Source organism: Cycloclasticus sp. (genome assembly GCF_019090545.1).
GTDB classification, from domain to species: domain Bacteria; phylum Pseudomonadota; class Gammaproteobacteria; order Methylococcales; family Cycloclasticaceae; genus Cycloclasticus; species Cycloclasticus pugetii.
Map to the genome: position 1 here is coordinate 1 of NZ_JAHRVT010000008.1, position 115,343 is coordinate 115,343.

A 115,343-nucleotide genomic window follows, 5' to 3' on the forward strand; every position below is an offset into this window, starting at 1 on the left:
ATTGCGTAGTTGTCGTCGTTTGCAACTATAATTTTTCAGATGTTTTACGAGATTCCTGAAAGCTCGGCATGCACCTAAGGTTTTGCTACCCACGTCGAAGCCAGGTCACCCCCTTTGGTTATGGTTCGATACTATACATTATGAAAGGTTCACAAATATAGTGAATAATTCTTTCATTGAGAAGAAAAAAACAGGTGGTTATGCGTTTATGTAGGCTTAATAGCAGGGATGTCAACCCGTTATTAACACAGGGAGGATGTGTTTTAGCCAAGTTCTAATTTTTAAAGGTGAAAAAAGGGGAGCATGCCTTAGATATTTTAAGTGAGGTAGCTGGTATGCCTAGCCTGAATGCTTCATGATGCGCTGTTTTTCACGCTGCCAGTCTTTATTTTTAGCCGAGGCGCGTTTGTCATGTAGCTGTTTACCTTTAGCCGAACCGATTTCTAGTTTTACGCGGCCTTTAACCCAATACATTGATAAGGGAACAATCGTATAGCCTTTACGTTCGACTAGTGCAACAAGGTTGATAAGTTCACGACGATTTAATAAGAGCTTTCGTAAACGTGTTTGCATTGGGTCGATATGAGTTGAGGCAGACAAAAGTGGTGATATATGTGCACCGGCCAGCCAGGCTTCACCATTTTTTATAACGACATAACTTTCTTTTAATTGAACACGTCCGTCACGGATGCTTTTAACTTCCCAGCCTTCAAGGACCATGCCTGCTTCGAAACGTTGTTCGATAAAATAATCGTGTGTCGCTTTTTTGTTAGATGCGATGGAATTAGGATGTGTTTTTTTCTTTTTGCTTGCCATGTCTATATTCTAAGCGAGGCGTTGATTTATCGCTATAAAAGTCAGCTAATAACTTGGTTAAATAGTAAAGTTGGGTTAATTTATTATCAATAACAAACGTTCAAGGTTTATGAGACAGATATCGCAACATGGAGAATGGTCATCCCGATTGGCCTTTATTTTGGCAGCTACAGGTTCGGCCGTTGGCTTAGGCAATATATGGAAGTTTCCCTATATTGCAGGTGAAAATGGTGGTGGTGCGTTTGTGCTTATCTATTTATTGTGCATTTTGATCATAGGCATCCCCATTATGATGGCTGAAATAATGTTGGGCCGTCGTGGAAGACAAAGCCCCATTAATTCAATGAGAACGTTGGCAACAGAAGCAAAAGCGAGCCGATATTGGTCGTGGTTAGGCTGGCTGGGTGTTATCGCAGGGTTCTTAATTTTGTCTTACTACAGTGTTATTGCTGGTTGGGCTATGGCCTACGTTGTACGTGTTGCATCGGGCGTTTTTGAAGGTGCTACGGCTGACGGAGTTAGTCATATCTTTGCCACCTTTGTGGCAGACCCAGAAAAGCTACTAGCATGGCATAGTTTGTTTATGATTGTGACGATGCTTGTGGTTGCTAGAGGTGTGAAAGGACTTGAACGAACGGTGAAGTTCTTGATGCCTGCGTTGTTGGCTATTTTAATTTTATTGGTTGGCTACGCCATGGAGCGTGGTGCGTTTGAAGAAGGCGTTTCGTTTTTATTTAAGGCAGATTTTACGAAAATGACCAGTGAAGGTGTGTTGACCGCAATGGGACATGCGTTCTTTACGCTTAGTTTGGGCATGGGGGCGATCATGGTGTACGGCTCTTATTTACCGTCTAAGGTTTCAATTGGTTCAACCACTATGCTGATTGGGTTGGCGGATACGGTGGTTGCGTTATTGGCAGGCTTGGCTATCTTCCCCATTGTTTTTGCTAATAGTATGGAACCAGCTAGTGGACCGGGCCTTATTTTTCAAACATTGCCAATTGCCTTTGGGCATATGGCGTATGGTTCAATATTTGGTACGCTGTTTTTTATATTACTTGTGTTTGCAGCATGGTCCTCATCAATATCGCTGATAGAGCCAGCTGTTGCCTGGTTGGTTGAAAATAAAAAAATGAGCCGCATGCGTTCATGTATCTGGGCGGGTCTTGTCACATGGGGCGTGGGTATAGGTACGGTTTTATCCTTTAACCTAACTGCAGATGTTACTTTTTTTGGTAAAACATTTTTTGACATTTTAGATTATCTAACAGCAAATATCATGTTGCCTTTGGGTGGTGTATGCATAGCTGTTTTTGCCGGTTGGGTGATGAGTGAAGAAGATAGCGTAAAGGAATTAAGCCTTAAGCGGCAGTGGCTGTATAAAACTTGGCTGTTTTTAGTAAAATTTATATCGCCTCTGGCAGTCGTTATTGTCTTCTTAAAATCAATTGATGTGATCTAAGGCGATGCATAAAGTAGAACGCAGTGCTTTAGTGCGGCATTCAGCTGCAGACATGTTTGACCTTGTCAATGATGTGGCATCGTATCCATTGTTTTTGAAATGGTGTAAAAGTAGTAAAGTACTGTCTGAAACGCAAGACAGTATGACGGCGGAACTTGAAGTGGCTTGGAAGGTGTTGCACAAAGTCTTTAGTACGAAAAATCAATTAGCGGCAGGTGAAAGCATTAAACTTGAGTTGTTAGAAGGGCCTTTTAAGTCTATGACTGGTGAATGGCGTTTTAAGCACCTTCGTGAAGATGCTTGTAAAATAACAATGGAAGTGGACTTTGAGTTTAAAAGTTCCGTTAGTAATTTTGTTTTTAGTGCCATATTTAGTCAAATATGTGGTTCACTAATGGATTGTTTTATCAAAAGGGCAGATGAGGTTTATGGGTAATGTAGAGGTGGCTTACGCAACGCCAGAAAAACAATTAATTTTAGTTGTCCCTTTTCATGATGGGTTGACTGTTCAAAAAGCGATAGATGCCTCTGGGATTTTGAAACATTTTCCGGATATTAATTTGGACAACAATGCGGTGGGAGTTTTCAGTAAGCCTTGTAAACTAGATACGCTATTGAGAGTGGGAGACCGCGTTGAAATTTATCGTCCATTAATTGCGGACCCTAAAGAAGTTAGACGCCAACGTGCTGAAGCCGGAAAAGTTACCAAAAAAGGTGCGCGTTCAGCGAATGAATGATTTGCCTTGAAATACCAAGGAAATGGATTATATTAGTCAATATGATAGTCACAGATAATAATAAAACATTAAATGCCGCTTTTGGTGAAGTGTCTGTGCGCCTTTTTGTCATTGCAAAGTCTTTTCTTCTCAGCCTAGCTCGACTGCCGCAACGCGGCTAATGAATATACCTGGCGAGGTGAAACGCAATTAGCTAATTGTATAAGTAAAAATTTGTCATCAAGATGACATTTGGAGTTTAGAAATGAGTAAAGAGAAGTTAATAATTTTTGATACAACCTTACGTGATGGTGAGCAAAGCCCCGGTGCAGCAATGACTGCAGAAGAGAAGCTTCGTATCGCTAAAGCATTAGAGAAAATGAAGGTTGACATTATTGAGGCAGGTTTTCCTATCTCAAGTGAAGGCGATTTTGCCGCTGTTCAAGGAATTGCAAGAACCGTTAAAGACAGTGTGGTTTGTGGTTTGGCGCGGGCAAACAAAGCAGATATAGAACGTGCTGGTGAAGCACTTAAAGATGCAAATGCATCGCGGATCCATACCTTTATTGCGACCTCGCCACTTCATATGAGAGAGAAGTTGCTATTAACCCCCGATCAGGTTTTTGAACAGGCTGTTGATGCGGTTAAATTGGCAAGAAACTTCACAGATAACGTTGAGTTTTCGCCTGAAGACGCGGGGCGTTCAGACCTTGATTTCTTGTGTCGGATTATTGAGGCGGTTATTGACGCGGGTGCGACAACCATTAACATTCCAGATACTGTGGGTTATAACTTGCCAGACCAATACGGCAACACGATTCGACAGTTAATTGAAAATGTACCTAATTCAGATAAAGCTATCTTTTCAACACATTGCCATAATGACTTAGGCTTGGCAGTGGCGAACTCGTTAGCCGGTGTTATGAATGGTGCGCGCCAAGTTGAGTGTTCAATCAATGGTTTAGGTGAACGTGCAGGAAACGCAGCACTTGAAGAGGTTGTGATGGCGGTTCGAACACGGCAGGATTTATTTCCCTGTGATGTTGGCTTGGATACAACTCAGATTATGACCTGCTCTCGGTTGGTGTCGGGTATAACCGGTTTTCCTGTGCAGCCGAATAAAGCGATTGTGGGTGCTAATGCGTTTGCCCATGAGTCGGGTATTCATCAAGATGGCGTGTTGAAATCGCGCGAAACATACGAAATTATGTTGGCTGAAGATGTTGGTCTTAATTCTAATAAATTAGTATTAGGGAAATTATCTGGGCGGAGTGCATTTAAGGATCGTTTAGAAAAGCTAAACATAATGGTGGATAGCCAAGAAGAGTTAAATAATGCTTTTCGTCGCTTTAAAGATTTAGCCGATAAAAAATCTGAAATTTTTGATGAAGATATTCAAGCCCTGGTGTCGGACTTCAAAATGGAAGAAGCTTTTAGTGAAGCGATTAAGTTAGTGTCCGTTAAAGCGTGTTCGGAAACGGGGGAAATGCCTGAGTCTTGTATTACGTTAATGGTAGATGAGGTTGAGCAAACAGAAACCTCTCAAGGTGGTGGGCTTGTTGATGCTACATTTAAGGCCATTGAGAAAATCGTGACAAGTAGTGCGACGCTTCAGCTTTATTCTGTCAGTAATGTTACTGAAGGGACGGACTCTCAAGGCGAAGTTGCCGTTAGGCTAGAAAAAGCAGGGCGTATTGTGAATGGCCACGGTTCGGATACAGATATTGTGATTGCCTCAGCAAAAGCCTATATCAATGCGCTCAATCGATTGTTTGGTGATAGTGTGCGGATTCACCCTCAAGCCTATGAAGGGGTTTGAATCGACTGCCCAATAAACTAGAGGCTTTGCTTGCAGAGTAGTACTAATATTTTAATGTGCTGGCAACGCTGCAACACACGCGAAAGGCGTTCTGTTATTTAAACAGAGCGCCTTTTTTTATTTTAAGATATTAAAGGTAATACGTCCTTTCTGATCTCGATCATTTTTTCATTTAAGGCTCAATGCGATACTCATCCGCGCCGGTGTTTTTAGCGCACCCAATAGATTGAGGAGAAGGTATGAGAAGTACTAGTATTGAGCCAGAATTAAAACATGAAGTCAGTCAATTGCTTGATGCTTACGTTCAATGTATCGATGATGATGATTTAGAACGTTGGCCAGATTTTTTTACTGAAAATTGCTTGTATAAGGTTATTCCAAGAGAAAACCATGAAATAGGTATGCCGACAGCTATTATGTGGTGTGATAGCCAAGGTATGTTGCAAGATAGAATTACGGCGTTAAGGCACGCTAATATTTATCAAGTTCAATGGTATCGCCATATCACAAGTAACCCTGTTATCAGTACAGAAGATGGTGACACTATTAAGGTGCAGTCTAATTACGCAGTTTTTAAAACCTGTAATGATGGTGAAAGTACCGTTTATAACGTAGGTCGCTATGTTGACCTCCTTGTTCGCGAAAATGGCGTTCTTAAATTTAAAGAACGTGTAGTCATTTATGACACGCATAGAATTACCACCTTGATGGTTATCCCTATTTAAGTCAGGAGAAAGATGATGAATGCAATAACACCCCCACATTTAAAATGGCCAGCTGGCACAGACCATACGGCGGTTCCTTACTCAATATTTAATAGTCGTGAAGTTTACGATCTTGAGCAAAAAAAGATACATAACGGCCCGACATGGAATTATTTATCGACGGAAGCAGAGTTGCCTGAAAAAGGCAGTTTTAAGTCTACTTATATTGGTGACACTCCGGTGGTTGTTACCCGTGGTCAAGATAATGAAATTTACGCTTGGGTGAACCGCTGTGCTCACCGAGGTGCGGAAATTTGCCGAGAGCGCCATGGCAAATCAGAAGATGGTGCTTACACATGTGTCTACCATCAGTGGGCATTTGATGCTAAAGGTGATTTGCGTGGAGTCCCTTTTCAACGTGGCCTTGGCGGCAAGGGAGGGATGCCAAAAGACTTTGCTAAGGATCAACACAGCTTACGTAAAGTTCGTGTTGTTAATCACCTGGGCGTTATTTTTGGCACCTTTAGTGATGAAACGCCTGATATTGAAACTTATATGGGCGAAGATGTAGCGTATCATTTCAAGCGCATCTTAAAAGGGCCTATTGAAGTGATCGGGCATACTCGTCAATACATAGCTGGTAATTGGAAGTTTTATTCAGAAAATACTAAAGACCCTTATCATGCGAGTCTGTTACATTTATTTCACCCAACGTTTGGTATTTATCGTGCTTCATTAGGTGGTGGTACTATCGTAAATAATGATGTGCACTCCGTGTTGTGGGTGGAAAATAGTAAAGAAGATGAAAGTAAGTTATCTGATGTTAAGAGTGATAACACAAGAACCTATCAAGAAGGTACTTACCAGTTAGCTGACCCGTCTTTGTTAGCCGGGGCGAAAGAATTTGATGATGACACCACGACCGTCATTTTTTCGCTTTTTCCATCGTTGGTGGTACACCAAATTCAAAACACACTAGCTTTCCGGCAGATTCTGCCAAAGAATGAAAATGAGTTTGAGCTAGTTTGGACGTTTTTTGGTTATGCCGATGATACCGAAGAAATGCGTAACTTCCGCTTAAAACAATTGAATCTTGTCGGGCCTGCTGGGCTTATATCAATGGAAGATGGGGAATCAACAGAGTTGTGTCAAAAAGCTATTGTGCGAGATGGAAACTATACTAATGTACTTGAAATGGGTGGCGTTGGAACGGGTACAGATGATCACTTTGTGACAGAGGGAGCGATACGATCTTTGTGGAAAGGGTATAGGAAAATGATGGATGTATAGGCGTTAAACAGTAAGTCGATACCTGTAAAGCCTTGCTATAGATAGCAAGGCTTTTTTATAGCATTAAAGAGGTCTATTTTCTGACAGTAAAAAGTGTCCGCGCGCTTGCGCAATAGGCTTATTGATATCTTCTTGCCAAGCAATAATATTACATAAAGCAACACGACTTCCTAAGCGAACAATATCGCACTTTGAGTAGGTGGTAGTGGTTTGCCCAGGGCGTAAATAATCTATAGAGACATCAATAATTTTAGGGATGTTAACGAGTTCTATTTCCCAGATTAAATGTAACAGGGCGGAATTTTCCATAAACCCAGCAATAACGCCGCCATGCAAAGCAGGGACCGCAGGGTTGCCAATATTGCTTTCCATAAAGCGCAAGCTGGATACGATGCTTTCGCCAACCATGCTGGTTTCTACACCGATTGTTTTGGCATACGGAATAAGTTCTACAATGGCCTCATAATCATGACGCAGTTTGATGTCATTTATTTTTTCTACTAAGGACATTTTATTGTACTGGGAATTGTTTGTTAGAACGCATAAAGCTACCGACGGCGGTTGCAATAGGGCTATTTATATCATCGGTATAGGCGCTGGCGCGAACAAAAGCAATGGTGTGAGTTAAATGGTAGCAATCGGCATATACGTTTATATCGGCACCGGAGGCAGCGGGGCGAATATGGTCTATTCTTAGATCCAGTGTTGCCATAGCACGTAAATTGTTTTGTGCCTGTAAAATAGCAGCGCCACAGGCTGTATCAATAGCAGTGGAAACAGCGCCACTATGGATGTAGTTGTTAACACAATCGCCAATAATCTGTTTGCTAAAAGGAAGCTTTAATGTGGTGGATGTTTCACCATGGCTCACCAAGGTAATGTTTAATTTTTTAGCGTGAGGGGTTTGGTTAATTGTTTTTAAATAAGATTGGATGCTCATGCTAGGGTTTTGCTTCTGGTTCGATGCCGATGAATTTAAGTATTTTTTCCATAATACCGACTTCCTTTTTTTCTCGTTTGGGGACATCAATCACCTTGGTATCGATGGTCATCGGCTTAAACTCATTGCTAGGTTTGAAATTACCTTTTAGGCTAGCAAGACTGCCTTCATTAAAAATAACGGTAATCCGTTCTCTTTTATGTGGTTTGCCTGCCTTTCTTATATCGTAGAAATAGTCCCAACGCTCCTGATGGAATGGATCCACCAATAAAGGGGTGCCCAAGATGAATTTTACCTGCCGCTTATCCATGCCCGGACGGAGTTGGTCAATCATTTTTTGAGTAACCACATTTCCTTGATGGACATCAATTTTATAAACACCGGGTAGGGTGTCAGCAACGTCAAGCATCTTGTCGTTTAGGGTTTCTGTCGTTGAACAAGCCACCAAGGTTGAGCTTGAAATGAATATCATTATTAGAATGAGACGCTTTCGCATTTAAGATCTTCTGTGTATGATTGCAATGGTGAGATGATACATCATCTCACTTTTATATCCACCCCAAATTAGAGGTCGAAATGGAGTCAAAAGATATAAGGGCTGCTGGTTTAAAGGTTACTTTACCTCGGTTAAAAATTCTTGATATGTTGGAAAGTACTGAGAATAAACATCTGTCAGCTGAGGACATGTATAGGGCTCTTTTAGACGATGGTGAAGAAATTGGGTTGGCTACGGTGTATCGTGTGTTAACGCAATTTGAAACGGCGGGTTTAGTCAATCGTCATCATTTTGAGGGTGGTAACTCAGTTTTTGAATTATGCCAAGATGAGCACCATGACCATATTTTATGTGTGAAATGTGGCCGGGTTGATGAGTTCTACGACGAGATGATTGAGCAGCGTCAAAAAGTGATCGCTAAAGAAAAAGGCTACAAAATAACAGACCATAGTTTATATATCTATGGGGTCTGCCCATCATGCGCTAAATAGCCTTTTCCACCATTTCTTTTGCGTGGGCGATGGTTTTATCTGATAAATCAATACCACCTAACATACGGGCTACTTCATTAATTCTCTGTGTTTGATTTAAGCTATCAATTTTCGTTGTGGTTTGTTGTTGGCTTTTTTGCTTGCTGACTAATAAATGCTGATGCCCTTGAGAGGCGACTTGTGGTAGGTGGGTGACACATAGGACCTGACGGTCGCAAGCTAACTCGCGTAGGCGTATTCCAACTGTTTCAGCAACACCACCACCAATACCTGCATCAACCTCATCAAACACCAAGGTAGGTGTCGTATTGCGGCGGCTAGTGACCACTTGTATGGCTAGGCTAATACGAGAAAGCTCGCCCCCTGATGCCACTTTTCCAATCGGCGAATCTGGCATCCCCGGGTTTGTTGATATAAGGAAGACGACATCATCTAGACCATTTTTTTGTGGAGGCTGCTTCGCCAAATGGTTAACGCTTATGTTTAGTTTTCCATCCGGAAGTCCAAGTGTTTTTAAAGTGTTGGTAATGTTACGGCTTAACTTTAAAGCATGTTGCTTGCGCTCATTATGGAGAAGCTCGGCCTGCTTGCGGTAAAGTGTTTCTGCCTCAGCGATGTCTAGTTGAAGCGCGCTTAATTTCTCGTTACGGTTTTCAAGCAAGTCAAGTCGTGCAGTGAGCTGATTATATTTGTCGGAAAGTTGCGAGGGCTCAACATGCAGTTTTCGAGCTAATTCATGAATGCTGCTTAATTGCTGGTCGAGCAAGCTGAGTTTTTCTGGGTCATCTTCTTGTTGATCAATTTGATGCCTCAAATCACGACTGGCTTCTTGAATTTGAATGCTGGCTTCTTTGATTTGTTCGCCCACGCTTGTAAATTCAGGCGCTAAGTCAGCCAGTAACTCTAATTCATGCGAGACATTATTAATTTGACTATATATAGAAGCGTTTTCGTTTTCATACAATATGTCTATTTGGTGTGCTGAGGTCTCAATGATTTTACGCATATTGGATGCTAACGCGTGTTCTTGCACCAACTCATCGTAGTCAATATGGATAATATTTGCTTGCTCTAATTCATTGATTTGATATTTAAGTAGTTGTTTTTCACTCTCATTGTCTTCATTGCCATCGGTTAGGTGGTGAAGCTCTTCGGTTAATCGTTTCCAATGTGAGTACTGTTTGCGACATTCAAGAAGCAAGGCCTGAGAGGGTAAGGATGAATCGACTAATTCACATTGCTTGCCGGGGTGTAATAAATCTAGGTGTGCATGCTGGCCGTGGATGTTAATAAGGTGTTTAGAAAGTTGTTGTAGGGCTTTTAAATTAACGACTTGACCGTTGATATAAGCTTTTGAACGGCCGTCAGCATTGATGGTTCTTCGAATGAAGCAATCTCCTTGATCATCAAGGTCGTTGTCTATAAGCCATTGCTGGGAGGCCGGTAGATCGGTAATGTCAAACTCTAAGCTAAGATCCGCCTTATTAGCCCCAGGTCTCAATAACGAAGCATCTGCTCGTTCGCCTAGGCACAGTTTCATTGCTGTCAGTAAAATGGATTTACCCGCACCTGTTTCACCGGTTAGCACGGTCATCCCTTGCTCAAGCTCGAGGTTTAATTGATCAACAACAGCTAAGCCTTTTATGTCGATGGATTTAAGCATACCTAAATTTTATGTTTGAGGAGCTTTGCTCCAGTCAAGTTTTACGCGCAGAATGTTGAAAAAGTCATGATTCGTTGGGTGTAACAAATGAATTTTATTTTCATGGCGACTGATGTTTATAAGGTCATCTTCAAGGATACTTGGAAGAATGACGTTATCGCATGTTAGTTGCGCCTCGTGCTTATCTCGTTGGCTAAAGCGAATACCAATTTCGCTTTTTCCATCTACCACCAGTGGGCGGTTGCTCAAGGTGTGTGGGTTAATAGGAACCAGCACAATGGCATCCAGCGAGGGGTGCATTAGCGGCCCACCACCGGATAGTGCATAAGCTGTTGAGCCAGTTGGGGTGGCTATGATTAATCCATCAGAGCGCTGAGCATTCACAAAACGTTGATTAACATAGGTTTCAATGTCGATTAAACCAGGGGATTTTAATCGGTGAATGGCGACTTCATTGAACGCTGACTGTTCGTGAATAAGCGTATTGTTACGGATGATTTGAGTGTTGAGGATAATACGTTCTTCCTCATGGTAATGGCCTTCGAGGATTTGCCTTATTTGAACATTCATCTCTTCTGGTGATATATCAACCAAAAAACCAATGCGACCTAAGTTTATACCGACGAGAGGAACCTTTTTGTCAACCAAGGCGCGAGCAGCTGATAAGAGTGTCCCGTCACCGCCAATAGACATGATGAGATCACATTGGTCGGCTAATTCACTGATGCTCATGATGTGCTCAGAGGGCAATGAGATATGGTGAGCCGTTTCTTCATCAACAACGATGTTAATATTGGCGTCAATTAACAGCGTATATAATGCTTGAACTGTTGCAGATATATCCGTGGCATTAGGCTTGGAAATCAGCCCAATTCGTTTAAATTTTGTATTCATTTTACTCCTCAGTTGAAGGTAAAAGTTTACACGAAATGTAGCGATTTACACCAGAATCTAAATCTAAATGACGGCTTATTTACTGAGTGTCGGCATTTTAAGGATCAATTTGAATTTTACGCGTGCTAAGCGTGTGTTAGATATCTAATTTTAATTGCTGGAGATCATTTCTATAGCTTTATTGATAAGGTATGCGTTGCTGAATGCCACTCGACTGTTTGGTTTATCATACATAGTGCCGAAGGGTGGAGTAATCGGTGAACTTTATGGCAAATTGAGCTTATTGTTTGGTTTTGCTGTAAAAGTTTTGGCTGGAACCTTGAAATTTAGAAAACTATCACCATTTAACTAAAACAGTTTATGCGCTTGCCTTAATGGTAAGTCGCTATCAATCAAATTTAAGTGTAAAAAAGAGGAAAGGCTATGGGGTCTGAAGAACAGACAGATCAAGAGAATATTGAACAACCAGCGGTTGAAACGGAAGAAAGTATTGTTGGTGAAATAGTAGAGGATGCATTGAAAGATGAGGCGGAAGGGGAAACTGCTGCCTCAGAAGAGGTTGATTTGCAGGCGGCGCTAGATGCGGCGACCACTCGTGCTGATGAAAACTGGGAAAAATTGTTGCTGGCAAAGGCAGAGGTGGAAAATATTCGCCGTCGAACACAAAAAGATATTGAAAAGGCGCACCGTTTTTCTGTTGAGAAGTTTGCTAAAGAGATGTTGCCAGTAGTCGATAGTTTAGAGATGGGGCTGGCATCAGTGGATGCAGCAGAAGGTGATGTTGTAGCCATAAAAGAAGGGATGGAGTTGACACATAAGCAGTTGCTAGCTTCGCTTGAAAAGTCCGGCGTTAAGCAAATTAACCCAGAAGGTGAAAGTTTTAACCCGGACTTACATCAGGCTATCTCTATGGTTCCAAGCCCTGATCATGAGCCTAATACGGTGATACAAGTCTTTCAAAAAGGTTATACGCTCAATGAGCGTTTATTACGTCCTGCAATGGTTATTGTGTCGCAACCTCAAGCACCTACAGAGACAAAGAAAATTGATGAGCAGGCTTGAAAATTAAATTTCACGCCCTTATATCGTAACTAACAGAATAGAATAAATTAAATTTCGGAGATATTTAAATGGCTAAAATTATTGGTATTGATTTAGGAACAACGAACTCGTGTGTTGCCGTATTAGATGGCGACAGCGCGAAAGTACTTGAAAATAGTGAAGGTGCAAGAACAACGCCTTCAATTGTAGCGTTTACAGCAGAAAGTGATGTGCTTGTAGGGCAGTCTGCAAAACGTCAAGCGGTAACAAACCCATCAAACACGGTATTTGCTACCAAGCGCTTAATTGGTCGTAAATTTACAGATGATGTTGTGCAAAAAGACGTCAGCATGGTGCCTTATAAAATTCTAGCTGCCGATAATGGCGATGCTTGGATTGAAGCGCAGGGTAAAAAAATGGCGCCGCCTGAAATAGCTGCGCGTATTTTAATGAAGCTTAAAAAAGATGCTGAAGCATATTTGGGTGAAGAGGTAACAGAAGCCGTTATTACTGTGCCTGCTTACTTTAACGATTCGCAACGTCAAGCAACGAAAGATGCAGGCAAGATTGCCGGTTTAGACGTTAAACGTATTATTAACGAGCCAACAGCGGCTGCGTTAGCTTATGGCATGGATAAGAAAAGTGGTGATCGTACGGTTGCTGTTTATGACTTGGGTGGAGGTACCTTCGACGTTTCAATTATTGAAATTGCTGAAATTGATGGCGAGCACCAATTTGAAGTGTTATCAACCAATGGTGATACATTCTTAGGTGGTGAAGATTTCGATTTACGTATTATCGACTTCCTTGCAGATGAGTTTAAAAAAGAAAACAGCGTAGATTTACACAACGACCCATTAGCACTTCAACGTTTAAAAGAAGCCGCTGAAAAAGCAAAAATCGAGCTATCATCTAATCAACAAACAGATGTTAACTTGCCTTACATTACGGCAGATGCGTCAGGGCCTAAACATTTGAATGTTAAATTGACACGTGCAAAACTTGAGTCTCTTGTTAATGATCTAGTTCAACGTACGGTCGCACCTTGTGCAACAGCTGTTAAAGATGCTGGTTTATCAGCTTCTGAGATTGATGACGTGATTTTGGTTGGTGGTCAAACACGTATGCCAAAAGTTCAAGAAGTTGTTGCTGAATTCTTTGGTAAAGAGCCACGTAAAGATGTTAATCCAGATGAAGCCGTTGCCGTGGGCGCTGCAATTCAAGCAGGTGTTTTAGCTGGCGATGTTAAAGATGTGCTTTTATTAGATGTAACACCACTTTCATTGGGTATTGAGACAATGGGTGGTGTAATGACAAAGCTAATTGAGAAAAACACGACTATTCCTAGTAAGGCGAGTCAAACATTCTCAACAGCAGAAGATAACCAAACAGCGGTTACTATTCATGTTCTACAGGGTGAACGTGAAATGTCATCAGGCAATAAATCTTTAGGCCGTTTCGACCTTCAAGATATACCGCCTGCACGTCGTGGTACGCCGCAAATTGAAGTGTCTTTTGATATTGATGCAAACGGTATTCTAAATGTATCTGCTAAAGATAAGGCCACAGGTAAAGAACAATCTGTTGTTATTAAAGCATCAAGTGGTTTATCTGATGAGGAAGTCGAAGCAATGATTAACGATGCTGAAGCGCATGCTGAAGAAGATAGAAAATTGCATGAGCTTGTGACTGTTAGAAACCAAGCGGATGGCATGATTCACGCAACTGAACAATCCATTGAAGAAATGGGTGATAAGGTTGATGCCTCTGAAAAAGCAGATATTGAAGCGGCTATTGCGGATCTTCAAGAAGCTATTAAAGGTGACGACAAAGAAGCGATTGAGCAAAAAACTGAAGCCTTAACAACATTGTCTGCTAAGTTAGCTGAAAAAATGTACGCTGATGCAGGCGCTGAAGGGGCGGCTGAAGGCGCTTCTGCTGAAGCAAAGTCTGACTCTGATGCAAATGCTGATGATGTCGTTGATGCTGAATTTGAAGAAGTAAAAGAAGACGATAAAAAATAAGCCTTAAAACATTAGTTTTAAGTTACTTAACTATAGCCCGTGTTGGGCTACGACATGGCCGCCGATTTATCGGTGGCTTTGACGTATTAAAGGTTTGAGAGTCATGGAAAAAGCAGATTTTTACAAAACACTAGACGTTGCTCGAAATGCCAGTGAGCGCGAAATAAAAAAAGCATATCGACGTTTGGCGATGAAGTATCATCCGGATAGAAATACTGATAACCCAGATGCCGAGGCTAAATTTAAAGATATTCAAGAAGCATACGCTATTTTAAGTGATGAGCAAAAACGCGCCGCTTATGACCAATTCGGTCATGCGGGCGTGGATCCTTCTATGGGTGGCGGCAGAGGACACTCTGGTGGCGATTCATTTAGTGATGTATTTGGCGACGTTTTCGGCGATATATTTGGCGGTGGTGGAGGCGGTCATCGTAGCCAAGTGACTCGTGGTGCGGATTTACGCTATAACTTGGATTTGTCTTTAGAAGAGGCTGTTTTTGGGATGGAAACCAAAATAAAAATCCCTACTTCTGTTAGTTGTACGACTTGTAAGGGTACCGGTTCTAAAAGTGGTAAGTCAGGTGTTTGTTCATCATGTGCTGGTCATGGTCAAGTGCGTATGCAACAAGGGATGTTTTCTGTTCAACAAACTTGTCCAACGTGTCATGGGTCAGGATCGCAAATTACAGACCCTTGTGGTAAATGTCGGGGTACAGGGAAAACTAAAGAGCAAAAAACATTATCGGTAAAAATTCCTGCCGGTGTTGATACTGGCGATCGTATCCGCTTGGGTGGTGAAGGAGAAGCAGGAGATCATGGTGGGCCTGCTGGTGATTTATATGTTCAAGTTAATGTTCGTGAACATGCCATATTTACACGTGATGGTGCAAACTTGTATTGCGATATGCCCATTAGCTTTGCAACAGCAACACTTGGTGGCGAACTTGAGGTGCCTACCTTGTCTGGAAAAGTTAAATTAAAAGTTCCGCCCGAAACGCAAACAGGTAAGTTATTTAGGTTACGCGGTAAAGGTGTTAAGCCTGTAAGAGGAGGACCTGTCGGGGACTTAATGTGTCGCGTTAATGTTGAAACGCCAGTTAGTTTAACAGCTGAACAAAAGGCGTTGGTTGAACAGTTAGAAGCATCATTTAAAACGGGTGGCACTAAGCACAATCCACAAGAGCATTCGTGGTTAGGTGGTGTTAAAAGTTTTTTTGACAAAATGAAGTCTTAACAGGTTTAGAGTTTCTATAAAGTAAAATAAAGGCTGTAGTGATGTGTATAGCCTAGGTGATGTTGATAAGGGGAAAAGATGACAAAAATAGCGGTATCTGGCGCAAGTGGCCGAATGGGACTTAACTTAATTAAAGCGTGCCAACAAAATAAGTTGGCAACACTTGGTGTCGCTATTGAGCGTGAAGGCTCTCCTGCAATCGGTAAAGATGCAGGTGAAATGGCAGGGTTGAGCCAGCAGCAAGTTCACGTTGTTTCAGATTTTTCAAACCAAGCGCCTAACTTTGATGTTTTAGTTGACTTTACTCGGCCTGAGGCTTGTTTGGATAAGGTGTCTTTTTGTCAGTCACAGAAAAAAGCAATCGTAATTGGCACGACCGGATTTAGCGAGTCGGATAAAGCGCAGATAGTGTCAGCGTCAAAAAATATCCCAATTGTGTTTGCGCCTAATATGGGTATTGGTGTCAATGTAACGTTAAAACTTTTAGAGTTGGCGGCAAAAGCAATCGGCCAATCTGTTGATATTGAGGTGATTGAAGCACATCATAAGCATAAAGTGGATGCGCCATCCGGGACTGCTTTAAAAATGGGCGAAGTGGTTGCAAATGCAATGGGTAAGGCATTAGATGAGTGTGCAGTTTATGCGCGCGAAGGTATTACTGGTGAGCGTGAAGAGGGAACCATTGGTTTTTCTACCATCAGAGGTGGGAATATTGTAGGTGAGCACACTGTTATGTTTGCCGATGAAGGTGAGCGCATTGAAATCAGTCATAAAGCAACAAGTCGAATGACTTTTGCTACTGGTGCAATCAGGGCGGCTTGTTGGCTTGCCGATCAACCTCCTGGCTTATATGACATGCAAGACGTACTAGGTCTGAAAGATTAAATGCCGTCTTTTGTATTGATAGTTTTCTGTTAATATTTAAAGATAACGTAAGGGTTTATGTAAATACTGTTATAAGAATCAGTAATAAAGCAGGACATCAATACTGTTGGGAGCTGGTAATTAAAAGTATAAAGCCGGATGCCGACACATAGGAGAGAAAAGTAATGTCACAAGTTAAAACAGTTGAGCCGGCGCAGGCTTCATCGAATATTAAAAAGTACGTTCTGATTGGTGCTGGGCCAGCCTCTGTGAGGGCAGCAGAGACGCTGAGAAAAGCCGATGCAAATTGTTCAATCACGATGATTGGTCAAGAAAAAGAGTCACCATATTCCCGTATGGCGTTGCCATATTACTTAAGTGGAATGATACAAGATACGGGCACGCACCTTAGAAAAACAGCGGGCCATTTCGATGATTTGAATATTAACCATGTTATTGCAAGGGTTGAAAAGGTAGAGACTAAAAGCCATCAGGTTGTTATTGATAGTGGTGATGTCTTTGAGTATGACAAGTTGATGATTGCGACTGGTTCGCGTCCTGCAAATTGCCCTTTCCCGGGATCGGAAACAGATGGTGTGGTGAATTGTTGGACATTAGCGGATGGTCGACGAATACTTGATTCAATTAAACCAGGCTCTAAAGTAGCTTTATTAGGAGCAGGTTTTGTTGCCTCTATTATTATTGAGGCAATGCTAAAAAAAGGCGTTAATCTGACTGTTATGCTGGGGCGTACTGGCTTTATGGTTAGCCGGATGATGGATGAAACCGCAGGCAAAATGATTCAGTCTTGGTGTGAAGCAAAAGGGGTGGAGATGATCCTGCCCAGTAGTATTAAATCAATTGAGCCTGGCCCAGCTTTGAAGCGTGATGACGACAGCTTAACTGAATACGATTTGATTATTGTTGCAACAGGGGTTTATTCAAATATTGAGTTTTTAGAAGGCAGTGGTATTGAAACGGATAACGGTATTCTTGTCGATGCGGGGCTGCATACCAGTGTTGAAGATGTTTTTGCTGCTGGTGATGTTGCTCAGGGGCCAGACTTTTCAACAGGTGGAAATTCAGTGCACGCTATTCAGCCAACAGCCGTTGATCATGGGCGGATAGCTGCGGTTAATATGATGGGTGGTAACTCTACCTATAAAGGTAGTTTAAGCATGAATGTTCTTGATACATCTGGTTTAGTATCAACTTCATTTGGCAGTTGGGGCGGAGTAGAAGGTGGTGACAGTGCAGTTTTGCTAGATAAAGATAACTATAAATATATTCGTTTAAACTTTAAAGATGATTTGCTGGTGGGTGCTATCACAGTTGGTCGTACGGATTTTATTGGTGTTATGCGAGGATTGATTCAATCGGAAATACCTTTAGGGGAATGGAAAGAAAGGTTAAAAGAAGACCCCACGCTAATAATGAATGCGTATTTGTCGAAATCGCTGGATGTCGCAAAATAATTTGCTAAAAATATGCTCGTGTTGGAATGGACAATGAGGCACTTAATCCAGTAAAATTCGCGGTCATACATATTAACAATCAAAACGGGTGGTGCCAGTAAAGGTTCTTCCCGTTTTGTATATCTAAAGGTGGTGTAATTTGTCTGACAAAGCGATACTGGTTCTCGAAGACGGTAGTGTGTTTCACGGCCAATCAATTGGCGTTCAAGGCCTGACAACAGGCGAAGTTGTTTTTAATACGTCGATGACGGGTTACCAAGAAATTCTCACTGACCCATCCTATTCACATCAAATTGTAACGCTAACGTACCCGCATATTGGTAATGTCGGCGCAAATGCTGAAGATGAAGAGTCTGCCGCAGTTCATGTGCAGGGTTTGGTTATTAGGGATTTACCGTTACTGCATAGTAATTGGCGTTCAGAAGAGTCCTTATCTGCATATTTAGCTAGAAATAATATCGTTGCAATTGCTGATATTGATACGCGTAGGTTGACAAGAATTCTACGTGAAAAAGGCGCGCAACGAGGCTGTATCATAGCCGGAGAGGAAGTTGATGAGGCGTATGCCTTAGCATCAGCAAAAGAGGTGACGCCACTTAAAGGGCTTGATCTTGCGCAGCTGGTGTCCTGCAAAAAACCTTATGACTGGACAAGCCCAGTTTGGCAGTTAGGGCAAACAAGCAAGGCTGCAACGAAGAAAGCAAACTACAAGGTTGTCGCGTATGACTTTGGCGTTAAGCGAAATATTCTTAGGTTGTTGGTGGAGTCGGGCTGCGAAGTCTGTGTTGTACCAGCGAAAACGCCAGCTTCAGAGGTGTTAGCAATGTCACCAGATGGTGTGTTTTTATCAAATGGCCCCGGCGATCCAGAGCCATGTGATTATGCCATTGAGGCCATCAAAACTATTTTAAAAGAGAAAGTCCCCGTATTTGGTATCTGTTTAGGCTATCAATTGTTGGCGTTAGCCAGTGGTGCCTCAACAGTAAAAATGAAATTTGGTCACCATGGCGCTAACCATCCGGTACAGGACTTAGTAACGCAACGGGTTATGATCACTAGTCAAAACCATGGCTTTGCTGTGAATGCGGATTCTTTGCCAGCTAATTTAAAGGCAACGCATACTTCATTATTTGATAAGAGCCTACAAGGGATAGAGCGAACGGATTGCCCCGCATTTGGATTCCAAGGGCACCCAGAAGCGAGCCCTGGTCCGCAAGATATTGTGTACCTGTTTGACCGGTTTACGACAATGATGGACTCATATAAAGCTTAATTAAGCGAGCGGTCAATGAAAACGTTGACACCCTTTTGTGTACACCTGGCAATTAGCCATAAAAATTTATAAAGAGAATTATGCCAAAAAGAACCGACATAAAATCCGTTTTACTATTAGGTGCAGGCCCTATTGTTATTGGTCAGGCTTGTGAGTTTGATTATTCAGGAACGCAGGCTTGTAAGGCGCTAAGAGAAGAAGGTTATCGCGTGATTTTGGTTAATTCAAATCCAGCGACAATCATGACGGACCCCGAAACAGCCGATGCAATTTATATCGAGCCGGTTGATTGGCAGACGGTTGAAAAAATTATTGAAAAAGAAAAGCCAGATGTGCTGTTACCAACGATGGGTGGGCAGACGGCACTTAATTGTGCGCTAGATTTGGATAGGCATGGCGTGCTTGCAAAACATAATGTTGAAATGATTGGCGCGTCAAAAGAAGCAATAGATAAAGCAGAAGATAGGGATCTGTTTAAAAAAGCGATGACTAAAATCGGTTTGTCGACGCCACGTTCATTTGTTGCACATAATATGGAGCAAGCATTTGAAGCCTTGGAGGATATCGGTTTTCCAACAATTATTCGTCCATCTTTTACGATGGGTGGTAGTGGTGGCGGTATTTCATATAACCGAGAAGAGTTCGTAGAGATATGTGAGCGAGGTTTGGACTTATCACCCACTAATGAGTTGTTGATTGAAGAGTCCGTCTTAGGTTGGAAAGAATACGAGATGGAAGTGGTACGTGATCGTAAAGATAACTGTATTATTATTTGTTCCATTGAAAATTTTGACCCAATGGGAGTGCATACAGGGGATTCTATTACGGTTGCCCCCGCCCAGACATTAACCGATAAAGAATATCAAATTATGCGTAATGCTTCGATCGATGTATTGCGTGAAATTGGTGTGGATACAGGCGGGTCTAATGTTCAATTTGCCATCAATCCAGAAAATGGTGCGATGATTGTGATTGAAATGAACCCACGAGTTTCCCGTTCATCAGCGTTAGCCTCAAAAGCAACGGGTTTTCCTATTGCTAAAGTGGCTGCAAAATTGGCGATCGGTTACACCTTGGATGAACTAAGTAATGAAATAACAGGGGGCGCAACACCCGCATCATTTGAGCCGTCTATTGATTATGTTGTTACGAAAATTCCTCGCTTTACCTTTGAAAAATTTCCAATGGCAGATGACCGTCTTACTACGCAGATGAAATCTGTCGGTGAGGTAATGTCTGTAGGGCGAACATTTCAAGAGTCACTACAAAAAGCCTTACGTGGGCTTGAAACAGGTAAGAATGGATTAGACCCAATCGTTGATTTAAACGAAGAAGGGGTTGATGCTATTTTAAGGCGTGAAATACAACAACCAGGTGCTGATCGTATTTGGTATTTGGCAGATGCGTTTAGGAAAGGCTTTGGTTTAGAAAGTATTTTTGAGCAAACAAAAATTGATCGCTGGTTTTTGATTCAAATAGAAGATTTGTTAAATGAAGAAGCTGTTTTATCAAACAGTGAGCTTGCTTCAATTGATAATTTAACAATGTATCGATTGAAACGAAAAGGTTTCTCAGATGCGCGATTAGCTGCTTTACTGGGCGCTAAAGAAAGTGCCGTAAGGGCAGCCCGACACGAGATGAATATTCGCCCTGTTTATAAACGGATTGATTCTTGTGCAGGTGAGTTTTCGTCTTCTACAGCTTATATGTATTCTACTTATGAACAAGAGTGTGAGTCACAGCCAAGTGACCGTGAGAAGATTATGGTATTGGGTGGCGGCCCAAACCGCATAGGACAGGGAATCGAGTTTGATTATTGTTGTGTCCATGCAGCGTTGGCAATGCGTGAAGACGGGTATGAAACCATTATGGTTAACTGTAACCCTGAAACGGTATCAACTGATTTTGATACCTCAGACCGTTTGTACTTTGAATCGTTAACACTGGAAGATGTGCTTGAAGTCGTGCACCTTGAAAAGCCAAAGGGCGTGATTGTTCAATACGGAGGTCAAACACCGCTAAAACTAGCGGAAGATTTAGAAGCTGCAGGCGTCCCAATTATTGGAACATCACCGGAAGCTATTGATCTGGCAGAAGATCGTGAGCGTTTCCAACAATTAGTTGAAAAGCTAGGGCTTTTACAGCCACCTAATAGAACCGCGCGAAATCCAGAACAAGCCGTACTTCATGCAGAAGAAATTGGTTATCCGCTAGTTGTAAGGCCATCATATGTATTGGGTGGTCGTGCGATGGAAATCGTTTATAACGAAGCAGAACTTCGTACATATATGCGAGAAGCAGTTAGTGTTTCAAATGATTCACCGGTGTTATTGGACCGTTTCTTAGATGATGCTGTTGAAGTCGATGTAGATGCTATTTTCGATGGTAAGGAGTTGTTAATCGGCGGCATTATGGAACATATCGAGCAGGCGGGTGTTCACTCGGGCGATTCGGCCTGCTCATTACCTCCATTTGATTTGAGTCAGCAGGTGCAAGATAGAATGCGTGTACAGGCTAAAGACCTTGCTCGTGAATTAGGCGTTGTCGGTTTGATGAATATTCAATTCGCTATTAAAGGGGATGATATTTATATCTTAGAAGTAAACCCCCGTGCGTCACGCTCAGTTCCTTTTGTATCGAAAGTGACGGGGTACCCGTTAGCGAAAATTGCAGCTCGTTGTATGGCAGGGCAGTCATTAGCGGATCAGGGCACCACTCAAGAAATTATTCCTAAGTATTTCTCGGTTAAAGAGTCGGTTTTCCCATTTGTTAAATTTCCTAATGTAGATCCGTTATTAGGCCCTGAGATGAAATCAACAGGTGAAGTGATGGGTGTAGGGGATACATTTGGAGAGGCATTCGGTAAATCACAGCGTGCTGCTGGTATTGAATTATCAAATAAAGATAAAGTATTGTTTAGCGTTAGAGATGCTGACAAAGATAAAATGATTAATTTAGCCAAAGTATTGGTTTCACGCGGGAAGCAAATACTGGCTACAAAAGGGACGGCAGATGCCTTAAAGGCAGCTGGGGTTGAATGTGAGCTAGTCAACAAGGTTAACGAAGGCCGTCCTCATATTGTAGATGTGGTTAAAAATGAACCTATTCAGCTAATCGTTAATACCACAGAAGGTAAACAAGCGATTCTTGATTCATTTTCAATCCGTCGTGAATCGTTACAAAATAAGGTGACATATTGCACTACTATGGCGGGTGCTAAAGCGACAATTGATGCATTGGCAGATATTACTGTGAAAGAAGTCAGAGAGCTTCACGCATTGCAAGCACGTCATTAAGTTGTAAAAATTAAGGATTATTTATGAGTAAGGTACCATTAACTAAAAAAGGCGCAGAAAGCCTTAAAAAAGAATTGGACGAGCTAAAAAATGTAAAGCGTCCTAAAGTGACCGAAGCGATTGCTGATGCTCGCGCGCACGGTGATTTAAAAGAAAATGCTGAATATCATGCGGCCAGAGAAGAGCAAGGCTTAATAGAAGCACGGGTTCGTGAAATTGAAAGCAAATTAGGTAATGCACAAATTATAGACGTTTCTACCATGGACGCTAACGGCAAAGTTATTTTTGGTTGTACCGTTGAGCTTGAAAATATCGAGACAGAAGAGTTAGTTGTCTATACGATTGTTGGCGAAGATGAAGCAGATATAAAGAAAAACTTAATTTCCTATGCATCCCCTTTTGCAAAAGCATTGATAGGAAAGGAAGAGGGGGATGTTGCTGAGGTAAGAGCGCCTGGTGGAGTCACAGAGTTTGAAATTTTGGATGTTCGTTACGAATAAGCTTTTTTATCTTGGTTTTCTCTGTAAAAAACAGCCATAAAACCAATGCTTTGAATGAGTTCTGAGGCGGTTTTATCAGCAATCTCTTGAATGATCGCTTTTTTGTCGTCTCGATCGTTAGCAGACACTTTTACCTTAATCAGCTCGTGGTGCGTGATCGCAGACTCAATCTCGTCTAATACATTACTGGTTAGGCCAGACTGACCTAGACGAACAACAGGCTTTAAAGAGTGTGCGTGTGCCTTTAGTTTCTTTTTTTGCTGATTTGATAATGCCATAGTGTTTCATTAAATTCTGTTAAGTTAGGTCGCGCATTCTACACTTAAAAGATACAAGAAGGTGCGTCTGTTTTGTAGATGTACCTATGTTAACAGTGGGTAAACAAATAATAATGCAAAGGTATGACCAAGCATAAAAACAAACAAAAGTGGCTGGATGAGCATTTTAACGATGAGTATGTAAAAAAAGCTCAACAAATGGGGCTTCGTTCGCGCGCCGTATTTAAATTAGAAGAAATTGACAAAAAAGACCGGTTATTGAGGCCTGGACAAATTGTGGTGGACTTAGGTGCCGCGCCGGGTGGCTGGTCAGAATATGCCATAAAAAAAATCACAGGCGATGGGCGAGTCATCGCGTTAGATTTATTAGATATTGATCCTATTGATGGTGTTGACTTTATTAAAGGTGACTTTAGTGACGACGAGGTTTTTGAGCGCTTACAAAACTTAATCGGTCATCAAGCAGTCGATATAGTGATGTCTGATATCGCGCCTAATATGAGTGGTAGTAAGGCGATTGATCAACCAAAATCCATGTATTTAGCAGAATTGGCATTAGATTTTGCAAAAAACAGTTTAAATAGCCGGGGCTCGTTTTTGATAAAGCTGTTTCAAGGTGAAGGGTTTGACCAGTATCTTCAAGAGGCTAAAAAAGTTTTCTCGACAGTACTGATTCGAAAACCCAAAGCTTCACGCGCACGTAGTCGAGAGGTTTACCTTTTGGCAAAGGGCTTGAAATTGTAGTAATCTAACCCCATAAATTACTGAATGAATTTTAAAAATAACAGTTTAATTGAGCACTGTCATAAACATCACGAGGGAGTAACACTTTGAACGAAATGGTTAAGAACATTATTATGTGGGTGGTAATCGCCGTCGTGCTGATGTCCGTATTCAATAATTTTGGTGGATCAAAACAATCATCAACTAGTAATTTAAGTTATTCGCAGTTTATCAGTGCTGTTAATGCAGGCCAGGTTAGTAAAGTGTCCATAGATGGGCCTAATATTAGTGGTCAAACTACGTTAGGTGAGCGTTTTACAACACGTAGTCCTGGTGATATTCACCTTGTTGATGACTTACTAAAAAATGGTGTTGAAATTATTGCCAAACCACCTGAAGAGCAATCGGTGCTTATGTCAATTTTAATATCATGGTTCCCGATGCTCTTGTTGATTGGTGTGTGGATATTCTTTATGCGCCAAATGCAAGGTGGCGGAGGCGGTGCCGGTGGTCGTGGAGCAATGTCCTTTGGTAAAAGCAAAGCGAAACTATTAAGTGAAGATGAAATAAAAGTAACGTTTGCTGATGTGGCGGGTGTTCAAGAAGCAAAAGAAGAGGTTGGAGAGGTTGTTGATTTTTTAACAGACCCTAGTAAGTTTCGAAAATTAGGTGGTTTAATCCCACGCGGAATTTTAATGTCGGGTTCGCCTGGTACAGGTAAAACCTTGTTAGCGAAGGCGATTGCTGGTGAAGCTAAAGTGCCTTTTTTCAGCATATCGGGTTCTGATTTTGTTGAAATGTTTGTTGGTGTAGGGGCTTCACGTGTTCGAGACATGTTTGAACAAGCCAAGAAAAACGCACCGTGTATTATTTTTATCGATGAGATTGATGCGGTTGGCCGTGCCCGTGGTATTGGTATTGGTGGTGGTAATGATGAGCGTGAGCAAACCTTGAACCAATTATTGGTTGAGATGGACGGGTTTTCTGGTAATGAAGGGGTGATTGTTATTGCCGCGACTAACCGTCCTGATGTTTTAGACCCGGCCTTATTACGCCCAGGTCGTTTTGATCGACAAGTGGTTGTTCCTTTACCAGATATTAGAGGGCGCGAGCAAATCTTAAAAGTGCACCTTAAAAAGGTGCCTCTCGGTGACAGTGTTAACCCTAATGTGATTGCACGAGGCACACCGGGCTTTTCAGGTGCAGATTTGGCTAACTTGGTAAACGAAGCGGCATTATTTGCGGCTAGAGCTGATAAGAAGTTAGTTGATATGAACGACATGGAGAACGCTAAAGATAAGGTGTTAATGGGCGCAGAACGTCGTTCTATGGTGATGAGTGAAGACGAAAAAAGGTGCACGGCATATCACGAATCAGGTCATGCAATTGTTGGTCGCTTAGTGCCTGAGCACGATCCTGTCTATAAGGTGACCATCATTCCACGTGGGCGAGCGTTAGGTGTCACAATGTTCTTACCTGAGCAAGATCAAATTAGTATCAGTAAACAGAAGTTAGAAAGTCAATTATCAAGCTTATATGGTGGTCGCTTAGCAGAGGAAATTATCTTTGGTGAAGAAGCGGTAACAACTGGTGCATCAAACGATATTGAAAGAGCGTCCGCTATTGCTAGAAATATGGTAACTCAATGGGGTTTTTCAGAAAAACTTGGCGCATTAAATTACGGAGAAGATGAAAATGCAATGGGGCATTCTGGTGGTCAAACTAAGATGATTTCGGATGAAACAGCCGAGCTTATTAATAAAGAAGTTCGAGTGTTTATTGATAGAAACTACGAGCGTGCTAAGAGCTTATTGACTGAAAATATTGATATTTTACACTCTATGTCAGAAGCGTTAATGAAGTATGAAACACTTGATAGCGATCAATTAGACCAATTAATGGCTCGTCAGCCAGTGAGTGAACCTAAAGATTGGGAAAATGATGATCAATCTGGTTCAGGGAAAGCGACGATAGAAGATAAAGACGCTACAGATAAGGAGTCAAAGCCGACTATTGGAGGCCCTGCTGAACAACCTTAATGCTGTGAAGAGTCGTCTTGACCAAATATTTGATCTAAAGAGCCCCCAAATTATGGGGGTTCTTAATATTACGCCGGATTCTTTTTCTGACGGAGGTTCTTTTACACAGATAGAATCAGCGGTGCAACATGCCTTGAAGATGGCTGAGCAAGGCGCCACAATTATTGATATTGGCGGTGAATCTACACGGCCTAATGCATTACCTGTTTCTACACACGAGGAAATCCTAAGGGTGGTTCCTGTTATTGAAGGGATTCGACTTAAATCGGATATTGCCATTTCAATTGATACCAGCAAAGCTGATGTTATGAAGGCTGCCATAGAGGCCGGAGCGGACTTTATCAATGATGTGTATGCCTTACAGAGACCGGGTTCACTGGATATGGCGGCTTCTTTAGGAGTGCCTGTCTGTTTAATGCATATGCAAGCAGACCCTACCACGATGCAAGATCAACCATATTACCTTAATGTGGTTGAAGAGCTGAATGATTTTTTTGCTCAGCGTATAGCGGCCTGTGAGCAAGTCGGTATTGCTAAAGGGAAGATTATATTAGACCCAGGGTTTGGCTTTGGTAAAACCTTACAACATAACCTGACATTATTGGCGAAACTAAAAGAGTTTGAGAGCCATGGCTGCCCAATATTGGCTGGCCTATCAAGAAAATCAATGTTTGGTCAGTTATTAGATAAAAAAGTCGATGAGAGATTAATTGGCAGTGTTAGTGCCGCGTTGTTAGCAGTGGCTAATGGTGCGTCTATTGTTCGTGTGCATGATGTTGCTGAAACAGCTGATGCGTTAAAAGTCTATATGGCTGTTCAGGCTGCCAAATGAGGAAACTATGACAAGAAAATATTTTGGTACCGATGGTATTAGAGGCTTAGTTGGGGAAGGGGTCATTACTCCCGAATTTATTTTAAAGCTGGGTTGGGCGACCGGGAGAGTGTTCGAGCAACAAGGGCATTGTAAAATTGTAATTGGCAAAGATACTCGTATTTCCGGTTATATGTTTGAATCAGCATTAGAGGCTGGTTTAGTTGCAGCAGGCGCAAATGTTCAGTTATTAGGCCCTATGCCAACCCCAGGAATTGCATATTTAACGAGAACGCTCCGTGCCAATGCAGGAATAGTCATTAGTGCTTCACATAACCCTCATTATGATAATGGTATAAAGTTTTTTTCTAGTGAAGGTGAAAAGCTTGCCGATGAGATAGAGCAAGCGATAGAACAAAAAATGGACGAGCCACTCATCGTTGTGGAATCGTCTCGGTTAGGTAAAGCTAACCGTATTAATGATGCGGCGGGTCGATACATAGAGTTTTGTAAAAGCACGATTTCTTCAATGATCGACTTATCTTCTTTAAAAATGGTTGTCGATTGCGCACACGGCTCTACCTATCATATTGCTCCTTATGTGTTTAGTGAATTAGGTGCGGAGGTGATTAAAATAGGTGCTGAGCCAAACGGCATTAATATTAATGATGGTTGTGGAGCAACTAACCCTCAGGCGTTAACCGAGGCGGTTTTATCCAATAATGCTGACTTTGGTGTGGCATTAGATGGCGATGGCGATCGATTAATCATGGTTGACCACTTAGGCGAAGTGTTGGATGGTGATGATATTTTGTATATTTTAGCCAAAGGTCGTCAATCAAATGGTTATTCAGGTTCATCTGTTGTAGGAACATTGATGACTAATCTAGGCGTTGAGCATGCACTCAATAGATTAGGTATTGACTTATTACGCTCAGCAGTAGGAGATCGGCATGTTATTCAGTTGATGAACGAATCAGAGTCAATCTTGGGTGGTGAAGGGTCTGGGCATATAATTTGTGCTGATAGAACGACAACAGGTGATGGAATTATTTCAGCTCTACAAGTGATTGAGATTATGATGCGCGAGAGCACCTCTTTGAATGAACTAAAAAGTGATATTCAAAAGTATCCTCAATGTATGATTAATGTGAAGCTAAGTGGTGCTAAAAAGTTTGCGATGACGGATGATATTAATAAAGCCGTTGCTTCTATCGAGAAGGTTTTAAAAGGCGCAGGAAGAGTATTGTTAAGGCCTTCTGGCACAGAACCATTAGTTAGGGTAATGGTTGAAGGCGAAGATGTGAAGTTAGTGGAAAAACTGGCGATGGACCTTAGTAAAACAGTTGAAAGCCTACTTGACGCTTAAGGGGTGAATTGGGCATGAGTGCTCGCTTAATTAAGATTGATTTATTGCTGAATAGCCGCTAACCTTGCTCGTTTTTTAAGGTAAGAAGTTTGATGCGTCGATCACTGGTTATTGGAAACTGGAAGATGAATGGTTCACTTGACTCAACAAGTGAAATTTTACGTGCAATTGAAACGACAATTGATGATAAAATAACGTGTGATATAGGAGTCTGCGTGCCTTTCGTCTATATAACGGCTGCACAAGAAATAACTAAACCGACAGTTATAACCATAGGTGCTCAAACTGTTTCAGAGTATCAGTCTGGGGCATATACCGGTGAAGTGTCGGCGCATATGTTGGAAGATGTTGGCTGTAGCTGGGTACTAATAGGTCACTCAGAAAGGCGAACACTATTTAATGAAGCAAATGCGCAGCTGGTTAAGAAAGTGCTGGCAGCCCAAATGACTGGCGTTACTCCTGTTTATTGTGTTGGTGAAACACAGGAAGAATACAAGTCTGGTGCTACATTTGATGTAATTAAAGATCAGGTTGAGGCGTTATTAAATAATAGCGCTGTAGATTTGACGCAATTGGTTCTGGCTTATGAACCCGTTTGGGCCATTGGAACGGGGTTAACGGCCTCCCCTGACGAGGCTCAAAAGGTGCATGCTTTTATAAGAGCATTGGTTAGCGAGAGAGATATAAATGCAGCTAACATGCTTCGCATTTTATATGGCGGAAGTGTAAAACCAGATAATGCATTGTCATTGTTTGGACAAAAAGATATTGATGGTGGTTTGATAGGTGGCGCATCCTTGGATGCAAAAGCGTTTGTTTCAATTTGCCAAAAAGCGTAAAAATAAACTTGGTGGGTAAGTTCTGCCGTAATAAAACTCATACCGTTTAGGTATAGAAGGATAAGAGAATGAGTGTGTTTGGAATAGTTTTATCAGTGCATGTGGTTATTGCAGCATTGATGATAGGGTTGATTTTGATTCAGCATGGTAAAGGCGCTGATGCTGGCGCAGCATTTGGCAGTGGTGCATCCGGTACGGTATTTGGTGCTAAAGGTTCCGGCTCTTTTTTAAGTCGTTCGACAGCTATTTTGGCCGCATTGTTTTTTTCAACAAGTCTAGCGCTTGCTTATCTAGGAGGCAATAGAGCAGCACCTGAAGATATTATTGATGGCTTGACGGTTTCACAACCAGCAAAATCAACAGAAGCTACGCCTGCGGACTTAATCAACAACCTTGTGGAACCAACAGATGGGCTGGCTAAGCAAAATGGTATGAAGCCCGCTGATGACCTGCCCATTCCTGATTAACTGAATGGATTTGCCGAGGTGGTGGAATTGGTAGACACGCTATCTTGAGGGGGTAGTGTCCTATGGACGTGCGGGTTCAAATCCCGCTCTCGGCACCAATAATTATAAGCATTAAAATTCATTGATGAGTAATCAATTAACAATTGTTATCTTTCTGATTTTTTCGATTCTTATGGCTAATTTGCCATGGTTAAGCGATAAACTTTTTTGTATTAGACAAATCGCGCATAAATCAGGCTGGTTTCGCTGGTTTGAATGGCTATGTTGGTATGTGCTGACGTTCAGTGTTGGCTTTGCTTTGGAATACAAAATAATGGGAACAAATACTGCGCAGAACTGGGAGTTCTACGTGGTTACAATATGTTTATTTGTTGTCTTTGCTTTGCCGAGCTTTATCTATCATTACGATTTAAAAAAAATTCTTAAATCTCGAGAAAAAGAATAGCTTAATACCGCCTAGCTAATAAGGAATGATGGTTTTTAAGTAAAAAAAGTCGAATATCAGCTATAATTCATCTTTTTTATTAAGGAGATTGTTAGAAATGAAAGCACCTGTTCATGTAGCCGTTACCGGCGCCGCTGGTCAAATTTCGTACTCATTATTATTTCGTATAGCATCTGGCGACTTTTTAGGCCCAGATCAGCCAATTTGTTTACACCTATTAGAAATCACACCTGCTTTAGGTGCGCTTGAGGGTGCGGTTATGGAATTGAACGATTGTGCATTTCCTTTATTACAAAGTGTTTCAATGTCTGATGATGCTGAAGTTGCCTTTAAAGATATCGATTTTGCATTCTTAGTGGGTGCTCGTCCACGTGGTCCTGGTATGGAACGTAAAGACTTGTTGGAAGCAAATGCGGCCATCTTTTCGGTACAAGGTAAAGCCTTAAATAAAGTTGCTAAACGTGATGTTCGTGTATTAGTGGTGGGTAACCCTGCAAATACAAATGCATTGATTGCGATGAATAATGCACCAGACCTTGACCCACGTAACTTCACAGCAATGACACGTTTAGACCATAATCGTGCGATGAGCTTATTGGCCGAAAAAACGGGTAATCATAATACGGACGTTACTAAGATGACAATCTGGGGCAACCACTCAGCAACACAATACCCAGACCTTCACAATTGCTTAATCAACGGTGAAGATGCGTTATCTAAGGTCGATGCAAGCTGGTATGCCGATGACTTTATTCCTGCTGTTCAACAACGTGGCGCTGCCATTATTAAAGCACGTGGCTTGTCAAGCGCAGCGTCTGCTGCCAGTTCTGCATTAGACCATATGCGTACTTGGGTGCAAGGAACAGCAGACGGCGATTGGGTGAGTATGGGAATTCCAAGTGATGGAAGCTATGGTATTGAAGAAGGTTTAATTTACTCATTCCCTGTGACTGTTAAAGACGGTGACTATTCAATCGTTCAAGGTCTTGAAATTAATGATTTCAGTCGTGAAAGAATGATCGCAACGGAAAATGAGCTTAAAGAAGAACGTGATGGTGTAAAGCACCTGCTTTAATTGTTCTATGCGTTTAAAAAGGCCATGCATTTGCATGGCTTTTTTTTTGCGTGTTATAAGGGGGTAATTCTAAAAGAGAAAACATAATGATCGAGATGACAGCGTCAAAAATTAAGGATTCATCTTGTGTTTTTGCCGTCAACGAGAAGGGGCAGTCGATTGAAATTGAATTGGTTGAAGAACGTGCGCTAACCATCTATATCGATAAAAAAGAAATAGTAACCTTAATGACGATGGGGTCTTTTCCTGAATTGTTGGTGTTGGGTTACCTTAAAAATCAAACCTTCTTTGAGACTATCGGAGATATAAAGGTACTTCAAGTTGATTGGCAAACCAATGCTGCAGTGATTGTATCGAGTAAAAAGAACCCTAATATTGAGAAATTAAAAGCACGTCGAACAATTACTTCAGGGTGTGGACAAGGCACGATGTTTGGTAATGTTGTTGAGAGTTTAAAGGAGCAGGTGTTAGCCAAACGTAGTATTGAACAATCTGTATTGTATTATTTGCTTAATCATTTTGGGCAACGTAACCAAGTCTATAAAAAGGCGGGTGCTGTTCATGGTTGTGCGCTTTGTAAAGGTAAGGAGGTATTGTTCTTTGTTGAAGATGTGGGGCGTCATAATGCCGTTGATACAATTGCTGGCCATATGTGGTTGAAGGGTATTAAAGGTGATGACTGTGTTTTCTACACAACAGGGCGTTTAACCTCTGAAATGGTTATCAAGGTCGCGCAAATGGGTGTGCCTATATTATTGTCTCGTTCTGGGGCCACTAAGATGGGGTTTGAGCTTGCCTGTGAGTTTGGTGTAACATTAATTTCGCGAGCAAAAGGGCAACATTTTCAAGTTTTGAATGGGGCCGAGCAGATAGTGTTTGATGTAACAGCTTAAGTTTAGGCTGTATTTTCATTCGGCTTACGTAGCAACGCTTCGGCGTGCACTAAATCCTCATGACAATTAATGTTATAGAAAGGGTCAAGCAAGCTATCACTGAAGTCTGGGAGGGAGACTTTGTAGCGAGATGTCCATAAATCAATTTTACGTATATTCTCCTTGCTTAGTGCAGCTTCCAGGTCATCAAGTAGCCTAATTGGCCATAAGGCAATAACGGGGTGTGTGCGACCATTTGAAGTAGCGCAGGCAATATCGGCGGTGTTTTCAAGCATTGATTGACAAAGCCTGGAGACTAAATTTTGGGGTATAAAAGGCGTATCAACGGGCACAGAGGCAATCCATTGTACACCGGGTTGATGCTTTCTTACCCACTGCATGCAGGCTAAAAGCCCGGCTAAAGGTCCTAAGAACCCTTCTAATGAATCTTTAATAATAGGTAAGTCATAAGAAGACAGTTGCTGGCTCTCCTTGTTGCTACTAATAATAATTGAGTCGCATTGAGGAGACAATCGCTCTAATACGTGTTCAAAAAGAGGCTTATGAGCGAGTTGAATGAAGCCCTTGTCTTGGTTGTTCATCCTTCTCGAGAGACCACCTGATAGGATGACGCCGATAATTTTATTTGAGTTGCTGGGCATTAAATTGGCTCTACTTTGACAGCTGAGAACTTGTATTCAGGTATTTTTCCAAAGGGATCAAGATCATGACTGGTTAATAAATTAGCCGCTGCTTCGACGTAAGCAAAGGGGATGAATATGAGGCCAGTTTGTACTTTATGGTCAACACGAACCTTGATGTTAATAGATCCTCGGCGGCTTGAAACGCAAACCATGTCGCCTGCTTGTACCTTAAGCGCTGAACAATCGGTGGGGCTCATTTCAACAAAAGCTTCTGGTTCGAGTGTGTTGAGTACTTCACTGCGTCGAGTTATTGCGCCAGTGTGCCAATGTTCTAGTAGTCTGCCTGTTGTCAGAATAAAGTCGTATTCGGTGTCTAATTTGTCATTAGCCGGCAAAAAGCTTGCAGGGATAAATTTTCCGCGTCCGTCTTCAGTGGGGAAACCATCGGCAAAAACGATATCGTGACCAGCTTCCTTAGGGGACGGGCAAGGGTAGGTGACGGAATGCTCTTGCTCAAGACGTTCCCAGCTGATGTTAGCTAATGAGGGCATGGCTAACAGCATTTCTTGATAGATATCTTTTGGTGTTGAATAGGGCCACTCTAAACCTAAACGCTGAGCGATCTGATGTGTAATCCACCAGTCAGCTTTTGCATTGCCTGGTGGTTCAACAGCTTGTCGCCCCATTTGTACCTGTCTGTTTGAGTTTGTTACAGTACCATTTTTTTCCGGCCAGGCGGTAGCAGGTAAAACAACGTCTGCAAACATAGCTGTTTCGGTTAGAAAAATATCTTGTACAACAAGGTGCTCTAATTTAGCCAGTGCTGCACGGGCATGGTTTAAATTAGGGTCTGACATGGCGGGATTTTCCCCCATGATGTACATGGACTTAATGCTGTTGCGATGTATCGCATGCATAATTTCAACGACTGTTAAGCCTTCTTTGGGGTTCAAGGGTGTGTCCCATAGGGATTCAAAAAAGGTTTGTGTTTCACAGTCACTTATTGGCTTGTAGTCGGGGTAAAACATTGGGATTAAAGCAGCATCCGAGGCGCCTTGAACATTATTCTGGCCGCGTAGAGGGTGGAGGCCTGTGCCGGGGCGTCCTATATGACCACACATTAAGGCTAATGAAATAAGGCAACGCGCATTGTCTGTTCCGTGTGTATGCTGTGAGATACCCATACCCCAAAAAATAATGGCAGATTTGGCGGTTGCATATTTCCTTGCAACTGTTTTGATGGTGTCGGCAGTTACACCGCAAATACTCTGCATTTTTTCAGGCGCATAGTCTTTAAGGTGTGTAGCAAACAGCTTAAAACCAGAGGTGTGTTGATCAATATAATGTTGATTATAAAGTTTTTCATCAACAATCACGTGCATGATGGCGTTCAGTAAGGCAACATCTGTGCTCGGTGTAAACTGTAGCATATGCGTTGCTTGTTGTTTTAACGCTTGAGCCCTAGGATCCATCACAACCAATTCGGTACCGCGCTCGACAGCTTGTTTAAAAAAGGTTGCTGCAACGGGGTGGTTTTCACTTGGATTCGCGCCAATAACGATGATCAAATCGCTGTCTTCAACTGCCATAAATGGTGCGGTAACGGCCCCTGAACCAATTGTTTCCATGAGTGCGGCAACGGAGGAAGCATGACATAAACGTGTGCAGTGATCGACGTTATTAGTGCCAAAGCCGGCTCGAATTAGTTTTTGGAAAATATAAGCTTCTTCATTAGAGCACTTTGCAGAGCCAAAGCCAGCCAGAGAATCAGCACCATGCTGTTGTTTAGTGTCTGAAAAACCTTTCGCAGCAAGATTAAGTGCTTCTTCCCAAGAGGCTTTTCTAAAATGCGAATAGGGGTTAGCTGGGTCGATATTAACGCCTTTTTCGATACCCTCTTTTCTGATTAGCGGTTCGGTAAGTCGCTGCTCAGATGTAATGTAATCAAAACCAAAGCGGCCTTTTACGCATAAGCGGCCTTGGTTAGAGGGGCCATTAGCACCTTCGACAGAGCAGATTTTGTTATCGTTAACCTTTAAGCTAACTTGGCAACCTACACCGCAATAGGGGCAAACGGATTGTACTTGTTTGTCTGTCTTAGTGACTTTGGCTGAAGCAGGTGAGAGTGCATTAGTTGGGCAGGCTTGAACGCACTCACCACAAGCAACGCAGGTGGATTGCCCCATTGGGTCGTCAAAATCAAAAATTATTTTTTCATCATGACCTCGCTCAGCTAGACCAATCACACCATTAACTTGAATTTCTCGGCAGGCACGAACGCACAACGTACAATGAATACAGGCATCAAGCTTTACAGAGATGGCTGGGTGAGATAAGTCGGGGGTGTTAGTTACTTTTTTTGGAAATCGTGAAGGCCCAATCTCCATGGATTGCACCAAATTATCGAAAGTTGATCCCGCAATCGTCTGCTGATTTACATCGGTACTTAATAATTCGATGACAAGCCGACGAGCTGCTGTGGCGCGTTTACTCTGTGTGTGAACGACCATATCATCGCTGGGGTGTCTGCAACACGAAGCGGCGAGTGTGCGTTCGCCGTCAATTTCAACCATGCAGGCCCGGCAGTTGCCATCGGAGCGGTAACCGGGCTTATTGTTAAAACATAAATGCGGAATAGTGGTGCCGAGTCGTTTAGCGACTTGCCAAATTGATTCTTCAGGTTCAGCAGAAACCTTTTTTCCATCTATTAAAAATGAAACTAAATTGCTCATTTAGACCTCATCGCTGAAATATTTAATGCTCGATAAAATTGGGTTTGGAGCGGCTTGGCCTAGTCCGCAGATTGATGCGTCAGCCATTGTTGTACATAACTCTTTTAATAGTGGTTTATTCCACTGCTGTTCGGATAACAAGGAGCTGGCCTTTTCACAGCCAACTCTACAGGGGCTGCATTGACCGCAACTTTCATCATTAAAAAATGCAAGTAGGTTTTGACTCGTTGCCTTGATGCTATCCTTGTCTGATAAAACAATAATGGCATGCGAACCTATAAAGCAGCCGTACTCTGTTAAGCTGCCAAAATCTAACGGAATATTGTCTAAGGATGAAGGCAAGATACCACCAGAGGCACCGCCCGGTAGGTAAGCTTTAAATGAATGTCCCTTAAGCATACCGCCTGCTAAATGAATTAATTCGCGAATATTGCTGCCAGCGGGGGCAACAATGACACCGGGTTTGTTGATACGACCTGATACTGAAAATGTGCGCAAGCCACTGGCCCCATTTTTACCTTGTTGTGCAAAGTGCTCACCGCCATCAGTTAAAATTGTGGGAATCCAGTACAAGGTTTCAACGTTTTGTACTAAGGTCGGCCGACCAAATAAACCGTGATGAGCAACATAAGGCGGGCGTTGGCGGGGAATGCCACGTTTACCTTCAATTGATTCAATCATTGCAGATTCTTCGCCGCAAATGTAGGCGCCAGCGCCGCGCCTAATCTCGATATAATCTTCTTTAATGATCTTATGATTAACGAGGAGTTGAATTTCGTTGTGCAATAATTGATGGATAGCAGGGTATTCGTCGCGCAAATAAATAAAGATTTTATTAGCATCAATAATATATGCTGCGATGAGCAGGCCTTCTAAAAATTGATGTGGCGCGGTGGACAAGTAATGTCTGTCTTTAAATGTGCCGGGTTCGCCTTCATCGGCATTTACACAAAAATACTTAGGAGCGGGCTCGGCTTTTACAAGACGTAATTTACTGGCAGTAGGAAACCCCGCCCCACCTAAACCTTTTAAATTGCTTTTTTCAATTTCGTTAATAGCGTCAGTGACGCTGAGAGTTTGTTTGCTCAGCGATGCGAGTAATTGATACCCGTTTGCGTTTATGTATTGTTCATAACGTTGGTATGTAGGCACATTGGCCTGTGTCAGGTTGTTCTGTGCAGCGTACAGGAGCGAGCTGGAGGTTACCTGACCGAGATAATTTTTGCCGACAGCAGCAGCGGGTGCTTGGTTGCATAAACCCATGCATGGGGCGGATGTTATTCGAATGTTTTCTGGGTTTTGCTTGTTTAATTCTAGTATTAAATTATCAGCACCGGCCAGACAGCAGCTTAAGGACTGACAAACACGAATTGTGATAGGTGGTGGTGCAGCCTCATTTTCTTTGATGACATCAAAATGATGATAAAAAGTGGCAACTTCATAGACCGCCGCTTGAGGTAATTTTAGTATATCTGCCAAGGCCATTAAGTGCTGTTCGCTGATATAGGACCAAGTATCTTGTATAAGGTGTAAGTACTCGATAAGAAGGTCTTTTCGATGTGGTTTGTTAGCAAGTAATTGCTTTATCGCTTGTTGAGCGTTGGCATCGAGTTGACGTCCTTTCTCAGTAAATTTCCCTTTACGCTTTTTTTTATTACCAGGTCTGACGATATGGCTTGGATCATTGGGCATAAATAATGATGAGATCAGTGGTGACGTAGCTATCAAAGATACCACAAAAAAGGCCATGCAAGAGCATGGCCTTTGAGGTTAACGTTTATGATTGACGTTATTATTTTAGTTGCGGCCCAGCAGCTACGAGAGATTTTCCTTCTTCGTTATCTGTGTACTTTTCGAAATTAAGTTCAAATAAGTGAGCAAGCTCATGGGCGCGTTTTTCCCAATCAGCTTCATTTTCATAGGTGTTTCGTGGGTCAAGAATGTCCGTGTTAACGCCTGGTAACTCGGTTGGTATTTCTAAATTGAAGTAGGGAATATGTGTTGTTTCTGCTTCTTCAATTGAACCATCAAGGATTGCATTAATGATAGCGCGGGTATCTTTAATTGAAATTCGTTTTCCCGTGCCGTTCCATCCAGTATTAACCAGGTAGGCTTCGGCATTAACAGCCTCCATACGTTTCACTAATTCCTGTGCGTATTTGGTGGGGTGTAATGATAAAAATGCTGCACCGAAGGCCGCTGAGAATGTTGGTGTTGGCGCTGTAATGCCTCGTTCAGTACCGGCTAGCTTTGCAGTAAAGCCAGATAGGAAATAATATTTAGTTTGCGCGGCTGTTAATTTTGAGACCGGCGGTGTTACGCCAAACGCATCGGCGGTTAAAAAAATAACCTTTTTAGCATGGCCACCTTTTGAAACTGGCTTAACAATATTGTCAATATGATCAATTGGGTAAGAAACACGCGTGTTTTCGGTTTTAGAATTATCAGCAAATTGAATGACGTTATCTTCAGATAAAGTAACGTTTTCTAAAAGAGCATCGCGACGAATAGCACCATAAATTTCAGGTTCGTCTTCTTCGCTTAAATTGATAACTTTAGCATAGCAGCCACCTTCAAAATTAAACACGCCATCATCATCCCAGCCATGTTCATCATCACCAATCAATTGACGGTCTTTATCGGTGGATAGTGTTGTTTTGCCTGTTCCAGACAAACCGAAGAACACTGCAACATCGCCATCTTTACCAACATTGGCAGAGCAATGCATTGAGGCTATACCGCGCAGTGGAAGCAGGTAGTTCATCATGCTGAACATGCCCTTTTTCATTTCACCACCATACCAAGTGCCACCGATAAGCTGCATTTTTTCGGTTAGGTTGAAAGCAATGAAGTTTTCTGAGTTAAGGCCGTGCTCCTGCCAATCGGGGTTATTTGTTTTGGCACCATTTAAAACAACGAAGTCTGGTTCAAAATCAACCAATTCTTCTTCTGTTGGGCGAATAAACATATTTTTTACAAAATGTGCCTGCCAAGCGACTTCAACAATAAAGCGTACCGCCAAACGGGTATCTTTATTGGCACCACAGTAGGTGTCCACAACAAATAATCGCTGACCAGATAATTGTTTAGTGACAATATTTTTAAGGTGTCCCCAGTTTTCTTCTGATAAGGGTTTATTATCATTTTTGCCTTGGGTAGACCACCAAACGGTATCACGTGATACGTCATTCATCACGATGTATTTATCTTTTGGTGAGCGTCCAGTGAAAATACCGGTATCGACTGCAACAGCACCTAAGTTAGTTACAGTTCCCTTTTCATAGCCTGTTAGATCGTCTCGAGTTTCTTCTTCAAATAAAAGGTCGAAAGAAGGGTTGTAGATAACTTCGCTAGGGTTGGTTATCCCGTATTGGGTGAGGTCTATGGTGTTAGACATTGTTGGAGCTCCGGTATTATTAAGTTAATTTGTTGTTTTCGATTACTGCGTAGGCAGAATGATTGTGTATGGATTCAAAGTTTTCAGCTTCTAGGGTATAAGCTAAAATTCGCTGGTCATCGTTAAGTGCACTAGCAATATCCCTTACGACATCTTCTACGAATTTAGGGTTGTCGTAGGCGAGCTCTGTTACGTATTTTTCATCAGGCCTTTTTAATAGGCTGAAAAGTTCACTCGATGCCTGCTTTTCAACCAGCTGGATAATGTCTTCAGCGCAAATATTATCACCAATTTTTGCGGTAACGGTGATATGAGAACGCTGGTTATGCGCGCCATATTCAGAGATTTTCTTTGAACAAGGGCATAAGCTGGTAACGGGGATGACTACTGTAATTTTGATTTTGTGATCACTTTTTGACCAGTACCCGTCAAGCTTTATTTGATAGTCTAATAAGCTTTTAACGCCAGTAATAGGGGCAGACTTGTTAACAAAATATAGGAACTCTGTGGTTAGGTAACCTGTTTCCGCTTCAAGGGTGTGGGTCATTTTTTCTAATAATGCACTGAACCCTTTAATAGATAATTGCTGGCAATCTTCATTCAAAAGGGCCACAAAACGTGACATATGAGTGCCCTTTTGATGATGAGGTAAGTTGACAGACATGTTAAAGGTGCCAACAGTTGCTCGTTGGTGACCGTCCCTATCGACAAAAACAAATGGGTGGCGGATATCCTTTATGCCGACTTTATTAATGGGCATATTTCTAGAATCTGGGTGGTTTTGTACGTCTTCGATGGTCATATTTAGTAAGTAAGCTTTGTTATATCAGGTGTTTTTTTTATTTAAACTGCTTTTTATATAGTTTTTTATGCTTTGAGTGTCGAGACCTGCTTCTTGCAATAGTTCTTCTCTTGAACCGTGTTCAAGATTAAGGTCTGGCAAGCCAATGTTTAAGACTTTGGTATCGATTGAAGCTTGGTTAATAAACTCGTTAACACCACTGCCTGCGCCACCCTTGATAACATTTTCCTCCAGTGTCACCAACGTGTTGTGAGTGCTAGCAATATGTTTGATCATGTCTTCATCCAAGGGTTTTATAAAGCGCATGTTGATCACCGTTGCATTAAATTCCTCGGCCACTTCAAGTGCTTGTGTCACCGATGAGCCAAATGCTAATAAGGCGATATCTTTGCCTTCCCTTAGAGTAACGGCTTTGCCAATTGGAATGCTATCAAGTGTATTACTAATAGTGACCCCAGGACCTTTACCACGTGGATAACGTACTGCAACTGGGCCTTTATGTTGAATCCCTGTTGTTAACATAAGTCGACATTCGTTTTCGTCAGCGGGCGCCATAATAACCATATTTGGGATGCAGCGCAGGTAGCTAAAGTCGTACGAACCAGCATGAGTGGGGCCATCAGGGCCAACTAAGCCTGCACGGTCAATAGCAAAAAGAACAGGGAGTTTTTGCAAGGCAACGTCGTGAATAAGTTGATCATATCCACGTTGTAAAAACGTTGAATAAATAGCAACAACAGGCTGTAAGCCTTCGCAAGCCATTCCCGCCGCTAAGGTAACAGCGTGTTGTTCAGCTATACCAACATCAAAAAAATGCTCCGGGTATTGCTGTTCAAATGTCACCATGCCAGAGCCTTCACGCATAGCAGGGGTAATGCCAACGAGTTTGTCATTTTCTTTAGCCATATCACAAAGCCATTGGCCAAAAACTTCACTGTAAGTGGCTGAGCTAGGTACCTTTTCTGGTAACTTTTCTTTACTTGGGTCAAAGGTTGAAACGCCGTGGTATCCAATTGGGTCCGCTTCAGCAGGGGAGTAGCCCTTACCTTTTTGGGTCACAATGTGTAAGAATTGTGGGCCTTGTAAGTCTTTTAGGTTGGATAATGTTTTAACTAAAGTGGGGAGGTCGTGACCATCAATAGGTCCAATATAGTTGAAGCCCATCTCTTCAAATAATGTCCCCGGTATAACCATGCCTTTTACGTGTTCTTCAGTTCGTCTTGCCAACTCCCAAACACTGGGCATATTTGCCATCACCTTTTTGCTGCCTTTTTTAACGGTTGTGTAGAGTTTTCCGGATAATATTTTAGCTAAATAGTTTTTCATCGCACCGACATTAGGCGAAATAGACATGTCGTTGTCGTTTAAAATGACCAGTAAATTTGCATCTAAGGCACCGGCGTGATTTAGCGCTTCAAAAGCCATACCGCCGGTTATTCCACCATCACCAATAATAGCAACTGTACGTTTTTCATTGTTATTTATAGCGGCGGCAATGGCCATACCTAAAGCGGCACTGATTGATGTACTCGAGTGGCCAACGCCAAATGCGTCGTATTCACTTTCGGCACGTGTTACAAAAGGGGTAACGCCGTGTTTTTTACGAATTGTTGAAATCTTATCTTTACGCCCAGTTAAAATTTTGTGTGGGTAAGCCTGGTGGCCAACATCCCAAATTAATTTATCGGTAGGGGTATCAAAAACATAATGTAAAGCTATGGTCAGTTCAACGGTACCAAGCCCCGCTGACAAATGCCCCCCTGATTTACTGACGGAGGAAATTAGAAACTCACGCAGCTCATGTGACAAACCAATAAGCTCTTCTTCCGTAAGGTTACGAAGGTCGTTTGGTATATCAACTTTATCGAGAATAGGGTATTTTGCCAGTGGCGTCACGTAATGCTCATAATACGTTAGGTTAAGGTTGCGTATTATCGTTTGCAAGCAAAGACTATGCAAGTGAATACTCGTCTAAGGACCATGTGCTTAAGATATTCGTGAGATAGTGAACTGTGCAATATCCCTAAGGTAATTAGCGCGCTGGTCAAAATTTGAAAGACTTTGTATAGCCTCGTCATGCAAATCTTTGGTTAAGTGTTTCGAAGCCTTTAAGCCTAAAATAGAAGGGTAGGTGGACTTCTTAGCTTGCTGGTCCTTACCTTGTGTTTTGCCGAGTGTTGAAGTGGATGAGGTTTCATCAAGAATATCATCTTGTACTTGAAACGCCAGCCCGATACATTCTGCATAATGTTTTAGGTGGCGATACTGGGTATCTGTTGTTTGAAACTTTAAACTTGCGACTAAAGTGATACAGCTACAGATCAAGGCCCCTGTTTTATGTAGGTGCATATTTTCAATTTCAGCAATGGAAATGGACTTTCCTTCATTAGCCAGATCAATGGCTTGGCCGCCGACCATGCCTCTTGAACCGGCAGCTTGTGATAACAGTTGAATACAGGTTATTTTTTTTTCATTGCTGCAATCCGCCTTTGCCAGCACGTTGAAGGCGAGTGTTAATAACGCGTCTCCGGTTAAAATAGCAGTTGCTTCGTCAAAGGCTTTATGACAACTCGGTTTGCCACGACGTAAATCGTCGTCGTCCATTGATGGAAGGTCGTCATGAATGAGTGAATAAGCGTGAATAAGCTCAATTGAGCTAGCTATGCTGTCTAATATGGGTTGTTGTGTTTCAAGTAAGTTCCCAGTCGCATAGACGAGCATCGCTCGAATACGTTTGCCACCATTAAGAGTTGAATAACGCATGGCTTCGTGCAATCGCTTGGGTTCAATATGACTCGCGGGAAGATAGCGCGCTAGCGCGGTTTCTATTTGTTGTGTTTTGGCGCTTTGGAAGTCTTTAAAAGCAGTCATGGCTGTGGGTAAATTAAATATTTAATCGAAATCGACGGGTTTTGCCAAGGCGGAGCTGTTTAATAGAGTTTCAACTTTTTGTTCAGCGTCTGTAAGTGACTTTTGACAGGATTGAATTAACTTGATGCCTAATTCAAACTCTTTTAGTGATTCTTCGAGACTCAAGTCTCCATTTTCCATACGGTCAACAAGTTCTTCTAAGGATTGAAGTGATGATTCTAAATCGAGTTTTTTTGCTTTGGCCATTAGTTTTGTCGTTGATTTTGTAAAAGGAAATACGTTACCTTAACTAGACTGGATAGGGGCACTATTTTTTTAAAATGCTTGTCGTGTTAGTTAGCACGAAGTAATCATATTGACATCAAATAGATGGTAACGTATCTTGAGCTTACTATTAGACCCAGTCTAAAGGTAGAATTGATATCATTCAACTTAATTAAGAGGAATTACTATGTCACTTAAAGGTTCTCAAACAGAACAGAATTTAAAAGATGCGTTTGCTGGTGAGTCACAAGCAAACCGTCGTTACCTATACTTCGCAAACAAAGCAGACATCGAAGGATATAACGATGTGTCTACTGTTTTCCGTTCAACTGCAGAAGGTGAAACAGGCCATGCACACGGTCACTTAGAATATTTAGAAGAAACTGGTGATCCAGCAACAGGTCTGCCAATTGGTGGAACTGAAGATAACTTAAAAGCAGCGATTGCCGGTGAGACGCATGAGTACACTGATATGTACCCAGGTATGGCAAAAACAGCACGTGACGAAGGTCACGATGAAATTGCTGATTGGTTTGAAACACTGGCAAAAGCGGAGCGTTCACACGCGAATCGTTTCCAAAAAGCGTTAGATAGCTTAAACGCTTAAGTGTTGATTTAGATCAAAAGGAGGGTACGCATGTGCTCTCCTTTTTTTTGGAGATAAATAAATGAGAGAAGGCAGCTTAGAGGCCCCCACAAGGCATCCAATAGATTGGAAAGGCGCTAGTTTTTACGATGAGGCTAATTTATTCAACGAATTAGATCGTGTGTTTGATATTTGTCATGGTTGTCGTCGTTGTTTTAATTTATGTAATGCGTTTCCATTATTGTTTGATGTCATTGATGAGTCAGAAACAATGGAACTCGATAGCGTCGATAAAAAAGTCTATTGGGATGTGGTCGATAATTGCTATCTATGTGACATGTGCTTTATGTCAAAATGCCCTTATGTGCCTCCTCATGAATGGGACTTGGATTTTCCACACTTAATGCTTCGTGCGAAGGCCGTTAAGTTTGAAAAAAATGAAGTCAAACAACGCGATAAATTAATTACATCTACCGATAGAATTGGTAAATTAGCGTCTATCCCCATCGTTGTTAATGTGGTGAATGCAGCGAACCAGAACAAGACAATTCGACGAGTTTTAGACAGCCAATTAGGGATTCATAACGAAGCGGTTATCCCAGCCTATCATACCGAAACAGCAAGGAAAAAATTTGCCCAGCAAAAACATGATGCTTCGGGTGTGCAAGCTTGCGGAGAAACAACCGGAAAAGTGGCTATTTTTACCACCTGTTATGGTAACTATAATCGACCAGATTTAGTAAATGATTTGGTTGATGTGCTAGAGCATAATAATGTTGCGGTAACGATGGCAAGTAAAGAGAACTGTTGTGGTATGCCTAAGCTTGAACTGGGTGATCTTAAAGAGGTAGAGCGTTTAAAAAACAATAACATTCCACAACTTGTTAAATTGATTGATGAGGGCTGGGATGTAATTGCCCCTGTGCCATCATGTGTGTTGATGTTTAAACAAGAGTTGCCGTTAATGTTTCCAGATGATGAAGATGTAGCAAAAGTGCGTGATGCTATTTTCGACCCATTTGAGTATTTGATGCTTCGCCATAAATCGAACTTATTAAAAACAGAATTTAAAGGTGAATTAGGGCAGGTCTCTTATCAAGTTGCTTGTCATTTACGGGTTCAAAATATTGGATTAAAGACGAAAGAGGTATTAGAGTTAATTCCAAATACATCAGTAAATGCGATAGAACGGTGTTCTGGGCATGATGGAACGTATGCGCTAAAAAGTGAGTTCCATGATATAGCTAAAAAAATTGCAAAGCCGGTTGTAAACCGAGTGAAAAAGGCTGAAGCCGATGTGTTTTCAAGCGATTGCCCTATGGCAGCTGATCACATTGCAAGTGGCTTGGAAGATGAGTCAAACGTAAAGAGCCCTATTAGTTTGCTAAAGCAAGCGTACGGCATTTGAACATTAGAGGTTGAAAATGAAAAAGCTAGTTAAAGAAGAACTGTATGGTCTTGAAGAGTATTCGAATAAACGTGATGAATATAGGCAAAAGGTTCGTGCTCATAAACTTAATCGAATAGTGCGAATCGGGGAGAATGTCAGCCTACATTTTGAAGACTATTTAACCATGCGCTACCAGGTTCAAGAAATGTTACGTGCCGAAAAAATCTTTGACTCGGCGGGCATTATCGAAGAAATTGAAACCTATAACCCATTGATTCCTGACGGGCAAAACTGGAAAGCAACAATGATGATTCAGTTTGATAATGCTGGTGATCGTAAAGTGGCGCTGGAAAAAATGATTGGTATTGAACGTGCGACGTGGGTTCAAGTAGCGGGTTTTGATAAGGTTTACCCCATTGCTAATGAAGACTTAGAACGTGAAACGAATGAGAAAACATCTTCCGTTCATTTTTTACGCTTTGAGTTGACCCAACCGATGGTGGAAGCGGTGCAAAACGGTGCGATTATTAATGCAGGTGTTGATCACCCAGCATATAAACATGAGGTGACGGTGCCTGATAATATACGAAACTCGTTGGCGAGTGATTTGGATTAATAAGTAAACGCTACGTTTACTCTAGAGTGATTTGCATGGGGTGGGCTTCTAGTATGGTGCGAAGAGGCTTTGGGGTATCAAGATAGAAGCCCTGTGCAAAATCAATCCCAATATCTTTCATTTTTTTGAGCGTTGCTTCGTTTTCAACAAACTCTCCTACAGTCTTTTTCCCCATGATGTGTGAAATTTCGTTAATAGACTTCACCATCGCAAGGTCCAAAGGATTGTAGAGCATGTTTTGAATAAATTGACCATCAATTTTAAGAATGTCAGCGGGCAATCGCTTGAGGTACTCATACGATGATAGACCGGAGCCAAAGTCATCCAAGGCAATTAAGCAACCTAGTTGTTGTAATTTATTTAGGAAACTCACTCCAAACTCAGGGTTAGTAATCGCGGCTGTTTCAGTTATTTCGAAACAAATCTTTTGGGGAGGGATGTTGGCGTCATCGATACACTTTTTGATGAGCTCAAAGCTACCTTGGTGGGCGATGGTCTGCCCTGATAGATTGATGCTAAACCAGTCGACTTGCTCTTGAATGGTTGCCATTGCCTGAATCGAGTTTTTTATAACCCAATGATCAATTTTATACATTAACTTATAGCGTTCTGCAGCAGGCAAAAACACATTGGGTGCGATAATACTGCCATCTGCATCGAGCATACGAACCAATACTTCATAATTTGAGAGCGTATTTTTGGTATTGGAGTCTTCGTTAGAAACAGTGCGTATTTTTTGTACATAACACTCGAAACGATTGGCCTTAAGTGCATCATTTATTTGACTGACTATATTATTTTGTTGTAATCGTAACGCAACTGCTTGATCTGCATTCGTGTGGATGTGAATTTGGTTACGCCCTGCCTCTTTAGCAAGGTAACACGATGTGTCAGCCAGTTTGAGAACATCTTCATATGAATTAAAGCTCTTATCAATGGTAACAATGCCAATACTGACGCCTAGGTTATATTCTTTATCGCCGGATATGAAAATAAAGTCTTCGATATCTTGTCTGATTTGTTCACCTAATGCATGAGCTGCATCGGGTGGGCAGTCTTTTAATAAAATGCAAAACTCATCACCACCTACTCTTGCGAGCAGGTCGGCCGAGCGGACTTGTTTTAAGAGTAATTGACTGACTTCAATAAGTGCCATATCTCCTGCTGCATGGCCACTACTATCATTGATTATTTTGAATTGGTCTAAATCAAGGTAGAGTAAAGCATGAACGGCATTACTGTCTTTTAAGTCATTAATAGAGCGACTAAGTTCTTCATCGAAACCACGACGATTAACGAGTTTTGTTAGGGGGTCATGTGTTGCTTCGAAGCCTAGCTTTTGTGTAAGTAGTGTGTTTTCTGTGATGTCTTTAAAGTACCAAACACGCCCTTTGATGGTCTTGTCGTGAATTAAAGGGAAAGACGCTAAATCTAATATCGTGCCATTTTTTAAATAAATGAGTGTTGATGTCTTAACCTCTGAAGAAGGGCTTAAGGACAACACATTTTGCGCGATCTTTTCAGCGTCTTGCATTTTATCCATGCCAGCCTTTAACATTTCTAGTGTTTGGTTGTTCTTTTCTTTTAGTAAGCTGGGTGGAATATCAAAGGTATTAAAAAAAGTCTGGTTAATGGCGATAGCTTTTCTATCAGTATCTTCGACCAGCATACCGTCATCACTGGCTTCCATAATAGCGTGTTGGATATCACTGTATGATTGGAGTTGTTGCTGGTTTCTAATTTTTTCGGTCTGGTCATAGAGCGAAACATGATAGTGTCGGCTACCATTATAATTCAATAAGGAGCCGTGAAATTCGGTGTGAATAGTTTCACCATCCCCTGTGGTTTTTGTACTATTATTGTTTGCGTTACCGTATTTTAAAATATCGTCAAAAAGCTGATCGTACCTATCGTGCTCTTCTTCGGAGAAAAATTGTTTACCATGCTGGTGTAGCAAATCATTTAAATCGCGTTTATGCAATTGGCAATAGGCTTCATTAGCATAAGCAATTTCCCTATCCATGTTGTATAGCACTTGCGGCAATGAGGAATTGTCTATCGCCTCTGTTGCAGACTCAACAAGACTTAAGAGTGTTGGAATATCTACAAGCGTTGAAAGAATAGGGCGGATCATCTCGGCGACTGTATTTATTATATCTTTCGTTTCAGCGTCCCAAATCCGTGTTGAATTACATTGATGAAGTGAGAGACCCCACTTTTCACCATTAGCCTGTTCAATAAGCTTAACGATTTGTGCTTTTATAGAGAAGTCTTTATATACCTTTGATAATTGAGTTGACTCGATATTTTTAAGGTCAAAGGAGACCGGCTCGGTTGTATTTTCAACAGTTTGGCTAATATGCTTAAAAAGTGAGGTTGTTGAGAGGTCGGTTTTTAATTTATTGGCACCAGGGTAGTTGGCTGTGGTTACTTCAATAGGAATCATATGTGTTGAAGCATTGGCTGTACAAGGATAGAGTAATGAACAACGATCTACCTCCAAGTACTCTAGAACTAACTCGAGTGACTTTGTAAGTTGATGATATCCGGACAGAGGCAACTTCAGAGTGTCATGGATTTTATTAAAAAGTTCATTCCTATCCTTCAAAACAACTATCTCCCTAACGTTAATAATTTTTTTTATCAATGTATACTAGTTCAAAACCTTTATTATTCAAGTGAACATTTGAATCAATTAGAGGTGTGATCATTCGCGCCAGCAATTATGATTATAAGCCGGCATGTGAGCTTGTTAGAATTAGACTTAATGGTTAGAATCCGGCCTTCATTTATACTTTAACGAGTCATTAACCCAGTTTATGAATAGTCAATACGAAGCTTCTGACATTGAAGTCCTAACGGGGCTCGACCCAGTTAAAAAAAGACCGGGGATGTATACCGACACGGTTAGACCTAATCATTTAGTACAAGAGGTACTTGATAATAGTGTCGATGAAGCAATTGCGGGTTTTGCAAGTGAAATAGTCGTAACTTTATATAAAGATGGCTCGGTCAAAATTGACGATGATGGACGAGGGATGCCAGTGGATGTTCACCCAGAACATGGTGTTCCAGGTGTCGAATTAATTCTGTCCCGTTTGCACGCTGGCGGAAAGTTTTCAAATAAAAACTATCAATTTTCTGGTGGTTTGCACGGCGTCGGCATTTCTGTGGTTAATGCGTTGTCATCTCGGGTTGATGTGGAAGTTAAGCGTACTGGTAAGCGTTGGCACATGGCTTTTGAGAATGGTATCAAAGTAGCAGATTTGACAGAGCTTGGAACAGTAGGACAGCGAAACACCGGTACATCTGTTCATTTTAAGCCAGACCCTGTTTATTTTGACTCGGCTGTGATTTCGTTATCTAAGTTGAAACATGTACTTCGAGCCAAAGCCGTCCTTTGCCCTGGTTTGCATATTTATTTGAAGGATGAAATCAATGCTGAAAAATTAGAGTGGTTTTATCAAAATGGCCTAACCGATTATTTATTAGGTGAATTAAAACATTTAACTTTATTGCCGCCAGAAGGCTTTGTGTCGGGTGCGAGTAGCGAACGCGAATCGGTTGAGTGGGCAGTTGCTTGGTCAACCGATGCCGGTGAAGGGATTACTGAAAGTTATGTAAACTTGGTGCCTACATCACAAGGTGGTACGCATGTTAATGGTTTACGCACAGGATTGACCGAAGCGGTCAGAGAGTTCTGCGAATTCCAATCGTTACTCCCGCGCGGGGTTAAAATTACGCCAGATGATGTCTGGGAGCGCTGTCATTATGTGCTATCTATCAAGTTAGAAGACCCACAGTTTTCAGGCCAAACAAAAGAAAGGCTGACATCTAGAGAATGTGCAGCTTTTGTCTCGGGAACGGCTAAAGATAGTTTTAGTCTGTGGTTAAATCAACACCCCGCTATAGGTGAAGAAATTGCCCAGATTGCTATTCAACGTGCACAAAATAGGCAACGTGCGGGTAAAAAAGTTATTCGTAAAAAAGTGACCAGCGGCCCAGCTTTGCCAGGAAAATTAGCAGACTGTTCATCCCAAGACTCCGATCGTTCTGAACTATTTTTAGTTGAGGGGGACTCTGCAGGCGGCTCTGCTAAACAGGCGCGTGATCGTGAGTTTCAAGCTATTATGCCGTTACGAGGAAAAATTTTAAATACCTGGGAAGTAGACCCTGCTGATGTTTTAGCCTCGGAAGAAGTACACAATATTTCAATAGCAATCGGTGTGGAGCCCGGCTCCTTAGATTTAAAATCCTTACGTTACAATAAAATTTGCATTCTTGCCGATGCGGACTCTGATGGGCTACATATTGCCACTCTGTTATGTGCTTTATTTGTTCGGCATTTTTCGGCATTGGTCGAAGCAGGGCACATTTATGTGGCGATGCCGCCTTTATACCGAGTTGATGTGGGTAAGCAGGTGTTTTACGCCCTAGATGAAGCCGAGAAAGAAGGTGTGTTAGATCGTATTGCGGCTGAAAAATTAAAAGGCAAAATTAATGTACAGCGTTTCAAAGGCTTAGGTGAAATGAACCCTGCTCAACTTCGGGTGACTACACTTGACCCGGATACACGTCGCTTAGTGAGACTAGATATGACATCGGGTGATCAAACCCATGCCAAAATGGATATGTTACTTGCAAAAAAACGTGCTTCAGACCGTAAAGCATGGTTAGAAGAAAGTGGTAATTTGGCAGATATATAAGAGAACATTATGACGACAACATCTTTTGAAAACATTGAAACGCTGCCATTAAAAACATTTACTGAAAAAGCGTATTTGGATTATTCTATGTACGTTATTTTAGACCGTGCATTGCCACATATCGCAGATGGTCTTAAACCTGTTCAGCGCCGTATCGTCTATGCGATGTCTGAATTAGGCCTATCTAATAACGCAAAATTTAAAAAATCAGCGCGAACAGTGGGTGATGTACTGGGTAAATTCCATCCGCATGGTGATAGCGCTTGCTATGAAGCGATGGTGCACATGGCGCAACCGTTTGCTTACCGTTACCCATTGGTAGATGGGCAAGGAAACTGGGGCTCACCAGATGACCCAAAGTCCTTTGCGGCGATGCGTTATACAGAATCACGCTTAGCGCCTTATTCAAACAGTTTGTTGAGCGAGTTAGGGCACGGCACGGTTGAGTGGACCGATAATTTTGATGGCACTTTACAAGAGCCTAAGTTGTTACCCGCACGCTTACCCAATTTATTATTAAATGGTGTGACAGGGATTGCCGTAGGGATGTCCACAGATATACCGCCACATAATTTAAATGAAGTGGCGAGCGCTTGTATCCGCCTATTGGATGAACCAAAGGCAGATATCGATACGCTGATGGAACATATAAAAGGACCGGACTTTCCGACAGAGGCCGAAATAATCACGTCGCGTGATGAGATTCGTGCAATGTATGAAAAAGGCTCAGGTGGTCTACGTGCAAGAGCGCGTTATGAAATGGAGCAGGGTCAAATTATTGTGACTGCGCTGCCATATCAAGTATCTGGGGCGAAAGTGCTGGAACAAGTTGCGTCACAGATGCGTGCCAAAAAGCTACCTATAGTAGAAGATTTACGAGACGAGTCAGACCATGAAAACCCAACACGATTAGTTATTGTGCCGCGCTCTAAACGAGTTGGTGTCGAGCAATTAATGTCGCACCTTTTCGCAACAACCGATTTAGAGCGAACCTACCGTGTCAATTTCAATGTAATCGGCTTAAGTGGAAAACCGCAAGTTAAAAACTTGAAAGTATTATTAGCGGAGTGGTTAACTTATCGGCTTGAAACCGTTAGAAAACGTTTGGAGCATCGTTTAGATAAAGTAAATGATCGCTTACATATTTTAGATGGATTATTGATTGTCTATTTAAATATTGATGAAGTCATTCGGGTTATTCGAGAAGAGGATCATCCTAAAGATGCATTAATGCAGCAATTTAATATTACTGATGTTCAGGCACATGCGATTCTTGAGATTAAATTGCGTCAGTTAGCAAAGTTAGAAGAGTTTAAAATTCGTGCAGAACAGGAAGAATTGACGAAGGAGCGTGATGAGTTAGAAAAAATTCTAGGCTCAAAACAACGTTTGCGGACATTGGTTAAAAAAGAAATTCAGGCAGACGCTCAATTGTATGGAGATGTTCGGCGCTCGCCGATTGTCAATCGGTCAGCAGCACAGGCGTTAGATGAGCGAGCGCTTATTCCCAATGAGCCTATGACGGTTGTTATTTCACAAAAAGGCTGGGTTCGTGCCGCTAAGGGCCATGATATTGACCCAAAGAGTTTAACGTTTAGGTCAGGTGATGAATACTTAGCATCGGCAAAAGGCCGCAGCAATCACTGGGTTTACTTTTTAGACTCAACAGGCAGGGTATATAACTTACCAGTTCATGGGTTGCCATCAGCACGTGGGCAAGGCGAGCCGATCACCGGTAGTTTGAAACCACCTGCCGGTTCTATGTTTACGGATGTTATTGCAGGTGTAGATGAGCATATTATGCTGGCATCTGATGCTGGCTATGGTTTTGTTACAAATCTGAATGACTTACAAACTAAAAATAAAGCAGGTAAGGCTTTATTAACAATACCAGAAGGTGCAAAGCTACTATCACCAGCGTTATACGAGGCTGAAGAGGGCTGGGTTGCGATTGTCAGTAAACAAGGCCGGTTATTAATATTCCCTGTGAGTGAAGTGCCGGTATTAAGCCGCGGTAAAGGAAATAAGCTGATTCAAATCCCGACTAAAGATTTAAAATCAGGGGATGATAAAGTGATCGGTTTTTGTGTGGTCAATGAGCAGCAAGCTATTCGTATTAATGCGGGTAAACGACATATTAATTTGAAATTATCTGATTTAGAGGCTTATAAAGGAAAACGGGCCCAGCGTGGTGTTAAATTACCACGTGGTTTTCAAAACCCAGGTTCCATTGAATTACTTAACAAGAATTAAGTGATAGAAAAAAGAGAAAACAAAAAAAAGCCAAGCATAAGCTTGGCTTTTTTTTGTGTCGAACTTTTTATTCACTAACGACCGGAATACCAGCAATTTTCGATTGCCATAAAGTAGGGCCTGTTTTATGTACTGATTCACCGGTAGAGTCGACCGCTACGGTTACGGGCATGTCTTCAACATAAAACTCTCGGATAGCTTCCATTCCTAAGTCATCAAAAGCGATAACTTTAGCTTCTTTTATTGCTTTAGAGACAAGATAAGCAGCGCCTCCAACAGCCATTAAATAGGTGGCTTTATGTTTTTTAATGGCGGCAATACCATCAGGACCACGTTCAGCTTTTCCAATCATACCCAGTAAGCCGGTTTTATCGAGCATCATCTCGGTAAATTTATCCATACGGGTTGCTGTTGTTGGGCCTGCTGGACCAACAACTTCATCTTTCACAGGGTCAACTGGGCCAACGTAGTAAATAAAACGATTTTTGAAATCAACACCGTCTGGTAACTTTTCACCCTTGGCAAACATGTCAGCAATGCGCTTATGTGCAGCATCGCGGCCGGTTAACATGTGACCAGTTAACAGTAGACGGTCGCCAGGCTGCCAAGTATGCGTTTCTTCTTCAGTGACAGTATCCAGATTAACGTGTTTAGTTTTTGCATCGGGTGCCCAGGCAATTTCTGGCCAATCTTCAAGCTTGGGTGGTTCTATATAGGATGGGCCAGATCCGTCGAGAACAAAGTGTGCGTGACGAGTTGCCGCGCAATTTGGAATCATTGCGACAGGTAGAGACGCGGCATGTGTGGGCATATGGTTGATTTTTACGTCTAACACTGTTGTTAAACCACCAAGGCCTTGTGCACCTATACCGAGAGCATTAACTTTTTCGTATAGCTCTAGGCGAAGTTCTTCGGCACGATTGCTGGGGCCACGGTCTTTAAGCTCTTGAATGTCAACATGCTCCATTAACGATTCTTTGGCTAGTTTCATGGCCATTTCCGCAGTGCCACCAACACCAATACCTAAAATGCCAGGTGGGCACCAGCCAGCCCCCATGGTAGGTACCGTTTTAAGTACCCAATCTACTAGGCTGTCACTCGGGTTCAGCATGACAAATTTAGATTTATTCTCAGAGCCACCGCCTTTAGCGGCAACATGAATGCTGACGGTATCACCCGGCACTATTTTCATGTGAATAGCGGCGGGCGTGTTATCGCCTGTGTTTTTTCTTGCGCCTAATGGGTCAGAGACGATAGAGGCTCTTAATACATTGTCGGGGTGGAGGTAAGCTTGTCTTACTCCTTCATTACACATATCTTCGACGCTCATGCTGCTGTCCCATTGGACATTCATGCCGATTTCCAAAAATATATTTGCTATACCGGTATCCTGACAGATGGGCCGGTGGTCCATCGCACACATGCGTGAATTAAGAAGAATTTGTGCCATTGCATCCTTTGCAGCGGGTGACTCTTCTAACTCATACGCTTGACCTAACGCTTGAATGTAGTCCTTTGGGTGATAATAAGAGATAAATTGAAAAGCAGCTGCGATACTTTCAATAAGGTCATTTTGTTTGATAATGGTCATTAAAACACCCTGTTTGGTTAAAAAACTTATTGTAACAAAGTGATCGGGTATACGTTATCTCTTACGTTGTTGAAAATAAGCTTTTCGAACTCTTCACTAGGCATTGGCTTGCCAAATAAATAGCCTTGTACGAAATCACAATTGAGGCTTTTTAGAAGTGTGCTTTGCTGTTCTGTTTCAACTCCCTCTGCAATGACATCGATACCCATACTGTGAGCCAAAATAATAATCGTCCGTATAATGTCAGAATCTATTGAGTTAAGCAGGCAGTTATTAACAAATGAGCGGTCAATTTTTAATAAATTAATTGGCAAACGTTTTAAATAACTTAAAGAAGAGTAGCCCGTTCCAAAGTCATCAATGGCAAGTTTGATACCTAACTCTTTTAATGTGTTTAGCTTTTCAATCATCAGTTGTTCGTTATTCATAACGGAACTTTCAGTGATTTCTAATTCAAGAAGCTTATGTGGAAGCTGAGTGGTTTCTAGAATAGACGATATTTTGTTTACGATGCCGTCATCTTCTAGCTGAAGTGTAGATAAATTAACGGCAACTCTAATTGGTTTTGCCCCTCGGTCAATCCAGTTTTTTAACGTTTTGCAGGCTGTTTCCATAACCCACTCGCCAATCATATGAATCTGCCCTGTTTCTTCAGCTAAACCGATAAAGTTATTCGGTGGAATTAGGCCTTTTTTAGGGTGTTGCCAGCGGACGAGGGCTTCCATACCGATAAGCTCGCCGTTTGTGGCGCTAAATTGTGGCTGATAAAAAACCTTTAATTCATCGCGTAAAATAACATTACGTAGTTCATTTTCTATGACTAAACGTTGGTTAATGCTCTCGGACATCGTATCGTCAAAGAAGACGTAAGGGCTTTTTGATTGCTTGGATAAATACATGGCAATATCGGCGTTCTTTATCAGGTTACTGACCGTCTTGCCGCTACTTGGATAGACACTGATGCCAAGACTGGCGCTAACGTGCATTTCTTTCTCTAAGAAAACAAAGGGCCTTGAGAGGTTGTTTTGTATTTTACGTGCTAGGGTTTCGATTATTTGATGTGATTTAACATCGGTTAAAGCGACAACAAATTCATCACCACCAAACCTTGAAATGATATCGACATCTCTAACACTTCTTGAGAGGCGCTCAGCAACAATTTTAAGCAGTAAATCGCCGGCTTCATGGCCATAGGAATCATTGACTAATTTGAAACGGTCTAAATCGAGGAAAATAACGGCCATTATTTTATGCTCGCGCTCGTGTTTGTTGATCAGCTCAGAAACTTTCTTAGTAAATAAAGACCTGTTCATTAGGCCTGTTAAATGATCTTTATGCGCTAAGTTAAATATTTGTTTTTCAGTTTGTTTGGTGGCTAATATTCGATTAATCCGATGAATAAAAAGAGACAAGTTTAATGGTGTTGAAAAATAATCGAGTGCTCCCATTTTAAATGCATTATTAATCGAGGTTTCACTCTCTAAGTTTGAGGTGATAGTGAAAGGAATACCGCTGCTATTAAAAACCTCACACGTTTTGACAAGCTCAATGTCATCATGAGATAAATCATGATTTAAAATAACGATATCAGGTTTATTTCGTTCGCAATAAAGCATCCCCTGATAATTGTTAATTACTTCATCTACATTGTGGCCACTATCTTCCAAGGCATTTTTGATTAAAAAGCGGTCTCTTTTGTCAGCGTTTATTAATAAAACCCTAGCAGGGTTAAGGTGTTGACTGACGACTGGGTTTTCAGTCTCACTGTTGTTTAGTCTTATAGAGACTTCTTTGATAACTAACTCAGCCTCAAATAGAATTATTTTATGTTGAAGGCCTAGAAATTTAGCTTCTCCATCATCACAAGCACTTTCTAATTTCTTGCAGGCTTGTGAAAGGCGTAGTGCAGCAATATCGAAAGCGCTATTTTTAACAGATTCAGCAAGACGTTTTATAGCAATCCTATCGAGCTTTGAGACACTATCTGTTAAGCGGGATAAGCTGAGAGGGGTTTGCTCAAGGAAAGACTGTAAAGTAGTTTTGAACTCAGCTCCAAGGTTTTGTTGCCGTTTTAAATATGTTTTTTCATCCAAGACTGTTTGTATGAGAGGTTTGTCTTCACTGTCCTCGATAGGGTTGGTTTGTGCAGCTTCTTGCGTAACCCATTTCTGTAAGGTGGTTTTTAATGTGGGCAGTGTTAATGGTTTTGACATGAAGTCATCCATTCCCGCCGCGATACATTGTTCTCGGTCAGCGTTTTGTTTGTTGGCTGTTAGTGCAACGATAGGTGTGTGTTTGTCGACAGTTTCAAGTTCACGTATTTGGAATGTTGCTTCATAACCATCCATCTCTGGCATTTGACAGTCCATCAAAATAAGGTCGAAGGACTGGCTGGAAAAAAGCTCTAATGCCTCAAGACCATCGTTAGCCAAGGTTACATTACAGTGGAAGCGTTCTAGCATGGCTTTAGCAACCAGTTGATTCGCTTTATTGTCTTCAACAACAAGAATTTTCTTAAATGAATAGTCTGGTAGGGGTTCTTTGAGTGCTTGCTGTTCAGGTAATAATGTTGGTTTTGATTCAACGGTTGAGCGTAAATGCAATAATAAATCAGATTGTTTAATTGGTTTAGTAATATGCCCAAATACGTTGAGCTCTTTTGTTGCATTAAGCTGACTTGACTGGTTAGCGATGAGGACAATTATCTTTGTGTTGGCTAAAGTATGGTCAGCGTTAATCATACGAATTAAGGCTGTTTGGCTAATGTTTGAACGAAGATTATCAATTAAAATATAATCGTAAGGCTTTGATAAAGTTTCGTGTTGACGCAGTTTCTTTATAGCTGTCATCCCATCAGTGACATGGTCAGCATGAAAAGGTGATGCTTGAAATTGTTGAACGATAAAACGGTGAGAAAAATCATCATCGCTAACCGTTAAAACATTAGGTTGAGTGGGTGATATTTGAGTGCTTGATAGTTCAAAGGCTTCGGCTTGCATGTCGACAGTAAAATTAGCAGTAAACCAAAAAGTGCTGCCTTTACCAACTTTGCTTTTTACGCCCATTTCACCGCCAAAAATAGTGACTAGCTGTCGGCTGATGGCAAGCCCTAAGCCTGTTCCACCATATTCTCGAGTAGTAGAGTTATCGGCTTGAGAGAAGGCAGTGAAAATTTTATTTTGAACTTCTTGAGGGATACCAACGCCGGTGTCTTTTACTTCAAATAATAAGGTTAGGTTGTTTTCATTCAATGCTGAGGTTGAGATAGAAATGCTCACCTCACCAGCCGGAGTGAATTTAATGGCGTTACCGAGTAAATTTTGTATGATTTGTTGGAGCCTCAACTCATCAGCAATTAGATGAAGAGGTACATCGGCATCTAAAAAATAGGCGATAGAAATGTTTTTGTGCTGAGTTTGAGCGCTGAGTAGGGTAATGGAGTTTTCCAACGTGTTACGTAAATTAAACGATTCTTCGTGTAAGTCGACATCTTGTTGGTTATATTTGGAAAAATCTAAAACATCATCGATAAGGCTTAGTAATGAATTTGCGCTGCTAGAGGCAACCTTTAGGTATTCTTTCTGTTGGACGTTAAGGTCCATATCAGATAATAGTTCTAGCATGCCTGAAATACCATTTAAAGGCGTTCTCAGTTCATGACTGACATTGGCGGCAAACTCGCTTTTGACTTTAGCTGCCTCAATAGCGATGTCACGCGTAGTAATGAGTTCTTGTTCACGATTTTCCAAAATATGCATCATGTCTGTAAAGGCTTGTTCCATGCGCATAATGTCTTCTGTGCTACCGATACCTTTGCGTTCAGTTCGCTTGCCTTGAGCAGCATTTAGCATATTTTTAGCTAAATTATCGATTGGTTTGCTAATACGTTTTGTGATGAATAAAAGAGCCCACAATAATAATAGGGCTAAGCTACCTATCACCATTAAGTTGTACTTATAAAAATCACTTTTAAGCGACCTGAGTACATTTTTTCCAACCGTTAGGCGCACGTAACCTAGAAGTTCTGGCCTAAATTCACTATCTGAATAAAGTAATGTTTCTTCATCGAGCGTACTATAAACAGGTGAGCTATAGCTCCACTCATGCTCATTTTCATAATCTAAAGACGTTGATTCTACTGGCAAGGTGTTAGGGCCTGCACTTAACAGGTCACTACTTTGGTAGATTACTTGCATTTTGTCATCATAGATCCCTGCTGCTTTAACATCCGGGAAGGAGAGGATTGATTCTACGACTAATTCAGCTTCATCTTGACTGAGATAGAGAAGGGCGATGCGACTGTTATTTCCTAATGACTCAACAAGTTGGAGTCCAGTTTGATTAAGGCTGTCATGAACACTTTTAGACGATAAATTGGAGGTGATTAAAGTGGCAATGGATATTAAAAGTATGATGCCAATAAAGTAGGTTGTCGTTAGGAGGTTTTTAAAACTACGTTGTGTTAAAAATTTGTAAAACGTTTTAATCATTTGCTGAGGCTCTTGGGTAGGTCAAAGCAAAATTGGTTTTTTGATCTAAACGAATGGTGTTTGGAAGATGTTTGGCTGTTCTAAGGTTCGCAACAACTAGGGATGACTGCATTGGCGTAACAGGTGATGCTTTTTGCCCACTTAATAATCGAACTGTGGTGGTGGCTAAATCTCTTCCTATTTGTTGACTATCTGGAAGTAGTGATAATAAAGCCCCTCTTCGTACATGTGAGGGGTTAGTGGATATGACGACTTGTTGATATTTCCAAGCGTCCGATAAAATTCGTGGTAATAAGCTTTTACTATCAAAGGTGGGATCATGGTGTATAAGCCATAAAGCACTGTTAGTATGGTCATTATTGCGAGCAATCTCTTTATAGATTAGGGCCGCTTGTTGCAAACTTGAGGCTTCGTATGGAATGACGGTTATTCCTGTGTTCGTGGCACTTTCAATGGCCCTTTGAACTAACCAACCATTAGTTTTTGGATCAAAAACAACATGAATTTCCTTGACCGTTGGTTGTATTTTTTTTAATTCAGAAAAGAGAAGAGTGGGGTCTGGGGTCATAGAAATGCCATAGCGACCATTATCTATATCATGGTCAGAAAGAAATAATGCACCATAGGTTGTTTTATAAAGAGAGTTTATTTTTTCTTGTAGTGCTCGCCTGCTGCCACCTAATAAAATAACGGCGTCTGGCCTCTCTTGTCTAAGAGAATTTAGGATATCTGTTTCCTGCATTGAGTTATCCATTAATTGTGTTTGTACGTTTAATTTAGTTTGTTCCTTAATGCCACTAATAATAGTTTCAAAAAGTGTACTATAAGGTTTTCTAACATCAGGGTAAACAACGGTGATGTTGAAGGTAGTGCTAGACTCTAATGTATCATCAGCAAGTATTGTCGTTGTATAAAAAAGTATGACAAGTAGAGCGGTACTATAAAATATCTTAAAATATATCATGTTGTTTAATCATCCCTGATTATTGTTTAGTGCCATTTTTTCGATGACCCTTATTGCTTTAATGAAAAGATTTTCTCAATTCAACAAAAAAACCTCTACCGGCAAGGGGCAGGTCACCAGGGATGTTTCCGGGGGCCTCGGATGGCTCTTTAACTGTTTCATCAAGTAAATTTCTAGCTGATAAAGCAAGCTCTATGTCAGGGCTAAGTCCTTTAGCACGTAACGTTAAATCTATGGTCGTGTAATTGCCTATGTTAGAGCGAAAATCGTTTGCAGCGCGTTGCCGATCACGGACATGATTTAGTTGAGAGTTGATTGACCACACGGGCGATATGTCATAATCGGCTCTTAGATAAAGTTGTTGTTGAGGGGCGTCTGCGGCGTCGCTATTAGTGTCTTTATCCTCAGAAGACTGGTAAGCATAATTACCATAGATGGAAAGCTTCTTTGTTACATTCCAGTTTGCTTCCATTTCTAAGCCGTGCCCAGTTTGTTTACCTGTATTGTTGGCTGTTGTAGGGGCGAAACGTATAATGTCTTCCATTTCGTAGTAGAACAAGTTAAAACTAAATTTTAGATTGTTGGATGCATTGTAATCAAAGGCTATCTCATAGGTATCAATAATCTCAGGGTCTAAATCTGGGTTGCCCAAAGCAACAGGGTTATTAATATTAAATTGTTCAGCAAATGAAGGGGCACGAAAAGAGCGTCCATATAAAAGCTTACTGGTTAAGCGGTAACTGGTTTGCCAAACTAAGGCCAGTCGTGGGTTAAATGTGTCGCCAAAATCGGAGTAATGGTCGTAGCGTAGGCCGGCAGTTAAAGTCCAATCAGGAGCAAAGTCCCATGCATCTTGTATAAACCCATAGTAAATTTTACGTGTTTTTTCTTGGTTAAAAGGGGTCGTGTCACTGACATCAACAAGTCCGCCAAGAGGAATTAAAGCAGGGCCAAAAGGTAAATAGTTTTTCTTTTCTTCAATTTTGTATTGGTCTTGATGGTGGAAGCCGGTACCAATGCGAATATCGTGATCTTTTAGGCCGGTATAAAAGGTCGATAAGTCAATGCGGTTATGGCGCTCGTATATGTCGGGCTTCGCTAGAACACCATCTGGAAACGTATGGCTCGGAATTCCGGTGGTATTAGCACCCGGTGGGAGCAATACTAAGTTGGATTGAGTGATGCTGTTAAAAAAACTGTATTGAGCTTTAAAGTCCCAATTTTCTGAGAAACTTGTGTTTTTATATGTAACGTCCGCATTATAACGATCAGCATCTGCTTCACCAACGGGGTCAAGTGCCTGAAAAAGCCCTGCACCTACCTGGCCGTCTCTCCTAGCTTGATATCCTAAGCGTAATTGCCAATTAGCCTTAGAGAGATCAAGTCGAGTATCCAATGAGCGGCGTCCCAAGTTAATATTACCTGGCGCTAAAGAGGCAGAGGTTCCAGTAATGGTATCCAGGGTTGTTTGGATGTCTGCTCCTACTTTTTCGTGTTGACCGTGTGTATCCATAACTTGAGCAGAGAAAGCCGTATTCCAACCTGCTTTCGCCCCGCCGTATTGTATCCAGCCGCGGTATTCATCGAAACTCCCAGCGGATGCGCCTATTTCTAGTCCATCAATTTCAGTAGAGTTTTTAGTAATGATATTAATGGTTCCAGCGAACGCATCTGCACCGTATATTGCAGAGCCAGGCCCGCGGATAACTTCGATACGAGAGATGTTTTCAACTGGCATACCACCCCAAGCTTGGGAACGGTCTCCTGCAAAAATATTTGTGATAGGTATTCCATTGATTAGCAGGAGTACTTGAGAGTTTACCGCAGATGTAATGCCACGTATTTGATAAATAGGATTGTATCCGCCAGCAGTATAAGAGACATGCAAGCCTGGTATCGTTTCCAATACTTCATCAATATCACGTGCACCGATTTGACGAATGGTTTTAGCAGTAATGATACTTGCAACAGCTGGTGCCTGAGATACTGTTTGTTTTCGCCCAGTGGCGATATAAATGTAATCTTCATCGCCATAAATGTCAGCTAATGCATTACTGCCTTCATCAAAAGCGAATGAATTATCTCCAAAGGTGAAGAGAAAAGTTAGCAGCAACCAAGCAAGAGTTTTTTTCATGGATGAACCAAATTATTGTTTTATTATAAGATTAGTTGATATTTTTAAAATTACCAGTTTCTTACATCTTGACCTGTGTAATGGAGTCGTCGACAACGAAGAGGGAAAAAAGTCCCCTCTTTTTGGCTAATAGAATCGATATAGCAAGGAATAATACCAGCGGAAAAACCTAATATTGTTGCGTAATAATGGTCCTGCCTAGTAAAGCCAATATCGGCCATTAGGGCAGCATCAATGCCAGCAGCATTTAAAGAAAGTCGGTATTTAGAGTTCGTTAAAATATTTTCTATTTCAAAAGCTAACTTTAGATGAGGTCCATCTCCAAGACCTAGTTTTTTAGCTTCATTAAGTATTGGCGCAATTCGTTCATCAGCCCTAACGATAGGACGACCATAACCTCGAATTGATCGTTTTCTTTTTAGTTCTTCCAAGGTAAAGTTAATAAGATTTTCATTATTATCTACCGCTTCTTTCGCCCTTATAATGAAATCCATTGCGAGGTAACCTGCATTAGTTCCATAGATGTTTGCTTCTGAACAAGCTGTTGAGGCAGCTGTTGCAAGTGCACCAGTAGATCTTGATGTTCCGGTAATGGCCGCAACTCTATTATTCCAGATTCTTGGGTCGGGGTAACTAATCGTTAGAGACCATATTTTTTCCATCAACTTAATTTCATTGTCTGAAAACATTTTATTTGTGATTCCAAAAATGAAATGTTTAAACCAAGATATATCATTAAGTTCTGTAAATAAGTCTTTGCCTCTATAAACGACACGTTCTCCAACAAAAGCTGCACCAATATCGGTCTGCCAATTATCTTCAGCCTGCTTAAGTGTTATCGGACCTTTCATAGTTTGTCTTGGAATGTTTGGTTAGAGTTTAAAGGACCAGGGTCGTTGGTGAGGGTTAAACCATTGCCAAAGAATGGATATTTACGCCAGCCTAGTTTTTTTTGTTCAAGTGAGTGTGCTGCAGCGCCAGGAAGGCGAAGCAAAAGGTATAGCATTTCTGCTTGTTCATCCGTAAAACCTAAGTCGGTGAAGGCTGCGGCTATGACACCAGTCATGCCTAATGGCGCATCAGCAGCTTTTTCAAATATCTGACGGTTAGTTGATAGGTAGGCAAGAGCTCCGTCAGAGTATATGGACGTTAAGTGATCCAATGTTTGTAAAATGGGGGTGGCACAACTAGCCCCATATGGGTCAAAGCCAGGGGTGTGTTCACTAGCTGGCCACACTTCTACTTCTACTTCATCTTGGTAGTTAGGTAATTCGTGTAGCCAAAGTGGGAGGTCAAATTCACACTGTTGCCATAAGCGCATCACTTGATAAACTTCCCTTGCCCCTCCATTTTTGCCAGCACTGGGTGCTAAGGCGGCCATTAAACAGGAAGCGGCGGTTGAACCCCCTACACCACCATTCATAGCAGCACGGACACCTAAATCACGAGGGCCCGGATTGGCAATAGCAATAGAGATAGCCTCTAATAGTTCAGATTGCCAGGGTAAGGGTTTTTCAAGTTTAAATAATAAAAAAATGTATTCGGACCAAGAGATTTTACCCAATAAATCACCATAAACATTGTAACCAGAACAATAAGAAGCTTTGGCGGCAAATGGGTTATCAGGTTCTTCTTCTTCAAACCAAATTTTAGTATTTATTTTTTCTTGTTCCATTGTTACTTCATTCCTTTTAAGCGCGTAGCAATAGGAGGAACTTCTTCTGCATCTATTCTAATGTCCAGTAGAGTAGGCCCTTTGCGTTCACAAATTTTATTAGTATCGAGTTGCAGTAAGTCATCGGCTGTTTCAATGGTATGGCTCATGATGCCCATGGCTGATGCCATTAAAGCGTAACTAATATTGGGTAATGTGTTGGCTATATCAGCTGATTTATTTAACCGTTGACCATGTTTAACCATACCAAGGTGCTGATCGTTCATAACAAGAAAAATAATATTTAATTTTTCCTGTAGCGCGACTGTTATTTCGTTACCTGACATGAGGAAGCTTCCGTCACCGACAATACAAACGACAGGGTCACTTGGGTGCGCGAGCGAAGTACCAATAGCACTTCCAACTGACCAACCCATTGAGCAGAACTCTGCACATATTTGCAATAGTCCCGCACTTTCAGAACGTCTATCCTCTTCCCCTCTTTTTGTTACTCTGCGTTTGGTGAAGCGCCTGTCATACGGGTTGAGGTAATGAATAGACCAAGCGAGATTATTTCCAGTGTCTGCTAAATAGCGAGTGTTAGGGGGGAAAAGCCGGGTCAGCTGTGTCATCAAATATTGTGGCTTTAATGGTGTAGATGCATCAGTGGTTTTATTAGGTTCATCAAATTCAAAGTGCATCAATTTTTGGTTATCACTTTGTATGTGTGTGAAAAATTTAGTTTTATCTATAAGTGATTTATCAGGAGTTTTCTCAGTATTATCAGGGAATCTTGTCTTATTATTTTCTAAAATGGCTTCTAATATTGTAGGTATATGGCCGCTTACTTGTAATTTGGCCATTGAAGACCTCGTGAAATTCTCTTGATTATCATCAATATGTATGAGCTTATTATTCAGTAATGTTAATTGATCCCATGCGTTACTTGTAAACTCACCTAGTGAGGAGCCTATAACAACTACAGTGTCTACCGTTTCGTTTTGAAGGGTTCTATTAGCACTTTTATGCCCCGCAAAGCCGATAACACCCCTATAGGATGGGTGATAGGGGTTAATGAAGCTTTTACCATCTGGCGTAGCTACAAATTCGATGTCTAGTTCATTAATGCATTGGGCGATTAAACCACTACAGTTTTTTGTACCAGCACCTATTACGAAAATAAATTTTTTTGAATGACGGAGTTCAGTTAATAGATCTTGTATGATTTCCTCGTCTTTTAAAACCGGTCGGCGTAATAAATTATCTATATTAGTTTTTGTTTGTTTAATGGGTACACTGCTTTTTAGAATATCAGCAGGAATACTCAGATGCGTCGGTCCACCAGGGTTGCTAAAAGCAGACATGATGGCAGATACAAGTTTGTGCTCAAACTGCTCTACATCTGTAACGTAGCTGGTGTATTTAGTGAAAAAGTGAAACATACCTGAAACGTTAATTCCAGTATCTCCCGACTCTTGCATGGCTTTTTTGCCAACTTTATCCTGCGATGTCTGAGGAGTAATAATGAGTAGCGGGGTGTTGTTTTCATAAGAAGAGGCAACACCGGTGATCATATTTGTTGCACCTGGGCCGGTAGTGGAGCAGCAGACACCTAGTTTCCCGGTATTTCTTGCATAGGCGTCGGCCATAAAAACAGCCCCTGTTTCATGTCTAGCGGTGATAGCTTTTATGCCGCCACGTTTCTCACTTTTAGCTAAGGCATTGTAGAGTGGTTCGATAGCACCCCCTGGAATGCCGAAAACATATTCAACACCAATTTTTTCTAAATAATCGAGGAGAAGCTCGCATGTGGCGATTTCATTTTGTGGAACTGCTTGTGTTAGGGTTAAACTCATCCGGTTCTCCATTGGATTTTTAAATACATAACAATCAATAAGTTAGTAGATTAACTTAAATTATTATATTAAGTTTAATAAAATTAATATAATTGTCCCTGTTTGTAAAGCCTTAATTTTGGGAGAAGAGAAAAACTTATGCTCTGAAAAATCATATTCTTAATGAGCCTAGCCAATAGGCAATAATTAAATAATGTGCTATTTGATTAGTGCTGGGGAGGGGGGAGGTGTTGAAGTACGTCAACATCGTCTTGATGATGGTATTGACGTACTTCAATAAACAACCTTAACTATTACAACTTAACGATTAGGGATATGCAATGCTCTCTTATCAACAGCGAGGGCAGCTTCATGCAGTGCCTCAGAAAGTGTTGGATGGGCATGAATGGTTAATGCGAGATCTTCAGTGCTAGCAGAGTACTCTAGCGCCAATACTGCTTCAGCGATAAGCTCAGAAGCTTGGGCGCCGATAATGTGCACACCTAGAATTTGATCTGTTTCTTCATCAGAGATGATTTTGACCATACCCGTGGTATCGCCTAGGGCTTGGGCACGACCACTCGCTGCAAAAGGGAACGTGCCTATTTTTACTTTTATACCTGCAGATTTAAGGTGTTGTTCGGTTTGCCCAACCCACGCAATTTCAGGACCAGTGTAGATAACATTTGGAATAACATCGTAGTTTATTTCAGGTTCTTCACCGTAAATGACTTCAGCGACGGCAACGCCTTCTTCAGAAGCTTTATGAGCAAGCATCGGCCCACGAATCAAATCACCAATCGCATAAACACAAGGTTGACTTGTTTGCCAGATCTCATCAACTTCAATAAAACCGCGTTCATCAAGTTCAATTGGAGACTCTGGAGCAAATAAATTATCTGTGTTGGGCCTGCGACCAACCGATACGATCAATTTGTCCAGTTCTATGGTATGTTCGCCTGAAGCATCTTCATAATTGACAGTTACTTTTTTAGCTTTTGTGGTCGCCTTGGTAACGCGAGCACCCATTTTGATATCAAGTCCTTGTTTCTTAAATTGCCGTTTGGCTTCTGCTGCTATTTTTGTATCTACTGCCGGTAAAAACTCATCTTGGGCTTCAAGTAACACAACATCCGACTCTAAGCGGTTCCATACGCTGCCTAATTCCAGGCCAATGACACCGGCCCCAATTACGCCTAATTTTTTAGGTGTTTTATCAAAATTCAGTGCGCCAGTGGAGTCGACAATATTTATATTATCGACAGGGGCAGAGGGGATATCGATAGGGCGTGAGCCGGTTGCTAAGATAATGCTGTCTGCTGAAATAACAGAAACATCATCAGTGTTGCTAGTGATTTCGACTTGCTTCCCTGCCAGTAATTTTCCGCGACCATGAAAGCTGGTGACTTTATTAGCCTTAAAGAGACCACTGATGCCACCGGTAAGACGACTTACGATATCGTCTTTGTTTTTGATCATTGTGGGCACGTCAATCTTCAGCCCAGTTACTTTGATGCCATGCTCATCTAAGCCGTGGTTTAACTGTTCATAATGATGTGAGGACTCAAGTAGAGCTTTAGACGGTATGCAACCGACATTTAGGCAGGTGCCACCAAGGGATGCTTTATTGTTTTTATCAGTAAACTCATCAACGCAGGCTGTTTTTAGGCCAAGTTGAGCGCAACGAATAGCGGCGACATAACCACCCGGTCCACCGCCGATGACAACAACGTCAAATTTATTATCTAAACTCATGGGGTGCTCCCTATTAAACGTTTAACAGTAATCTTGCGGGGTCTTCTAAGAAGTCTTTTATAGTGACTAAAAAGGACACTGCTTCTTTACCATCGATAATTCGATGATCATAAGATAAGGCTAGATACATCATAGGACGTATAACCATTTCACCGTTTTCTACCATCACTCGTTGGTTAATGGCATGCATACCCAAAATAGCACTTTGTGGTGGGTTCAAAATAGGAGTCGACATCATTGAGCCAAATACACCACCATTAGTGATTGTAAATGTACCGCCGGTTAGATCATCGATGCCTAATTTTCCATCACGGGCTTTGATACCAAATTCAGCAATACCGCTTTCAATGGCGGCAAAATTTTTCAGGTCTGCATCTCTCAGTACCGGCACTACTAAGCCGCGAGGTGATGAAACGGCAATGCCGATATCATAATAACCATGGTAAATAATATCTTGTTCATCAACAGAGGCGTTGACTGATGGGAAAAGCTTAAGTGACTCAACGGCTGCTTTAACAAAAAATGACATAAAGCCTAATTTTGTATCATGAACTTTCGAGAATTGATCTTTATATTTACTGCGAATGTCCAGAATAGGCTGCATGTTTACTTCGTTAAACGTTGTTAACATGGCCGTGTTTTGCTGTGCTTGAATTAAGCGCTCTGCAATTTTTGCTCGAAGGCGTGTCATCGGCACGCGTTGTTCTGCACGCTCACTTGTTGGTAAGGTTGGCATTGGTGTTGCCTTAGCCGCTTTGCTCGGTGCCGAATTGCTCATGGTTGCTGAAGCTGTTGTGACGCCATTACTAGACTGTTGCTTGATATGGTTTAGCACATCGGTTTTGGTGATTCTGCCGCCTTTACCTGAGGCTGCAATTTGTTGGGGGTCTAATCCATGCTCAGCAACGAGTTTTCTAACAGCAGGACTAAGTGCTTCAGTTGAACCTGAATTTTTTTCAGCAGGTAAAGTCGTTGTTGCTGGTTCTGATTTTGCCGGTGTTGCTTTTGGGCTTGGGGTTTCTGGTTTGGCGCTACCAGCTTCTATGCGAGCCAGCAATTGGCCACTTAATACAGTAGAACCTTCTGGCTCAATGATTTCTGCTAACACACCATCGGACAGGGCAGGGACTTCTAAAACTACTTTATCTGTTTCGAGGTCAACTAGATTTTCATCTTTTAAAACGGTGTCACCGGCTTGTTTATGCCAAGTTACTAAAGTGGCATCGGCAACGGATTCTGGAAGGCTAGGTACTACGACTTCAATGCTCATGTTTATTCCTTTTTTTTAAAGTCTATTTTTTAATAAAGTGCTGTATGGATTAATTTTTGTTGCTGTTCAACATGTAGGCTAAATTGACCAACGGCTGGTGATGCTGACATAGGCCGACCTGCATATTTAAGTTCTAGCTTCTCGCTGAGTAAATCAAAAAACCGATGTCTAATTTGGTACCAGGCACCTTGATTTTTGGGCTCTTCTTGACACCAAACGAGTTGTTTTAATTGAGGGTATTGCTCAAACGACTCATGTAGCTCATCGATAGGGAATGGGTAAAGCTGTTCGGCTCTGAAAATAGCAACGTTTTCAAGGCCATCGCTTCTGCGCTGTTCGAGTAAATCATAATAGACTTTTCCAGAGCAGACGATCAGTCTTGTGACTTTATTAGGATCAATATCATCCACTTCTTGAATCAGTGGGTGAAACTTGCCTTCAGTGAGCTCTTCTAAGGTAGATGTTGCTAGTTTGTGGCGCAGTAAACTCTTAGGGCTCATTATAATCAGTGGTTTACGGAAGTAACTCAATGTTTGGCGGCGTAATAAATGAAAGATCTGTGCTGGTGTCGATGGAACACAAACTTGCATATTATGTTCGGCGCATAATTGTAGGTAACGCTCTAAACGGGCTGATGAATGTTCAGGACCTTGGCCCTCGTAACCATGAGGTAATAACATAACAAGACCACAGATACGTCCCCATTTTGTTTCACCTGAGCTTATAAATTGATCCATCAGCACTTGTGCACCATTGGCGAAATCACCGAATTGTGCTTCCCATATAACTAGATCATCGGGTTCTGTTGTGGAGTAGCCATACTCGAAACCTAGAACCGCTTCTTCAGATAGAAAAGAATCATAGAGAGAGAATCTACCTTGTTCTAGAAACATATGTCTTAGCGAGGTATAGGTCTCACCATTTTGTGTATTATGCAAAACGGCATGGCGGTGGAAAAATGTTCCGCGGCCTACGTCCTGCCCCGTCATTCTAATATTTCTACCTTTACTTAGTAATGTCCCATAGGCCATGTTTTCAGCATAACCCCAGTCGATAGGTAAGGCGCCAACAGACATTTTTTTTCTGCTTTCTAGTACTTTTTCCACTCGGTTTTGAAGTGAAAATTCCGGTGGTAAGGTAAGCATGAGGTCGGAGATCTCATGAAACTCTTTGGCAGGTACCGTGGTGTCGCAAGGGTCATCCCACTTGCTTGATAAAAAGGCATTCCATTTGGCAACAAACGGGTTAACTTTATGTTCTAAAATTGGCCGTGAGACAATTTCACCTTTTTCTAGAGAAGAACGATACTCCGACTCTAAGTTTTTCGGCACGTCGGCAGATAATGAGCCTTCATTAACAACACGATCGGCGTAAATTTTACGCGTAGTCGGTAGCTCACGAATAGTTTTATACATCAATGGTTGAGTCACAGCCGGTTCATCCGCTTCATTGTGGCCACGTCGGCGATAACAAACCATGTCTAAAACAATGTCTTGTCTAAACTCATGACGGAAATCAACGGCCAGCTGAGCTGCAAACAAAACGGCTTCTGGGTCATCTGCATTAACATGCAGAATAGGGGTTTCCAGCATTTTAGCCACATCGGTAGCATACAATGTTGATCGTGTATCAGCAGGGTTACTGGTGGTAAAGCCGATTTGATTATTGATAACAATGTGAATCGTGCCGCCTGTACCATAGGCACGGGTACGAGACATTTGCAACGTTTCCATGATCACGCCTTGACCAGAAAAAGCCGAATCACCGTGTATTTGAATAGCAACAACTTCATCTTCGCCTGTTTCACCGCGTCGATCTTGTCTTGCACGTACTGAGCCTTCAATAACTGGGTTGATAATTTCTAAATGAGAAGGGTTGAAAGCCAAGGCAAGGTGCATTTCCCCTCCTGGCGTATTAATGTCCGAGGAGAAGCCCATGTGATACTTTACGTCGCCAGAGCCGTCTTTGGCTGGAGAGGCAGAACGCTTGCCTTCAAACTCTTCAAAAAGAATGGATGGCTTTTTACCGAAAATATTGACGAGAACATTCAACCGGCCACGGTGAGCCATGCCTATAACGGTTTCTTTGACGCCATGCTCACCTAGTCGTTGAAGCATTTCATCAAGCATCGGAATTAAGCTTTCCCCACCTTCTAGTGAGAAACGTTTTTGCCCAACATAGGTTCTGTGCAGGTGGTTTTCAATGCCTTCAGCGGCGGTCAGTAGCTTTAGTAGCCATTTTTTCTGATCGGCCTCAAGGTTTAGGCGAGCGCGTGGGCCTTCCATACGGCGTCTTACCCAAGAGCGCATTTCAGTGTCGCTAATGTGCATGTATTCAACACCAATACTGTTGCAATAGGTTTCTTTGAGTATTGGCAGAATATCTTTCAGTGCTAATTGTTCAGGCGTGTTGTGTAAGGTACCTGTGTCAAACTGCGTATTAAGGTCAAGCTCACTTAACCCATGAAAAGCGATATCTAATTCAGCAATTAGTTGTGATTTTGGTGGTGTTAGTGGGTTTACATTAGCTTGTTTATGACCATTAATTCGATATGAATTCATCAGTCTTGAAACAGCAGCTTGTTTGGCTAATTGCTCTGAAGAAAGGCCGCCTTGAATGACACGAACTCCGGTGGGAGCCTTGGCGAGGTTAGAAAAGTGTTTTTTAATAGATGAATGGGGGATATCAACTGTTTCAGCATTCGATCGTATGGAATGAAACTTTTCTCGCCATTGCTCATCAACTGATTCTGGGTCATTGAGGTATTGCTCATATAGGTCTTCAACAAAGTTTGCATTAGCACCATTTAGGGCGGAAGTGCTTTTAAATAACTGCATTAAATTGTTCATTAAAATATTCCGTCTGTCTAAATTTATGTAGGGGTTTGTAAGTGTAATCGAGTTTTAAGAAAAGATAAGGGTTTAAATTACTCATTTTGTTAATGCTTAATATTTAGCACTATAGTGGTGCCCCGAGCAGGATTCGAACCTGCGACTTCACCCTTAGGAGGGGTGCGCTCTATCCAGCTGAGCTACCGAGGCCATATTAAAGAATTGTCAAATGTATTTTAAAAATGGAACCCTGATTAATTCGCGTCAAATAATATCACTATTGGGCTTTTTAGGGATAGCGCAAAACGCTTATTTTTATAGCTTTGTGAACTTGAGGGAGGCTATTTTTTTGCGCGTTCGCGTTCACATGCGGTAATAAATTTATGGATCTCTCTTTTTTCTTGGCTGGTCAAGTTAAGGAATTCGCAGCCGACGCGTGTAAAGCCTTCTAACGGAGACTTTTTTACAGAGCAAACGGTTAAATCTAACTGAATAGTGCTACCGTCTTTAAGGGTCATGCTGGCAGGCGTTAGAATAGAGCCTTTTTTCACATAAGAGTTTGAATAAACCGCAATGCAAATACCGCCGAAGCTAACATCGTAAACATAGCCTGAAATAAGGTTTTCAGAAAACTGAATGGCAGCGGTAAATTTATACTTTTCGATATTCTCAATGGGTACTCTGAAGAAGGATCTTTTTTGGGGGTGATATATTTTTTCGGGCATCGCCATCAGGTAGCTGCCATCGTGCAATGTGCCGGTAATAGTTGAGCTAAAATTAAAAGGAACGGCGTGATGCTTGGCGTTAACTTGTATAACCGTGCCGGGTAGCATTTTAAGATGAGCGGCTCGGTTATTTAATTGATCGAGTATTAATTCGTTTGTTGATACGTCAAGTAATCTACTGGTGCACTCTAATTGATTATCGAATACCAGCGAAACTTGTACATGCGACTCCATTAGAATTTGCAACATGTGTTTAATACGAGAGGGCCGAACGATAAAATTTGGGTTAGGGTTGGGTGTTTGTTCCTCTTCTTCTGAGCGCAATAATGACTTTAGACTGGATATAAAGTTCACGTGTAATTAAGCAATGGAGATGTTTCTTGATACTTTACTGTTAGCGGCATGCCCGTCTGCCCCGTATGTAGAAGTGGTTGTGCTCGCTTGTCCACGTAAAACATCCAGTGAGCGTTGGGTGTGTCGACGATTAAGCTCAATAATGGAGCCGTTTATTTGATTCAGTTTTTTATTGTCTTCCGCTAAAGCTTGAATGTTGGACCAGGCTTTTTCTAGTAATGTCTTGATACCTCCAGATGCTAAGCTGGAAAGGGCGTCTGAAAAACCGTAAAGACCTTTGTTGATATTCATGTTTCTTAAAAAAATATGCGTGGTTTTGGTGTGGTTTTCTAGGTGGGTAACTAAGGCTTTTTTTTCGTCAGAAAGTTCCAATAATTGTTGACTGTCTTTCAGCTTCAAAACGGCTTGTTCTTTTTTTAAGGTGCTGTTTAATTGACCTGAGATGTGCTCAAGCTGTTGTATTAGTTCAATAAGTTGATCCGATGATTTTTTTGTCATGATGATTTCTTTTTAAGGTGAAGCGCTGTTTCACTTTTAATAATTCGATCAGCTATTTTTTCATTATCGATGTTGTACTGACCCTCTTCAATGGATTGGCTAATGGCCTCTATACGACCGGTATCAATAACAGGAATGTCTTGAAGAGACTGTTCAATTTGTTGGAGTTTGGATGCGTTTTCAGTTAAATCAATACTATCACTATCAGCTGTTTTAGTAGCGTTTTTGGCGCTACTTTTGGTGTTTTTCTTGGTGTTATTTGCTTTGTTAACAGGGCTCTGAGCTGATTTATGGCCGGTTTTTTTGATATTAATAGACATAATAATTCCTGTGGCTATGCATCACCTGTATCGGCGATTTGTAAGGAAACTTGATGGTTAATAGACGCTCTCATATGCTTACTCTAACAGTTTGCGAATCAGAAATAATTCCTTGGATGATTTTTTTGGTTTTAATGTTTTTCACTTTGATTTTGTCATTTTTGCCTCCGGCCATCAATGCAATGCCTTTCATGCTGATTTGGAAGCCTTTGTTTTTTGCAATGATTGTGATGTTGTCACCTTTTTTAATAAGGGTTGGGGTTGACAAAATATTGACACTGACAAGATCGCCTCGGCGAACTCGCCTTTTTAAGACATGATTTATCGCATGTTTAGACTCTGATAAGTAAGCGGATCGATGTCCTGTCAGTTCAATTCTTTTTAATGTAACGTCAGATTCTTTAAGAAGGTGCCCTTTGTTGAACGGCTGGTTAAAAACCAAAGCATGGCTGAAAAGTTGAACCTGTGCCGTCATAAATATTCGCCAAGGAGTCTGCGATATGCATTCAATTTTTAATGTATTTTTTCCTGGTTTTACAGGCGCTTGGGTGAGGCTTATGTCAATCTCTGAAGAACATTTTTTGAGTTTGAGACGTGAGTCTATGTTTTGAACGGTAATACTGTGTTCTAAATGTTGCTTAGCCAGTCTGTCGGTTAAATAGGTATGTGCATTGTCCAGAATATTTTGATGATCTTCAAACGGTTGTTCTGTTGCAAAGAGCAGCGGAGAAAACAGCAGTAAGAAAGTGATTAGTGTTAACAATGATTTCATAAACGTTATGTGCAATATCGTGACGATGTATAGGTTAGAAATATATATGCATTAAATATGCCGTAATAAAGACATTTCTAAAATGGAACCGGAGATGATAATAACGAACCGTTTAGATAGTTCTATATAAGGTAATGCAGAGGAAGGGGTGATTGGTACAAGCTTACCCCGTTATTAAAAGTATGTAATTTTGTCCCCAATGCTTTCCGCTTTGCCGCTTTTTTGCCGTTCTTGCCGCTATTTGCCCACCCTTTTATTTTTATAACCTATTGATTTAATTAGATTAAAAAAATGGCATGGTTTCTGCTTTATTGTTTTCAACGAAACAGGAGTGACAGATGGCAACAACGATTGACTCATTATTTGGTGTACACGAACAAGCGCTTATTTATCGTTCTAAACGCGCTGAAGTATTAGCCTCTAATATGGCTAATGCCGATACGCCAGGCTATAAAGCAAGAGACTTTGATTTTAAGTCAGTTTTAAACAGGCTCAACACAGCGGCAGGTCATGTGACACAAACACATCATCAGCATATTGGGTTTGATAAAACACCCGCGACGGTTGCTCTTGCTTATCGTACACCGTTAAGCGCTTCGCTAGACGGTAACACGGTGGATGCACAGGTTGAGCAAGCAAAGTATGCGCAAAATGCAATGGACTATCAAACGTCTCTGCGTTTTGTGAACGGCAAAATTTCCAGTTACCTTTCAGCACTAAGGGGTGAATAAGCATGTCTTTATATAATATTTTTGATGTGGCAGGTAGCGGAATGAGCGTACAAACAACCCGCTTAAATTTGGTGGCCAGCAATATGGCGAATGCTGAAACGGTAAGCAGCAGTACCGGTGAGACATATCGTGCGCGCCAGCCAATTTTTGCTGAAGTGTTAGACGGAGCAATGGCTAACCAACAATCGGCCGCAAAAAAAGTTCGCGTATTGGGCGTGGTCGAAAGCCAGTCGCCTCTTCGCAGCGAATATGCGCCGCAACACCCAATGGCGAATCAAGACGGATATATTTTTAAGCCAAACGTTAATGTGGTTGAAGAAATGGCCAACATGATGTCTGCAAGTCAAAGCTACAAAAATAATGTTGAAGTGCTAAATACGGCAAAGCAACTTTTACAACAAACATTAAAAATTGGTCAGTAACGGAGAATAACCATGTCAGAAGTCGATTTTAATACGCTACAAAGTTTAGGCCTTGCTCAACAAAGTACGGCGACAAATACCAGTAAATCAAACAGTGATCTAGGGCAGGGCGATTTCCTCAAACTGATGGTTACACAGCTAAATAACCAAGACCCCATGAAGCCAATGGAAAGTGGTGATTTCTTAGGTCAAATGGCACAATTTAGTACAGTCACTGGCATTGATGGATTGAATACCTCTTTCTCAGAATTTGCGTCATCTGTATCAAATGACCAAGCTCTACAGGCAGCTAATTTAGTGGGAAGAAGGGTTAATGTTCCGCTACAGGCAGGTGTCTTAACAACGGGAGGCTCAATTGATGGAGAGCTGACGTTACCGACCAGTTCACCAGACGTTTCAATCAATATTACTGACCAAGCAGGGCAGATAGTGCAGACCATTCCACTAGGAACACAATCTGCAGGCACTGTTGCTTTCTCATGGGATGGCAAACGTTCAGATGGAACGGTGGCATCTCCGGGGCTTTATAACGTTGATGCTAAAGCGCGTATCGACGGTCAAAATTTTGAATTGGATACACAAATTTCGGCAGATGTTGACAGCGTTACCTTGGGCGGCCTAGGTAAACCATTGCAACTGAACCTGTCGGGTCTAGGCAGTGTGCCATTTAGCAATGTTTCAAGAATATTTTAAACACGTTTAGGAGAATACTATGTCATTTCGTACTTCATTAAGTGGGCTTGATGCCTCAGCAACTGATTTATCGGTGATTGGTAACAATATTGCCAATGCCTCTACAAATGGTTTTAAAGAGTCCCGTACAGAGTTTGCCGATGTGTTTGCTACCTCTTTTACAGGTGTGTCTGGTAATACACCGGGTAGTGGTGTTCGTGTTGCCAGTGTGTCGCAGCAGTTTGGCCAAGGTAATGTTGAATTTACCTCCAGTAGTTTAGATCTAGCGATCAACGGTGATGGGTTTTTTGTTCTAAGTGATAATGGAACTAATGTTTATACTCGGGCGGGTGCTTATTCAACCGATAAAGATGGCTTTGTTGTTGATAGTTCTGGACGACAGTTACAAACATTCCCATCAAATGGTAATGGTACATTTAATACTGGGAACCTAGCCTCATTACAGTTAAGTACGGGTGACTCAGCACCGTCGGCAACAACCAGTGTTGAACCAACATTAAACCTAGATTCTCAACAAACTGTTCCATCAACGTATACGACTTTCCCGATTGATCCAACAGAATTTAGTGCAACAGATGCGGATAGTTACAACTATTCAACATCAACAACGGTTTTTGACTCATTAGGCAATGATTTTCCTGCCACGATGTATTACGTTGCAAGTGACCCCAGTAGTAATGAATGGCAAGTGCATACGTATGTAGATGGTAACCCATTAACATTAAATGCGGGAGCCGATGACTTTTTGACGATGACCTTTGATAGCCTCGGTTCATTTCAAAGTATTGCTGAGGCGGCAACGCCCAGTAGTGGCAATGTTGCCTTTGATGCATTGCCAATGAGTAATGGGGCTGCAAACTTAGCGTTAAACTTTGATTACTCGGATACTACCCAATATGGCGGCGATTTTGCTGTTAACTCACTGAGTCAAGATGGATTTGCATCTGGTCGTCTAAGCGGCATCAGTGTTGATGAGGCAGGTATTGTTTCTGCAACGTTCACCAATGGTCAATCCACAGAGTTAGGTCAGGTAGCGTTGGCAACCTTTCCCAATTCACAGGGTTTGCGTCAATTAGGCGATACGTCTTGGGCCGATACATTTGCTGCTGGAGACCGAGTGATTGGTTCTGCTGGTACGGCAGGCTTTGGCTCACTTCAATCTGGTGCGCTTGAAGCCTCTAATGTTGATATTGCAACGGAGTTGGTGAGTTTGATTACTGCTCAGCGTAATTTCCAAGCGAATGCTCAAGCGATTTCAACTGAGAATGAAATCCAAACGGCCATTATTAATATTCGATAATCACTGATTCAAGAAGAGAGAAATTAAATGGACAGTAGCCTTTATGTAGCAATGAGCGGTGCCAAGCAAGCGATGTTGGCGCAAGCGGTGAATTCGCATAATTTATCGAATGCGAATACCACGGGCTTTAAAGCTGATTTGTCTCAATTTAGAAGCATGCCAGTATATGGCGCAGGGCTTCCGTCGAATGTCTATGCGATGGCTGAGCGCCCTGGAATAGACTTTGACCACGGCACCATACAGTCAACAGGCCGAGACTTAGATGTCTCTATTAATGGTGATGGCTGGTTAGCTGTTCAGGCAGAAGATGGCACCGAAGCCTATACCCGTGCGGGCGATTTGAGAATTACACCCAATGGGGTGCTAACAACCGGTACAGGCTTAGCAGTGATGGGTGGCGGTGGTCCTGTGGCGATACCAGAGGCTGACAAGGTGGAAATTGGAAGCGATGGCACGATTAGTATTATTCCACTGGGTGATAGTGCGGCAACATTATCAACCATCGATAGAATTAAATTGGTGAACCCTGAGCTATCAGATGTTGAAAAAGGTAAGGATGGTTTATTCCGATTAAAAAGCGGACTAGATGCTCAACCCAGTGCCGAAGTGCGTTTGGTATCAGGATCTGTAGAAGGTAGTAATGTGAGTGTTGTCAACGCGATGGTCAGCATGATTGAGCTGGCTCGAAATTTTGAGTTACAGGTCAAAATGATGAAAACAGTCAGTGAAAACGAAGCAGCAAGCGCTCAATTGATGCGCGTCAGTTAGGAGAGTTAAATGTCAACGCAAGCAATGTGGATTAGTAAAACGGGACTAGAAGCGCAACAAACGCGGATGTCGGTTATTTCAAACAACCTAGCCAACGTTAATACAACCGGTTACAAAAAGTCGAGAGCGGTGTTTGAAGACTTGTTGTATCAAAATGTACGACAAGTTGGAGCGCAATCGTCACAAGATAACATCTTGCCGACGGGGTTGCAGATTGGTACAGGGGTTCGTACGGTTGCTACTGAAAAAACGCATACCCAAGGGACTATTCAGCAAACAGGAAACTCGCTTGATATTGCGGTAAATGGCCGTGGTTTTTTCCAGATTTTAAGACCTGATGGCAGTATTACCTATACACGTGATGGCAGCTTTAAACTGGATGGCGATGGCCAAATGGTAACATCAGGCGGTTACCCATTAGAGCCCTCTATTTCCATTCCAGAAGATGCCTTAAGTGTTACTGTCGGTGTGGATGGCACGGTGTCAGTTTTACAAGCCGGTAATTCTACGCCAAGTCAGGTAGGCAATATTACACTGGCCGACTTTATTAACCCAACAGGTCTAGACCCCATTGGTGAAAATCAGTTTAGGGAGTCTTTGTCCAGTGGTAGCCCAACGGTAACGACACCGGGCGAAACAGGCGTGGGTCTGTTATCAGGTGGTTCATTAGAAACCTCTAACGTGAACGTTGTAGAAGAGTTGGTCAGCATGATCGAAACTCAACGTGCGTATGAAATGAACTCAAAGGCCATCTCAAATTCAGATGAAATGCTACAACGTTTAATGCAGGATTTATAAACAAGGAATCATGATAATGAAAACCCTTAAACTCTTTGTCTTAGTGTTCATGCTATCCGGTTGCGCGATGATGGATAATATGAGTAAACCTCGCCACGATCCGGAGTATGTGCCTGCTAAGCCGACCTCTTATCAAGTGCCACAAAGCAATAATGGTTCTATCTATCAAGCGGGTTATGAGGTGAGTTTATTTGAAGATATAAGAGCCAGAAGAATCGGTGATATTTTAACGATTAATTTGGTTGAAAAAACCAATGCAAAGAAACAAGCCGATACTGATATCAAAAAAGATAACAGTACTTCAATTTCTACGCCTACCATTTTGGGTATGAGTGACCCCTCTAAATTTGGTTTGAATCTTGATAGCAGTTTGGCTTCAGCGAGTGACTTTGCAGGTGAGACTGAAAGCACACAAAATAATAGCCTCAGCGGTAGCATTACCGTTAGCGTGATAGATGTCTTACCGAATGGCTATTTAAAAATTCGTGGTGAAAAGCGTGTTCGTTTAAATCAGGGTAATGAGTATATTCGCTTATCGGGCATTATTCGTCCAACCGATATTAACCCCGATAATAGTGTGGAATCTACAAGAATTGCCGATGCCACTATCATGTATACAGGTGAAGGTGCACTGGCAGATGCTAATAAAATTGGTTGGTTAGCACGTTTCTTTATCAGTGCGGTGTTCCCGTTTTAGGAGAAGGTGATGAGATATTTTAAAATAGTATTGGTTTTGTTAGCAATGAGCATCACAAACGCTAATGCCGAGCGAATTAAAGACCTAGCCTCTATTACAGGTGTTCGCTCAAACCAATTAGTGGGGTATGGTGTGGTGGTTGGTTTAAATGGAACCGGCGACAAGGTGAAATCGGGGGATTTTACTTCCCAGAGTTTGCGCAGTATGTTGAGTCAAATGGGCGTTAAAATCCCATCAAATGTGCAAATAAAATCTAAAAATGTTGCAGCCGTTATTATTCACGCTTCATTACCTGCTTTTGCAACACCAGGGCAAATGATTGACGTGACCGTTAATGCGATTGGCGAGGCGAAAAGTTTACGCGGCGGTAGCTTATTGATGTCTCCTTTAAAAGGTGCTGATGGAAAAGTGTATGCGATAGCGCAAGGTAATCTAGTTGTGGGTGGTTTGAGTGCATCGGGTAATGATGGTTCTAAAATAAGTGTGAACATACCCACCGTAGGTAATATCCCTAATGGTGCATCAGTAGAGCGCTCTGTTTATAGCCCCTTTAATGATGGTAATTCCTTAACGTTAAACCTGCATACCTTTGACTTTACAACTGCTAATCGCTTAGCAATGTCGATAAACCAAGCTATTGGTCCGCAAACATCACATTCAATAAACGGTGGCAGCGTTAAAGTGAATATGCCACGTGACCCAGCTCAACGGGTTGCTTTTATGTCATTGCTTGAAAATTTAGAAGTGCAGCCGGCACAATCAGCAGCGCGTATTATTATTAACTCAAGAACGGGTACGGTTGTCATAAACAATCAGGTCAAAGTACGTCCAGCGGCGGTCTCTCACGGTAATTTAACAGTGACCATTAACGAGAGTTTAAATGTTAGCCAGCCAGGCGGGTTTTCGGATGGGCAAACAGTTGTCACGCCACAAACAGATATAACCGTTACCGAAGAAGATAAACGCATGTTTGTTTTTGATCCTGGTGTATCGCTAGATGAAATTGTGCGGGCTGTTAACCAAGTGGGTGCGGGTCCAAGTGACTTGGTGGCGATCTTAGAGGCGCTAAAAGGCGCAGGCGCATTAACTGCAGAGCTGATTGTTATCTAATGAATATAAGTGGCTCACAAGCAGATGTTTATGCAGACTTTAATGGCTTAGCGCAATTAAAAGCTAAGGCCACTGGCGGGCAGGGTGAAAAACAAGAAGCCCTAGAGCAAGTGGCGCGTCAATTTGAGACCGTGTTTTTAAAAATGATGCTTAAAAGCATGCGAGATACGGTGCCTGATTCCGAGTTAATTGATGGTGAAAAAACAAAGTTTTATGAATCGATGTATGACGATCAAATTTCTCTAGATTTATCCAAACGGGGGCATTTGGGGTTGGCGGATATGATTGTTCAGCAAATGGGTGGCCAAGTAAAAAGCGAAAACATGGTGGCGGCACAGGGGTTGTCTGATTATCGAGAAGCCTCGGTACGAAGAATTCAAGGGGCCTTACAAGAAGTGAAAACGGCTGAGCCTTCAAGTAACGTAACAGCCATTAACTCACCAGAAGATTTTATTCATAAAATGTGGCCGCAGGCACAACAAGCAGCGCAAGAGCTGGGTGTGGATGCCAAAGTATTATTAGCCCAATCTGCCCTAGAAACCGGCTGGGGTAAACACATTATGCGAAATAAAATAGGCCAAAGTAGTCATAATTTATTCGGTATAAAAGCCTCGCATGGCTGGGAAGGCAAAACTGTTTCAGTACAAACGGTTGAGTACGAAAATGGTATTGCAGAAAAACGTCAAGCAACTTTCCGAGCATACGATAGTTACCAAGAGAGCTTTAACGATTATGTGCAGTTCTTGCAACAAAACCCACGTTATCAGCAGGCATTAACTCAAGTAGATTCAAACGAAGGGTTTGTAAAAGGTCTACAAAAAGCAGGGTATGCAACCGATCCTGCATATGCCCAAAAAATACTATCGATCCTTAATCGTGCGCAGCTTAGTGGTCTTACCGTTCCAGCTTCAGGTTTTGCCAGTTAGGCCGATACGTTAACAATGGAAGACATAATATGACATATCAACATTTAAAAAGAGCAGCCCTATGAGTGACTTATTACTCAATGGCTTGTCTGGTTTAACTGCCTTTAGAAGTGTGCTTGTCACGACCAGTCAGAATATTGCCAATGCTTCAACAGAAGGTTATAGCCGTCAACGGGTCGAGTTAGATGCTAATAATCCACAACTGGCTGGTGCTGGGTATATTGGTTCGGGTGTTAGTGCGACTAATGTTAGTAGGCTTTATGATGCTTTTTTAAGCACACAATATAGAAGCAGTAGTACTGCTGTGTCTGAATTAGAGACTTATTTAAACTTTGCTAACCAAATTGATGGTGTGTTAGCGGATGAAAATATTGGGTTAAGTACGGCCTTACAAGATTTTTTCAATGCGGTTCAAGCTGTTGCAGATGATCCAACATCTATTCCAGCACGCCAAGTGCTATTAACTGAAGGCGAGGTGTTGGAAAACCGTTTTGCTACATTAGACCGATTGTTTGATGGTGTTAGCACGCAAGTTAACGGTTCGTTACAGGGAAATATAGACGAGATAAATAGCCTATCTGAAAATATTGCTCTGATTAATGACAGGATCGCCAGCGCATTAGGTGGTTCGGATGGTAACTTGCCGAATGATTTATTGGATCAACGAGATAAATTAATTGATGATTTGTCTCAGTTAGTGAATGTAAAAACCAATGAGCAAGAAAATGGTGCGGTCAATGTTTTTATTGGTAATGGGCAAACCTTAGTCTTAGGTAATACGAACAATACACTGGCTTTGCAGCCGTCTACATTAGACCCTACTAGAGTTGATGTTATTTTTCAGCAGGGCGGCGCTGATACAGCTATTACCCAGTTTATGACAGGGGGTGAAATAGGGGGCGCCTTACGTTTTAAAGATGAGGTGTTAGATGAAGCGGTTCATGCCTTAGGTGAAATAGCTATCGGTCTGTCATTCTCAGTAAATAATCAACATGCCAATGGTATCGACCTAGAGGGCGAACAGGGGCTAAACTTTTTTAGTACAGCAAATATTACCCATGTTAAGGCCGATGCCAACGCAGGCTCATTGGCTGTCAGTGTTTCCGATCCATCACAAATAATTAATAGCGATTATCGTGTTACAACGGATGGGACGGCGCTACCAAATACAGCCTATAACATTACACGGTTATCTGATAATACCTCTATCAGTGGTGTTATATCGTCTGGAGCATCGGTTGATTACGATGGGCTAACCTTCGATTTATCATCGGCAAATGTTAATAATGAGTATAGAGTGATCAGCCCAACACGTTATGCGGCTGAAAATTTCTCATTAGCGTTAACTGACCCTAAAGATATTGCTGTTGCGCTTCCGGTTGTCTCAGAGCAAACCGTCAGCAACTCTGGAACTGGCGGTTTAAGTAATGTGGCGGTGACTGGTTTATCAGCATCATCGTTACCGGCTGGTGTTGTTTTAACGTATGACAATACATTAAAACAATATACGGTTAGTAATGCTACGGGAGGGCCCTTGGCCTACGATGCAGCAACAAATAACGGCGATAGCTATACGGTTAATGTCGCTGGTTTTGGCGATATTAGCTTTACCCTAACCGGTCAGCCTGATGAGGGTGATACCTTCTCATTGGTTGATAATTCAGGTGGCACGGGTGATAACCGAAATGGGCATTTCCTTGCTGGGTTGCAAACGAATTTGAGTTTGTCCGGTGGTACCGCCTCATTTCAAGATGTTTACGGTCAAGTTATTGCCGATGTGGGTCGCCGGACACAGTCGGCTGAAGTTAATGCGGCTGCACAAAATGGTCTTTTGGCTCAAACCATCGCCTCCAAAGATGCTGTCAGTGGTGTTAATTTAGATGAGGAGGCGGCTAATTTAATTCGTTTTCAACAAGCGTATCAAGCCGCTAGTCAAGTTGTGTTAACGTCTCGTACAATTTTCGAAACGCTATTAGGAGCTTTCAGATAATGGTCGATAGAATTTCAACAAGCCTTGCTCAACAATTGGGTATTAATGCGATTATGTTTCAGCAGGCTCAAGTTAACCAAGCGCAGCAACAAATCTCATTAGGTAAACGGATACTTACACCATCTGATGACCCGTCGGGTGCAGCTCAGGTCCTCGACTTTAACCAATCCATCAGCCGAATCACGCAGTTTCAAACGAATATAAATTACGCAGAAAATCGTTTATCGTTGTCTGATACAACCTTGCAAAGTGTAACCAATAGTTTACACCGTGTCCGTGAATTAGCCGTGCAGGGGTACAACGATACAAATACGGCAGCTGACCGACAATCTATAGCAAACGAGATGTTTCAGCGTCTTGACGAAATGGTGGCGCTCGCCAATACCAAAGATGCTAATGGTGATTATCTGTATTCAGGTTTTAAAGGACAAACACAGGCGGTTACCGGTTCGGCTGCCACGGGTGTATTTAGTTTTCAAGGCGATCAAGGTCAGCGTTTGATACAGATTGGTGAAAACCGTACGGTGTCAGACAATAATTCAGGTGCAGAATTGTTTTTTAATCTGCAAGATAAAAATGGCAATGCAGAGGATGTGTTCACTACGTTATACAGTTTAGCGACGGATTTAGCGACCAATAGACCGGCGGTAGAAGAAACAGAGTTAACCTTTAATTCGGTGCCTTTAGATGCGCAGTCAATGACTATCAACGGTATTAATTATGAGTTTGATGATGGGACGGGGCCAGCGATTGCACCACCAAGCATAGCGGTGGATATTTCTGCTGCTGTAACGGGCGATGACGTAGCTGCTCTTTTAAATACGGCAGTTGCCAGTAACGATTCAACAGTTGATCTCGACCAAACTAATAATACACTCCGTATCATTGCTAACACGCCAGGTGAAGGAGAGCTGGCAATTGATGTATCGCTTACAAGCGCTGCCAGTGCAACGAATGTTTCTATCCCTTTATATGATCACTTGGATCAGTTAGATACCGCGTTGAACCGTGTTTTAGATGTGCGTTCTCAAATTGGTGCAAGGCTAAATGCACTAGATAGCCAACAAGAAACCAATCAAGACTTCTTATTAAACCTTCAAAGCGCAAAGTCACAGGTTGAAGACCTTGATATGGCAGAAGCGATCAGTCGATTTAATCTTCAAATAGTGAGTTTGCAGGCAGCACAGCAGTCATTCGTTAAAGTGCAAAATTTATCATTATTTAATTTATTATAATTAAATAAACCCTAGGTCGACTCTATAAATGTGGTGTCAATATTTTTGACTCATAGAGTCGATGTTTGAGGCTTGGTGATGCCACTTAGTTGTAACCTACAAAAAACTTAAAATAAATCCTAAAGAATATTTTTATAGCGCCGATACCTTAAGCGGAGGCGGTGAATATCTAGTCATACTCAAAGATATATCCGTCATGTTTTAGAAAAAGTAAGCATTAGGCTTACATAGGAGCAATAAAATGCCTCAATTTATTAACAGTAATATTGCGTCTTTGACGGCGCAACGTAACTTAGATACATCACAAAGTTCGTTAAACACGTCGTTACAAAGACTTTCTTCCGGTTTACGTATTAACAGTGCTAAAGACGATGCGGCCGGCCTTGCCATTTCAGAGCGCTTTACCACACAAATTCGTGGTTTAAACCAAGCGTCTCGAAATGCAAACGATGCTATCTCTCTTTCTCAAACAGCTGAAGGCGCATTGGGTGAGATTGGTAACAACTTGCAACGTATTCGTGAGCTAGCGATTCAGTCTGCTAACTCAACAAACTCATCATCAGATAGAGCGGCGTTAAACTTAGAGGTGCAACAACGTTTAGCTGAGATTGATAGAGTCGCAGGACAAACATCATTTAACGGTCAAAAAATTCTTGATGGCACGTTTGGTAGCGCCCAGTTTCAAGTGGGTGCAAATGTAGGCGAAACGATCAGCTTAGACTTATCAACAAGTACACGTCTGGACTCTATTGGAGCAGTAGCAACAGCAACATCATCGACTAATCTAACTGATCTAATTGATGGTACTGCCGCAACCTTTACAACGGCTGCTGCTGGTCTTGTTGCCGATTACTCTACGGTACCGGCCACTGCGGGTTCAGATACAATCACATTTGCAAATGCTCCTGCGGCGGCAAATGATACGATCACTGTCGAAGGCGTAGTTTTTACATTCCAAGATGCAGGCTCTGGTAACGCTGATGTTTATACTGTTGTTGATGCTAATAATGTAACAATTGCTACTGATTTTGCAGCTGATTCGGTTGCAACAAATGCAGACTCCTTTGCCGCAGCGTTTGCTGCAGCAAAAGCAGATTCGTTAACTACATCTGCCCTATCTGGATTAACGACAGAGTCGGATAATACTGATACCGTTACATTGTCAGATGTAAATGAAGGTACAGCAGCAACAGTCGGACGTACTGTTAGCGCTTCATTTGCAACACCGGGCAACATTGCGATTGTGCAAGATGTAACTGGTTCAGATGCTGACACATCAGCAAATAGTAACTTTACTGTTACGGCACCAGGTGGAAGCTTGTTCACAGTAACACTGGATACAAACATAACGGATGCGGCTGATTTGTTGGCAGCCATAACTGGATCAACAGGTTATGCTAGCGCAGGTTTTACGGCAGAAAGTGATGGTACTAATATTACTTTTACCGATGAGGATGCTTCTACTGGTAACTTTGCATTGGCGGGTTCAGAGACGGTAACTGCAATCACAGACGGTGATGTAGCTGGGGTAGCTGGCACATCAGTGACAGTAGCAGGTGATTTTAGTATACAAATAGGTACTCAGACAGCTTTTACAGTTGCTGATAGTACATATACCACAGCACAAAGCCTGGTAGACGCTATTAATACAGCGTTAAATGGTGAGGGTTCTGCGGCGCTTAATACTGATGGTACCTTGAACGTTGTTTCTAACGAAAGCATCACCGTGACGGGAACTACTGGTCTGACAACATTGGGTCTAGCTTCATCAACAGATGTATCTGGAAGTTTATCGACAGCTGCTGTGGATACTGTGGCTAATTCAGAAACGACCATTCGTCAGGTTGATTCTGCATTAACGGCTGTGAGTTCTTTGCGTAGTACGTTTGGTGCGATTCAAAACCGTTTTGAATCTACTATTGCTAACCTAGCAACTACCTCAGAAAACTTAAGTGCAGCGCGCTCACGTATTCAAGATGCTGATTTTGCAGCAGAGACTGCAGCGTTGACTAGAGCGCAAATTCTGCAGCAAGCAGGTTTGTCAATTTTGTCTCAAGCTAACTCGTTACCACAAAACGTATTAGCCTTGTTGCAATAGGGCGTTAAGGGTAAATACTGGCTTTATGAAAATAGAGCCAGTATTAATCTAAACAGGAGGTAGTTATGGAAACATTAAATTTAGTTAGTTCGGCACCAAAGGCGGTAACGTCTAAGGCGTCTAATGTTACCGTATCAACTGATAGTGTTATTGCACAGAAGGTAAGTAATCAGTCAATGGGTGGTCAAGCTTTGCCGGAAGAGGTAAGCGGTAGCCAGTCATCAGCTGCACAAAAAATTGAAGAAACGGTGAGTGATTTGAATAGCTTTGTTCAAAACGTTCAACGATCTATACAATTTAGTGTGCATGATGATACTGGTCGTTCCGTTATAACGGTAACAGATAAGGAGTCGGGTGATGTTATCCGGACTTTTCCGTCTGAAGATGTGTTAGCAATGGCAGCGTATTTGGCTGAAAACAAGGCGCAATCAGAAGATGCGGCTCGTGGTTTGTTGGTAAACGAAAGTGCGTAGGAGGCAAGCTTTTTGCATAGTTATTTCAGTATTATGTAAATAAGGAAACCATTATGTCAATTTCATCAGCAGGTATCGGGTCTGGAATAGATGTTAATACATTGATCACTCAGTTGGTTGAAGCAGAGGGTGTCGATAAATCAAACAGGCTTGACTTTAATGAAGCTGAATATTTAGGTGATATTTCAGCGTTTGGTTCTTTGAAAAGTGCTTTATCTATTTTTCAAGGGGCTGTTCGAGACTTGCAAGATACAGCGGATTTTCAACTCAGGTCTGCTTTATCCAGTAATGATGAGGTTTTTACTGCGACGGCTGATGAAACAGCGGATGTCTCGCAATATGGCATTGAAGTTGTTCAGTTAGCACAAGCGCACAAGTTGATAACAACCAGTGGTTTTGCTGATACGGATACAATAGGAGACGGCACCCTAACATTTACCCAGGGTGCTGATTCTTTTTCTTTAACGATTGATGCAACAGATACCCTAACGGATATTAGAGATGCGATTAATGCTGCCAATGATAATACAGGTGTTTCAGCTTCTATTATTAATGTCGATTCGGGGCAACAATTAGTTTTTACAGCAACATCTAGTGGTTTAGATAATGCAATAACAATAACAGCAGTCGATAGTGATGGCGAAAATTCAGATGAATTTGGTTTGTCACGTTTAGTCAATGCACAATTAAATACACCAAGCGCAGCTCAAGATGGCCAAATAAAAGTGGATGGTCAATTAATCAGCAGTAATAACAATACATTTTCGGATGTGCTGGATGGTATTACGATTAATGCTGTTTCAGTTGGTGCAGGTGAGCAGTTAACGGTTGCGCAAGACCGTGAGGCGATTACGTTTAAGATTGATACCTTTATTGCCAACTATAACGGCTTAGTTGATACCTTTAATACACTGGGTTCATACGATGCGGCGACAGAATCAGCAGGATTGCTATTGGGCGACTCTACTTTGCGCGGTATTAGTACATTAATAAGACAAGAAATTTCCTCTTCTGTGACTGGGCTTACAGGTCCTTTTAGCACGTTAGCAGAGCTAGGTATTACAACAGATGAAGAGGGGAAGCTATCCTTAAATAGCGAGACGTTAAACGCTGCTTTGGACAGTAATTTTGATCAAGTTGGACAATTATTTGCTGCGAGTAATGGCATCGCCAATACGTTAGATATGGCTATTGAGGGTTATATTGGCTCAAATGGAATCATTGATTCTAGAACAGCCGGTATACAAGTCAGCGTGGATGATATTGCCGATCAGCGAGAAGCACTAGATAGACGGTTAGTGTCCTTAGAAAGTAGGCTATTAAGTCAATTTACCGCCATGGATATACTGGTAAGTTCTTTACAAAATCAGAGTAATTTTTTAACACAGCAGCTGGCTAATTTACCAGGTGCTTATAATTCAAATAGTAATAATTAAAGTACATTTATAATTGGAGAATCCTATGAATGGCGCAACTGCATTAAAACAGTATCAACAAACATCCGTACATGGTGGTGTAATGGACGCATCACCACATAAGTTAATCCAAATGCTATTGGATGGGGCCTTATCGCGAATATTGTCTGCAAAAAGCGCTTTAAAGCAACAGCACGTTGCTAAGAAAGGTGAGCAAATTGGAAGTGCTATTTCAATTATTGAAGGACTTAGAGCGAGTTTAGATTTCAAACAAGGTGGTGAAATATCAAAGAATTTAGATGCACTTTATGAATATATTAATCACGTTTTATTACAGGCGAATATTAAGAATGATGCTGCCTTGCTTGATGAAGCGGGTAAGCTTTTGAGTCAAATTAAAATGGGGTGGGATGCAATAAGCCCTGATGCTGCGCAACGTTAATTTTTATGCCAAGTGATTTACAACGCCTTGACTCTATTCTTGCGGATACTGAAAAACTCATTCAGCTAGCTCAAGAGGGTGAATGGGATGTAGTGGTAAAGCTTGAAAAAGCACGCGATACAGACATACAGCATTTGTTTGAAACACCGCCAGAAATCGAAGCTGCAGTATTGGCAGAAAGTATTCAATTGGTGCTAGATAAAAATAAAATCCTAACTCAATTTTTATTGAGTCAGCGTGATAGCCTTCGTATGGAAATGTCGCAAGCAGGGCATGCACATAAAGCTATTAATGCCTATTTAACAACAGGTTAATAGTTAGAAATAAGCTATTTAATGGTTGTGTCAGTCTTTTTTACATCGCCGGTATTATCATTCCACCGTAACGATAAAATATCGCCTTTTTTACCCTCTTTAAATGAGAAAGCCAGATAAGGGTTTTGAGATATTGATGTGCCAAATTGTGCTAGAAAAACTTCTTTACCGTTGTGTTCGCAGCTAATTTTTTGAATATATTTCGCGGATATCCTTTCGCCTGAGTCTTTATCAATACGTTCACCTGTTTCCATGGGGTGTATAGCTAATACCCTAACATGAGTGATGTTATTTATTATTTTTGCTCTCACTTTCATTTATATCTCCAAATAAGATGAGATTAATAACGAATTATTAAGTTGCTAACGAGTACACCCACTTGATGAGACTTTTACTTCTTGGCTTCTACTATATAGCTTGTCTCCTGCTTTGATAACAGCGATGACGGTGCTAGTTTTAACTAAACGAATTCGGGTCGACACAGATGCTAATGTATCTGGTGGGATTTGAAAGGTCGCCGTTAAAGGTTGAGGGTTGTCTTGTACAAAAATACTAATTGAGTCGACACCTTTTAGCTTGGTTTTGATCGAAATAGGAACAGCATCGCTATTTTCTGCTGTTTTAGGCGCCTTTAGCTTTACCTCGTTACTGTTAATGAGGGTCGATGAGCCAAATAAATGTTGGTATGCCTTATTAAGAGTGTCGGCATTAAAGGCATCGTTAGCCCATGCCGCCCAACTAGTGAGGGGAGATATCAAGGTTAAACAAGTGCTGGTACCCACCGCTAATAATTTTAGAAATTTTCTACGTGAAATAATCATCTCTTTTATAGTTTCCTTATGATTAAAACCTATAAAGGAAAACCGTCTGTAATGGAGCCTTTGTTTGTGCAGTCGCTAGTCGCAAGGTTTAGTTATTATTAAACGTATTTTCAAGTAGGGTTCTTTATGACAATCAAGCAGCAGACTCTTTGCAAATGAGCAAGGTGCCTTTATTAAAGGGTCGGTTCTGTTTGTCTACGTACGTTCGTATTGAGCATTTTATAGCATAAAAGGGAGGTGCAGCTTTTATGCTTACGATCGCATTAAAGGTGGTTTTTTACAAACTATCGAGCATCTTTTGTGCTTTTTCTTTGTCGGAATCGTTACCGTTCTCCAATATTTCTTCTAATGTTTGACGAGCCGACTCTGTGTCTTCCATTTCGAGAGAAGCTTGTGCTAATGAAAACATGGTTTCAATACTCTCACTGGTAGGGTTGCTCAGATCCTGTGGTGTATCTTGATTTTTGATTAGGTCAAAATCAAATTCAAACTCACTCTTTGGTTCTTCGTCGTGGTTAGCTTCTTCAGGCTCAATGTCTTGTTGTATTTCTAAATCAAGGTCAAGGTCAAGGTCATCAGTTTGAATTGGTGCTGCTTGAATTTCAATGTTTTCTTCTGCTGGTGCTAGAAATAGTGGTGAGTCAGGGCAGATGTCCATGCCCATATCAACAATGCTATTCCATGCGTCAGGGTCTGAATCTTTTAGGTCTGATAATGAACTGGCCTGTTCTTCAAAAGCTTCAGCGTTATTGGATGAAAAGTAAACATCAAGCAATTTTAATTTAAGAGCTAGGTTTTCTGGCTCTGATTCTATCGCGCTTTTGATAAGATCTTCTGCTTGTTGGAATCGACCATAAGCAATATAGACATCACACTCTGTTAGAGGATCCGCTTCTTGGGTATGTTCACTGCTGCCGAATTCGCTGGGTATGAATTCGCTTAAAAGAGGCTCTTCTTCGAGTATAGTAGATGAGGTATCAGTATTGTCTGTATCAATAGTTGGTACAACAGCTGGTGTATCAGAAAATACGTCCTCAGGCTGTTTTTCCTTACGTTGCTTTTTTCGACGTGCTAAAAATAGCCCAAGTAGAACAAGGAGCGCGCCGCCGCCATAAAGGGCAAGGGTGTTATCATTATCCTTGCTATCTTTTTTTTCGACAGGTGTGTCAATAGGGGCTGGCTTTACAGTTGTTGCTGTTGATTCAGCAACGACAGGTTTTGCTGCTTGTAATTGTGCTAGCTGCTCATCTTTTAAAGCTAATAAACGTTGTAGTTTGTCTACTTGTTTTTCTAAATCATTGAGACGTGATTTAACCTCTTTGTTTTCTTCTTCAAGGGTTGTAGCCATCTCAATGGCAATGTTTGCTTGCTCTGTAGAGCTTGTTGAACCTATTGGGGTATCAGTGGTGTTGCCTTCTATAGGTATATTTTTTTCAGTATCTTGCTTCGGTGTTAATAAGGTTAGTTTTGCCTCATCTAGGTTATTTTCAAGTTTTTTTTTAACGTCGGATGTCGCTGCAAGGGCTTGGTCTTTCTGGTCTAGTTTTGCAACGGCCGCTGGCGTACTGGAGACGGTAGTTGATGAAGACCAGAGTGTATTGTGTTTAATATATTCATTGCTGGCTTGTGTAGGGCTGAGGCTTTCTGCCTGTTCAGTGCTTGGAAGTTTAAGCACCGCTCCTTTTTTTAAAGCATTGATATTTTCTTTGTAGAAGGCTTCTGGGTTATTGTCATAAAGGGCCAGCATCATTTGTTGATGAGTGACAGTACGATTATTAGTAATGAGTTTTTTAGCAATACCCCAGATAGTATCGCGACTTTTTGTTGGGCCATATTCACTGGCAGGTGCAGTTTGCACAGTAGTGGTAGGAGGTGTATATGTTGTTACCGATGCATCGTTTACGGGTGTTACTGGTGTAATGCTGGGTGTTTGAGGTAGTTCTAGTGGGTTGGTTCTAACATCAGACATTGTGATGGGGGGATCTAAAAGAATAGTAAATTCTTTTAATGTACGCCCCTGGGGCCATTCAACTTCGAGAATAAAGTTTACGAAAGGTTCTTTTATGGTTGCAGTCGAACGAACATCAACGGTAATTTCACCGTTTTTACCTAGCACAGGGGTGAACTTTAATTGGGTTAGATAGTGTGGCCTATCAATTCCTGCTTTATCAAAAGTCTCTCTTGAAGCAATGCCTATTTTTATATTGCTGGGGTCTTCTTGTTTGGAGCCAACAAGCGGAATCTGCGCTTTTAACAACTGATTTAAGGCAGAATACGTTGTAATTTCCCCGACACCTAATGCGTGGGCACTTGCAGAATTTAACAGGCAAAGTGCGGCAATAGTTTTTGTAGGCTTGTTCATTTTGTTGCTCCTAAACTAACGATAGTCGTCTATCCATAAATTAGTGAAATATATTATTAATATCAACTATAGACTAAAGATAATTTTTTACTAGTACTTCGGCAATTTGTACGCTGTTTAATGCAGCGCCTTTACGAACATTATCTGCAACGACCCAGAGGTTAAGTCCTCTAGGATGAGAGATATCTTCTCTGATGCGACTGACATAAACATCATCATGACCTGCTGATTCGGTAACTGCTGTTGCATAACCACCGTCAATGCGTTCATCAAGAAGTGTAATTCCGTCAAATGAGGACATTAGCTCACGGACTTTTTCGACGCTGATTTTCTCTTTAGTTTCTATGTGCAATGCCTCAGAGTGGCCATAAAAAACAGGTATCCTGACAGCAGTTGGGTTAACTTTGATTGAATCATCGTTAAAAATTTTGTTGGTTTCCCAAACCATTTTCATTTCTTCTTTGGTGTAGCCGTTGTCTTGGAAGACATCAATTTGGGGTAATGCATTAAAGGCTATTTGTTTTGGGTATACTTTGGCCTCAGCATTTTTGCCATTTAATAATTTTGCTGTTTGCCCAGCTAGTTCTTCAATGGCGCTTTTTCCAGTGCCTGAAACGGCTTGGTAAGTGGCAACATTTATACGCTCAATACCGACCGCATCATAGATGGGTTTTAAAGCAACCAACATTTGAATGGTTGAGCAGTTTGGGTTTGCAATAATGCCTTTATTGGTATGTTGCGCGATGGCCTCTGGGTTTACTTCGGGCACCACGAGTGGAATGTCATCGTCATAGCGGAAATGTGATGTGTTATCAATAACAACACAACCGGCAGCGGCAGCTTTAGGCGCATACTCTGCAGAAACAGAACCGCCTGCTGAAAACAAACCAATTTGAACTTGACTAAAATCAAAGTCGGCGAGGTTGCCGATTTTTACGTTTTTGCCATTAAATTGAACAGTGCCACCAGCAGAGCGACTGCTTGCTAAAGGGTAAATATTTCCAACAGGGAACTTTCTTTCCTCAAGGATAGATAGCATCGTTTCACCAACGGCGCCTGTAGCGCCAACAACAGCAATATCATATGTTTTCATTTAGGTTATTCCTTGCAAAATCATTAAGTTTTAAGTGAAATTATCAGCTTAATCAAAAGTTAAGCTAATGCTTTATTGTTGTATCGCCGAGAATTTGCTCGGCAAACACCTAGTCGTCGAGTACTGCGAATATTTTTGCAGTAATGTCTTGCACACCACCAACACCCTCAATGGTGCTGAATTTAACTGCAGATGTTTCAGCAGCCTTTGAATAGAAGTCAACAAGTGGCGCTGTTTGGGAGTGGTAAGTTGTTAAGCGATCGCGAACAATGTCTTCATGATCGTCGGCACGTTGAATTAATGGCTCACCAGTAATGTCATCAAGTCCCTCTTGTTTAGGTGGGTTATAAGTAAGGTGGTATGTTCTGCCAGAGTCCAAGTGCACGCGCCTTCCAGCCATTCTACGGACGATTTCTTCGTCATCGACAGCAATTTGTATGACGTGATCAACCTCTATGCCCATGTTTGCAAGGCCAATGGCTTGTGGGATTGTGCGTGGGAAACCATCTAACAAGAAACCTTTTGAACAATCATCTTCTGTTAATCGTTCTTTGATTAAGCCTAAAATAATTTCATCAGAGACAAGGCCGCCGACATCCATAACCTTTTTTGCTTCAATACCTAATGGTGTGCGAGCTTTAACGGCAGCTCGTAACATATCTCCCGTGGAGATTTGAGGAATACCGTACTTCTCAGTGATAAATTGCGATTGTGTCCCCTTACCGGAACCAGGGCCACCCAATAAAATTATGCGCATTAATTGTCCTCAAAACCATTGTTATTTTAATCGCGCAAAATAACATAATACGAGGTTTTAATCCAGTTGTTAGCGCTGTTATAGACGTTAGGGGGTGGTGATTTTTAAGCTTCTCAATGGGCAGGTATACCATCATTGATCAGCTCGGTTTTTGATGGGAGAGCGGGAAGGCGGGTATGTTTTTTATTTAAAACAAAGTAGATCTATCTGATGTGAGAGGATGAGCAGTACGCGTTTTATAAGGTGAACTGGTCACGTCTTAATTGATGAGGTGCGGGTAAACGTAGAAAGGTAGGGGGCAGCATAGAGGCCCTTGATAAATGGCCTCTATGCTGTTGTGTTTAGGGCTATTGAGGTTTTTGTGGTGTGATTTCGATTTTTGCTTTTTTTCTTAAATCATTAATGTGTTTTTGAATATGTTCTTGTTCGAGACTAGCCGTAATGCTCGGTTTGACTTGTTCAAACGTTGGCGGCGTCCCATCACGTTTCCCAGTGCGTAAAATGATATGCCAACCAAATTGAGTTTGTACAGCCTGTTTAGTGTATTCATTATCTTTCAAAGAAAGCACGGCTTTCGAGAACTCAGGTACCATTCGTTGCGGAGCAAACCAACCTAAATCCCCACCTTTTGGGCCGCTTGGTCCTGTTGAGTATTCCTTGGCAAGTGTAGCGAATGGAGTACCTTTGTTGAGTTTCTCAATAACTTCTTTCGCCTGCGCTTCTTCTGATACTAAGATATGGCTAGCTTTAAGTTCTGTGACATCCATTTCGTTAATGTTAGCATCATATTCTTCTTTTAGACGCTCTTCAGGAATAGGGTTGTTGTCAAGAAAGTCAATCATAGCGACTTGAGAAAGCATGCTTAAATTAATAAACTTCATGCGTGCCTTAAAGTCAGAAGATTTGTCTAACTTATTCTTATGAGCTTCTTCTTTTAGGAGTTGCATGTTAACGATATCATCAACCAGTTGGTTCATTGGGACATTGTTTTTTGAATCGATTTGACGCCTTTCTAGGGCGTAAAACTGTAAGGTTGATTGTTTGAGTTCTTGTCCATTAACAATAGCGATGGTTGGGTCTTCGTTTGCGAATGCCTGTGGGGCGATAGATGCTAGTAAAATTGAACCAATGATGACTAATTTACCCTTCATTTAAATCTCCTGTTGTCGGTTTTTCTTCTGGTGTAAAGGCTTTAATGCTAAGTGCATGAATGTCGCTTTTCATCATGTCACCTAATGCTCGATAAATAAGCTGGTGACGTTGAATTCTTGATTTATTTTCAAATTTATTAGAAACAATGGTCAGGTAAAAATGCCCACCACCTGATTTAGCACCTTCATGCCCTGCATGAGATTGGCTATCATCTAATACTTGAATGAACTCGGGCTGAATAGCCTTATTTAAAGTGTCTTTTATTATATCTGTACGGTTTGTCATTTTATCTGTAGAAAAATTCCTAGTTATGGTTATCTGGTTGGTTTATAGGGTCTTCGATGTGCTTGGTAAGGTAAATGCCTTGAGCCACAATAAACATTATTGTTAACCCAAGCATTCCAAACAATTTGAAATCTACCCAAGTATCTGTGTCGAAATTGTACATAACATACAGGTTTAAAAGCCCTTGTACTACAAAGAAAAGAGCCCAAATGCCATTTAGTTTTGTCCAAATTTTGTCAGAAAGTGTTAATCCACCGCTCATCATGCGTTTAACAAGAGGGGTGTTACCAATAAAGTGCGTGGAAATGCAAGCAAAGGCAAAAAGCCAATTGATCACTGTGGGTTTCCATTTAATGAAGGTTTCATTTTGTAGGTAGAGTGTTGCGCCACCAAAAAGAAGCATAAGGCAGAAAGTCATTATATGTGTTGAATCGACTCGTTTATTTTTAAGCCAAAATGAAGCAACCTGAAGGCCAGACGCAATAATTGCGACAACTGTTGCAGCGTATATGCCTTGCCATTTGTAGACAATAAAAAATAGTAATATTGGAAAAAAATCAGTCAGAAGTTTCATGGTATAGGAGGTGTATATTTAAACAGAAAAATCTACGCCTAATTGACTGTGGAGTTCATCGCGTAGAGTTTGGCTTTCTAGAGCCTGATGATCAAGGTATGACTGGATTGATTTTTGGTTTTTGTAGTCTAGGTTGTCAATATGAATATTGGCTTTTTGACTGTCATTTAGCGTTTCAATTTTTTGGATTATTTCAGCGCGTTCAATGTTTTTAGTTGTTAACGGGCTGTTTTTCTCCTGACTTGCTATGTGCTTTTCATATAAATCTTCCTGTGTGCCAGTCGGTTTGTTGGCAGCCTTTTTAGGATTGGGTATTAGGCTAACACCGGTTAAATTTGCTTGAATGTTCATGAGGGATAATTGCTACAATATACTTAATTTAAGTTGCTGGCTTGGTAACGACTTCAATATCTTCAAATTAACAATTTAACACAATTATTGATATTTCACTATGAGCCCATTAGAACGCTATGAACTTGATCTGGCGCAAAAAAGTTTTATTAAAGATGATGCACAGAAAATCATTATTCAGTGTTTAAATGATTTGTATAAAGAGCTGCTCAATACACCCTCCCAGCTAACTGAAAAGAAAGGTTTTTTTTCTATATTTAAGGCCAAATCAGAACCTCTTTTATTGGCGCCCAAAGGGCTCTACTTATGGGGAGGTGTAGGGCAGGGCAAAACCTATCTTATGGATATCTTTTACGATTCTTTACCATTTAAAGAAAAGCAGCGAACACATTTTCATCGGTTTATGCAAAAAGTTCATAAACAACTCGGTGAGATAAAAAATGTTGAAGATCCACTACAAAAGGTGGCCGATGGAATATCACAACGTTGTAGGGTGTTGTGTTTTGATGAGTTTTTTGTTTCCGATATTACCGACGCAATGCTGTTAGGCCGCTTGTTTGAGGCTTTATTTAAGCGTGGTATCTGTTTAGTTGCAACGTCTAATATCGAGCCGGATGGTTTATATAAGGATGGACTGCAACGGGCAAGGTTTTTACCCGCTATCGAGGCATTGAAGGCCAACTGTAAGGTTAGAAAATTAGACAGTGGAACAGATTACCGATTGCGAGAATTAGAACAGGCGGAAATCTATCATTCTCCCTTGGATGATCAAACAGACAAGGTATTAAATGAGTTGTTTGAACACTTAACCGTTGCAGATGTTGAACCTGAGTCAGCACTTGAAATAGAGGGGCGGATTATTGATGTAAAGCATTGCTCAGAAGGGGTTGTATGGTTTGATTATCAAGTCATTTGTGATATTCCACGTGGTTCAGCTGACTACATTGAAATTTCGCGCTGTTTTCACACTGTATTGATATCAGACGTTGTGGTAATGAATGATATGAGTAATGACCATGCGAACCGTTTTGTTAATTTAGTCGATGAGTTATATGCCCATAATGTTAAATTAATTATGTCAGCACAAGTGTCTGCTGAGAAGTTGTATCAAGGTAAAAAGCTGGCTTTTCAATTTGAACGTACAGTCAGTCGTTTGCTTGAAATGCAATCACATGAATATTTAGAAAGGCCCCACTTACCCTAAAAAGGAGAATAATGATGGATAAACAAACACAATTAGAAATTGAAGCCGCCACTTTTAGGCGTATTCTTAAACACTTTCAAACGAAGACAGATGTGCAAAATATTGATTTGATGAATTTGGCAGACTTTTGCCGAAATTGTTTTTCTAAATGGTATATGGCTGAAGCGAAAGAACGAGATGTTGATATTGATTATGAAGCGGCTAGAGAGGTTGTGTATGGCATGACGTTTGCCGAATGGAAAGAGAAATATCAATTACCAGCAACACCTGAACAATTAGCGGAATTTGAAGCCGGTGAGGCAAGACGTAAAGGAGGTTAGAGCTAACCTCCTTTCATGCTGCCCCGGTGTCACCTAGGTTAGTGTTTTTTTTGGTGACAAGACCGTTGATGACTAAGAGCCTATTGATATTAAAGGCTAGGTCATCGTCACTAATTCTTCCGCATTTGTTGGGTGAATGGCAACGGTATCGTCAAAGTCCTTTTTGGTTGCGCCCATTTTGATAGCAACAGCAAAACCTTGAAGAATTTCATCAGAGCTTTCACCGAACAGGTGACAACCGACCACTTTTTCTTCTTTTCCTGTGGTTACCAGTTTCATAGTGGTGGGCTGTTTATCAACTGATAGCGCCTGTGTCATAGGGTTAAAGGTGGAGGTGTAGGTTTTTACGTTATCGCCAAATTGCTCAATGGCTTGCTCTTGTGTGAGGCCAATTGTTCCGATCGGAGGGTGTGAAAAGATGACGCTAGGAATCAGGTTGTAATCTAATTTACGCTCGTGCTGACCGTTAAATAATCGGTCGCAAAGGCGGCGTGCTGCTGCAATAGCGACGGGTGTTAAGGCAGCTCGCCCAGTCACATCGCCGACGGCAAAAATATGCTCTTGAGATGTTTTTTGCCACTCATCGGTGGTGATAAAGCCACGTTTATCAAGTTCAATACCTGCCTTTTCAATAGATAATGAATCGGTGTTTGGTTCACGTCCAATTGCCCAAATAACTTCATCGTATTCGCCGTCAACGACGCCAGTAGTGGTGTTGATGGTTAATTTTCCTTCGGGGCTTTTATCAATAGACGTTTGTGTGGTTTGAGTTTCAACTTGAATACCTTGGTGTTGCATGGCTTTCATTAACTCAGTACCTAACATACTATCGAATGATCGAAGAGCGTGGTCACCTCGTATAATAAGTGTTACTTGAGTGCCTAAGGCTTGGAAGACACCTGCGAGCTCAACGGCAATAAACCCTGCACCAATGATGGCCACTTTGCGGGGCTGTTTTTCAAGTTCAAAAAAACCATCCGATGTAATACCGTATTGCGCACCAGGAATATTGGGGATAGCCGGTTTACCCCCGGTGGCGATGAGGAAACGTTTAGCCGTATATTGTTTGTCACCAACCTGAATAGTGTGACTATCAATAAACGATGCGGTTCCTTCAATATGTTCGACGTTATTGTTATGTAAATTATTGCCATAAATTCCATTGAGGCGTTTGATGTAGGCGTCTCGATTTTGCTTTAGCAAGTGCCAGTTAAAGGAATTGAGTGAAGCGTCAAAACCATAATCGCTAGCCGAGTGAATAATGTCTGCTGTCGAGGCGGCAAACCACATTACCTTTTTAGGAACGCAGCCAACATTAACGCAGGTTCCACCGAGCCTAGCTTGCTCAACAACTGCACATTTAGCACCGTAAGAAGCTGCTCGATTCGCACCAGCGATACCACCGCTACCACCACCAATAGATATTAAATCAAAGTCATAGTTCATATAAATCAGCCAGTTATGTTTTGTAGTTAAAGTAAAATATTTTCTAGTATTTTAGAGTAGGTCAGTGATAATGTGTCTAAATCGTCAATACGGACGCATTCATTAACCTTATGGATTGTTTCGTTAATGGGGCCTAGCTCAATGAGCTGGGCACCACTTGGGGCAATAAAGCGACCATCAGATGTGCCGCCGCCAGTCGATAAAACAGGTGTACTGCCGGTTAGTTCATAAATGGCTTGTTCAACAGCGTTGGTTAATGTTCCTTTCTCGGTCAGAAATGGTAAACCCGATACCTGCCAACTAAGCTCATAATTATCTGAATTTTGGTCCACTATGTAAGTGATACGCCGTTTAATGTCTTCGGGTGTTAATTCGCTCGAGAAACGTAGATTGAACACTAAATTAAGTTGCCCAGGAACAACATTTTCAACACCGGTTCCAGCATTAATATTAGAGATTTGAAAGCTAGTTGGGGGGAAATATTCATTACCCTCATCCCATTTTTCTGCCGTTATTTTTGACAAAATAGGGGCTAGGGCATGGATAGGGTTATCGACTAATTCGGGGTAAGCAACATGGCCTTGTTTACCAAATAAGGTTAAATAACCATTGATCGAACCGCGTCGACCAACGCGTACCATATCACCAAAACGTTTATGGCTCGACGGTTCACCAACGATACAAAAATCGATTTTTTCTTTGCGCTGGTTCAGTGTGTCAATGACTTTAACAGTACCATCATGGGCGGGGCCTTCTTCATCGCTAGTGATTAAAAACGAAATAGAGCCGTTGTGAGTGCTATGTTCGGTAATAAAACGATCACAAGCAGTCATCATTGCCGCTAAACTGCCTTTCATGTCAGCGGCACCACGGGCATAGACCAAGCCATCCTTGATGGTAGGTTCAAAAGGTGGAGTACTCCATTCTTCTAGTGGACCCGTAGGTACCACATCGGTATGACCTGCAAAACAAAATAACGGCGCTTCGCTGCCTTTTCTTGCCCACATATTGCGTGTTTCGCCGAAGTTCATCCACTCTATTTTGAAGCCACGTTCTTGCAGGTACTCTGCCATCAAGTCCATGCAGCCTGCATCGTTAGGCGTAAGTGATTGCTTTTTAAGTAAGGCAAGGGTGAGGTTTAATGTATCACTCATGTAGACAATAGTTGTTGGTATTGATCAGCGGAAAAGCCAAGTGCTAGGGTTTTGCCGGTATCTAAGAGAGGACGTTTAATGATCGCGGGGTTTTCTAACATGATGCTAATGGCCTGTTCCCTATCGATTGATGATTTTACCTCATCATCAAGTTTGCGCCATGTTGTACCTCGTTTGTTAATCATCGCTTGCCAACCAAGGCGGCCTTCGAGAGCGCTTAAAAGAGCTTCGTTTAGGCCATCTTGCCGGTAATCGTGAAACGTAAACTCGATCCGATTATCAGTCAGCCATTTTTTGGCTTTTTTAATGGTGTCGCAGTTTTTAATACCATACATAACGATGGGCATATTAATCCCTTAATAAATCGTTTAAACCAGTTTTACTGCGAGTTTTTTCATCCACCGTTTTGATAATAATGGCCGCATATAAGCTATGTGTACCGTCTTTTGATGGTAAATTGCCCGGTACAACCACAGAGTAAGGAGGAATACGTCCATACATAATTTCGCCTGTTTCACGGTTGTAAATTTTTGTACTTTGGCCGATGTAAACACCCATTGAAATCACGGAACCTTCGCCAACAATAACGCCTTCAACAATCTCAGAGCGTGCGCCAATGAAGCAATTATCTTCAATGATGGTAGGGCCTGCTTGTAATGGTTCTAGAACACCACCAATACCAACACCGCCCGATAAATGAACATTTTTACCGATTTGTGCACATGAGCCAACTGTTGCCCAACCATCAACCATGGAACCGCTATCTACATAGGCGCCAATATTAACGAAAGAGGGCATGAGGACAACATTAGGTGCAATGTATGAACCTGCACGAACCACTGAACCTGGTACAGCACGCATACCGCCATTTTTAAAATCTTCTTCAGTGTAGTTAGCAAATTTAGTCTCTACTTTATCGTAGAAGCGGTTTTCATCACGGTCCATGACGCGGTTGTCGTTGATCTTGAACGATAATAAAACAGCTTTTTTTAACCACTGATTGACCACCCAGTCGCCGTCTTTTTTTTCTGCAACACGACCTTCGCCACTGTCTAGCATAGCAAGTGCTTGTTCAACGGCACTGCGAATTTCTGAGGAGACTGATTTTGAATCAAAGTCAGCGCGGTTTTCAAAAGCTTCATTGATAATGTTTTCAAGGTTTTGCATGTGTTAATCCTATAATTTAATGATAGTTTAAAGAGTTTGTATGAATTGTTTAATTCGGTGTGCGGCGTCTAAACATTCGCCCACTGGTGCTACCAGCGCCATACGAATATGATTTAAACCAGGATTGCCGTCGTTTGTATTGCGGGCTAGAAACTGCCCAGGTAACACGGTGATATGTTGTTTTTCGAACAGTTGCTGTGCAAAGTCGATATCAGAAATAGGTGTTTTTGCCCATAAATAAAAGCCCGCGTCGGGTGCTTTTACATCCAAGCTATCGTCAATTATAGACAGCACATCTTTGAATTTTTGAGCATAAAGAATGCGGTTTTCATTAACATGTTCTTCGTGTCCCCAAGCGGCAATACTGGCATGTTGGGTCGGCGTTGGCATGGTGCAGCCGTGATAAGTACGGTAATTAAAATAGCTTTTTAGAACCTTAGCATCGCCAGCAATAAACCCTGATCGCAAACCCGGCGCGTTTGAGCGCTTGGACAGGCTATGGAAAACAACACAACGTGAAAAATCTGTGTTGCCCATGTTCTGGCTGACCTCTAATAAACCTAATGGTTTATTGTGTTCAGTGGTGTATATCTCTGAATAACATTCATCCGCCGCAATGATGAAGTCATAACGGTGTGCTAGTTCAATAAGTTGTCTTAGTTGTGCCTCGGTATGGTTTGCACCACTGGGGTTGCCAGGGTTACATAGATAAAGTAGTTGGCAGTTTTTCCATGTTTTTGTGCTTACTTTGTCGTAATCGGGCAGGTAATTGTTTTCTTGATCACAATTGATGAAGAATGGTTTTGCACCGGCTAATAAAGTTGCCCCTTCATATATTTGATAAAAGGGGTTTGGCATGGCAACGATGGCCTTATCACTTCGTTGGACAACGCATTGTGCGAATGAGAAGAGGGCTTCTCGTGTGCCACTAACCGGTAAAATATGTGTGTTTGGGTCAAGCGCGTTAGGGTTTATATCAAAACGTTGAGAAAGCCATGCGGCAATGCTTTGTCGTAATTCGTCTAGCCCTTTTGTGGTTGGGTATTGGCCAAGGGTATGTAAGTGTTTTAGCAATGCATCGGTAATTATTTGAGGCGTAGGGTGCTTGGGTTCGCCAACAGATAAAGCGATATGCTCTAACTGATTGGGTGGTGTAATACCGTGCTTGAGTTTAGCGAGTTTCTCAAATGGGTACGGTTGAAGAGAAGCTAAATCTGGGTTCATAACGAAAGGATATTTTTTGTAGCGTGGTAGTATAGGTGATTAGCGTTTAGGATAAAACGCTCCAAGCTAACAATAATAGCAAATCTGATGGCTGATACAGTACTGCAAATTTTTGCGAAGGCACCTATAGACGGTTTTGTAAAAACGCGCTTGATACCCGAACTAGGTGTGAAGGCAGCAACTGATGTATATATAACGTTATTAAGCAGTGTTGTTGAGTTAGCTGCTAGCAGTAGTTACAGCGTCCAACTATGGTGTGCGCCTGATTTACAACATGACTTTTTTCAGCAGGTTGCTAAGAAATATAAATTTGCCCTACGCAAACAACGCGGCGCTAACCTGGGTGATAAGATGAAGTATGCTCTTGAGCAAGGGCTTCACGAGGCAAATAGGGTTGTGTTGATTGGTGCCGATTGCCCAGTTTTTACTCTCAATTATTTAATGGAAGCATTTCAGTTACTGACAGACTCGAAGGTGGTTTTGGGGCCGGCAGAAGATGGTGGTTTTGTATTAATTGGTTGCACCAAGGTGCGCGACAATATGTTTAGTCAGGTTGATTGGGGTGAAGCAACGGTACTAAGCCAGACCTTGAAGGCATTGACAGGTGCAAAACTGACATATAGCTTGTTGCCGATGCTTTGGGATGTTGATACGTTAAGCGATTTAAAGCGATGGCAGGCTAGTTAATGGGGCTGTTGAAGGTCTTCTATGAAAGCTTTTAAGAAGCGCGTGGCTTCACCACCTGTAACGACCCTATGATCAACGGTGATGGCCAGTGGTAAGATATTTCTAATCAGCATTTTTCCCTCTATTACAACAACTTCTTCGCGAGCTTTACCTGCGCCAACAATCGCAACAGTGGGCGGCAATACAACGGGCATTGCGTAGCGCCCTGCAATACTGCCGTAATTTGACAAGGTGATGGTGTAGCCTCGTAATTCATCAGCTGAAAAACTTCGTTGTTCAATTTTACTTTTTAAAGTTGCCAGTTTTTGTTTAATACCGTCTAGATTTTCTTTTTCAATATCGCGTAAAACAGCAACGAATAAACCCTGTGGTGCATCAACTGCTAAACCGAGATGAATGGAGCTTAATAGGCGTCTACCAAGAGCATGTGAGTCAAACCAAGCATTTAAAGCTGGTTCTGTCTGGCAAGCTGCAACAAGGGCACGAATTAACCTTGGGGTGATATCGGCGGTGTTTTTGATCAGGCTGATATCGGCATCATCAACTACCGTAGCAGGCGCTACTTCAGCATGTGATTGGCTCATGTTCCTAGCCATTGCTTTACGTACGCCTCGTAAAGGTTCCATTGGGCCGACAGCAGATAGAATTCTTGCAACACGCCGAACGTCATCCGATTGTATCAAGCCGTCGTGGCCACTTGGCGTGACCATCGATAGATCAACTCCCAAGCGGTGAGCAAGTGCTCTAACAGCAGGCGTGGCTTTGGCATTAAAGCGTATGCTTTTGTTGCTGCTCGATTTATCGTCTATTAAAACATCGCTGGTTTCCATTTCGCCGACAACTGTTCCGCTATCGTGCTCTGTATCACCTTCAAATTTTACAAGTGGGTCACCCGTTTTTATCACCTCATTAATATCACCATATAAATGGCTAACAGTACCTGAGACAGGTGACGGTATATCAATAATAGCCTTAGCGGTTTCAACAGAGACTAGTGGAGCGTTTATGGAGATGCTATCGCCAACTTTAACATGCCATTCTACGATTTCTGCATCTGGAAGGCCCTCGCCTAAGTCGGGTAAATGAAATATATTCATCGGTACTCCATTATCTGTATTGCTGAGTTTATGATGCGTTGAGCACTGGGCATATAATAATGCTCATTTTTGAGCATCGGCATAACGGTGTCGTAACCAGTGACCCGCTGAACGGGAGCGAGTAAAGAAGTAATGCTTTTTTCAGCTAATTGGGCGGCTATTTCAGCACCAACACCGCCTGTTTTAGCGGCTTCGTGAATAATAATGCAGCGGCCCGTTTTATTAACAGAATCGATTATGCTACTAATATCGAGCGGTTTAATGGTCGCAACATCGATAACTTCTGCATCGATACCCTGTTGTGTTAATTGCTCTGCCGCAGCAAGGGTTTCTTTAAGCATGGCGCCCCAACTGATAAGTGTAAGGTCAATACCTTCACGGAGCACAAAACAAGTGTCTAAAGGTAAGGGTTGGCCGTTATCTTTAATGGCTTGCTTTCCATCACGATAAATACGCTTTGGTTCTAAAAATAAAACGGGGTCGGGGTCTTGTATGGCTGCAATTAATAGGCCGTATGCACGGGCTGGCGAGGAGGGAATAACCACACTTAAGCCGGGAATATGGGCGAAAAGAGCTTCGGTGCTTTCACAATGGTGTTCAGGTGCGTGTATGCCGCCGCCAAAGGGTGCTCGAATAACCATCGGGCAACTTAAGCGGCCTCTCGTTCTGTTACGTAGGCGAGCAGCGTGGTTAAGAATTTGATCAATGGCGGAATAGATAAACCCCATGAACTGAATTTCAACAATTGGAATTAAGCCTTGGCTGGCCATACCAATAGACATGCCAACGATGGCTGACTCGGCTAGGGGTGTATCAAAAACGCGTTTGCTCCCAAATTCTTTTTGCAGCTTATCTGTGGCGCGAAAAACACCGCCATTGGCTCCAATATCCTCACCTAATACAACAATGTTGTCATTAACTCGCATTTGATTAGCCATTGCGCGGTTGACCGCATCAATCATCGTCCACTCATTCATGATGTTTAAGCGCCAAGAGAAAGCGTTGTTTTTGTTCGGCCAGATCGGCAGGAATTTTTTCGTACATATGATCAAAAAACTCCCCGGCGGGTTGAGCAGGGAGCTGTTTGTAATTAGCGACTGCTATGTTGATCTGCTTTTGTGCTGCGGCATATAATTGTTGGTCTTCATCTGTTGTCCATGAATGCTGCTCAGTTAGGTAGTTTTTAAAACGAATTAGGGGTTCTTTGTGTTGAGCTTCTTCGAATAATGCAGGGTTGATATAACGTGTCGCGTCATCTGCCGTTGTATGATCGCAAATTCGATACGTGATGGCTTCAATGAAAAAAGGTCGCTGATTAGTTCGTATTTTTTCCAGCGCGTTTTCGATGCTAATTAACATGCCGAGCACGTCATTACCATCAACACGTATTGCATCAATTCCAACTGCAAGTGCTTTATGAGCTAGCGTTTTTGAGGCGGTTTGTTGAGCTAAGGGCACGGAGATGGCCCATTGGTTGTTATTAACAATAAATAGTGTTGGAAGCGACATGGCGCCAGCGATGTTTAATGATTCATAAAAATCACCTTTAGAAGTGGCGCCATCTCCGCAAGTTACAACCGCCACCTTTGAAGTGGATTTGTACTTTAGGGCAAAGGCAACCCCTATTGCATGACAGAGTTGAGTGGCGATTGGTACACAGAGGGGGAAGTCGTGAGCTTGATGTTTGAAATGGCTGCCCCTTTCGTCGCCGCCCCAATATTGCAAAATTTCTTCAAGCTGTACACCTCGTTGAATTTGTGCGCAGATATCACGGTAATAGGGGATAAAGACATCATCCTTAAGCATCGCTTTGCCAATAGCGGTTCCTATTGCTTCTTGCCCTCTATTCGAGGCATAGGTGCCGATGATTCCAACCCGCTGTAGATTGATGATCGTTTCATCAAAAAGTCTTGATGTAACGAGTGTGCGGTAGAGCTGAGTTAGCGTTTCGCGGTTTTGAAGTGGCGTTGGAAGAGGTTGTAATAACGCTCCGTGTTCATCAAGATAGCTTAGGTATTCAATGTTGGTTCCATTGTTTTCACTCATCTAAAATGTATCCCTACAATGATGTAGATAAAAGGTTAGTCTATATTTAATGATAAAAGTTCAGTCCTTATGAGCATCAGGCACCCAGAATAATAACTGTTTTTTATAGCCAGCCAGTTATAATATCTAGCCAATAAAAAGTTTATCGTTATTAATAATGAATGCTGTCAATTCTGCATCGCACATCGTACAGATTAAAAAAATCTCCAAGTTTTATAATAATAAACAGGTGGTTAATGAGCTAGATTTAAATATTGAAGCGGGTTGTTTTTGTGGAATATTGGGTCCAAATGGCGCAGGTAAAACGACGACGTTAAGGATGTTGGTTGGTCACTGTCCGATAGATACCGGAGAACTGTCAATTTTAGGGTTGCCGATGCCTGCAAACGCATCGCTTATCAGGGAATCTGTCGGTGTTGTACCTCAAATGGATAATTTGGACCCTGATTTTACCGTTGAAGAAAATTTATACGTTTATGGGCGTTTTTTTGGTATCGACGAAAAAACATTAAAAGAACGAACAAAAGAGCTTCTTGCATTTGCATCGTTAGAAGATAAAGCGGCCTGTAAAATATCAGCGTTATCTGGAGGCATGAGACGACGTCTGTCATTGGCAAGGGCTTTGATTAATAAGCCTAAATTATTGATTCTGGATGAACCAACGACTGGGCTAGACCCACAAGCACGCCAAGCTATTTGGCAAAAGCTTCGCGAGTTAAAAAAACAGGGGCTTACTCTAATTTTAACGACGCACTATATGGAAGAGGCGGAGCGCTTATGTGATCGGGTTATTGTGATGGACTACGGCGAGGTGATGGCCGATTCGCCACCTAAGGAGTTAATTAAGGATGAAATTGAATCACATGTTCTTGAAGTTCATGCAGCTTCGGACGATTTAATATCGGTGCTAAAGCAGGATAAAACGCTCGCTCGGTTTGAGAAATCAGGGGATATTTGCTTTTTTTATGGCGAGAAAATGAACCATGCTTTGGCTGTGTTAGAGCAAGGGACGCATGATGATTATCTGTTTCGTCCCGCGAATTTAGAAGATGTTTTTATCAAGTTAACTGGGCGAGATTTGCGTGAATAAACTAGCTAAACTGAAACTATTTTTATCCAGAAGTCGGTCAATTTGGTCGCGAAATATTCGCGTTTGGGGGAAGCTTGCTGGGCCTTCATTGCTGGGTAACTTTGGTGAGCCTTTGTTATATTTAATCGTATTGGGTTATGGCTTGGGCCGATTTGTGGGCGAGGTTGAGGGAATGCCCTATATGGCTTTTTTGGCCTCAGGGGTTGTCTGCACCAGCGCGTTGAATTCGGCAAGTTTTGAAGGCATGTATTCCGCCTATACTCGAATGGAAGTGCAGCAAACATGGTTAGGCATGCTGACGACACCGGTGAATGTTGGTGAGGTGGTTTTTGGTGAAATACTCTGGGGGGCGACTAAAAGTTTTATCAGTGTCAGTGCTATATTAATTGTCGCTGCCTTCTTGGGGTTGGTGGAAAATGGCTGGGCGTTATTAGTGTTGCCCGTTGCTTTTCTAACGGGGCTGTGTTTTTCATCATTGGCGTTGTTAATGACATCAAGCGCCAAAAGTTATGATTTTTTTCTTTATTACACGACGCTATTTATTACCCCAATGGTTTTAGTTAGTGGCGTCTTTTTCCCTATAGATACCTTGCCGCAAATAGTTCAGTGGATTGCTACCGTGTTACCTTTGTATCACGCTATTTCCTTGGTGCGCCCGTTAATGACAGGTGGAGAAGTGTCATTGGTGCTGCTGCATGTATTGGTCTTGTTGATATTTAGTATAACGGCGGGTAGTTTAGCCGCCTATAGGGTAAAGAAAAGGCTCATTAAATGAGCCTTTGTGATCGAAGGTAAGAATTAATCGTTATAATTATGCGGCTATAACAACCTTATTTCGGCCTGCTTCTTTTGCTTGGTACAGTGCTTTATCGGCGCGATCAATTAACAGTTCAACACTATCGGTTGCTTTAACTGTTGCGATACCTGCGGAGATTGTTACCTCTCCAATGGCTTCACCGCTTTCTTTTCGTTGCAGCTTACTGTTGCTCATTGCAATACGTATTTTTTCCGTCAGCTGCTTCGCGTTGTCAATATCTAGGCCGGTTAAAATAACTGCAAATTCTTCACCACCATACCTAGCAATATGGTGCTCTGAGCCAACAATCTGGGTTAAAAGTGCGGAAACGTAACGAATAACTCGATCGCCGACAAGGTGGCCAAAATTATCGTTTACACGCTTAAAGTGATCAATATCAAGTAGAACCAGGGTTGCACTTAAATTGGTTTCACTATGAACAACGTTATCTATCGCTTTATCAAACGCGCCTCTGTTTTTAAGGCCTGTTAACGCATCTTTTTCAGCGCTTGCTTTTACTGCCTCTAATTCGGCTTTCATTTTAAGAATTTCAGCATTTGTTTCTTGCATCCTTGCTTGGGTGGCCTGATTGTTCTTAACCATCTCTCGTGTATCCTGCATGACTTGTTTGAGCACAAGTGCAGCGGCCTGTGGGTCGGTTGTATAGGATAAAGTTTCAGCATGTTTGTTAATTGCGCTGTCAAACTCTCCGGCACCACTGCTGACCTGTTGGACTTCTTCAGATGCTGAAGACATGACTTTTTCTAAGGAGTGCTGTATTTTTTCTTGTTGTTCTAGGGTTGCTCCACCATTGATGTATTTTTCATAAAGTTCCAGCATGATAGCTAATGTAAAAGGTTTTTTTTCACTAATAATGCTATCGATGACGTCATTAAGGGTCTGGGAATTACCAGATAAATAACTGTAAAAAATAGAGTAGTTGATGGGGGTGGGAGGTAAGTTATGTTGTGACAACATTGGGATTGCTTGCCTTAAATATTCGGCGGCTTGTTTGGGTTCGTCTTGCTGTAACATTTAATTCCTCTGTTTGACGGTTTGTATTTATATTAGTACAAAATTTGAAGCCAGTTGTAAACAGCTGGAGTTTGGTGAGTTTATCTGCTTTATTTAGTCATTATATGATGAAATTTGTGAGGGAGGTCTCATTTTATTTGCCTGTGTAGTAACTGTCAGTAAAGGTTTATTCGAGGCAGTTGGGTAAGAAGCTGTGTTATAAAGAGATTTTGAATCTTCTTGGCTTTTGAGAAAATGTATGGGTTGTGTTAATCATTTTATTTTGCTTATTTTGTTGCTGGTTGCTATACCAGTAATACAGGCCGACCTGTACAAAAAAGTCGATAAAAACGGCCATGTTTATTTTACAGATAACCCCGTCGGGGGCGGTTTTAAGCTTATTATGCGGACGCCTAAAAAAGGCACGATTGAGTATAAAAACTTTCAGCGTAATCGTCGTCAATTGACACCACTGATTAAGCAGCAAGCTAGGCAATATAAGGTCGACCCTGCGTTGGTGATGGCTATTATTCATGCTGAATCAGCTTATGATAGAAAGGCTGTCTCAAGAGCTGGAGCCGTAGGCTTGATGCAATTAATGCCTGGAACGGCAAAACGATATGGAGTCAGTAACCGTACTGATGCAGCGCAAAACATTCGTGGCGGTGTTCAGTATTTAAGGTATTTATTAGAACTGTTTAAATTTAATATTAAACTAACCCTAGCTGCTTATAATGCAGGTGAATCAGCTGTTTTGAAATATGGAAATAAGGTGCCACCTTATCCGGAAACAGAACAGTATGTAAAAAAAGTAGTGACTTATTACCAAGATTATTTAAATGGCCATAAGGTGCTTTAACTATTAAGACTTTCTAAAGGAGAAATATGCGTTTATTACATACCATGCTTCGTGTCGCAGATTTAGACCGTTCTATTGAATTTTATACAGAGGTGTTAGGGATGACGCTATTGAGGCGCAAGGAGTTTCCTGAGGGCCGTTTTACCTTAGCGTTTGTCGGGTATCAGCCTGAAAGTGCCGGTACAGTTATAGAGCTAACGCATAACTGGGATAAAGGTGCCTATGACCTAGGGGATGCGTTTGGGCATATTGCCATACAAGTTGCTGATGTCTATGAAGCATGTGAGCTAATTCGTCAAAAAGGCGGGGTGGTAACACGCGAAGCAGGGCCGATGAAGGGAACAGACAGTATTTTAGCGTTTGTTAAAGACCCTGATGGCTATTCGATAGAGTTGCTGGCCTGACTATTAAAGTATTTTAACGCCCATTGTTGTTAACATATTAGTCAGCTTGATTAAAGGCAGCCCGATAAGTGCATTGGGGTCCTCACCTTCAATGCGATCAAATAAAGCGATGCCTAGGCCTTCTGATTTAAAAGCAGCCGCGCAGCCATATGGTTTGTCTCTGAGTACATAGTTTTCTATTTCCCCAAGAGATAGGGTTTTCATATGCACTCTACAGATGTCTGTTTCGGTGATGCTCTCGTGAGTTTTAGAGTTTAGAAGCGTTAAGCTGGTATAAAAGACAATGGTTTTCCCTGATGAGCGTGTTAGCTGTTGTACGGCCTTGTTAAATTCGCCGGGCTTAGTAAGTTGCTGATCCCCAAGCATGGCGACTTGGTCAGAGCCAATAATGAGGTGGTTAGGAAAGTCTGGCGTCAACGCGGTCGCTTTTTCAAACGCGAGACGCTTTGAAAGTTCAATAGGGCTTTCGTTGGCTTTAAACGATTCATCAATATTCGGTGAGGCGGTTTCAAAGTTAGGATAAATTTTTTTTAGCAGCGTTTTACGAAAAGGTGAGCTAGAAGCTAATACTAATGTCGGATGATTTTTCATATAATATAGTTAATTTGAATTAAGATCATTTTACCTAATATGACCAAGACATTGCAGATAGAAGTTGACCCATCGTTGTGCGCCAGTCAAGAACGAAACATTACAGGCGAACTGCCTTACGATGAATTACAGCAAATACAGGCTGATATTGATCCGTCTAGTTCTTCAATAAGGGCAGATTTAACATTTTCAAAAGTCGGAAAATTTGTTGTTTTAACAGGTCGGATTTCAGCAGATCTCGTGTTACAATGCGCCGCTTGTTTAGAATTGACTGATTTTCCGGTCAATATAGATGTGAAATTGGCGATTATTAATGATGAGGCTAGAGCATCATTAATACCAGATGATTATGAGCCTTACTTGTATGAAGGTGAGCGCTTGCTGATCAGCGATGTCGTTGAGGCAGAAGTGGTGTTAGTGCTTCCATCCATAGCAAGGCACGAAGTGTGTCCGGTTGAGTTGCCTAAAAGTAGCGCAAGCAAAGATTATGGGCTTGAAACGGAAAAAAAGAAGAATCCGTTTGAGGTTTTAGAAAAGTTAAAGTTGAATTAGACAGAAGATTTAGCGTCTACTCAAGAAATAATGTCCAATGGACAAAAACTAATGTCAGCAAAATAAATGTGTTTTGTTGTGGAAAGACTTATGGCTTAAAAGCGATAAGGGTTATTAATTCTCTGGAGAATTTGAGATGGCAGTACAAAAAAGTAAAAAATCACGTTCAAGACGTGGTATGCGTCGTTCACACGATGCGTTGACAGCGAAAACATTATCAACCGAGCCTACAACTGGTGAAGTTCATTTGCGTCATCATGTGAGTGCAGATGGTTTTTACCGCGGCGAACAAGTTGTCGCTGATAAAGATTAATAAGGTTTTTGTTTTAACGTATCTTCGGGCCGTTCAGCTTCGTGTTGTTAGGTAAGGCATTAGTTAATGTTTAATGCGAAAATAACCGGTACAGGTAGTTATTTGCCTGAAAAAGTTGTTACTAATAAAGATTTTGAATCAATATTAGAGACGACTGACGAGTGGATTTATTCCAGAACGGGGATAAAGCAAAGACACGTTATCGATGAAAAAGAGTCTGTCTCTAGTATGGCTGAGATTGCGTCTAATAACGCACTTGAAGCAGCGGGGTTAGATGCCTCTGAAATCGATCTTATTATTGTTGCTACCAGTTCATCTGATAGGGTTTTTCCTAGTACGGCGTGTATTTTACAGAATAGGCTGGGCGCAAACGGTGGGGCAGCTTTTGACGTTCAGGCGGCTTGTTCAGGGTTTATTTATGCCTTGGGCATTGCAACCCAATTTATAAAAGCTGGGGGCGCAAAAAAAGCACTGGTTGTCGGTTCAGAAGCGAATTCAAGGATTCTCGACTATTCAGATAGAAGCTCGTGTGTGATCTTCGGTGATGGTGCGGGCGCAGTTGTGGTAGAAGCATCAGAAGAGCCCGGTATCTTATCAACGCATATGAACGCCGACGGTCAATATCAAGATCTGCTGTATGTGAACAATCCAATCAAAGACCAAAAACAAGAAGGTGATCAGGCTTTCATGACGATGCACGGCAATGATGTGTATAAAGTCGCGGTTAAAACATTAAGCCGTGTTGTGGATGAAACACTTGAAGCCAACAACATGGATAAATCAGATGTTGACTGGTTAATACCGCACCAAGCTAATATAAGAATCATTTCCTCGGTTGCAAAAAAGCTGAATATGCCGATGGAAAAGGTTGTTCTCACGATAGAAAATCAAGCCAACACGTCTGCTGCTTCAGTGCCTCTTGCATTAGATCAAGCAGTTAGAGATGGGCGAATTAAAAAAGGTGAAATAGTCTTGATGGAAGCCTTTGGTGGTGGTTTTGTCTGGGGTTCTGCTCTTGTAAAAATGTAAGTCTTCAGTAAATTCAAATCATTTAATACATTATGTCATCAAACAAAATAGCCATTGTTTTTCCAGGTCAGGGGTCCCAAGCTGTCGGTATGCTAGGTGATCTGTCTGCTCACTATAATCAAATCAAAGAAACCTTCGATGAGGCATCACAAGCATTAGGCCGTGATTTATGGGCGTTAGCCCAAAATGGGCCTGTTGAAGAGTTGAACCAAACACAAAATACACAACCTTTGATACTAACAGCAAGTGTTGCCATGTGGCGCGTGCTCCAATCTACAGCGGAAGTTACTCCCTCGTTTATGGCTGGCCATAGCTTGGGTGAATATACAGCGCTTGTTTGTGCGGGAAGTTTGGACTTTGTTGATGCAGTTAAATTGGTTGAGCAACGTGCGATGTTTATGCAGCAAGCCGTCCCTGAAGGTGAGGGAGCGATGGCTGCAATATTAGGTCTTGAAGTAGCTGACTTAGTAAATATTTGTAATCAAGCGGCTGAGGGAGAAACTGTTTCGGCTGTTAATTTTAATGCACCTGGTCAGGTTGTTATTGCAGGTAATACGAACGCAGTTAATAGAGCAATAGAGTTGGCGAAAGAACAGGGCGCAAAAAGAGCGTTGCCGTTACCAGTCAGTGTACCTTCACATTGTGCGTTGATGGCTCCAGCTGCTGAAAAGTTAATGGCTGTATTGGGCGGAGTTAGGTTTTCAATACCAACCATTTCAGTCATACACAATACGGATGTAGCGCAACATAACGATGCATCTGATATTAAGCAGGCTCTGATGAAACAATTACACACGCCGGTACGCTGGGTTGAGACAGTTGAGATGTTAACTGATGCCGGAATAGATACCATTATTGAGTGTGGTCCAGGTAAAGTGCTAAGTGGATTAAATAAAAGAATTAATAAATCATTAGCACTTTACTCGTTAGGTGATGAGCGCTCATTTAATAAAACGATAGAGGCATTATGATGAATAATAAACCAATTGCATTGGTTACTGGAGCAAGTCGTGGGATAGGTAAAGCCATTGCGCAACAGCTGGTCGCTGATGGTTTTTATGTTGTTGGAACGGCCACTTCTGATAACGGCGCGGCGGCTATATCAGATTATCTATCTGATTCAGGTAAAGGAATGACGTTAGATGTTACCGACACAGATTCAATTCAGTCGGTCTTGAAAGACATTACATCTACCGTGGGTGCGCCTACAGTGTTGGTGAATAATGCTGGGATTACCAGAGATAATCTTATGCTCAGAATGAAAGATGATGAGTGGGATGATATTATTTCAACCAATCTAAGTTCAATATTCCGCGTTAGTAAAGGTTGTTTGCGCGGTATGATGAAAAATAAAAAAGGGCGGATTGTTAGTATTGCCTCAGTTATTGGTGTAACCGGTAATGCTGGGCAAGCAAATTATGCAGCTGCTAAGGCAGGGATTATCGGGTTTAGTAAATCGTTAGCGAGAGAAGTTGGCTCAAGAAATATCACAGTCAATACGGTGGCTCCAGGCTTTATTGACACAGATATGACAAAAGCCTTACCAGATGAGCAAAAAGCTTCATTATTGGAAGGGGTTCCTCTTGGGCGTCTTGGTGATGCAAAAGAGATAGCAAATGCTGTTTCCTTCTTATGTTCTGATAAAGCGGCTTACATTACAGGGGAAACTTTACATGTTAATGGTGGCATGTATATGGGGTAATGAATAATTGATCGTAAGTTTTTAGTAGTAGTCCTTGGTTTGATATATAGAATTGTTTAAACTTTTTTAATTTAGCAATATAATAAGAAGACCACAAATTTAGCAATATAATATGAACACCACAAATTAAATTTGTGGTTCCAAAAATACAGAGGGAATAGAAAAATGAGTAATATTGAAGAGCGCGTCAAAAAAATCGTTGCAGAACAACTTGGTGTGAAGGAAGAAGAAGTAACAAACGAAGCATCATTCATCGATGACTTAGGTGCAGATTCATTGGATACGGTTGAGTTAGTGATGGCTCTTGAAGAAGAGTTTGATTGTGAGATTCCTGATGAACAAGCTGAAGGTATCACAACTGTTCAACAAGCAATTGACTACGTTAATAATAACGCAGAATAAATCAATTTCTTTTTATCAAGCACGGCTTACTTTATCGTAAGCCGTGCTTGTTTTATGTTAGAGAGTTCA

General features: G+C 41.7%; 106 protein-coding genes, 2 tRNA genes, 1 other RNA gene and 1 pseudogene. 59 read left to right on the forward strand and 51 right to left on the reverse strand.

Annotation, left to right across the window (positions count from 1 at the left end; all coding sequences use genetic code 11):
- Positions 1 to 113: a transfer-messenger RNA gene (ssrA, locus tag KUG63_RS01350) on the reverse strand; the annotation flags it as partial.
- 226 nt (positions 114 to 339) lie between these two features.
- Entirely contained in the window at positions 340 to 816 is a 477-nt protein-coding gene (gene smpB / locus KUG63_RS01355; protein WP_015006282.1) for an SsrA-binding protein SmpB, read from the reverse strand.
- 109 nt (positions 817 to 925) lie between these two features.
- Here smpB and KUG63_RS01360 point away from each other — a divergent pair, with 109 nt between their 5' ends.
- The 6 genes from KUG63_RS01360 (at position 926) to KUG63_RS01385 (ending at position 6,807) form a co-directional block, all read left to right on the forward strand.
- Complete coding sequence (locus tag KUG63_RS01360) at positions 926 to 2,278, forward strand: sodium-dependent transporter (protein ID WP_020932295.1); 1,353 nt, start codon at positions 926 to 928, stop codon at positions 2,276 to 2,278.
- Positions 2,279 to 2,282: 4 nt separating this feature from the next.
- A complete protein-coding gene (locus KUG63_RS01365; protein WP_016390047.1) occupies positions 2,283 to 2,714 on the forward strand; it encodes a type II toxin-antitoxin system RatA family toxin in 432 nt (143 codons plus the stop codon).
- Positions 2,707 to 3,015, forward strand: a complete 309-nt coding sequence (locus KUG63_RS01370; RefSeq protein ID WP_015006279.1) for an RnfH family protein — start codon at positions 2,707 to 2,709, stop codon at positions 3,013 to 3,015. The genes KUG63_RS01365 and KUG63_RS01370 overlap by 8 nt, the downstream gene beginning before the upstream one ends.
- A 244-nt stretch (positions 3,016 to 3,259) precedes the next feature.
- The gene (locus tag KUG63_RS01375) at positions 3,260 to 4,813 is read left to right on the forward strand and encodes a 2-isopropylmalate synthase (RefSeq protein WP_015006277.1); all 1,554 of its coding nucleotides are present in this window, start codon (positions 3,260 to 3,262) and stop codon (positions 4,811 to 4,813) included.
- 239 nt (positions 4,814 to 5,052) lie between these two features.
- A complete protein-coding gene (locus KUG63_RS01380) occupies positions 5,053 to 5,538 on the forward strand; it encodes an aromatic-ring-hydroxylating dioxygenase subunit beta (RefSeq protein ID WP_015006276.1) in 486 nt (161 codons plus the stop codon).
- Positions 5,539 to 5,553: 15 nt separating this feature from the next.
- On the forward strand, positions 5,554 to 6,807 hold the full coding sequence (locus KUG63_RS01385; protein ID WP_020932297.1) for an aromatic ring-hydroxylating dioxygenase subunit alpha: 1,254 nt from the start codon (positions 5,554 to 5,556) through the stop codon (positions 6,805 to 6,807).
- Between the two features lie 63 nt (positions 6,808 to 6,870).
- On the opposite strand, the gene KUG63_RS01390 is transcribed toward KUG63_RS01385, so the two are convergent.
- The 3 genes from KUG63_RS01390 to KUG63_RS01400 are packed head-to-tail and all read right to left on the reverse strand — an operon-like array spanning position 6,871 to position 8,219.
- Positions 6,871 to 7,317 carry a PaaI family thioesterase gene (locus KUG63_RS01390; protein WP_015006274.1) on the reverse strand — a complete coding sequence of 149 codons (447 nt, stop codon included), beginning with the start codon at positions 7,315 to 7,317 and terminating at the stop codon, positions 6,871 to 6,873.
- Between the two features lies 1 nt (position 7,318).
- A complete protein-coding gene (locus KUG63_RS01395; RefSeq protein ID WP_015006273.1) occupies positions 7,319 to 7,747 on the reverse strand; it encodes a PaaI family thioesterase in 429 nt (142 codons plus the stop codon).
- A 1-nt stretch (position 7,748) separates the two neighbouring features.
- On the reverse strand, positions 7,749 to 8,219 hold the full coding sequence (locus KUG63_RS01400) for an outer membrane protein assembly factor BamE (protein WP_015006272.1): 471 nt from the start codon (positions 8,217 to 8,219) through the stop codon (positions 7,749 to 7,751).
- 104 nt (positions 8,220 to 8,323) lie between these two features.
- Between KUG63_RS01400 and fur the strand changes: the two genes are divergently transcribed.
- The gene (gene fur / locus KUG63_RS01405; protein ID WP_015006271.1) at positions 8,324 to 8,734 is read left to right on the forward strand and encodes a ferric iron uptake transcriptional regulator; all 411 of its coding nucleotides are present in this window, start codon (positions 8,324 to 8,326) and stop codon (positions 8,732 to 8,734) included.
- Here the strand turns inward: fur and recN are convergent.
- Together recN and KUG63_RS01415 are read right to left on the reverse strand one after the other, a co-directional pair.
- Positions 8,727 to 10,397, reverse strand: a complete 1,671-nt coding sequence (gene recN, locus KUG63_RS01410; protein WP_287553764.1) for a DNA repair protein RecN — start codon at positions 10,395 to 10,397, stop codon at positions 8,727 to 8,729. The genes fur and recN overlap by 8 nt on opposite strands.
- Positions 10,398 to 10,406: 9 nt before the next feature.
- Positions 10,407 to 11,291, reverse strand: a complete 885-nt coding sequence (locus tag KUG63_RS01415) for an NAD(+) kinase (protein ID WP_015006269.1) — start codon at positions 11,289 to 11,291, stop codon at positions 10,407 to 10,409.
- A gap of 423 nt (positions 11,292 to 11,714) precedes the next feature.
- On the opposite strand from KUG63_RS01415, the gene grpE reads away from it, so the two are divergent.
- The 8 genes from grpE to greA all read left to right on the forward strand — a co-directional run bounded on the left by grpE (position 11,715) and on the right by greA (position 22,998).
- Positions 11,715 to 12,353, forward strand: coding sequence for a nucleotide exchange factor GrpE (gene grpE, locus KUG63_RS01420; protein WP_015006267.1), 639 nt, complete (start codon positions 11,715 to 11,717; stop codon positions 12,351 to 12,353).
- Between the two features lie 68 nt (positions 12,354 to 12,421).
- Positions 12,422 to 14,356 (forward strand): molecular chaperone DnaK, encoded by a 1,935-nt coding sequence (dnaK, locus tag KUG63_RS01425; protein WP_015006266.1) that lies wholly within the window; start codon positions 12,422 to 12,424, stop codon positions 14,354 to 14,356.
- 103 nt (positions 14,357 to 14,459) lie between these two features.
- On the forward strand, positions 14,460 to 15,590 hold the full coding sequence (dnaJ, locus tag KUG63_RS01430) for a molecular chaperone DnaJ (protein WP_015006265.1): 1,131 nt from the start codon (positions 14,460 to 14,462) through the stop codon (positions 15,588 to 15,590).
- A gap of 78 nt (positions 15,591 to 15,668) precedes the next feature.
- The gene (gene dapB / locus KUG63_RS01435) at positions 15,669 to 16,475 is read left to right on the forward strand and encodes a 4-hydroxy-tetrahydrodipicolinate reductase (protein WP_277641998.1); all 807 of its coding nucleotides are present in this window, start codon (positions 15,669 to 15,671) and stop codon (positions 16,473 to 16,475) included.
- Positions 16,476 to 16,639: 164 nt separating this feature from the next.
- Positions 16,640 to 17,929: an NAD(P)/FAD-dependent oxidoreductase gene (locus KUG63_RS01440; protein WP_015006263.1), complete on the forward strand. Its 1,290-nt coding sequence runs from the start codon at positions 16,640 to 16,642 to the stop codon at positions 17,927 to 17,929.
- A gap of 139 nt (positions 17,930 to 18,068) precedes the next feature.
- The gene (carA, locus tag KUG63_RS01445; protein ID WP_287553768.1) at positions 18,069 to 19,202 is read left to right on the forward strand and encodes a glutamine-hydrolyzing carbamoyl-phosphate synthase small subunit; all 1,134 of its coding nucleotides are present in this window, start codon (positions 18,069 to 18,071) and stop codon (positions 19,200 to 19,202) included.
- An 80-nt stretch (positions 19,203 to 19,282) separates the two neighbouring features.
- Entirely contained in the window at positions 19,283 to 22,498 is a 3,216-nt protein-coding gene (gene carB, locus KUG63_RS01450; RefSeq protein WP_287553770.1) for a carbamoyl-phosphate synthase large subunit, read from the forward strand.
- Positions 22,499 to 22,521: 23 nt separating this feature from the next.
- The gene (gene greA, locus KUG63_RS01455) at positions 22,522 to 22,998 is read left to right on the forward strand and encodes a transcription elongation factor GreA (RefSeq protein WP_287553772.1); all 477 of its coding nucleotides are present in this window, start codon (positions 22,522 to 22,524) and stop codon (positions 22,996 to 22,998) included.
- Here the strand turns inward: greA and yhbY are convergent.
- Positions 22,989 to 23,276 (reverse strand): ribosome assembly RNA-binding protein YhbY, encoded by a 288-nt coding sequence (gene yhbY / locus KUG63_RS01460; RefSeq protein ID WP_277641999.1) that lies wholly within the window; start codon positions 23,274 to 23,276, stop codon positions 22,989 to 22,991. The two genes, greA and yhbY, sit on opposite strands and share 10 nt — an antisense overlap.
- A 123-nt stretch (positions 23,277 to 23,399) precedes the next feature.
- On the opposite strand from yhbY, the gene rlmE reads away from it, so the two are divergent.
- The 10 genes and pseudogenes from rlmE (at position 23,400) to KUG63_RS01510 (ending at position 31,937) form a co-directional block, all read left to right on the forward strand.
- Entirely contained in the window at positions 23,400 to 24,020 is a 621-nt protein-coding gene (gene rlmE / locus KUG63_RS01465; RefSeq protein WP_020162381.1) for a 23S rRNA (uridine(2552)-2'-O)-methyltransferase RlmE, read from the forward strand.
- 95 nt (positions 24,021 to 24,115) lie between these two features.
- A complete protein-coding gene (ftsH, locus tag KUG63_RS01470; RefSeq protein ID WP_020162380.1) occupies positions 24,116 to 26,038 on the forward strand; it encodes an ATP-dependent zinc metalloprotease FtsH in 1,923 nt (640 codons plus the stop codon).
- A 52-nt stretch (positions 26,039 to 26,090) separates the two neighbouring features.
- Positions 26,091 to 26,870, forward strand: a complete 780-nt coding sequence (gene folP / locus KUG63_RS01475) for a dihydropteroate synthase (RefSeq protein ID WP_016390057.1) — start codon at positions 26,091 to 26,093, stop codon at positions 26,868 to 26,870.
- Between the two features lie 7 nt (positions 26,871 to 26,877).
- Entirely contained in the window at positions 26,878 to 28,218 is a 1,341-nt protein-coding gene (gene glmM / locus KUG63_RS01480; RefSeq protein WP_016390058.1) for a phosphoglucosamine mutase, read from the forward strand.
- A 92-nt stretch (positions 28,219 to 28,310) separates the two neighbouring features.
- A complete protein-coding gene (tpiA, locus tag KUG63_RS01485; protein ID WP_035850512.1) occupies positions 28,311 to 29,057 on the forward strand; it encodes a triose-phosphate isomerase in 747 nt (248 codons plus the stop codon).
- A 68-nt stretch (positions 29,058 to 29,125) separates the two neighbouring features.
- Positions 29,126 to 29,345 (forward strand): annotated as a pseudogene (secG, locus tag KUG63_RS11865) (preprotein translocase subunit SecG); the annotation flags it as partial.
- 191 nt (positions 29,346 to 29,536) lie between these two features.
- Positions 29,537 to 29,622: transfer RNA gene (locus KUG63_RS01495), tRNA-Leu, on the forward strand.
- Positions 29,623 to 29,648: 26 nt separating this feature from the next.
- Complete coding sequence (locus tag KUG63_RS01500) at positions 29,649 to 29,969, forward strand: DUF2818 family protein (RefSeq protein WP_015006252.1); 321 nt, start codon at positions 29,649 to 29,651, stop codon at positions 29,967 to 29,969.
- Positions 29,970 to 30,066: 97 nt separating this feature from the next.
- Positions 30,067 to 31,044, forward strand: a complete 978-nt coding sequence (locus KUG63_RS01505; protein WP_015006251.1) for a malate dehydrogenase — start codon at positions 30,067 to 30,069, stop codon at positions 31,042 to 31,044.
- 86 nt (positions 31,045 to 31,130) lie between these two features.
- The gene (locus KUG63_RS01510) at positions 31,131 to 31,937 is read left to right on the forward strand and encodes a formate dehydrogenase accessory sulfurtransferase FdhD (protein WP_015006250.1); all 807 of its coding nucleotides are present in this window, start codon (positions 31,131 to 31,133) and stop codon (positions 31,935 to 31,937) included.
- Between the two features lie 2 nt (positions 31,938 to 31,939).
- Here KUG63_RS01510 and mobA read toward each other — a convergent pair whose 3' ends face one another.
- The 8 genes from mobA to KUG63_RS01550 form a co-directional block, all read right to left on the reverse strand.
- On the reverse strand, positions 31,940 to 32,578 hold the full coding sequence (mobA, locus tag KUG63_RS01515; protein ID WP_015006249.1) for a molybdenum cofactor guanylyltransferase MobA: 639 nt from the start codon (positions 32,576 to 32,578) through the stop codon (positions 31,940 to 31,942).
- On the reverse strand, positions 32,578 to 35,292 hold the full coding sequence (gene fdhF / locus KUG63_RS01520; RefSeq protein ID WP_287553782.1) for a formate dehydrogenase subunit alpha: 2,715 nt from the start codon (positions 35,290 to 35,292) through the stop codon (positions 32,578 to 32,580). The genes mobA and fdhF overlap by 1 nt, the downstream gene beginning before the upstream one ends.
- Positions 35,293 to 37,029 carry an NAD(P)H-dependent oxidoreductase subunit E gene (locus tag KUG63_RS01525; protein ID WP_287553784.1) on the reverse strand — a complete coding sequence of 579 codons (1,737 nt, stop codon included), beginning with the start codon at positions 37,027 to 37,029 and terminating at the stop codon, positions 35,293 to 35,295. It abuts the gene before it with no gap.
- 55 nt (positions 37,030 to 37,084) lie between these two features.
- Positions 37,085 to 38,689, reverse strand: coding sequence for a phosphoenolpyruvate carboxykinase (ATP) (gene pckA, locus KUG63_RS01530; protein WP_287553786.1), 1,605 nt, complete (start codon positions 38,687 to 38,689; stop codon positions 37,085 to 37,087).
- Between the two features lie 19 nt (positions 38,690 to 38,708).
- Positions 38,709 to 39,491 carry a GTP cyclohydrolase FolE2 gene (folE2, locus tag KUG63_RS01535; protein ID WP_277642005.1) on the reverse strand — a complete coding sequence of 261 codons (783 nt, stop codon included), beginning with the start codon at positions 39,489 to 39,491 and terminating at the stop codon, positions 38,709 to 38,711.
- Between the two features lie 24 nt (positions 39,492 to 39,515).
- On the reverse strand, positions 39,516 to 41,387 hold the full coding sequence (gene dxs / locus KUG63_RS01540; RefSeq protein ID WP_287553788.1) for a 1-deoxy-D-xylulose-5-phosphate synthase: 1,872 nt from the start codon (positions 41,385 to 41,387) through the stop codon (positions 39,516 to 39,518).
- Positions 41,388 to 41,477: 90 nt separating this feature from the next.
- Positions 41,478 to 42,362 carry a polyprenyl synthetase family protein gene (locus KUG63_RS01545; protein ID WP_073022925.1) on the reverse strand — a complete coding sequence of 295 codons (885 nt, stop codon included), beginning with the start codon at positions 42,360 to 42,362 and terminating at the stop codon, positions 41,478 to 41,480.
- A 21-nt stretch (positions 42,363 to 42,383) separates the two neighbouring features.
- Positions 42,384 to 42,608, reverse strand: a complete 225-nt coding sequence (locus KUG63_RS01550) for an exodeoxyribonuclease VII small subunit (RefSeq protein WP_015006242.1) — start codon at positions 42,606 to 42,608, stop codon at positions 42,384 to 42,386.
- A gap of 205 nt (positions 42,609 to 42,813) precedes the next feature.
- Between KUG63_RS01550 and KUG63_RS01555 the strand changes: the two genes are divergently transcribed.
- The 3 genes from KUG63_RS01555 (at position 42,814) to KUG63_RS01565 (ending at position 45,218) form a co-directional block, all read left to right on the forward strand.
- Positions 42,814 to 43,233 (forward strand): rubrerythrin family protein, encoded by a 420-nt coding sequence (locus tag KUG63_RS01555; RefSeq protein WP_015006241.1) that lies wholly within the window; start codon positions 42,814 to 42,816, stop codon positions 43,231 to 43,233.
- Positions 43,234 to 43,294: 61 nt separating this feature from the next.
- Positions 43,295 to 44,620 (forward strand): heterodisulfide reductase-related iron-sulfur binding cluster, encoded by a 1,326-nt coding sequence (locus tag KUG63_RS01560; protein WP_015006240.1) that lies wholly within the window; start codon positions 43,295 to 43,297, stop codon positions 44,618 to 44,620.
- Positions 44,621 to 44,636: 16 nt separating this feature from the next.
- Positions 44,637 to 45,218, forward strand: coding sequence for a DUF3501 family protein (locus KUG63_RS01565; RefSeq protein WP_073022924.1), 582 nt, complete (start codon positions 44,637 to 44,639; stop codon positions 45,216 to 45,218).
- Positions 45,219 to 45,234: 16 nt separating this feature from the next.
- Here KUG63_RS01565 and KUG63_RS01570 read toward each other — a convergent pair whose 3' ends face one another.
- On the reverse strand, positions 45,235 to 47,826 hold the full coding sequence (locus KUG63_RS01570) for a bifunctional diguanylate cyclase/phosphodiesterase (protein WP_287553795.1): 2,592 nt from the start codon (positions 47,824 to 47,826) through the stop codon (positions 45,235 to 45,237).
- Positions 47,827 to 48,037: 211 nt separating this feature from the next.
- Between KUG63_RS01570 and parE the strand changes: the two genes are divergently transcribed.
- The gene (parE, locus tag KUG63_RS01575; protein ID WP_015006237.1) at positions 48,038 to 49,924 is read left to right on the forward strand and encodes a DNA topoisomerase IV subunit B; all 1,887 of its coding nucleotides are present in this window, start codon (positions 48,038 to 48,040) and stop codon (positions 49,922 to 49,924) included.
- Between the two features lie 9 nt (positions 49,925 to 49,933).
- On the forward strand, positions 49,934 to 52,177 hold the full coding sequence (gene parC / locus KUG63_RS01580; protein ID WP_287553798.1) for a DNA topoisomerase IV subunit A: 2,244 nt from the start codon (positions 49,934 to 49,936) through the stop codon (positions 52,175 to 52,177).
- A 67-nt stretch (positions 52,178 to 52,244) separates the two neighbouring features.
- Here the strand turns inward: parC and KUG63_RS01585 are convergent, their stop codons facing one another.
- The 15 genes from KUG63_RS01585 to flgA form a co-directional block, all read right to left on the reverse strand.
- A complete protein-coding gene (locus tag KUG63_RS01585; RefSeq protein WP_287553800.1) occupies positions 52,245 to 53,768 on the reverse strand; it encodes a fumarate hydratase in 1,524 nt (507 codons plus the stop codon).
- Positions 53,769 to 53,794: 26 nt separating this feature from the next.
- On the reverse strand, positions 53,795 to 58,258 hold the full coding sequence (locus KUG63_RS01590; protein WP_287553802.1) for an EAL domain-containing protein: 4,464 nt from the start codon (positions 58,256 to 58,258) through the stop codon (positions 53,795 to 53,797).
- Positions 58,251 to 59,222: an ABC transporter substrate binding protein gene (locus KUG63_RS01595; RefSeq protein WP_287553804.1), complete on the reverse strand. Its 972-nt coding sequence runs from the start codon at positions 59,220 to 59,222 to the stop codon at positions 58,251 to 58,253. Before KUG63_RS01595 ends, KUG63_RS01590 begins: the two co-directional genes overlap by 8 nt.
- A 58-nt stretch (positions 59,223 to 59,280) precedes the next feature.
- Positions 59,281 to 61,356 (reverse strand): TonB-dependent receptor plug domain-containing protein, encoded by a 2,076-nt coding sequence (locus KUG63_RS01600; protein ID WP_287553806.1) that lies wholly within the window; start codon positions 61,354 to 61,356, stop codon positions 59,281 to 59,283.
- Positions 61,357 to 61,406: 50 nt separating this feature from the next.
- Positions 61,407 to 62,207, reverse strand: coding sequence for a hypothetical protein (locus tag KUG63_RS01605; protein WP_287553807.1), 801 nt, complete (start codon positions 62,205 to 62,207; stop codon positions 61,407 to 61,409).
- Entirely contained in the window at positions 62,204 to 63,031 is an 828-nt protein-coding gene (locus KUG63_RS01610; protein WP_287553808.1) for a citryl-CoA lyase, read from the reverse strand. Before KUG63_RS01610 ends, KUG63_RS01605 begins: the two co-directional genes overlap by 4 nt.
- A gap of 2 nt (positions 63,032 to 63,033) precedes the next feature.
- On the reverse strand, positions 63,034 to 64,866 hold the full coding sequence (locus KUG63_RS01615) for a thiamine pyrophosphate-binding protein (RefSeq protein ID WP_287553809.1): 1,833 nt from the start codon (positions 64,864 to 64,866) through the stop codon (positions 63,034 to 63,036).
- 300 nt (positions 64,867 to 65,166) lie between these two features.
- Entirely contained in the window at positions 65,167 to 66,600 is a 1,434-nt protein-coding gene (gene lpdA, locus KUG63_RS01620; RefSeq protein ID WP_287553810.1) for a dihydrolipoyl dehydrogenase, read from the reverse strand.
- A gap of 13 nt (positions 66,601 to 66,613) precedes the next feature.
- On the reverse strand, positions 66,614 to 67,870 hold the full coding sequence (gene odhB, locus KUG63_RS01625; protein ID WP_287553811.1) for a 2-oxoglutarate dehydrogenase complex dihydrolipoyllysine-residue succinyltransferase: 1,257 nt from the start codon (positions 67,868 to 67,870) through the stop codon (positions 66,614 to 66,616).
- A 29-nt stretch (positions 67,871 to 67,899) separates the two neighbouring features.
- A complete protein-coding gene (locus tag KUG63_RS01630) occupies positions 67,900 to 70,719 on the reverse strand; it encodes a 2-oxoglutarate dehydrogenase E1 component (RefSeq protein ID WP_016390080.1) in 2,820 nt (939 codons plus the stop codon).
- 115 nt (positions 70,720 to 70,834) lie between these two features.
- A tRNA-Arg gene (locus KUG63_RS01635) sits at positions 70,835 to 70,911 on the reverse strand.
- A gap of 131 nt (positions 70,912 to 71,042) precedes the next feature.
- Entirely contained in the window at positions 71,043 to 71,780 is a 738-nt protein-coding gene (locus tag KUG63_RS01640; protein ID WP_041932906.1) for a flagellar brake protein, read from the reverse strand.
- A gap of 6 nt (positions 71,781 to 71,786) precedes the next feature.
- Complete coding sequence (locus tag KUG63_RS01645; protein ID WP_287553812.1) at positions 71,787 to 72,278, reverse strand: flagella synthesis protein FlgN; 492 nt, start codon at positions 72,276 to 72,278, stop codon at positions 71,787 to 71,789.
- A complete protein-coding gene (flgM, locus tag KUG63_RS01650) occupies positions 72,275 to 72,598 on the reverse strand; it encodes a flagellar biosynthesis anti-sigma factor FlgM (protein ID WP_020162356.1) in 324 nt (107 codons plus the stop codon). The genes KUG63_RS01645 and flgM overlap by 4 nt, the downstream gene beginning before the upstream one ends.
- Positions 72,599 to 72,668: 70 nt before the next feature.
- Positions 72,669 to 73,370 (reverse strand): flagellar basal body P-ring formation chaperone FlgA, encoded by a 702-nt coding sequence (gene flgA / locus KUG63_RS01655; protein ID WP_287553813.1) that lies wholly within the window; start codon positions 73,368 to 73,370, stop codon positions 72,669 to 72,671.
- A gap of 338 nt (positions 73,371 to 73,708) precedes the next feature.
- On the opposite strand from flgA, the gene flgB reads away from it, so the two are divergent.
- The 16 genes from flgB to KUG63_RS01735 all read left to right on the forward strand — a co-directional run bounded on the left by flgB (position 73,709) and on the right by KUG63_RS01735 (position 88,782).
- On the forward strand, positions 73,709 to 74,101 hold the full coding sequence (gene flgB / locus KUG63_RS01660; protein ID WP_016390083.1) for a flagellar basal body rod protein FlgB: 393 nt from the start codon (positions 73,709 to 73,711) through the stop codon (positions 74,099 to 74,101).
- A 2-nt stretch (positions 74,102 to 74,103) separates the two neighbouring features.
- Positions 74,104 to 74,523 (forward strand): flagellar basal body rod protein FlgC, encoded by a 420-nt coding sequence (gene flgC / locus KUG63_RS01665; RefSeq protein ID WP_020932325.1) that lies wholly within the window; start codon positions 74,104 to 74,106, stop codon positions 74,521 to 74,523.
- Between the two features lie 12 nt (positions 74,524 to 74,535).
- The gene (locus KUG63_RS01670) at positions 74,536 to 75,216 is read left to right on the forward strand and encodes a flagellar hook assembly protein FlgD (RefSeq protein WP_277642274.1); all 681 of its coding nucleotides are present in this window, start codon (positions 74,536 to 74,538) and stop codon (positions 75,214 to 75,216) included.
- Positions 75,217 to 75,235: 19 nt separating this feature from the next.
- Positions 75,236 to 76,516, forward strand: a complete 1,281-nt coding sequence (gene flgE / locus KUG63_RS01675) for a flagellar hook protein FlgE (RefSeq protein WP_287553815.1) — start codon at positions 75,236 to 75,238, stop codon at positions 76,514 to 76,516.
- A gap of 27 nt (positions 76,517 to 76,543) precedes the next feature.
- On the forward strand, positions 76,544 to 77,284 hold the full coding sequence (gene flgF / locus KUG63_RS01680; protein WP_020932328.1) for a flagellar basal-body rod protein FlgF: 741 nt from the start codon (positions 76,544 to 76,546) through the stop codon (positions 77,282 to 77,284).
- A 9-nt stretch (positions 77,285 to 77,293) separates the two neighbouring features.
- A complete protein-coding gene (gene flgG / locus KUG63_RS01685) occupies positions 77,294 to 78,082 on the forward strand; it encodes a flagellar basal-body rod protein FlgG (RefSeq protein WP_277642272.1) in 789 nt (262 codons plus the stop codon).
- A gap of 16 nt (positions 78,083 to 78,098) precedes the next feature.
- The gene (gene flgH, locus KUG63_RS01690) at positions 78,099 to 78,779 is read left to right on the forward strand and encodes a flagellar basal body L-ring protein FlgH (RefSeq protein WP_015006215.1); all 681 of its coding nucleotides are present in this window, start codon (positions 78,099 to 78,101) and stop codon (positions 78,777 to 78,779) included.
- Positions 78,780 to 78,788: 9 nt separating this feature from the next.
- Positions 78,789 to 79,889, forward strand: coding sequence for a flagellar basal body P-ring protein FlgI (locus KUG63_RS01695; protein WP_020932330.1), 1,101 nt, complete (start codon positions 78,789 to 78,791; stop codon positions 79,887 to 79,889).
- Positions 79,889 to 80,815 (forward strand): flagellar assembly peptidoglycan hydrolase FlgJ, encoded by a 927-nt coding sequence (gene flgJ / locus KUG63_RS01700; protein WP_020932331.1) that lies wholly within the window; start codon positions 79,889 to 79,891, stop codon positions 80,813 to 80,815. The genes KUG63_RS01695 and flgJ overlap by 1 nt, the downstream gene beginning before the upstream one ends.
- Before the next feature lie 61 nt (positions 80,816 to 80,876).
- Complete coding sequence (flgK, locus tag KUG63_RS01705) at positions 80,877 to 82,805, forward strand: flagellar hook-associated protein FlgK (RefSeq protein ID WP_287553819.1); 1,929 nt, start codon at positions 80,877 to 80,879, stop codon at positions 82,803 to 82,805.
- Complete coding sequence (gene flgL / locus KUG63_RS01710) at positions 82,805 to 84,040, forward strand: flagellar hook-associated protein FlgL (RefSeq protein WP_287553821.1); 1,236 nt, start codon at positions 82,805 to 82,807, stop codon at positions 84,038 to 84,040. Before flgK ends, flgL begins: the two co-directional genes overlap by 1 nt.
- A gap of 241 nt (positions 84,041 to 84,281) precedes the next feature.
- The gene (locus KUG63_RS01715; RefSeq protein ID WP_287553823.1) at positions 84,282 to 86,138 is read left to right on the forward strand and encodes a flagellin; all 1,857 of its coding nucleotides are present in this window, start codon (positions 84,282 to 84,284) and stop codon (positions 86,136 to 86,138) included.
- Between the two features lie 65 nt (positions 86,139 to 86,203).
- Positions 86,204 to 86,611, forward strand: coding sequence for a flagellar protein FlaG (locus KUG63_RS01720; protein WP_015006209.1), 408 nt, complete (start codon positions 86,204 to 86,206; stop codon positions 86,609 to 86,611).
- A 53-nt stretch (positions 86,612 to 86,664) separates the two neighbouring features.
- Positions 86,665 to 88,047 (forward strand): flagellar filament capping protein FliD, encoded by a 1,383-nt coding sequence (gene fliD / locus KUG63_RS01725; protein WP_287553826.1) that lies wholly within the window; start codon positions 86,665 to 86,667, stop codon positions 88,045 to 88,047.
- A gap of 25 nt (positions 88,048 to 88,072) precedes the next feature.
- Complete coding sequence (fliS, locus tag KUG63_RS01730) at positions 88,073 to 88,468, forward strand: flagellar export chaperone FliS (protein ID WP_020162352.1); 396 nt, start codon at positions 88,073 to 88,075, stop codon at positions 88,466 to 88,468.
- Positions 88,469 to 88,473: 5 nt separating this feature from the next.
- Positions 88,474 to 88,782, forward strand: coding sequence for a flagellar protein FliT (locus KUG63_RS01735; protein ID WP_020932336.1), 309 nt, complete (start codon positions 88,474 to 88,476; stop codon positions 88,780 to 88,782).
- 14 nt (positions 88,783 to 88,796) lie between these two features.
- On the opposite strand, the gene soxZ is transcribed toward KUG63_RS01735, so the two are convergent.
- The 9 genes from soxZ to KUG63_RS01780 form a co-directional block, all read right to left on the reverse strand.
- On the reverse strand, positions 88,797 to 89,099 hold the full coding sequence (gene soxZ / locus KUG63_RS01740; RefSeq protein WP_020932337.1) for a thiosulfate oxidation carrier complex protein SoxZ: 303 nt from the start codon (positions 89,097 to 89,099) through the stop codon (positions 88,797 to 88,799).
- Positions 89,100 to 89,144: 45 nt separating this feature from the next.
- Positions 89,145 to 89,603, reverse strand: coding sequence for a thiosulfate oxidation carrier protein SoxY (gene soxY / locus KUG63_RS01745; RefSeq protein ID WP_020932338.1), 459 nt, complete (start codon positions 89,601 to 89,603; stop codon positions 89,145 to 89,147).
- Between the two features lie 277 nt (positions 89,604 to 89,880).
- Positions 89,881 to 91,965, reverse strand: a complete 2,085-nt coding sequence (locus tag KUG63_RS01750; protein ID WP_287553829.1) for a FimV family protein — start codon at positions 91,963 to 91,965, stop codon at positions 89,881 to 89,883.
- Between the two features lie 73 nt (positions 91,966 to 92,038).
- Positions 92,039 to 93,058: an aspartate-semialdehyde dehydrogenase gene (locus KUG63_RS01755; protein ID WP_015006202.1), complete on the reverse strand. Its 1,020-nt coding sequence runs from the start codon at positions 93,056 to 93,058 to the stop codon at positions 92,039 to 92,041.
- A gap of 109 nt (positions 93,059 to 93,167) precedes the next feature.
- The gene (gene adk / locus KUG63_RS01760; RefSeq protein WP_015006201.1) at positions 93,168 to 93,815 is read right to left on the reverse strand and encodes an adenylate kinase; all 648 of its coding nucleotides are present in this window, start codon (positions 93,813 to 93,815) and stop codon (positions 93,168 to 93,170) included.
- A 347-nt stretch (positions 93,816 to 94,162) separates the two neighbouring features.
- The gene (locus KUG63_RS01765; RefSeq protein ID WP_015006200.1) at positions 94,163 to 94,966 is read right to left on the reverse strand and encodes a peptidylprolyl isomerase; all 804 of its coding nucleotides are present in this window, start codon (positions 94,964 to 94,966) and stop codon (positions 94,163 to 94,165) included.
- Complete coding sequence (locus tag KUG63_RS01770) at positions 94,956 to 95,252, reverse strand: BolA family protein (RefSeq protein ID WP_015006199.1); 297 nt, start codon at positions 95,250 to 95,252, stop codon at positions 94,956 to 94,958. The genes KUG63_RS01765 and KUG63_RS01770 overlap by 11 nt, the downstream gene beginning before the upstream one ends.
- A gap of 19 nt (positions 95,253 to 95,271) precedes the next feature.
- The gene (locus KUG63_RS01775) at positions 95,272 to 95,826 is read right to left on the reverse strand and encodes a septation protein A (RefSeq protein ID WP_015006198.1); all 555 of its coding nucleotides are present in this window, start codon (positions 95,824 to 95,826) and stop codon (positions 95,272 to 95,274) included.
- An 18-nt stretch (positions 95,827 to 95,844) separates the two neighbouring features.
- Positions 95,845 to 96,177 carry a hypothetical protein gene (locus KUG63_RS01780; RefSeq protein ID WP_287553834.1) on the reverse strand — a complete coding sequence of 111 codons (333 nt, stop codon included), beginning with the start codon at positions 96,175 to 96,177 and terminating at the stop codon, positions 95,845 to 95,847.
- Between the two features lie 100 nt (positions 96,178 to 96,277).
- Between KUG63_RS01780 and zapE the strand changes: the two genes are divergently transcribed.
- The gene (zapE, locus tag KUG63_RS01785) at positions 96,278 to 97,381 is read left to right on the forward strand and encodes a cell division protein ZapE (protein WP_020932341.1); all 1,104 of its coding nucleotides are present in this window, start codon (positions 96,278 to 96,280) and stop codon (positions 97,379 to 97,381) included.
- Between the two features lie 11 nt (positions 97,382 to 97,392).
- Positions 97,393 to 97,701, forward strand: a complete 309-nt coding sequence (locus tag KUG63_RS01790) for a DUF1244 domain-containing protein (protein WP_015006195.1) — start codon at positions 97,393 to 97,395, stop codon at positions 97,699 to 97,701.
- A 96-nt stretch (positions 97,702 to 97,797) separates the two neighbouring features.
- Here the strand turns inward: KUG63_RS01790 and gorA are convergent, their stop codons facing one another.
- Genes gorA through dapC form a run of 5 tightly spaced genes read right to left on the reverse strand, consistent with a single transcriptional unit; the run spans position 97,798 to position 102,692 of the window.
- Positions 97,798 to 99,147 (reverse strand): glutathione-disulfide reductase, encoded by a 1,350-nt coding sequence (gene gorA / locus KUG63_RS01795; RefSeq protein WP_020932342.1) that lies wholly within the window; start codon positions 99,145 to 99,147, stop codon positions 97,798 to 97,800.
- A 26-nt stretch (positions 99,148 to 99,173) separates the two neighbouring features.
- Positions 99,174 to 100,301 carry a succinyl-diaminopimelate desuccinylase gene (dapE, locus tag KUG63_RS01800; protein WP_015006193.1) on the reverse strand — a complete coding sequence of 376 codons (1,128 nt, stop codon included), beginning with the start codon at positions 100,299 to 100,301 and terminating at the stop codon, positions 99,174 to 99,176.
- On the reverse strand, positions 100,298 to 100,648 hold the full coding sequence (locus tag KUG63_RS01805) for an ArsC family reductase (protein WP_287553838.1): 351 nt from the start codon (positions 100,646 to 100,648) through the stop codon (positions 100,298 to 100,300). Before KUG63_RS01805 ends, dapE begins: the two co-directional genes overlap by 4 nt.
- A gap of 1 nt (position 100,649) precedes the next feature.
- Positions 100,650 to 101,468, reverse strand: coding sequence for a 2,3,4,5-tetrahydropyridine-2,6-dicarboxylate N-succinyltransferase (gene dapD, locus KUG63_RS01810; RefSeq protein WP_016390095.1), 819 nt, complete (start codon positions 101,466 to 101,468; stop codon positions 100,650 to 100,652).
- A 27-nt stretch (positions 101,469 to 101,495) separates the two neighbouring features.
- Positions 101,496 to 102,692: a succinyldiaminopimelate transaminase gene (gene dapC, locus KUG63_RS01815; protein ID WP_287553840.1), complete on the reverse strand. Its 1,197-nt coding sequence runs from the start codon at positions 102,690 to 102,692 to the stop codon at positions 101,496 to 101,498.
- Positions 102,693 to 102,779: 87 nt separating this feature from the next.
- Here dapC and KUG63_RS01820 point away from each other — a divergent pair, with 87 nt between their 5' ends.
- Positions 102,780 to 103,379 (forward strand): TIGR04282 family arsenosugar biosynthesis glycosyltransferase, encoded by a 600-nt coding sequence (locus KUG63_RS01820; RefSeq protein WP_015006189.1) that lies wholly within the window; start codon positions 102,780 to 102,782, stop codon positions 103,377 to 103,379.
- Here KUG63_RS01820 and KUG63_RS01825 read toward each other — a convergent pair.
- Genes KUG63_RS01825 through pdhA form a run of 3 tightly spaced genes read right to left on the reverse strand, consistent with a single transcriptional unit; the run spans position 103,376 to position 106,522 of the window.
- Positions 103,376 to 104,476 (reverse strand): dihydrolipoamide acetyltransferase family protein, encoded by a 1,101-nt coding sequence (locus KUG63_RS01825; protein WP_287553842.1) that lies wholly within the window; start codon positions 104,474 to 104,476, stop codon positions 103,376 to 103,378. The two genes, KUG63_RS01820 and KUG63_RS01825, sit on opposite strands and share 4 nt — an antisense overlap.
- Positions 104,473 to 105,453, reverse strand: coding sequence for an alpha-ketoacid dehydrogenase subunit beta (locus tag KUG63_RS01830; RefSeq protein WP_287553843.1), 981 nt, complete (start codon positions 105,451 to 105,453; stop codon positions 104,473 to 104,475). The genes KUG63_RS01825 and KUG63_RS01830 overlap by 4 nt, the downstream gene beginning before the upstream one ends.
- Positions 105,446 to 106,522: a pyruvate dehydrogenase (acetyl-transferring) E1 component subunit alpha gene (pdhA, locus tag KUG63_RS01835; RefSeq protein ID WP_287553844.1), complete on the reverse strand. Its 1,077-nt coding sequence runs from the start codon at positions 106,520 to 106,522 to the stop codon at positions 105,446 to 105,448. The genes KUG63_RS01830 and pdhA overlap by 8 nt, the downstream gene beginning before the upstream one ends.
- 157 nt (positions 106,523 to 106,679) lie before the next feature.
- On the opposite strand from pdhA, the gene KUG63_RS01840 reads away from it, so the two are divergent.
- Positions 106,680 to 107,612, forward strand: a complete 933-nt coding sequence (locus KUG63_RS01840; RefSeq protein WP_015006187.1) for an ATP-binding cassette domain-containing protein — start codon at positions 106,680 to 106,682, stop codon at positions 107,610 to 107,612.
- A complete protein-coding gene (locus tag KUG63_RS01845) occupies positions 107,605 to 108,387 on the forward strand; it encodes an ABC transporter permease (RefSeq protein WP_020932349.1) in 783 nt (260 codons plus the stop codon). The genes KUG63_RS01840 and KUG63_RS01845 overlap by 8 nt, the downstream gene beginning before the upstream one ends.
- 36 nt (positions 108,388 to 108,423) lie before the next feature.
- Here the strand turns inward: KUG63_RS01845 and KUG63_RS01850 are convergent, their stop codons facing one another.
- Positions 108,424 to 109,443 (reverse strand): GGDEF domain-containing protein, encoded by a 1,020-nt coding sequence (locus KUG63_RS01850; RefSeq protein WP_015006185.1) that lies wholly within the window; start codon positions 109,441 to 109,443, stop codon positions 108,424 to 108,426.
- Between the two features lie 238 nt (positions 109,444 to 109,681).
- Here KUG63_RS01850 and KUG63_RS01855 point away from each other — a divergent pair, with 238 nt between their 5' ends.
- Both KUG63_RS01855 and gloA read left to right on the forward strand, forming a co-directional pair.
- Entirely contained in the window at positions 109,682 to 110,281 is a 600-nt protein-coding gene (locus KUG63_RS01855; protein WP_015006184.1) for a transglycosylase SLT domain-containing protein, read from the forward strand.
- 26 nt (positions 110,282 to 110,307) lie between these two features.
- Complete coding sequence (gene gloA, locus KUG63_RS01860; protein ID WP_015006183.1) at positions 110,308 to 110,685, forward strand: lactoylglutathione lyase; 378 nt, start codon at positions 110,308 to 110,310, stop codon at positions 110,683 to 110,685.
- A gap of 3 nt (positions 110,686 to 110,688) precedes the next feature.
- On the opposite strand, the gene KUG63_RS01865 is transcribed toward gloA, so the two are convergent.
- A complete protein-coding gene (locus KUG63_RS01865) occupies positions 110,689 to 111,276 on the reverse strand; it encodes a Maf family protein (RefSeq protein ID WP_015006182.1) in 588 nt (195 codons plus the stop codon).
- A 39-nt stretch (positions 111,277 to 111,315) separates the two neighbouring features.
- On the opposite strand from KUG63_RS01865, the gene KUG63_RS01870 reads away from it, so the two are divergent.
- The 6 genes from KUG63_RS01870 (at position 111,316) to acpP (ending at position 115,274) form a co-directional block, all read left to right on the forward strand.
- Positions 111,316 to 111,828, forward strand: coding sequence for a YceD family protein (locus tag KUG63_RS01870; RefSeq protein WP_015006181.1), 513 nt, complete (start codon positions 111,316 to 111,318; stop codon positions 111,826 to 111,828).
- 136 nt (positions 111,829 to 111,964) lie between these two features.
- Complete coding sequence (gene rpmF / locus KUG63_RS01875; protein ID WP_015006180.1) at positions 111,965 to 112,141, forward strand: 50S ribosomal protein L32; 177 nt, start codon at positions 111,965 to 111,967, stop codon at positions 112,139 to 112,141.
- A 66-nt stretch (positions 112,142 to 112,207) separates the two neighbouring features.
- Positions 112,208 to 113,170, forward strand: a complete 963-nt coding sequence (locus KUG63_RS01880) for a beta-ketoacyl-ACP synthase III (protein ID WP_015006179.1) — start codon at positions 112,208 to 112,210, stop codon at positions 113,168 to 113,170.
- 32 nt (positions 113,171 to 113,202) lie between these two features.
- Complete coding sequence (gene fabD / locus KUG63_RS01885; RefSeq protein ID WP_016390108.1) at positions 113,203 to 114,141, forward strand: ACP S-malonyltransferase; 939 nt, start codon at positions 113,203 to 113,205, stop codon at positions 114,139 to 114,141.
- Positions 114,138 to 114,872, forward strand: a complete 735-nt coding sequence (gene fabG / locus KUG63_RS01890) for a 3-oxoacyl-ACP reductase FabG (RefSeq protein WP_020932350.1) — start codon at positions 114,138 to 114,140, stop codon at positions 114,870 to 114,872. Before fabD ends, fabG begins: the two co-directional genes overlap by 4 nt.
- A gap of 165 nt (positions 114,873 to 115,037) precedes the next feature.
- Positions 115,038 to 115,274, forward strand: a complete 237-nt coding sequence (gene acpP / locus KUG63_RS01895) for an acyl carrier protein (protein ID WP_015006176.1) — start codon at positions 115,038 to 115,040, stop codon at positions 115,272 to 115,274.
- Positions 115,275 to 115,343: the final 69 nt, after the last annotated feature.

Coding starts and splice junctions, on each gene's coding strand:
- KUG63_RS01765 (WP_015006200.1), bottom strand. CDS start 94,966: ATGAAGGGTAAATTAGTCATCATTGGTTCAATTTTACTAGCATCTATC.
- KUG63_RS01805 (WP_287553838.1), bottom strand. CDS start 100,648: ATGCCCATCGTTATGTATGGTATTAAAAACTGCGACACCATTAAAAAA.
- KUG63_RS01695 (WP_020932330.1), top strand. CDS start 78,789: ATGAGATATTTTAAAATAGTATTGGTTTTGTTAGCAATGAGCATCACA.
- KUG63_RS01590 (WP_287553802.1), bottom strand. CDS start 58,258: ATGATTAAAACGTTTTACAAATTTTTAACACAACGTAGTTTTAAAAAC.
- KUG63_RS01560 (WP_015006240.1), top strand. CDS start 43,295: ATGAGAGAAGGCAGCTTAGAGGCCCCCACAAGGCATCCAATAGATTGG.
- pckA (WP_287553786.1), bottom strand. CDS start 38,689: ATGTCTAACACCATAGACCTCACCCAATACGGGATAACCAACCCTAGC.
- glmM (WP_016390058.1), top strand. CDS start 26,878: ATGACAAGAAAATATTTTGGTACCGATGGTATTAGAGGCTTAGTTGGG.
- acpP (WP_015006176.1), top strand. CDS start 115,038: ATGAGTAATATTGAAGAGCGCGTCAAAAAAATCGTTGCAGAACAACTT.
- KUG63_RS01600 (WP_287553806.1), bottom strand. CDS start 61,356: ATGAAAAAAACTCTTGCTTGGTTGCTGCTAACTTTTCTCTTCACCTTT.
- fabD (WP_016390108.1), top strand. CDS start 113,203: ATGTCATCAAACAAAATAGCCATTGTTTTTCCAGGTCAGGGGTCCCAA.
- KUG63_RS01400 (WP_015006272.1), bottom strand. CDS start 8,219: ATGATATTCATTTCAAGCTCAACCTTGGTGGCTTGTTCAACGACAGAA.
- gloA (WP_015006183.1), top strand. CDS start 110,308: ATGCGTTTATTACATACCATGCTTCGTGTCGCAGATTTAGACCGTTCT.
- soxY (WP_020932338.1), bottom strand. CDS start 89,603: ATGATTATTTCACGTAGAAAATTTCTAAAATTATTAGCGGTGGGTACC.
- KUG63_RS01780 (WP_287553834.1), bottom strand. CDS start 96,177: ATGAACATTCAAGCAAATTTAACCGGTGTTAGCCTAATACCCAATCCT.
- zapE (WP_020932341.1), top strand. CDS start 96,278: ATGAGCCCATTAGAACGCTATGAACTTGATCTGGCGCAAAAAAGTTTT.
- greA (WP_287553772.1), top strand. CDS start 22,522: ATGAGTAAGGTACCATTAACTAAAAAAGGCGCAGAAAGCCTTAAAAAA.
- KUG63_RS01825 (WP_287553842.1), bottom strand. CDS start 104,476: ATGAATATATTTCATTTACCCGACTTAGGCGAGGGCCTTCCAGATGCA.
- KUG63_RS01605 (WP_287553807.1), bottom strand. CDS start 62,207: ATGAAAGGTCCGATAACACTTAAGCAGGCTGAAGATAATTGGCAGACC.
- KUG63_RS01715 (WP_287553823.1), top strand. CDS start 84,282: ATGCCTCAATTTATTAACAGTAATATTGCGTCTTTGACGGCGCAACGT.
- KUG63_RS01610 (WP_287553808.1), bottom strand. CDS start 63,031: ATGGAACAAGAAAAAATAAATACTAAAATTTGGTTTGAAGAAGAAGAA.
- adk (WP_015006201.1), bottom strand. CDS start 93,815: ATGCGCATAATTTTATTGGGTGGCCCTGGTTCCGGTAAGGGGACACAA.
- dapB (WP_277641998.1), top strand. CDS start 15,669: ATGACAAAAATAGCGGTATCTGGCGCAAGTGGCCGAATGGGACTTAAC.
- KUG63_RS01360 (WP_020932295.1), top strand. CDS start 926: ATGAGACAGATATCGCAACATGGAGAATGGTCATCCCGATTGGCCTTT.
- KUG63_RS01750 (WP_287553829.1), bottom strand. CDS start 91,965: ATGAACAAGCCTACAAAAACTATTGCCGCACTTTGCCTGTTAAATTCT.
- carB (WP_287553770.1), top strand. CDS start 19,283: ATGCCAAAAAGAACCGACATAAAATCCGTTTTACTATTAGGTGCAGGC.
- KUG63_RS01545 (WP_073022925.1), bottom strand. CDS start 42,362: ATGACTGCTTTTAAAGACTTCCAAAGCGCCAAAACACAACAAATAGAA.
- KUG63_RS01735 (WP_020932336.1), top strand. CDS start 88,474: ATGCCAAGTGATTTACAACGCCTTGACTCTATTCTTGCGGATACTGAA.
- KUG63_RS01415 (WP_015006269.1), bottom strand. CDS start 11,291: ATGAATACAAAATTTAAACGAATTGGGCTGATTTCCAAGCCTAATGCC.
- pdhA (WP_287553844.1), bottom strand. CDS start 106,522: ATGAGTGAAAACAATGGAACCAACATTGAATACCTAAGCTATCTTGAT.
- KUG63_RS01385 (WP_020932297.1), top strand. CDS start 5,554: ATGAATGCAATAACACCCCCACATTTAAAATGGCCAGCTGGCACAGAC.
- KUG63_RS01830 (WP_287553843.1), bottom strand. CDS start 105,453: ATGAATGAGTGGACGATGATTGATGCGGTCAACCGCGCAATGGCTAAT.
- fur (WP_015006271.1), top strand. CDS start 8,324: ATGGAGTCAAAAGATATAAGGGCTGCTGGTTTAAAGGTTACTTTACCT.
- ftsH (WP_020162380.1), top strand. CDS start 24,116: ATGGTTAAGAACATTATTATGTGGGTGGTAATCGCCGTCGTGCTGATG.
- flgJ (WP_020932331.1), top strand. CDS start 79,889: ATGAATATAAGTGGCTCACAAGCAGATGTTTATGCAGACTTTAATGGC.
- KUG63_RS01775 (WP_015006198.1), bottom strand. CDS start 95,826: ATGAAACTTCTGACTGATTTTTTTCCAATATTACTATTTTTTATTGTC.
- KUG63_RS01820 (WP_015006189.1), top strand. CDS start 102,780: ATGGCTGATACAGTACTGCAAATTTTTGCGAAGGCACCTATAGACGGT.
- mobA (WP_015006249.1), bottom strand. CDS start 32,578: ATGCCCAGCAACTCAAATAAAATTATCGGCGTCATCCTATCAGGTGGT.
- fabG (WP_020932350.1), top strand. CDS start 114,138: ATGATGAATAATAAACCAATTGCATTGGTTACTGGAGCAAGTCGTGGG.
- folP (WP_016390057.1), top strand. CDS start 26,091: ATGGGGGTTCTTAATATTACGCCGGATTCTTTTTCTGACGGAGGTTCT.
- dapE (WP_015006193.1), bottom strand. CDS start 100,301: ATGAGTGATACATTAAACCTCACCCTTGCCTTACTTAAAAAGCAATCA.
- fliS (WP_020162352.1), top strand. CDS start 88,073: ATGAATGGCGCAACTGCATTAAAACAGTATCAACAAACATCCGTACAT.
- flgF (WP_020932328.1), top strand. CDS start 76,544: ATGGACAGTAGCCTTTATGTAGCAATGAGCGGTGCCAAGCAAGCGATG.
- flgA (WP_287553813.1), bottom strand. CDS start 73,370: ATGAAATCATTGTTAACACTAATCACTTTCTTACTGCTGTTTTCTCCG.
- flgB (WP_016390083.1), top strand. CDS start 73,709: ATGGCAACAACGATTGACTCATTATTTGGTGTACACGAACAAGCGCTT.
- KUG63_RS01870 (WP_015006181.1), top strand. CDS start 111,316: ATGACCAAGACATTGCAGATAGAAGTTGACCCATCGTTGTGCGCCAGT.
- dnaJ (WP_015006265.1), top strand. CDS start 14,460: ATGGAAAAAGCAGATTTTTACAAAACACTAGACGTTGCTCGAAATGCC.
- rlmE (WP_020162381.1), top strand. CDS start 23,400: ATGACCAAGCATAAAAACAAACAAAAGTGGCTGGATGAGCATTTTAAC.
- KUG63_RS01365 (WP_016390047.1), top strand. CDS start 2,283: ATGCATAAAGTAGAACGCAGTGCTTTAGTGCGGCATTCAGCTGCAGAC.
- KUG63_RS01585 (WP_287553800.1), bottom strand. CDS start 53,768: ATGACCATTATCAAACAAAATGACCTTATTGAAAGTATCGCAGCTGCT.
- parE (WP_015006237.1), top strand. CDS start 48,038: ATGAATAGTCAATACGAAGCTTCTGACATTGAAGTCCTAACGGGGCTC.
- KUG63_RS01565 (WP_073022924.1), top strand. CDS start 44,637: ATGAAAAAGCTAGTTAAAGAAGAACTGTATGGTCTTGAAGAGTATTCG.
- flgG (WP_277642272.1), top strand. CDS start 77,294: ATGTCAACGCAAGCAATGTGGATTAGTAAAACGGGACTAGAAGCGCAA.
- KUG63_RS01550 (WP_015006242.1), bottom strand. CDS start 42,608: ATGGCCAAAGCAAAAAAACTCGATTTAGAATCATCACTTCAATCCTTA.
- flgL (WP_287553821.1), top strand. CDS start 82,805: ATGGTCGATAGAATTTCAACAAGCCTTGCTCAACAATTGGGTATTAAT.
- parC (WP_287553798.1), top strand. CDS start 49,934: ATGACGACAACATCTTTTGAAAACATTGAAACGCTGCCATTAAAAACA.
- rpmF (WP_015006180.1), top strand. CDS start 111,965: ATGGCAGTACAAAAAAGTAAAAAATCACGTTCAAGACGTGGTATGCGT.
- KUG63_RS01615 (WP_287553809.1), bottom strand. CDS start 64,866: ATGAGTTTAACCCTAACACAAGCAGTTCCACAAAATGAAATCGCCACA.
- KUG63_RS01855 (WP_015006184.1), top strand. CDS start 109,682: ATGGGTTGTGTTAATCATTTTATTTTGCTTATTTTGTTGCTGGTTGCT.
- KUG63_RS01380 (WP_015006276.1), top strand. CDS start 5,053: ATGAGAAGTACTAGTATTGAGCCAGAATTAAAACATGAAGTCAGTCAA.
- yhbY (WP_277641999.1), bottom strand. CDS start 23,276: ATGGCATTATCAAATCAGCAAAAAAAGAAACTAAAGGCACACGCACAC.
- fliD (WP_287553826.1), top strand. CDS start 86,665: ATGTCAATTTCATCAGCAGGTATCGGGTCTGGAATAGATGTTAATACA.
- KUG63_RS01720 (WP_015006209.1), top strand. CDS start 86,204: ATGGAAACATTAAATTTAGTTAGTTCGGCACCAAAGGCGGTAACGTCT.
- KUG63_RS01510 (WP_015006250.1), top strand. CDS start 31,131: ATGATCGAGATGACAGCGTCAAAAATTAAGGATTCATCTTGTGTTTTT.
- KUG63_RS01395 (WP_015006273.1), bottom strand. CDS start 7,747: ATGAGCATCCAATCTTATTTAAAAACAATTAACCAAACCCCTCACGCT.
- flgM (WP_020162356.1), bottom strand. CDS start 72,598: ATGTCTATTAATATCAAAAAAACCGGCCATAAATCAGCTCAGAGCCCT.
- KUG63_RS01630 (WP_016390080.1), bottom strand. CDS start 70,719: ATGAACAATTTAATGCAGTTATTTAAAAGCACTTCCGCCCTAAATGGT.
- flgE (WP_287553815.1), top strand. CDS start 75,236: ATGTCATTTCGTACTTCATTAAGTGGGCTTGATGCCTCAGCAACTGAT.
- flgK (WP_287553819.1), top strand. CDS start 80,877: ATGAGTGACTTATTACTCAATGGCTTGTCTGGTTTAACTGCCTTTAGA.
- KUG63_RS01370 (WP_015006279.1), top strand. CDS start 2,707: ATGGGTAATGTAGAGGTGGCTTACGCAACGCCAGAAAAACAATTAATT.
- recN (WP_287553764.1), bottom strand. CDS start 10,397: ATGCTTAAATCCATCGACATAAAAGGCTTAGCTGTTGTTGATCAATTA.
- fdhF (WP_287553782.1), bottom strand. CDS start 35,292: ATGAGCAATTTAGTTTCATTTTTAATAGATGGAAAAAAGGTTTCTGCT.
- tpiA (WP_035850512.1), top strand. CDS start 28,311: ATGCGTCGATCACTGGTTATTGGAAACTGGAAGATGAATGGTTCACTT.
- soxZ (WP_020932337.1), bottom strand. CDS start 89,099: ATGAAAGTGAGAGCAAAAATAATAAATAACATCACTCATGTTAGGGTA.
- grpE (WP_015006267.1), top strand. CDS start 11,715: ATGGGGTCTGAAGAACAGACAGATCAAGAGAATATTGAACAACCAGCG.
- KUG63_RS01865 (WP_015006182.1), bottom strand. CDS start 111,276: ATGAAAAATCATCCGACATTAGTATTAGCTTCTAGCTCACCTTTTCGT.
- odhB (WP_287553811.1), bottom strand. CDS start 67,870: ATGAGCATTGAAGTCGTAGTACCTAGCCTTCCAGAATCCGTTGCCGAT.
- KUG63_RS01500 (WP_015006252.1), top strand. CDS start 29,649: ATGAGTAATCAATTAACAATTGTTATCTTTCTGATTTTTTCGATTCTT.
- KUG63_RS01755 (WP_015006202.1), bottom strand. CDS start 93,058: ATGAAAACATATGATATTGCTGTTGTTGGCGCTACAGGCGCCGTTGGT.
- folE2 (WP_277642005.1), bottom strand. CDS start 39,491: ATGACCATCGAAGACGTACAAAACCACCCAGATTCTAGAAATATGCCC.
- flgH (WP_015006215.1), top strand. CDS start 78,099: ATGAAAACCCTTAAACTCTTTGTCTTAGTGTTCATGCTATCCGGTTGC.
- dnaK (WP_015006266.1), top strand. CDS start 12,422: ATGGCTAAAATTATTGGTATTGATTTAGGAACAACGAACTCGTGTGTT.
- gorA (WP_020932342.1), bottom strand. CDS start 99,147: ATGAACTATGACTTTGATTTAATATCTATTGGTGGTGGTAGCGGTGGT.
- KUG63_RS01670 (WP_277642274.1), top strand. CDS start 74,536: ATGTCAGAAGTCGATTTTAATACGCTACAAAGTTTAGGCCTTGCTCAA.
- KUG63_RS01880 (WP_015006179.1), top strand. CDS start 112,208: ATGTTTAATGCGAAAATAACCGGTACAGGTAGTTATTTGCCTGAAAAA.
- KUG63_RS01440 (WP_015006263.1), top strand. CDS start 16,640: ATGTCACAAGTTAAAACAGTTGAGCCGGCGCAGGCTTCATCGAATATT.
- lpdA (WP_287553810.1), bottom strand. CDS start 66,600: ATGAGTTTAGATAATAAATTTGACGTTGTTGTCATCGGCGGTGGACCG.
- smpB (WP_015006282.1), bottom strand. CDS start 816: ATGGCAAGCAAAAAGAAAAAAACACATCCTAATTCCATCGCATCTAAC.
- KUG63_RS01595 (WP_287553804.1), bottom strand. CDS start 59,222: ATGATATATTTTAAGATATTTTATAGTACCGCTCTACTTGTCATACTT.
- KUG63_RS01375 (WP_015006277.1), top strand. CDS start 3,260: ATGAGTAAAGAGAAGTTAATAATTTTTGATACAACCTTACGTGATGGT.
- KUG63_RS01555 (WP_015006241.1), top strand. CDS start 42,814: ATGTCACTTAAAGGTTCTCAAACAGAACAGAATTTAAAAGATGCGTTT.
- KUG63_RS01505 (WP_015006251.1), top strand. CDS start 30,067: ATGAAAGCACCTGTTCATGTAGCCGTTACCGGCGCCGCTGGTCAAATT.
- dapD (WP_016390095.1), bottom strand. CDS start 101,468: ATGCAAAACCTTGAAAACATTATCAATGAAGCTTTTGAAAACCGCGCT.
- KUG63_RS01850 (WP_015006185.1), bottom strand. CDS start 109,443: ATGTTACAGCAAGACGAACCCAAACAAGCCGCCGAATATTTAAGGCAA.
- flgC (WP_020932325.1), top strand. CDS start 74,104: ATGTCTTTATATAATATTTTTGATGTGGCAGGTAGCGGAATGAGCGTA.
- KUG63_RS01770 (WP_015006199.1), bottom strand. CDS start 95,252: ATGACAAACCGTACAGATATAATAAAAGACACTTTAAATAAGGCTATT.
- KUG63_RS01645 (WP_287553812.1), bottom strand. CDS start 72,278: ATGACAAAAAAATCATCGGATCAACTTATTGAACTAATACAACAGCTT.
- KUG63_RS01390 (WP_015006274.1), bottom strand. CDS start 7,317: ATGTCCTTAGTAGAAAAAATAAATGACATCAAACTGCGTCATGATTAT.
- KUG63_RS01790 (WP_015006195.1), top strand. CDS start 97,393: ATGATGGATAAACAAACACAATTAGAAATTGAAGCCGCCACTTTTAGG.
- dapC (WP_287553840.1), bottom strand. CDS start 102,692: ATGAACCCAGATTTAGCTTCTCTTCAACCGTACCCATTTGAGAAACTC.
- KUG63_RS01840 (WP_015006187.1), top strand. CDS start 106,680: ATGAATGCTGTCAATTCTGCATCGCACATCGTACAGATTAAAAAAATC.